Annotated in this window: 93 protein-coding genes, 3 tRNA genes and 4 pseudogenes; 51 read left to right on the plus strand and 49 right to left on the minus strand. The window is 68.4% G+C overall.

Going from position 1 to position 98061, the window contains the following annotated elements; translation table 11 throughout:
• Positions 1–67: 67 nt before the first annotated feature.
• The 4 genes from A4X16_RS15095 (at position 68) to trxA (ending at position 5300) form a co-directional block, all read left to right on the plus strand.
• On the plus strand, positions 68–2224 hold the full coding sequence (locus A4X16_RS15095) for a DUF6049 family protein (RefSeq protein WP_067122045.1): 2157 nt from the start codon (positions 68–70) through the stop codon (positions 2222–2224).
• A complete protein-coding gene (gene murJ, locus A4X16_RS15100) occupies positions 2217–3836 on the plus strand; it encodes a murein biosynthesis integral membrane protein MurJ (protein ID WP_067122048.1) in 1620 nt (539 codons plus the stop codon). Before A4X16_RS15095 ends, murJ begins: the two co-directional genes overlap by 8 nt.
• A 101-nt stretch (positions 3837–3937) precedes the next feature.
• Positions 3938–4912, plus strand: coding sequence for a thioredoxin-disulfide reductase (gene trxB / locus A4X16_RS15105; RefSeq protein ID WP_067122051.1), 975 nt, complete (start codon positions 3938–3940; stop codon positions 4910–4912).
• Positions 4913–4976: 64 nt separating this feature from the next.
• A complete protein-coding gene (gene trxA, locus A4X16_RS15110) occupies positions 4977–5300 on the plus strand; it encodes a thioredoxin (RefSeq protein ID WP_067122053.1) in 324 nt (107 codons plus the stop codon).
• Positions 5301–5397: 97 nt separating this feature from the next.
• On the opposite strand, the gene A4X16_RS15115 is transcribed toward trxA, so the two are convergent.
• From A4X16_RS15115 to rpmH, 11 genes are all read right to left on the minus strand, one after another.
• Entirely contained in the window at positions 5398–5931 is a 534-nt protein-coding gene (locus tag A4X16_RS15115) for a GrpB family protein (protein WP_067122056.1), read from the minus strand.
• A 4-nt stretch (positions 5932–5935) separates the two neighbouring features.
• Entirely contained in the window at positions 5936–6271 is a 336-nt protein-coding gene (locus tag A4X16_RS15120; protein WP_067122059.1) for a tryptophan synthase subunit alpha, read from the minus strand.
• A 9-nt stretch (positions 6272–6280) separates the two neighbouring features.
• The gene (locus A4X16_RS15125; RefSeq protein ID WP_197491852.1) at positions 6281–7729 is read right to left on the minus strand and encodes a sugar porter family MFS transporter; all 1449 of its coding nucleotides are present in this window, start codon (positions 7727–7729) and stop codon (positions 6281–6283) included.
• Positions 7730–7793: 64 nt separating this feature from the next.
• Positions 7794–8786, minus strand: a complete 993-nt coding sequence (locus tag A4X16_RS15130; protein ID WP_082914490.1) for a ParB/RepB/Spo0J family partition protein — start codon at positions 8784–8786, stop codon at positions 7794–7796.
• The gene (locus tag A4X16_RS15135; RefSeq protein WP_231880393.1) at positions 8786–9661 is read right to left on the minus strand and encodes a ParA family protein; all 876 of its coding nucleotides are present in this window, start codon (positions 9659–9661) and stop codon (positions 8786–8788) included. The genes A4X16_RS15130 and A4X16_RS15135 overlap by 1 nt, the downstream gene beginning before the upstream one ends.
• Before the next feature lie 3290 nt (positions 9662–12951).
• Positions 12952–13575, minus strand: a complete 624-nt coding sequence (gene rsmG / locus A4X16_RS15140) for a 16S rRNA (guanine(527)-N(7))-methyltransferase RsmG (RefSeq protein WP_067122069.1) — start codon at positions 13573–13575, stop codon at positions 12952–12954.
• A gap of 34 nt (positions 13576–13609) precedes the next feature.
• Positions 13610–14092 carry a Jag family protein gene (locus A4X16_RS15145; protein WP_197491857.1) on the minus strand — a complete coding sequence of 161 codons (483 nt, stop codon included), beginning with the start codon at positions 14090–14092 and terminating at the stop codon, positions 13610–13612.
• Between the two features lie 8 nt (positions 14093–14100).
• Positions 14101–15171 carry a membrane protein insertase YidC gene (gene yidC, locus A4X16_RS15150; protein WP_067122075.1) on the minus strand — a complete coding sequence of 357 codons (1071 nt, stop codon included), beginning with the start codon at positions 15169–15171 and terminating at the stop codon, positions 14101–14103.
• A 3-nt stretch (positions 15172–15174) separates the two neighbouring features.
• Positions 15175–15525, minus strand: a complete 351-nt coding sequence (gene yidD / locus A4X16_RS15155; protein ID WP_067122078.1) for a membrane protein insertion efficiency factor YidD — start codon at positions 15523–15525, stop codon at positions 15175–15177.
• Complete coding sequence (gene rnpA / locus A4X16_RS15160) at positions 15522–15866, minus strand: ribonuclease P protein component (protein WP_082914492.1); 345 nt, start codon at positions 15864–15866, stop codon at positions 15522–15524. Before rnpA ends, yidD begins: the two co-directional genes overlap by 4 nt.
• A 6-nt stretch (positions 15867–15872) precedes the next feature.
• Positions 15873–16010 (minus strand): 50S ribosomal protein L34, encoded by a 138-nt coding sequence (rpmH, locus tag A4X16_RS15165; RefSeq protein WP_022889115.1) that lies wholly within the window; start codon positions 16008–16010, stop codon positions 15873–15875.
• Between the two features lie 434 nt (positions 16011–16444).
• On the opposite strand from rpmH, the pseudogene dnaA reads away from it, so the two are divergent.
• From dnaA to A4X16_RS15230, 13 genes and pseudogenes are all read left to right on the plus strand, one after another.
• Positions 16445–17719 (plus strand): annotated as a pseudogene (gene dnaA, locus A4X16_RS15170) (chromosomal replication initiator protein DnaA); the annotation flags it as partial.
• Positions 17720–18215: 496 nt separating this feature from the next.
• Entirely contained in the window at positions 18216–19358 is a 1143-nt protein-coding gene (gene dnaN / locus A4X16_RS15175; RefSeq protein WP_067122085.1) for a DNA polymerase III subunit beta, read from the plus strand.
• A 75-nt stretch (positions 19359–19433) separates the two neighbouring features.
• Complete coding sequence (recF, locus tag A4X16_RS15180) at positions 19434–20627, plus strand: DNA replication/repair protein RecF (protein ID WP_067122087.1); 1194 nt, start codon at positions 19434–19436, stop codon at positions 20625–20627.
• Positions 20620–21123, plus strand: a complete 504-nt coding sequence (locus A4X16_RS15185) for a DUF721 domain-containing protein (RefSeq protein WP_082914493.1) — start codon at positions 20620–20622, stop codon at positions 21121–21123. The genes recF and A4X16_RS15185 overlap by 8 nt, the downstream gene beginning before the upstream one ends.
• Before the next feature lie 118 nt (positions 21124–21241).
• Positions 21242–23320, plus strand: coding sequence for a DNA topoisomerase (ATP-hydrolyzing) subunit B (gene gyrB / locus A4X16_RS15190; RefSeq protein WP_082914494.1), 2079 nt, complete (start codon positions 21242–21244; stop codon positions 23318–23320).
• A 156-nt stretch (positions 23321–23476) separates the two neighbouring features.
• On the plus strand, positions 23477–26038 hold the full coding sequence (gene gyrA, locus A4X16_RS15195) for a DNA gyrase subunit A (protein WP_067122090.1): 2562 nt from the start codon (positions 23477–23479) through the stop codon (positions 26036–26038).
• Positions 26035–26439 (plus strand): DUF3566 domain-containing protein, encoded by a 405-nt coding sequence (locus A4X16_RS15200; RefSeq protein ID WP_067122092.1) that lies wholly within the window; start codon positions 26035–26037, stop codon positions 26437–26439. Before gyrA ends, A4X16_RS15200 begins: the two co-directional genes overlap by 4 nt.
• A 140-nt stretch (positions 26440–26579) precedes the next feature.
• Positions 26580–27851, plus strand: a complete 1272-nt coding sequence (locus A4X16_RS15205) for a sensor histidine kinase (RefSeq protein ID WP_067122095.1) — start codon at positions 26580–26582, stop codon at positions 27849–27851.
• The gene (locus A4X16_RS15210; protein WP_067122098.1) at positions 27839–28528 is read left to right on the plus strand and encodes a LuxR C-terminal-related transcriptional regulator; all 690 of its coding nucleotides are present in this window, start codon (positions 27839–27841) and stop codon (positions 28526–28528) included. The genes A4X16_RS15205 and A4X16_RS15210 overlap by 13 nt, the downstream gene beginning before the upstream one ends.
• Positions 28525–29469: a DUF4097 domain-containing protein gene (locus A4X16_RS15215; RefSeq protein WP_231880394.1), complete on the plus strand. Its 945-nt coding sequence runs from the start codon at positions 28525–28527 to the stop codon at positions 29467–29469. The genes A4X16_RS15210 and A4X16_RS15215 overlap by 4 nt, the downstream gene beginning before the upstream one ends.
• An 85-nt stretch (positions 29470–29554) precedes the next feature.
• Positions 29555–29628, plus strand: a tRNA-Ile gene (locus A4X16_RS15220).
• A 26-nt stretch (positions 29629–29654) separates the two neighbouring features.
• Positions 29655–29727, plus strand: a tRNA-Ala gene (locus A4X16_RS15225).
• A gap of 218 nt (positions 29728–29945) precedes the next feature.
• Complete coding sequence (locus A4X16_RS15230) at positions 29946–30227, plus strand: hypothetical protein (protein ID WP_231880395.1); 282 nt, start codon at positions 29946–29948, stop codon at positions 30225–30227.
• On the opposite strand, the gene A4X16_RS15235 is transcribed toward A4X16_RS15230, so the two are convergent.
• Both A4X16_RS15235 and A4X16_RS17925 read right to left on the minus strand, forming a co-directional pair.
• Positions 30194–30769 carry a DUF3253 domain-containing protein gene (locus A4X16_RS15235; protein ID WP_067122101.1) on the minus strand — a complete coding sequence of 192 codons (576 nt, stop codon included), beginning with the start codon at positions 30767–30769 and terminating at the stop codon, positions 30194–30196. The two genes, A4X16_RS15230 and A4X16_RS15235, sit on opposite strands and share 34 nt — an antisense overlap.
• A gap of 63 nt (positions 30770–30832) precedes the next feature.
• Positions 30833–31843, minus strand: a complete 1011-nt coding sequence (locus tag A4X16_RS17925; RefSeq protein ID WP_067122104.1) for a LacI family DNA-binding transcriptional regulator — start codon at positions 31841–31843, stop codon at positions 30833–30835.
• 206 nt (positions 31844–32049) lie between these two features.
• Between A4X16_RS17925 and A4X16_RS15245 the strand changes: the two genes are divergently transcribed.
• On the plus strand, positions 32050–38073 hold the full coding sequence (locus tag A4X16_RS15245; RefSeq protein ID WP_067122107.1) for a GH92 family glycosyl hydrolase: 6024 nt from the start codon (positions 32050–32052) through the stop codon (positions 38071–38073).
• A gap of 120 nt (positions 38074–38193) precedes the next feature.
• Here the strand turns inward: A4X16_RS15245 and A4X16_RS15250 are convergent, their stop codons facing one another.
• Both A4X16_RS15250 and A4X16_RS15255 read right to left on the minus strand, forming a co-directional pair.
• The gene (locus A4X16_RS15250; RefSeq protein ID WP_067122110.1) at positions 38194–39309 is read right to left on the minus strand and encodes a M24 family metallopeptidase; all 1116 of its coding nucleotides are present in this window, start codon (positions 39307–39309) and stop codon (positions 38194–38196) included.
• Positions 39310–39349: 40 nt separating this feature from the next.
• Positions 39350–39799 (minus strand): DUF1801 domain-containing protein, encoded by a 450-nt coding sequence (locus A4X16_RS15255; RefSeq protein ID WP_067122113.1) that lies wholly within the window; start codon positions 39797–39799, stop codon positions 39350–39352.
• Positions 39800–40004: 205 nt separating this feature from the next.
• Between A4X16_RS15255 and A4X16_RS15260 the strand changes: the two genes are divergently transcribed.
• A complete protein-coding gene (locus A4X16_RS15260) occupies positions 40005–40427 on the plus strand; it encodes an NUDIX hydrolase (protein WP_067122116.1) in 423 nt (140 codons plus the stop codon).
• Positions 40428–40440: 13 nt separating this feature from the next.
• On the opposite strand, the gene A4X16_RS15265 is transcribed toward A4X16_RS15260, so the two are convergent.
• Together A4X16_RS15265 and A4X16_RS15270 are read right to left on the minus strand one after the other, a co-directional pair.
• Entirely contained in the window at positions 40441–40902 is a 462-nt protein-coding gene (locus A4X16_RS15265) for an aminoacyl-tRNA deacylase (protein ID WP_197491853.1), read from the minus strand.
• A 50-nt stretch (positions 40903–40952) separates the two neighbouring features.
• A complete protein-coding gene (locus tag A4X16_RS15270) occupies positions 40953–41465 on the minus strand; it encodes a DNA helicase (RefSeq protein WP_067122119.1) in 513 nt (170 codons plus the stop codon).
• 145 nt (positions 41466–41610) lie between these two features.
• On the opposite strand from A4X16_RS15270, the gene A4X16_RS15275 reads away from it, so the two are divergent.
• Together A4X16_RS15275 and A4X16_RS15280 are read left to right on the plus strand one after the other, a co-directional pair.
• Entirely contained in the window at positions 41611–42168 is a 558-nt protein-coding gene (locus tag A4X16_RS15275; protein WP_067122122.1) for a peptidylprolyl isomerase, read from the plus strand.
• A 21-nt stretch (positions 42169–42189) separates the two neighbouring features.
• The gene (locus tag A4X16_RS15280; RefSeq protein WP_067122125.1) at positions 42190–43089 is read left to right on the plus strand and encodes a rhomboid family intramembrane serine protease; all 900 of its coding nucleotides are present in this window, start codon (positions 42190–42192) and stop codon (positions 43087–43089) included.
• Between the two features lie 157 nt (positions 43090–43246).
• Here A4X16_RS15280 and A4X16_RS15285 read toward each other — a convergent pair whose 3' ends face one another.
• Entirely contained in the window at positions 43247–43486 is a 240-nt protein-coding gene (locus tag A4X16_RS15285; RefSeq protein ID WP_067122128.1) for a cell division protein CrgA, read from the minus strand.
• 84 nt (positions 43487–43570) lie between these two features.
• On the opposite strand from A4X16_RS15285, the gene A4X16_RS15290 reads away from it, so the two are divergent.
• From A4X16_RS15290 to A4X16_RS15295, 3 genes are read left to right on the plus strand one after another with little or no spacing between them, the layout of a single operon-like run.
• Positions 43571–44365, plus strand: coding sequence for a class E sortase (locus A4X16_RS15290; RefSeq protein ID WP_067122131.1), 795 nt, complete (start codon positions 43571–43573; stop codon positions 44363–44365).
• A gap of 21 nt (positions 44366–44386) precedes the next feature.
• Positions 44387–44542, plus strand: a complete 156-nt coding sequence (locus A4X16_RS18165) for a hypothetical protein (RefSeq protein ID WP_197491854.1) — start codon at positions 44387–44389, stop codon at positions 44540–44542.
• Complete coding sequence (locus tag A4X16_RS15295; protein WP_067122134.1) at positions 44539–45174, plus strand: anthranilate synthase component II; 636 nt, start codon at positions 44539–44541, stop codon at positions 45172–45174. The genes A4X16_RS18165 and A4X16_RS15295 overlap by 4 nt, the downstream gene beginning before the upstream one ends.
• A gap of 31 nt (positions 45175–45205) precedes the next feature.
• On the opposite strand, the gene pknB is transcribed toward A4X16_RS15295, so the two are convergent.
• The 7 genes from pknB to A4X16_RS15330 are packed head-to-tail and all read right to left on the minus strand — an operon-like array spanning position 45206 to position 54097.
• Complete coding sequence (gene pknB, locus A4X16_RS15300; protein ID WP_067122137.1) at positions 45206–46903, minus strand: Stk1 family PASTA domain-containing Ser/Thr kinase; 1698 nt, start codon at positions 46901–46903, stop codon at positions 45206–45208.
• 57 nt (positions 46904–46960) lie between these two features.
• Positions 46961–48718, minus strand: coding sequence for a serine/threonine-protein kinase (locus tag A4X16_RS15305; RefSeq protein ID WP_082914498.1), 1758 nt, complete (start codon positions 48716–48718; stop codon positions 46961–46963).
• Entirely contained in the window at positions 48715–50169 is a 1455-nt protein-coding gene (locus A4X16_RS15310; protein WP_067122142.1) for a peptidoglycan D,D-transpeptidase FtsI family protein, read from the minus strand. The genes A4X16_RS15305 and A4X16_RS15310 overlap by 4 nt, the downstream gene beginning before the upstream one ends.
• The gene (locus tag A4X16_RS15315; RefSeq protein WP_067122145.1) at positions 50169–51554 is read right to left on the minus strand and encodes an FtsW/RodA/SpoVE family cell cycle protein; all 1386 of its coding nucleotides are present in this window, start codon (positions 51552–51554) and stop codon (positions 50169–50171) included. The genes A4X16_RS15310 and A4X16_RS15315 overlap by 1 nt, the downstream gene beginning before the upstream one ends.
• A complete protein-coding gene (locus A4X16_RS15320) occupies positions 51551–52840 on the minus strand; it encodes a PP2C family protein-serine/threonine phosphatase (RefSeq protein ID WP_067122148.1) in 1290 nt (429 codons plus the stop codon). The genes A4X16_RS15315 and A4X16_RS15320 overlap by 4 nt, the downstream gene beginning before the upstream one ends.
• A 7-nt stretch (positions 52841–52847) precedes the next feature.
• Entirely contained in the window at positions 52848–53372 is a 525-nt protein-coding gene (locus A4X16_RS15325; RefSeq protein ID WP_067122151.1) for an FHA domain-containing protein FhaB/FipA, read from the minus strand.
• The gene (locus tag A4X16_RS15330) at positions 53369–54097 is read right to left on the minus strand and encodes an FhaA domain-containing protein (RefSeq protein ID WP_067122154.1); all 729 of its coding nucleotides are present in this window, start codon (positions 54095–54097) and stop codon (positions 53369–53371) included. The genes A4X16_RS15325 and A4X16_RS15330 overlap by 4 nt, the downstream gene beginning before the upstream one ends.
• Before the next feature lie 349 nt (positions 54098–54446).
• On the opposite strand from A4X16_RS15330, the gene A4X16_RS15335 reads away from it, so the two are divergent.
• Positions 54447–54529: transfer RNA gene (locus A4X16_RS15335), tRNA-Leu, on the plus strand.
• A 63-nt stretch (positions 54530–54592) separates the two neighbouring features.
• Here the strand turns inward: A4X16_RS15335 and A4X16_RS15340 are convergent.
• Positions 54593–54859 (minus strand): hypothetical protein, encoded by a 267-nt coding sequence (locus tag A4X16_RS15340; RefSeq protein ID WP_067122156.1) that lies wholly within the window; start codon positions 54857–54859, stop codon positions 54593–54595.
• 97 nt (positions 54860–54956) lie between these two features.
• Between A4X16_RS15340 and A4X16_RS15345 the strand changes: the two genes are divergently transcribed.
• Positions 54957–55931, plus strand: coding sequence for a hypothetical protein (locus A4X16_RS15345; RefSeq protein ID WP_067122159.1), 975 nt, complete (start codon positions 54957–54959; stop codon positions 55929–55931).
• Positions 55928–56218 (plus strand): hypothetical protein, encoded by a 291-nt coding sequence (locus A4X16_RS17930; RefSeq protein ID WP_067122162.1) that lies wholly within the window; start codon positions 55928–55930, stop codon positions 56216–56218. The genes A4X16_RS15345 and A4X16_RS17930 overlap by 4 nt, the downstream gene beginning before the upstream one ends.
• A 14-nt stretch (positions 56219–56232) precedes the next feature.
• Here A4X16_RS17930 and A4X16_RS15355 read toward each other — a convergent pair whose 3' ends face one another.
• Positions 56233–56964 (minus strand): hypothetical protein, encoded by a 732-nt coding sequence (locus A4X16_RS15355; protein ID WP_067122165.1) that lies wholly within the window; start codon positions 56962–56964, stop codon positions 56233–56235.
• Between the two features lie 183 nt (positions 56965–57147).
• Between A4X16_RS15355 and A4X16_RS15360 the strand changes: the two genes are divergently transcribed.
• Together A4X16_RS15360 and A4X16_RS15365 are read left to right on the plus strand one after the other, a co-directional pair.
• The gene (locus A4X16_RS15360) at positions 57148–58176 is read left to right on the plus strand and encodes a hypothetical protein (RefSeq protein ID WP_157560240.1); all 1029 of its coding nucleotides are present in this window, start codon (positions 57148–57150) and stop codon (positions 58174–58176) included.
• A complete protein-coding gene (locus A4X16_RS15365; protein ID WP_067122170.1) occupies positions 58173–58601 on the plus strand; it encodes a GntR family transcriptional regulator in 429 nt (142 codons plus the stop codon). Before A4X16_RS15360 ends, A4X16_RS15365 begins: the two co-directional genes overlap by 4 nt.
• Positions 58602–58678: 77 nt before the next feature.
• Here the strand turns inward: A4X16_RS15365 and A4X16_RS15370 are convergent, their stop codons facing one another.
• Positions 58679–59272 carry a GNAT family N-acetyltransferase gene (locus tag A4X16_RS15370; protein WP_067122174.1) on the minus strand — a complete coding sequence of 198 codons (594 nt, stop codon included), beginning with the start codon at positions 59270–59272 and terminating at the stop codon, positions 58679–58681.
• 82 nt (positions 59273–59354) lie between these two features.
• Here A4X16_RS15370 and A4X16_RS15375 point away from each other — a divergent pair, with 82 nt between their 5' ends.
• The 3 genes from A4X16_RS15375 (at position 59355) to A4X16_RS15385 (ending at position 61007) form a co-directional block, all read left to right on the plus strand.
• Positions 59355–59738, plus strand: a complete 384-nt coding sequence (locus tag A4X16_RS15375; protein ID WP_067122177.1) for a hypothetical protein — start codon at positions 59355–59357, stop codon at positions 59736–59738.
• Between the two features lie 176 nt (positions 59739–59914).
• Positions 59915–60712, plus strand: a complete 798-nt coding sequence (locus A4X16_RS15380; protein ID WP_067122180.1) for a siderophore-interacting protein — start codon at positions 59915–59917, stop codon at positions 60710–60712.
• Positions 60713–60731: 19 nt separating this feature from the next.
• Entirely contained in the window at positions 60732–61007 is a 276-nt protein-coding gene (locus tag A4X16_RS15385) for a hypothetical protein (RefSeq protein ID WP_067122183.1), read from the plus strand.
• Here the strand turns inward: A4X16_RS15385 and A4X16_RS17605 are convergent.
• On the minus strand, positions 60962–61468 hold the full coding sequence (locus tag A4X16_RS17605; RefSeq protein ID WP_331709758.1) for an NUDIX hydrolase: 507 nt from the start codon (positions 61466–61468) through the stop codon (positions 60962–60964). The two genes, A4X16_RS15385 and A4X16_RS17605, sit on opposite strands and share 46 nt — an antisense overlap.
• Complete coding sequence (locus A4X16_RS17935; protein ID WP_157560243.1) at positions 61446–62621, minus strand: hypothetical protein; 1176 nt, start codon at positions 62619–62621, stop codon at positions 61446–61448. The genes A4X16_RS17605 and A4X16_RS17935 overlap by 23 nt, the downstream gene beginning before the upstream one ends.
• A 186-nt stretch (positions 62622–62807) precedes the next feature.
• Between A4X16_RS17935 and A4X16_RS17610 the strand changes: the two genes are divergently transcribed.
• From A4X16_RS17610 to A4X16_RS15410, 4 genes are read left to right on the plus strand one after another with little or no spacing between them, the layout of a single operon-like run.
• The gene (locus A4X16_RS17610; protein WP_082914501.1) at positions 62808–63863 is read left to right on the plus strand and encodes a Gfo/Idh/MocA family protein; all 1056 of its coding nucleotides are present in this window, start codon (positions 62808–62810) and stop codon (positions 63861–63863) included.
• Positions 63860–65203, plus strand: a complete 1344-nt coding sequence (locus tag A4X16_RS15400; RefSeq protein WP_067122192.1) for an aminotransferase class V-fold PLP-dependent enzyme — start codon at positions 63860–63862, stop codon at positions 65201–65203. Before A4X16_RS17610 ends, A4X16_RS15400 begins: the two co-directional genes overlap by 4 nt.
• 22 nt (positions 65204–65225) lie before the next feature.
• On the plus strand, positions 65226–67061 hold the full coding sequence (locus A4X16_RS15405) for a formyltransferase family protein (protein ID WP_197491855.1): 1836 nt from the start codon (positions 65226–65228) through the stop codon (positions 67059–67061).
• Positions 67058–68179: a hypothetical protein gene (locus A4X16_RS15410; RefSeq protein WP_067122198.1), complete on the plus strand. Its 1122-nt coding sequence runs from the start codon at positions 67058–67060 to the stop codon at positions 68177–68179. The genes A4X16_RS15405 and A4X16_RS15410 overlap by 4 nt, the downstream gene beginning before the upstream one ends.
• A gap of 27 nt (positions 68180–68206) precedes the next feature.
• Here the strand turns inward: A4X16_RS15410 and A4X16_RS15415 are convergent, their stop codons facing one another.
• A complete protein-coding gene (locus A4X16_RS15415; protein ID WP_067122201.1) occupies positions 68207–69196 on the minus strand; it encodes an aldo/keto reductase in 990 nt (329 codons plus the stop codon).
• A 205-nt stretch (positions 69197–69401) separates the two neighbouring features.
• On the opposite strand from A4X16_RS15415, the gene A4X16_RS17940 reads away from it, so the two are divergent.
• Genes A4X16_RS17940 through arr form a run of 3 tightly spaced genes read left to right on the plus strand, consistent with a single transcriptional unit; the run spans position 69402 to position 70350 of the window.
• On the plus strand, positions 69402–69635 hold the full coding sequence (locus A4X16_RS17940; RefSeq protein ID WP_157560245.1) for a hypothetical protein: 234 nt from the start codon (positions 69402–69404) through the stop codon (positions 69633–69635).
• Positions 69632–69898, plus strand: a complete 267-nt coding sequence (locus tag A4X16_RS15425; RefSeq protein WP_067122204.1) for a hypothetical protein — start codon at positions 69632–69634, stop codon at positions 69896–69898. The genes A4X16_RS17940 and A4X16_RS15425 overlap by 4 nt, the downstream gene beginning before the upstream one ends.
• Before the next feature lie 41 nt (positions 69899–69939).
• Positions 69940–70350: an NAD(+)--rifampin ADP-ribosyltransferase gene (gene arr / locus A4X16_RS15430; RefSeq protein WP_067122314.1), complete on the plus strand. Its 411-nt coding sequence runs from the start codon at positions 69940–69942 to the stop codon at positions 70348–70350.
• Here the strand turns inward: arr and A4X16_RS15435 are convergent.
• The 7 genes from A4X16_RS15435 to A4X16_RS15465 all read right to left on the minus strand — a co-directional run bounded on the left by A4X16_RS15435 (position 70343) and on the right by A4X16_RS15465 (position 78251).
• A complete protein-coding gene (locus A4X16_RS15435) occupies positions 70343–71134 on the minus strand; it encodes a Pr6Pr family membrane protein (RefSeq protein WP_157560247.1) in 792 nt (263 codons plus the stop codon). The two genes, arr and A4X16_RS15435, sit on opposite strands and share 8 nt — an antisense overlap.
• Positions 71135–71295: 161 nt before the next feature.
• Complete coding sequence (locus A4X16_RS15440; protein WP_082914510.1) at positions 71296–72261, minus strand: sugar kinase; 966 nt, start codon at positions 72259–72261, stop codon at positions 71296–71298.
• Positions 72262–72317: 56 nt separating this feature from the next.
• A complete protein-coding gene (locus A4X16_RS15445) occupies positions 72318–72971 on the minus strand; it encodes a bifunctional 4-hydroxy-2-oxoglutarate aldolase/2-dehydro-3-deoxy-phosphogluconate aldolase (RefSeq protein ID WP_067122207.1) in 654 nt (217 codons plus the stop codon).
• Positions 72961–74187 carry a D-mannonate dehydratase ManD gene (gene manD / locus A4X16_RS15450; protein ID WP_067122210.1) on the minus strand — a complete coding sequence of 409 codons (1227 nt, stop codon included), beginning with the start codon at positions 74185–74187 and terminating at the stop codon, positions 72961–72963. Before manD ends, A4X16_RS15445 begins: the two co-directional genes overlap by 11 nt.
• A gap of 83 nt (positions 74188–74270) precedes the next feature.
• Positions 74271–75662: an MFS transporter gene (locus tag A4X16_RS15455; RefSeq protein ID WP_067122213.1), complete on the minus strand. Its 1392-nt coding sequence runs from the start codon at positions 75660–75662 to the stop codon at positions 74271–74273.
• Positions 75663–75717: 55 nt separating this feature from the next.
• Positions 75718–76722: an L-idonate 5-dehydrogenase gene (locus A4X16_RS15460; protein WP_067122215.1), complete on the minus strand. Its 1005-nt coding sequence runs from the start codon at positions 76720–76722 to the stop codon at positions 75718–75720.
• Positions 76719–78251, minus strand: coding sequence for a mannitol dehydrogenase family protein (locus A4X16_RS15465; RefSeq protein ID WP_067122218.1), 1533 nt, complete (start codon positions 78249–78251; stop codon positions 76719–76721). The genes A4X16_RS15460 and A4X16_RS15465 overlap by 4 nt, the downstream gene beginning before the upstream one ends.
• A gap of 149 nt (positions 78252–78400) precedes the next feature.
• On the opposite strand from A4X16_RS15465, the gene A4X16_RS15470 reads away from it, so the two are divergent.
• Positions 78401–79363 (plus strand): LacI family DNA-binding transcriptional regulator, encoded by a 963-nt coding sequence (locus A4X16_RS15470; protein WP_067122221.1) that lies wholly within the window; start codon positions 78401–78403, stop codon positions 79361–79363.
• Positions 79364–79410: 47 nt separating this feature from the next.
• On the opposite strand, the gene A4X16_RS15475 is transcribed toward A4X16_RS15470, so the two are convergent.
• From A4X16_RS15475 to A4X16_RS15485, 3 genes are all read right to left on the minus strand, one after another.
• The gene (locus A4X16_RS15475; RefSeq protein ID WP_067122224.1) at positions 79411–79755 is read right to left on the minus strand and encodes a DUF4440 domain-containing protein; all 345 of its coding nucleotides are present in this window, start codon (positions 79753–79755) and stop codon (positions 79411–79413) included.
• A 37-nt stretch (positions 79756–79792) separates the two neighbouring features.
• Positions 79793–80488 (minus strand): aspartate/glutamate racemase family protein, encoded by a 696-nt coding sequence (locus A4X16_RS15480; RefSeq protein WP_067122322.1) that lies wholly within the window; start codon positions 80486–80488, stop codon positions 79793–79795.
• Between the two features lie 220 nt (positions 80489–80708).
• On the minus strand, positions 80709–81158 hold the full coding sequence (locus A4X16_RS15485) for a MarR family winged helix-turn-helix transcriptional regulator (RefSeq protein ID WP_067122227.1): 450 nt from the start codon (positions 81156–81158) through the stop codon (positions 80709–80711).
• A 113-nt stretch (positions 81159–81271) separates the two neighbouring features.
• Here A4X16_RS15485 and A4X16_RS15490 point away from each other — a divergent pair.
• A pseudogene (locus A4X16_RS15490) lies at positions 81272–82458 on the plus strand (MFS transporter).
• A 15-nt stretch (positions 82459–82473) separates the two neighbouring features.
• On the opposite strand, the gene A4X16_RS15495 reads toward A4X16_RS15490, so the two are convergent.
• Together A4X16_RS15495 and A4X16_RS15500 are read right to left on the minus strand one after the other, a co-directional pair.
• The gene (locus tag A4X16_RS15495; RefSeq protein ID WP_067122231.1) at positions 82474–82842 is read right to left on the minus strand and encodes a hypothetical protein; all 369 of its coding nucleotides are present in this window, start codon (positions 82840–82842) and stop codon (positions 82474–82476) included.
• A 52-nt stretch (positions 82843–82894) separates the two neighbouring features.
• Positions 82895–83713, minus strand: coding sequence for a shikimate 5-dehydrogenase (locus A4X16_RS15500; RefSeq protein ID WP_197491856.1), 819 nt, complete (start codon positions 83711–83713; stop codon positions 82895–82897).
• A gap of 553 nt (positions 83714–84266) precedes the next feature.
• On the opposite strand from A4X16_RS15500, the gene A4X16_RS15505 reads away from it, so the two are divergent.
• Complete coding sequence (locus A4X16_RS15505) at positions 84267–84473, plus strand: cold-shock protein (RefSeq protein WP_017203899.1); 207 nt, start codon at positions 84267–84269, stop codon at positions 84471–84473.
• A gap of 205 nt (positions 84474–84678) precedes the next feature.
• Here A4X16_RS15505 and A4X16_RS15510 read toward each other — a convergent pair whose 3' ends face one another.
• On the minus strand, positions 84679–85344 hold the full coding sequence (locus A4X16_RS15510) for an HAD hydrolase-like protein (protein ID WP_067122234.1): 666 nt from the start codon (positions 85342–85344) through the stop codon (positions 84679–84681).
• 150 nt (positions 85345–85494) lie between these two features.
• Here A4X16_RS15510 and A4X16_RS15515 point away from each other — a divergent pair, with 150 nt between their 5' ends.
• Positions 85495–85896, plus strand: coding sequence for a hypothetical protein (locus A4X16_RS15515; protein ID WP_067122237.1), 402 nt, complete (start codon positions 85495–85497; stop codon positions 85894–85896).
• A 3-nt stretch (positions 85897–85899) separates the two neighbouring features.
• On the opposite strand, the gene nucS is transcribed toward A4X16_RS15515, so the two are convergent.
• Positions 85900–86595 (minus strand): endonuclease NucS, encoded by a 696-nt coding sequence (gene nucS, locus A4X16_RS15520; RefSeq protein WP_067122240.1) that lies wholly within the window; start codon positions 86593–86595, stop codon positions 85900–85902.
• A gap of 46 nt (positions 86596–86641) precedes the next feature.
• Positions 86642–87898 (minus strand): MFS transporter, encoded by a 1257-nt coding sequence (locus tag A4X16_RS15525; protein WP_082914511.1) that lies wholly within the window; start codon positions 87896–87898, stop codon positions 86642–86644.
• 60 nt (positions 87899–87958) lie between these two features.
• On the opposite strand from A4X16_RS15525, the gene A4X16_RS15530 reads away from it, so the two are divergent.
• A complete protein-coding gene (locus A4X16_RS15530; RefSeq protein ID WP_067122246.1) occupies positions 87959–89023 on the plus strand; it encodes a LacI family DNA-binding transcriptional regulator in 1065 nt (354 codons plus the stop codon).
• A 21-nt stretch (positions 89024–89044) separates the two neighbouring features.
• Here the strand turns inward: A4X16_RS15530 and A4X16_RS15535 are convergent, their stop codons facing one another.
• The 3 genes from A4X16_RS15535 to A4X16_RS18365 all read right to left on the minus strand — a co-directional run bounded on the left by A4X16_RS15535 (position 89045) and on the right by A4X16_RS18365 (position 91117).
• The gene (locus A4X16_RS15535) at positions 89045–90547 is read right to left on the minus strand and encodes a hypothetical protein (RefSeq protein WP_067122248.1); all 1503 of its coding nucleotides are present in this window, start codon (positions 90545–90547) and stop codon (positions 89045–89047) included.
• A gap of 92 nt (positions 90548–90639) precedes the next feature.
• A complete protein-coding gene (locus tag A4X16_RS15540; protein ID WP_067122251.1) occupies positions 90640–90966 on the minus strand; it encodes an L-rhamnose mutarotase in 327 nt (108 codons plus the stop codon).
• A gap of 13 nt (positions 90967–90979) precedes the next feature.
• Entirely contained in the window at positions 90980–91117 is a 138-nt protein-coding gene (locus A4X16_RS18365; RefSeq protein WP_231880398.1) for a hypothetical protein, read from the minus strand.
• Between A4X16_RS18365 and A4X16_RS17615 the strand changes: the two genes are divergently transcribed.
• The 7 genes and pseudogenes from A4X16_RS17615 to mnhG form a co-directional block, all read left to right on the plus strand.
• Positions 91074–91283, plus strand: coding sequence for an FCD domain-containing protein (locus tag A4X16_RS17615; RefSeq protein WP_231880396.1), 210 nt, complete (start codon positions 91074–91076; stop codon positions 91281–91283). The genes A4X16_RS18365 and A4X16_RS17615 overlap by 44 nt on opposite strands.
• Before the next feature lie 125 nt (positions 91284–91408).
• Entirely contained in the window at positions 91409–94351 is a 2943-nt protein-coding gene (locus A4X16_RS15545) for a Na+/H+ antiporter subunit A (protein ID WP_067122254.1), read from the plus strand.
• Positions 94351–94866 (plus strand): annotated as a pseudogene (locus tag A4X16_RS15550) (Na(+)/H(+) antiporter subunit C); the annotation flags it as partial. The gene A4X16_RS15545 and the pseudogene A4X16_RS15550, both read left to right, overlap by 1 nt.
• Positions 94867–95165: 299 nt before the next feature.
• Positions 95166–96719 (plus strand): Na+/H+ antiporter subunit D, encoded by a 1554-nt coding sequence (locus tag A4X16_RS15555; protein WP_067122258.1) that lies wholly within the window; start codon positions 95166–95168, stop codon positions 96717–96719.
• Positions 96716–97333, plus strand: coding sequence for a Na+/H+ antiporter subunit E (locus A4X16_RS15560; RefSeq protein ID WP_067122260.1), 618 nt, complete (start codon positions 96716–96718; stop codon positions 97331–97333). The genes A4X16_RS15555 and A4X16_RS15560 overlap by 4 nt, the downstream gene beginning before the upstream one ends.
• A complete protein-coding gene (locus A4X16_RS15565; RefSeq protein WP_067122263.1) occupies positions 97330–97599 on the plus strand; it encodes a monovalent cation/H+ antiporter complex subunit F in 270 nt (89 codons plus the stop codon). The genes A4X16_RS15560 and A4X16_RS15565 overlap by 4 nt, the downstream gene beginning before the upstream one ends.
• Positions 97596–97967 (plus strand): annotated as a pseudogene (gene mnhG, locus A4X16_RS15570) (monovalent cation/H(+) antiporter subunit G); the annotation flags it as partial. The gene A4X16_RS15565 and the pseudogene mnhG, both read left to right, overlap by 4 nt.
• Positions 97968–98061 lie beyond the last annotated feature (94 nt).

The following is a 98061-nucleotide window of genomic DNA, read 5'->3' on the forward strand; positions in this document are numbered from 1 at the left end:
CCCGCCTAGAATCACAAGGTCACCACTCACGAGCAGCCCGGGTTCCCGGCGTTCGAGGAAGACCTCCATGACCGCGACCACTCTCGAGAACGGCCCCCGCGCGCGCCTGCACCGTCTGGCACGCCGGTCCGTCGTCTTCGCGATCGTTCTCGGAACCTGCGGATCCGGGGCAGGCAGCGCCTTCGCCGCCGACGGCGCGGTCGCGGACACCACCCCCGTCGAACTGCACGTGACGGCCGGAGTTCGCGGCACCGTCGCCCCTGGCAGCGCGACGACCGCCTCCGTCACGGTGCAGAACGACTCCGAGACGCGGCTCTCGGCGGGGCAGGTCAGCATCGAGCTGAACCGCACGCCGCTCGACGACGGGCAGGCCGTCGACGCCTGGCTCGACGACTCCGACGCCGACGGCGCCTTCGACGAGATCGGCACCGATGCGATCTCCGGCGTCGACCCCGACGGTGCGGTCACCGCATCCCTCACCATCGCGCAGGAGAGCCTGGCGGAGCTCGCTCCCGGCGTCTACCCGCTGCGGGCGAGCCTGTCGGCAGTGCAGGACGACGACGCGGAGGCCATCTCGTCGACCAGCGTGCTGGTGGTGACCGCGGCACCGACTGCTCCGGTCGCCGTGATGGTGCCGATCACCGCCACCCCGCAGGACGGCGCGCTGCTCACTGCCGAGGAGCTCGCCGCTCTCACCGGAGCGGACGGCGATCTCACCGCCGCGATCGACGGCGTCGCGGGCACCTCCGCCGTGCTCGCCATCGATCCGGCCATCCCCGCGGCGATCCGGGCGCTCGGGTCGGCGGCTCCGGCGCAGGCCGTGGAGTGGCTCCGTCAGCTCGACGCCCTCCCCAACGAGCGATTCGCGCTGCAGTTCGCCGATGCCGACGCCACGACGCAGTCGCAGGCGGGACTCCCGGACCTCCTGAAGCCCACGACGCTGGCCCCGTTCCTCTCCCCTGGCAACTTCGCGGCGACGACCGTCGCCCCGGGCGCCACCCCGACGGCCGCGCCGTCTCCGTCGCCCACCGAGGGTCCGGTGCTGCCGGACGACGAGACGCTCACCGTCGTCGAGGGTGCGGTCCCCGGCATCCTGTGGCCGCGCACCGACCTCTCCACCGCTGACCTCGCTCTCTTCTCCGCCTACGTCGGCGGGACGGCGACCACGGTCCTCTCGTCCTCGTCGGTGGGGGGCGCGGTCGGCGCGCACGCGACGATCGGCGACGCGGACGCCCTCATCGCCGACGCCGCGGCATCCGACGCCCTCTCGCGCGCCGCGGGCGAGGGCGACACGGCCGTCCGGCAGGGCTGGCTCGCCGAAGCCAGCGCCCGCCTGTACCTCTCGGGACTCGACAGTGCCGGCGCCCCTCTTCTGGTCGCCCTCGACCGCGACGAGAACCGCCCCGCCGATGCGCTCAAGGAGACGATCTCCGCCGTCGACTCGTTCGGCGTGGGCCTCGAGGCGGTCCGCACGGCTCCGGCGGCGACCGCGGCGCTCACGACGGATCCCGACACCTCCCGCGGGACGTCCCTCCAGCAGATGCTCGCGAGCGAGGGGCCGCTGACGCAGTTCGCGAGCGTGCTCGACGATCCGCAGCTCCTCCTCGGCCCGAAGCGCATACAGATCATGAGGGCGACCGCGGTGGGCCTGAGCGGCGACGGCTTCGAGGATGCGGTCGCCGACGTCGACGCGGCGACGGCCGACACGCTGGACGCGATCGACATCCCTCCGGCGAGCACCATCCAGCTCCTCTCGGCGAACGCCGATCTGCCCTTCTCGGTGCGCAACGAGCTGCCCTGGCCCGTCAACGTCACCCTCACCGTGCTGCCCAGCGACACCCGCCTCGAGGTCCAGCGCGTGACACCGTGGGTGATCCAGCCGGGCACCACGACGCGTGTCAAGGTGCCGGTGTCGGCACGCGTCGGAAGCGGCGAGGTGAGCCTGCGACTCGAGCTCTCGAGCCCGACCGGCGTCCCGATCAGCCAGCCCGAGACCGTCCGCGTCTCCGTGCGTGCGGAATGGGAGACCATCGGTCTCGCCGTGTTCGGAGGGCTGATCGTCCTGCTGCTCGGCCTCGGCATCATCCGGACCGTGCGCCGCCGGCGTCGTGAGTCCGCCGAAGAGGCGGCGGATGCGGAGAAGGATGCCGACGCGGAGACGGATGCGGACGCGGACAAGGATGCCGGCGCGGCGAGCGCGACGGCGAAGGAGTCGAATGAGTAGTCTCGGCCGCGCCAGCGCGCTGATCGGCGCCGGGACGCTCATCTCGCGCGTCACGGGTCTCGTCCGCACCATCGTGCTCGTCGGCGTGATCGGCTCCGTCGGAGCGGGGGCGGCCGACGCGTTCGCGATCGCGAACCAGCTGCCAAACAACGTCTTCTCGCTGATCTCGGTGGGCGTGCTGACCGCCGTGATCATTCCCCAGATCGTGAAGGCCACGGCCGACGCCGACGGCGGTAACGCCTTCATCTCCAAGCTGTTCACGCTCGGCACGGTCGTGCTCGTCGTGATCACGGGTGTCGCGACGATCGCCTCGCCCTGGTTGGTCTGGCTGTACGCGGGCGCCAAGGGGTCGCCGGAGTTCCTCGCCCTCGCCACGGCGTTCGCCTACTGGTGCATGCCGCAGATCCTGTTCTACGGCCTGTACGCACTGCTCGGCGAGGCTCTGAACGCGCGGCGCATCTTCGGGCCGTTCACCTGGGCGCCGGTCGTCAACAACATCGTGTCGATCATCGGCTTCCTCATCATCGCGGCCCTGTTCGGTGGACCTCTCACGCGGGTGTCCGACTGGAGCCCCGCGATGATCGCCGCTCTGGGCGGCACCGCGACCCTCGGCATCCTGATCCAGGCCGCGATCCTCCTGGTGTTCTGGCGCAGCACCGGTCTCTCGCTCCGCCCCGACTTCCGCTGGCGCGGGGTCGGCCTCGGCAACGTCGGCAAGCTGGCGGGGTGGACGTTCCTCATGGCCCTCGCGAGTCTCGTCGCCGGTCTCGTGCAGACGCAGATCCTCACCGACGCCTCGGGCGTCGGCGCCTCGGTGGCGACGTTCCAGTACGCCTGGCTGATCTTCATGCTCCCGTACTCGATCATCGTGCTCTCGATCGGCACCCCGTACTTCACGCAGATCAGCGAGCACGCCGCCGCCGGTCGCGACGCCGAGGTGCGTGCGGACATCGCGCAGAGCATCCGCACCCTGCTCTTCTTCATCGCCGCGGCGGTCGCGGCCGTCGCCGCCGCCGCGATCCCCGCGTCCCGTGTGTTCACGAACGCGGCATCCGATGCGGCGGATGCCGCACTGGTCCTGCTCTGCTTCCTGGTGTGCCTCGTGCCGCTCACCGTGCTCTTCATCGTGCAGCGCACGTTCTACGCCTATGGCGACACCCGCACGCCCTTCTGGTTCACGGTCTTCCAATGCGGCCTCGTCGTGCTCAGCGCCTTCGTCGCGCAGTGGCTCCTGGCCGCAGACGCGATCGAGGTGACCGCCCTGGCGGCGACCATCGCTCTGGGGCAGTCCGTCGCGAGCACGATCCAGACCGTGCTCGCCGTCTGGCTCCTCCACCGCCGCCTCGGCGGCCTGCAGATCCGCGGATGGATGACCGCCGTGCTGCGGTTCGCGATCGCCGCCGTCCCCGCCGGCCTCGCCGGCTGGGGCGTCTTCCTGCTGCTCGGCGGGCCCACCGGCTGGACCACCGCAGACAAGCTCCAGGGCGCCCTGGGGACGTGCATCATCGGGCTCGCCGTGCTGGTCGTCTACGTCGTCATCCTCGCGCTCCTGCGGGCTCCCGAGCTGAAGGCCGCCGGCTCGATGGTGCGGCGCTTCCTGCCCGGCCGCTGACCTCCCGGCGAGGGAATGCCCCGCGGTTACCATTGGTTGAAGCAGTCGAACGTCCGGCGACGCGTGAGCGACCCGGACACCGCACCGATCACGGAGAGCACATGCGTCAGGTCATCATCATCGGCTCCGGCCCCGCCGGATTCACCGCCGCCATCTACGCGGCGCGCGCGAACCTCAAGCCGCTGCTCATCGCCAGCTCGGTGGAGGTCGGCGGCGAGCTGATGAACACCACCGAGGTCGAGAACTACCCGGGCTTCCCCGAGGGCATCCAGGGTCCCGAGCTCATGGCGAAGTTCCAGGAGCAGGCCGAGAAGTTCGGCACCGAGGTCGTGTACGACGACGTCACCGAGCTCGACCTCGCCGGCCCCGTCAAGAAGGTCACGCTCGGCAGCGGCACCGTGCACGAGACCCGCGCGCTGATCTACGCGACGGGCTCGGCCTACCGCAAGCTGGGCATCGAGGGCGAGGAGCGTCTGTCGGGCTACGGGGTCTCCTGGTGCGCCACGTGCGACGGCTTCTTCTTCCGCGAGAAGACCATCGCCGTGGTGGGCGGCGGCGACTCGGCGATGGAGGAGGCGACCTTCCTCACGCGTTTCGCGGACAAGGTCTACGTCATCCACCGCAAGGACTCCCTGCGTGCGTCGAAGATCATGCAGGAGCGTGCGTTCGCGAACGAGAAGATCGCCTTCGTGTGGAACAGCGAGGTCGCGGAGGTCCTCGGAGGCGACTCCGTCACCGGCGTGCAGCTGCGCAACACGGTCGACGGCACGCTGAGCGACCTTCCTCTCGACGGCCTCTTCATCGCGATCGGCAACGACCCGCGCACGCACCTGGTGCACGAGAAGCTCGACCTCACGCCCGAGGGCACGATCTGGGTCGACGGCCGTTCGTCGAAGACCACGGTCCCCGGCGTGTTCGCCGCGGGCGACGTGATCGACCCCACCTACCGTCAGGCGATCACCGCCGCCGGCTCCGGCACGGTCGCGGCGCTCGACGCCGAGCACTTCCTCGCCGACTTCGAGGATGCCTCGGTCGAGTTCCCGGCGGCAGAGGCCGCCGAGATCATCACGGCCTGACCCGGGAACACTTTCACCCCGCCCGCTGTTGTAGCAGGCGAACCTCGAATCAAGGAGAACTCTGATGAGTGCAAAGGCTACGAGCCAGGCGACCTGGGAGCAGGACGTTCTGCAGGCCGACGGTCCCGTGCTGGTGGACTTCTGGGCGGAATGGTGCGGCCCGTGTCGCATGGTCGCTCCGGTCCTTGACCAGATCCAGGCCGACAACCCCGAGAAGATCACCATCCTCAAGCTCAACGTGGACGAGAACCCCGAGCTGGCGATGAAGTACCAGATCACGTCGATCCCGGCCATGAAGGTCTTCCAGGGCGGCGAGGTCAAGACGACCATCATCGGCGCGAAGCCGAAGCCCGCTCTCGAGAAGGATCTCGCCGCTTTCATCGGCTGATCCTCCGGGAGAACAGAGAAGGTGCGGACCATCCGGTCCGCACCTTCTCTGTTCTCTGGGGTGACGACGATCCCGGGCGGGGTCGTGTGCAGTTCGTTCAGGACGGATGCTTGTCGGGCACCGGCACCGCGGGCAGGCCTCGTTGTGCGCGAGCTCGGTCGACGATCTCCTGGATCACCGGAGTCTTGGCGGCGCTGTAACTGCTCCCCCGTGACGCCGCTGCCACGGCGTCGATCTTCGCCGTGTCGTACAGGACCACGTCCTCGGGATGCGTCCTCAACCAGTCCCGCAGTATGCGCTGATTCACGTGCTCCCACTCTTCCGCCATGAAGAAGTGCGCGATGGCCGTGCGGGTACCGCCCGTTTCGAGCAGCATCACAGGATGTGTGCGCACCGAGCTCCCCAGCCGCCACCCGATCGACTCGAGGCCCGGGCGATGGCGCTCCACCTCGTCTCTGTCCACGACCCGCACGGCGATGTCGATGATGGGCTTGGCGCGCATGCCGGGCACGGCGGTCGATCCGATGTGCTCGATCACCCAATCCGGGTCTCCGTGTGCTGCCAGATCGACACGGAGATGCTCGAAACGGTCGGCCCAGGACGGGTCGTACGGCACGAGCATCCGCGCCATGACGTCAGTTCGCGTCCGCGACCGAGGGATCCCAGCGGCGGTGACGCTGCTTCTCGTCGAGGAGCCCCCACACGGCTGGGGTCAGCTCCGGGTACTCGAGAGAGATCTGGCGGAGCACCCGGTAGTGGCGTGCGGCGTTCGGACGCACCCCGTCATTCGCCGTGATGTTGTCGGCGCGCAGCAGGTAGACGACCAGCTCGTCGACGCTGGGCAGCTCCTCCATGAACTCCCACGGGTCCTCTCCCCCGAGCAGTCGCTCCTGGATGAGGACAGCGAGTTCGTCCGCCGCTTCGGCGCGCAGGACCTCGAGGCTGGCGCGGCGCGGGACGGACTCGGTCATACCTCCAGCCTACGTCGCCTGCCGGCGGGGTCGGCGCTCCACGGTCAACTCGTCGGTCATCTCCTCGAGCTCCTTGCCCTTGGTCTCCGGCACCTTGAAGTACACGAAGAAGAAGGACAGGAGAGCGAAGAACGCGTAGAAGCCGTAGGCGAACGTGAGACCGATCTCGGCGAAGGCGGGGAAAGTGGTCGAGATGAAGAAGTTCGCGGCCCACTGCGCTGCCGCCGCCACGGCGAGGGCGCCGGCGCGGATGGAGTTCGGGAAGATCTCGCCGAGGAGCACCCACACCAGGGGTCCCCAGGTCGCGCCGAAGAACACCACGAATCCGTTCGCACAGATGAGCGCCACGGTCGCCCACGGGTCGGGCAGCGTCGCCGTGCCCTCGGCGTTCAGCGTGCCGAACGAGAACGCCAGTGCCATGAGCCCCAGCGTGACGGTCATGCCGACCGACCCGACGAGCAGCATGATGCGCCGCCCGATCTTGTCGACCAGCAGGATCGCGACGATCGTCACGACGATGTTCGTGACCGACGTGATGACCGAGGTGAGCAGCGCGCTCGACTCGTCGAATCCGACGGACTGCCAGAGCGTCGTCGAGTAGTAGAAGATGACGTTGATTCCGACGAACTGCTGGAACACGGAGAGCAGGATGCCGACCCAGACGATCGGCTTCAGGCCGAGCCGGCTTCCCCGCAGATCGCGGAGGGACTCCGACTTCTCGGTGTCGATCGTGCCGGTGATCTCGGCGATCTTCGCCTTGACGTCGACGGCACCCGTGACGGTGGTCAGCACCTCGGACGCACGTTCGATCTCGCCCTTGCGCACCAGATAGCGCGGCGACTCGGGGAGCCGCAGGGAGACGATGCCGTAGACGAGCGCGGGGATCGCCGCCACCATGAACATCCAGCGCCACGCGGTGAGGCCCCAGAGCGGCTGGTCCGCCTCCCCTGCGATCCCCGCGAGGAGCGCGTCGGAGAGGAGTGCCGCGAAGATACCGGTGACGATCGCGAGCTGCTGCAGGGAACCGAGTCGTCCGCGGATCGCAGCGGGCGACACCTCCGCGATGTATGCGGGGGCGATGACGGATGCGGCGCCGACGCCGAGTCCGCCGATGACGCGCCAGATGATGAGGTCGACGACGCTGAACGCGAGACCCGAGCCGATCGCCGAGATGAAGAACATCGCGGCGGCGACGACCATCACGGGGATGCGGCCGCGTTTATTGGCGATGGGACCGGCGAACCAGGCGCCGACCGCACAGCCGATCAGGGCCGACGACACGGCGAAGCCCTTGAGGCCCACGCCGAGGTCGAACCCGGAGACGTCGCCCGCAAGGGCGTCGACGGCTCCGTTGATCACGGCCGTGTCGAACCCGAAGAGGAACCCGCCCAGCGCCGCGGCGATGCTGACCGCGATCACCTTGCGCTTGATGCCCGATGGACTCTCTGCTCTGGACATGGTGTCGCCCCCTCATCGTCGCGATGTCGCGAGTCTAGGGGACGCACCGGACGCTAGGGGCGGATCACGCCGTTCCGAAGTTCGATTCGCCGAGCTCCTCGAGAATGCGGTTCAGATCCTGGATCGAGGCGAAATCGATGATGACCTGGCCTTTGCGCGCACCCAGCGAGACCTTCACCCGGGTGTTGAGGCGGTCGCCGAGGTTGCCGGCGACCTCATCCAGGTAGGCGCGACGCGCACCGGGTGTGGGCTTCGCGGTGCGCCCGGGCGTGGCGGGCTCGGACTTCGCGGCCACTTCCGTGGCGCGGACGGAGAGATCCTCATTGACGACCTTGTCGGCCAGGCGCTGCATCGCCTCCGGAGTGTCGAGGCTCAGGATGGCGCGGGCGTGCCCGGCGCTCAGCACACCCGCGGCGACCCGCTGCTGCACGGGGACGGGCAGCTTCAGGAGTCGGATCGTGTTGCTGATCTGCGGACGCGACCGTCCGATGCGAGCGGCCAGCTGCTCCTGGGTGATGCCGAAGTCCTCGAGTAGCTGCTGGTACGCCGACGCCTCCTCCAGCGGGTTGAGCTCCGAGCGGTGGAGGTTCTCGAGCAGCGCGTCACGCAGGAGGTCCTCGTCCGCCGTCTCGCGCACGATGGCGGGGATCGCGTCGAGCCCCGCCTCGCGAGCGGCGCGCGTGCGACGCTCACCCATGATCAGCTCATAGTCGCCGTCGCTGTTCTTCCGGACGACGACAGGCTGCAGCACGCCGAACTCGCGCACGCTGTGCACCAGCTCCGCGAGATCCTCGGGGTTGAAGTGCGTACGGGGCTGTCGCGGATTCGGAACGATCTTGTTCGGGTCGACGCGGACGAGGTGGATGCCGGGAACGGTCTCCAGCTCCGCGGTTGCTGCGGAGTCCGCCGCGACCTCCGGGGCGGCAGCGCCGGAGGCCGACGCCTCCGACGGGCGGATGCTCGCTCCGGGGAAGAACACGTCGACAGGCCGTTCTGCCTGGTCGGCGGTGGGAATGAGGGCGCCGATCCCCCGGCCCAGTCCAGTGCGCTTCGCCATCATCTCTCCTTGCTCTGCGTCGCCACTCGCGACGCGATCTCGACGGCTGCCTCGCGGTATGCGACGGCGCCGGCCGACTGCCCATCGTAGGCGATCACGGTCTGTCCGAAACTCGGGGCCTCCGACACCCGCACGGAGCGCGGGATGACGGTGTCCAGCACCTGCTCCGGGAAGTGCGTCCGTACCTCTTCGGCCACCTGCTGGGCGAGACGAGTGCGGCCGTCGAACATCGTCAGCAGGATGGTCGAGAGGTGGAGCTCCGGATTGAGGTGCTTCTGGATCATCTGGATGCTGCCGAGCAGCTGGCTCAGCCCTTCCAGTGCGTAGTACTCGCACTGAATCGGGATGAAGACCTCCTGCGCCGCCGTGAACGCGTTGATGGTCAGCAGGCCGAGCGAGGGCGGACAGTCGATGATGACGAAATCCATCGGATTGCCGGCGAGATAGTCATCGAGAGCCCGTCGCAGTCGGTGCTCGCGGGCGACCTGTGCGACCAGCTCGATCTCCGCTCCCGCCAGATGGATCGTGCTCGGAGCGCAGAACAGATTCTCATCCTCGGGGCTTTGCTGCACGATCTCTGCGAGCGGGAACTCGTCGATCAGCACGTCGTACACGCTCGGCGTGTCCGCGTTGTGGGGCACACCGAGGGCTGTCGATGCATTGCCCTGCGGGTCCAGATCGATGACCAGCACCTTGGCGCCGAGACCGGCGAGGGCGGACGCGATGTTCACCGCGCTCGTCGTCTTGCCGACGCCGCCTTTCTGGTTCGACACCGTCAGGACACGTGTCGCCCCGGAGAAGTCGATCTTCACGTCGTCGAGAATGCGGCGACGGGCCGACAGGTCTGCGAGCTCCCGCGCGAGCGGGGTGTCCATCCCGAAACTGTCTTTCGGTGATGCTTTCTCGGTCTGTTTCACGTGAAACATCACTCCTTTCGGGGCCGTGTTCCACTCTAATCGCTGAGGCCGACGTTGCTCGCCGGCGCGCGAACCATGCACCCACGGTCCCGTGTGCGGATGCGCCCACCCCATCGAAGAACGGGCTCGCCACCACCACTCCCCCGCGTCCTCCCGCTCCGAACGCGAAAGCGGCCGGTCCGATGGGCGCAGCCCATGTGCACCCCCCACGAACGCAAAGACATCCCTCGGATGCCGGGCGACGTCCAGCCACGGCTGCATCAACGTCGCCGCGCGGAACGACGTGCCGGCTGCCCAGGAACCCAGGAATCGCGACGGGTCGGCTGCGACCTGCAGACTGCCACAGCCGGCATGACGCCCTGCGTCGGGCAGTCTCGAGCAGGCATCGCGGGGTTCTCCCGCGCTACAGAGCTGCAGTCCTCATCACCGGCGGGGGGTGACAGTGATCTCTGATGCTGGCCCCTGGACTGGTGCGCTCGACCATGGCTGGTCCCTCTTCAGACGGCCGAGTTGCTCCTCTGTCACACGGGTGCGGATGCTGCCTACGTCGCAGGCGCGGATCACTGGGTGCTCCCCCTCGATCGCGTCTCCCTCGACCATTTCGCGACGCACCCGACCCCAGGCCGTCGCGTCGTCCCCTGCGGCACCGACTCGCCCCCCCGCTACCTGGCGTGCGCACTCTGGTGGGGCACCGCTCTCAGTCGGGGCTCTGTCGCCTCTGAGTTCGTCTCCATCGCGTACCGGCTGGGATTTCCGTCCCTCCTTCTCTTACCTAGGCACTGTTCTCGCTCCGGCGCGCAGTCCCTGCTTGCGAACCAAATGATTGCGTAGATCACATCCGAATGAGCATCAGCCGGTGCGCAGCGTCACCTCCAGTCCCCACCGCCCGCAATAAGCAGCGGTGGGCGCCACTGCCAGGGCCTCGGCTCGTCGCTTGGCCGACCGGCCCGCGTACCATCGCCACTCCGGTCCTCGAGACCCGGTCGTTGCACTTGCCGGTCGACCATCGACGTGCGACACACTCCCGTCGCTCCCTGATCTCCGCCGATTGTCAGATGCTCTGCGAACCCTTCGATTTCTGCGCGGTCCTGCACGTCGGAGATCGGGGGCTCGGTGCTTGTAGCCGTGCTCCACGGTCTGACGTCTAGACGATCGTCATCGTCATTGATCGGCGCAGTCACGCAGGCCTGTGATCTGCGCCTAGCGACCTTCCCCTGGCCTGCGTCTCTGGTTCTTGCGCGCACTCGTTTCAAGGGCGCGAGCGCTCTCGCACCGGCGATGTCCTAGCGGATAACCCGGCAAGTTTCACGTGAAACATTGCAACGGACTCTGGTTTAGAGCTGATGTCGAGATGCCGATACAGAGACGGTCGACCGAGGGAACACGGCCCGCAGTGTCCGCTCCTGAGAGCGCCTCATCCATCAGTTTCACGTGAAACATCTGGCACCGCTGTGACGCAGATGGCTGATGAGGAGACAGACATTCGAGATGCCCGAACTGAGGGCTGCACGGCCGTCAACGTCCTCTCCCGCAGGCAACCTTCCTGTCGGGCATACGTAAGACATAGGGGCGCACGAGTGGAAGCTCCGGTTGGGGTTCACGTCCTGCGCCGAAGTAGAACGCTCAACAGACGGTCGACCCGCAGATGACCGCCGGTTCGTGGTTGTCGCGCTTCGACGCGTGAGAACCGTGGATCCTCCCCCGCGGAGACCCATGGGCGGTGCACCCTGTTCTCAGGGCAGGGCTGTGGCTGCGCGAGGAGCCTCGATGCGTCACTCTCACCCGGATCGCGCCCGCGAGATGGCGCACAATCAGCCTGTGGGTGCCACTTCGGAACGCCCGACCGCAGAAGCGCACGCCCGTGCGTGTCCGGTGCTTCGCCCACAGCTCGCGCACGGGTCGGTTCCCCCGTCACCCATGGCCTCAGCGCCTGAGATACCTGCATCCCTGGTGCGAATGTCAGCCCACGACCAGGCCGATTCCGGAGACGGCCCGGTCGACGGCCATCACTCCCTCGGACCCTCGCACGGTGAGCGGCTGATGGGTGACTGCACGTGCTGCTGCCCGCTCCCCAAGGATCTCACGGAGACAGTCATCCCGCCCGTGACGCGCCATCCCAGAGAACACTATTGAGCTGCGGCCTCAACGAGTTCCCTCTCCACCTCACCGGAGAAGGAACCCAGCGCGCTGCTCGCTCCACCGTCTGCTCGAGCAAAGCGCCCCGGCCGGCGGCTGACTCCCGCCGCCGACACCACACATCAGTGAGCTCCCGATCCCCGACTTTCCGATCCGAGCGTGTTCGGGTGATGTTTCACGTGAAACGCAACCACTCACGTGGGTTGGCGCATCGACACGGCTCGCCGATAAACCCCCGCTCTAGGAGCGCCCAGTCTCGCGCTCACGGATCAGTGGCACCGCACGCGCTCGCGCCTTGCCGCGCCACAGTGCCGTGGCGCGATGTTTCACGTGAAACACCCCCCGAACCCGAGGGTGGATTCACGTAAGTGGTTGCTCCATCAGGGAGTGCTTCACCGCGGGCCACCTCGCCGGCCGCTTCGCTCGCGCGCAGCGTCGACCTAGCCCCTGCGCGTGCCGCCGACAAAGATGCGGTTTCACGTGAAACGCCTTCGGCAAGCTCCCGGGGTGCGACCGCCACACTGCACCGGAGGCCAGCAAGCACCGGCGCACCAACTCGCGCTGGCCTCCGCCGCCTGCGCTGCCGATTTATGACATGCTCCGTCAGCAACCAACATTGAGACTTGCGCCTCCGTGGCGACGCCGGGGAGCCCGGCGTCAGATGTCCATCAATCTTCAGCACCACTCGGCGCCCTACGCGGAGTGATGCGGCGGAGAAGCACCGGCGCGTTGTCGCTTACTAGCCACCCGCAGCCCGCTATCGCCGCACTCTCACCCCAGCCCAGCCGACGCACGTACCCCTGACCCACTTCATTCGAGCCTCAAAGGCATACGACACCCAAGACCATCGTGTTTCACGTGAAACACGGTCGAACGAGCACGGGAATACGAGCGTCTGCGATCGCACCAACCTTTGGCGAGCCGCTGGACGAGCGGACGCGATACCCTGACGGCCATCAGACGCCCGCGTCCCCACACGCTGGCGCGTGACGAGAAGCACATCCCCGCCTCGCACTGCATCCTCTCACCAGGATTCAGAGCGCCGCCGACATCACGTCCCCAGTGCCACGCGAGAGAGAACCAACGACGCTGCGGAGCGCTGTTCTGTTCCCTCAGCGGACCACGGCGCGCACCACGCGTGTGGTCTCGGGGATGATGCCCTCGCCCAGCACCTCGACACGCACGTCCGAGAGTCGGAACTTCTTGATCTGCTTCTGGGCTGCGTCGATCTCGTTCGGAGCGTTCATGCCCTTGAGAAGCGTGAGTTCCCCGCCGTCACGGACGAGCGGAGCGGTGAGAGGTATGAGCGTTCGCAGTGCACTGACCGCACGGGCCGTCACGACATCGAAACCCTTGGACCCGTCGACCTCTTCGGCGCGAGCACGCACGACCTCGACGTTGTCGAGACCCAACGACTGCACCTGTTCGTTCAGCCAGATCACGCGGCGTTCCATGGGCTCGATGAGAGTCCACCGCACATCCGGGCGCGCGATCGCGAGCACCAGACCGGGCAGTCCCGCACCTGATCCGATATCCGCCACCGATCCGTGGAACAGCGGTGCGGCGATCGCGCTGTTCAGGATGTGGCGCGTCCACAGGCGCGGAAGCTCGAGCGGGCCGATGAGGCCGCGCTCTTCGCCGTGCTCCGCCAGTGCAGTCGTGAAGCGGCGCGCGAGATCGATCCGCGCTCCGAACAACTCGGCTGCGACGGAGGGTTCCGCCTCGACCGCCGTCACAATGCGCTCTTGCTCTGACGTTTCACGTGAAACGTCAGCGGCGGCGGAGGACGGTGTGGCGATCCGCACCCTCACCATAGGACTCGGAGACGAGACCCTGGTCGGCGGCGATGTCGTGCACCAGCTTGCGCTCGTAACTCGACATCGCGGGAAGCGACGCCTGGGATGCACCCTCGTCCAGCTTCGCCGCGGCAGCGTTGACGAGCGTCTCGAGCTGGCGGCGGCGCGTGTCGCGGGATCCGCCGATGTCGAGGATCAGCCGAGAGAACGAACCGGTCTTGTTCTGCACCGCGAGTCGCGTCAGCTCCTGCAGCGCCTGAACGGTGTCCGGCGCCGACAGCAACGACAGACCGTCGCCCTCAGCATCGACCGAGACATAGGCACGCCCCTGACGCACGTCGAGGTTGAGGTCTCCATCGATGTCCGCGATGTCGAGGAGTTCCTCGAGGTAGTCCGCGGCGACATCGCCCTCGTTCTCCAGCTGAGCCACGGTGGGCTCGACCGTCCCGGTCGTCATGTTCTCGCTCACGAGGCGCTCCCCTTCTTCTTCGCGCGCTTCTTTCCGACGGGCTGCTGACGCTTGGGGGTCTGAGCCTTCGCGCGCTCCGCCTCTTCCAGCATCCGCTGCTGCTCTGCTTCGTACGCCGCCATCGAGACGACCTTGCCGGAGCTGTCGATCGCCTTCCCCTTACGAGCGAGTCGCTCCTCACGAGCCTTGGCCGCCTCGGACCCGGGCGTCGGCATCTCACGGATGACGAGGAACTGCTGACCCATGGTCCACAGGTTCGAGATGAACCAGTAGACGACGACGCCGAGCGGGAAGAACACACCCGAGAAGATGAAGCCCAGCGGCAGCACGTAGAGCATGATCTTCTGCATCTGGTACGCCTGGCCGGTCTTGGCCTCGGGCGAGAGGTTCTTCGAGATGATCTGAAGCTGGGTGAAGAACTGCGACGCGATCATGAGCACCACGAGCGTGACGAGGATGACGATCGCCGTCGTGTTGCCTGCATCCACGGCGTTGCCGAGAGTCTCGTGCAGCGATGCGACGCCGAAGAGCTTCGCATCGTAGAACTCCTTGGTGAGCTCCGGGCTGAGGAGCCCGACGCCGCCGATGCCGGCCTTCGCGTGCTTGCTGACGTCGCTGAGGACGCTGTAGAGGGAGAAGAAGATCGGCATCTGCACGAGCAGCGGAAGACAGCTCGACATCGGCGTCGTGCCGTGCTTCTTGTACAGCGCCATGGTCTCGCGGCTCATCGCCTCACGGCTGAGCTGGTCCTTCTTACCGCGGTACTTCTCCTGAACTTTTCGCAGTTCAGGAGCGATTTCCATCATCTTGCGCTGGCTCTTGATCTGCTTGACGAAGAGCGGGATCAGAGCGGCGCGGACCACGATCACGAGACCGACGATCGACAGCACCCAGGTGAGTCCGGATGCCGCGGGCATGCCGACTGCCGTGAGGAGCCAGTGCCAGGCGACGAGAACGAGCTCGACGACCCACTTGAGCGGCCAGAGGATGGTCCCGATCAGGTCGAAGCCACCGGAGGCGGGCTCCGGTGAGGGTGTGGTGCTGGCGAGCAGGAGGTCAAGACCCACCGATCAGTCCTTTCGGGCAGGGACGACGAAACCGCGGGCGGTCAGGTCATAACGGAAGTGTTCGTGCGGACGGACGTCGTCGACGCCGCCGTGGCTCCAGGGATTGCACCGGAGAATGCGCCAGGCCGAGAGGATCGCCCCCCGGACTGCTCCGTGCTGTTGCACCGCTCCTACAGCGTAAGCCGAGCATGACGGGTAGTAGGCGCAGACGTCTCCATAGAGGGGGGAGATCACCGTGCGATAGCCGGCCAGGAAGCCGAGCACCAGATTGCGCGGGATCAGCGGGATGCTGCGAAGCAGGTCCGCTGTCTGGAGATGGCCCGTCCCGATGGACGACGCCGGCAGCGCAGTCACGCCGGCACCTGCGACAGACGTCCGAGGCAGCGGTTCACGTCGGCGGCGAGCTCCGCGTAGCTGGCGGTCGCGGATGCAGGAAGGGCACGGATGACGACATCCGTGCCCTCGGGAACTCGTGCGAGCGCCTCCGCACAGACGGCTTTGAGTCGTCGCCTGACGGTGTTGCGCACCACGGCGGTGCCCACCTGCTTGCTGATGATGAACCCGAACCTCGCGGCTCTGCTCTCGCCCGTCGACATCATCGAGGTGATGACGCGCGCGCCGCCACAGCGCGAACCGCGTCGAACGACCAGTCGATAGTCGCTCCCGCGAGTCAGACGGGACGGGCGGGCGAGCACAGCGGTTTACGCGGAGAGCTCGGTGCGGCCCTTCGCGCGGCGAGCCGAGAGGATCGCGCGGCCGGCGCGGGTACGCATACGAAGACGGAAGCCGTGCTTCTTGGCGCGACGGCGGTTGTTGGGCTGGAAGGTGCGCTTGCTCATGGAATCACTCCGGGAATGCTGCCACCGGGATCTGTTTGACCGGAGACATAGGGATCTGCCGTTCAGGCATAAGTCAACCGATTAAGGGTACGTCCTGGCGGCGCGCAGAGCAAATCTGCGCGCCTGAGCCCGGGATGACCGAACGATCCGCACAGCCATTATCCACAACCTCTGCTCTGCACGTTTGCGCAACACGCGCGCGTGATTCCCTAGGCAGGTTGCCGTTCACAGCCGCGATGACTACCGTGGCATCCGAAGTTATCCACAGGTGAGAACGGCACTCGTCGTCCGCCCTCGATCCCCCAGCCCGGAGCGTCATGTCCTCACCAGCCCAGCCCGACGTTCCGATCTGGGCCACGGTGCAGGACCTCCTCGAGGCGGACGACCGCGTCACGCCGCAGCTCCAGGGCTTCCTCAGCCTCGCGGTGCCTGCCGGAGTGATGGCCGCCACCCTCTACCTCGAGGTGCCGAACGACCTGACCGCCGCGCAGATCAACAAGCGCCTGCGGCTGCCGATCATGGAGGCCCTCTCCCACATCGGCGACGAGGTCACCTCGTATCGGGTGGTCGTGAATCACGAGCTCGCCGAGCAGGCCACCGCACCCATCGCCGTCCCCGACTACGGTCGGCAGGAGCAGATCCGCGTCGACTCCCCCATGGAGCAGCCCGCCTCGCTCCGACACGAGTCACGGCTCAACCCGAAGTACACCTTCGACAACTTCGTCATCGGCCAGTCCAACCGCTTCGCGCACGCCGCCGCCGTCGCCGTGGCCGAAGCACCGGCGAAGGCGTACAACCCGCTCTTCATCTACGGCGACTCCGGCCTCGGCAAGACCCACCTGCTCCACGCGATCGGCGACTACGCGCAGTCCCTCTATGCAGGGGTGAAGGTGCGATACGTCTCGAGCGAGGAGTTCACGAACGACTTCATCAACTCGATCGCGAACAACCGCGGTGCGGCCTTCCAGGCGCGCTACCGCGACGTGGACATCCTCCTCATCGACGACATCCAGTTCCTCCAGGGTCGGGCCGAGACCCAGGAGGCCTTCTTCCACACCTTCAACACGCTGCACGATCACAACAAGCAGGTCGTGATCACGAGCGATGTCGCCCCCAAGCATCTGACCGGCTTCGAAGACCGGATGCGGAGCCGCTTCGAGTGGGGCCTCATCACCGACGTGCAGGCGCCCGACCTCGAGACCCGCATCGCGATCCTCCGCAAGAAGGCGCAGAGCGAGGCGCTGCACATCCCCGATGAGGTGCTCGAATACATCGCGACGGTGGTGTCCTCCAACATCCGCGAGCTCGAGGGCGCGCTGATCCGCGTCTCGGCCTTCGCCAGCCTCAACAGGTCGGCTCTCGACATCTCTCTCGCCCAGACGGTGCTGCGCGACATCATCGACACGGCCGAGGACAACATCATCTCGCCGACCGACATCATCACCGCCACCGCGCAGTACTTCAAGCTGACGGTCGACGACCTCTACGGATCGAGCCGCTCGCAGCAGATCGCCACCGCCCGTCAGATCGCGATGTACCTGTGCCGCGAGCGCACCAGCCTCTCGCTGCCGAAGATCGGACAGCTGTTCGGCAATCGCGACCACACCACGGTCATGTACGCCTACAAGAAGATCAGCGAGCTGATGAAGGAGCGGCGCTCCATCTACAACCAGGTGACCGAGATCACCACGCAGCTCGGTCGCCGCTGAACGCGGTACCGACCACTCGCGAAGGGGTCGCAGCCTCCGAAAGGATGCTGCGACCCCTTCGTCGTCCGTGCGACGCGCCGTGGAAAGTGCGGATCGATGCCGGTTTGCACATGTGGATAACTTGTGGATGATTCCCCGCGGGGTCGGGACGAATGTGGGGGAAACTCGCGAACCTGTGGATAACTACAGGGACGCGGAACCGGCCTCCGGAGCTCCACAACCGCGAATTCCTCAGGGATTCCACAAGTGACAAACGTGTAGTTCCCTACTCGCGCCTGATATCCACCGACTTATCCACAGTATCCACAGGTGTTAACACCGTTAAGGAGTTAAGTCATTTCAAGGGCGATCCGATCACCAGACGCTGGGGACAGACCGTCGAGCCGATCGATTCGCTTCGTCGTATGGATCGGCCCGAGTCTGGGGCTAGCATGGGAAGCCCTGCACTGGCAGGACCCATCACCACGCGTCACAGAACGACGACAAGGGAGCACCCGTGAGGTTTCAGGTCAATCGCGATGTCTTCAGCGAGGCTGTGTCCTTCGTCGTCAAGCTCCTGCCGCAGCGCAACCCTCAGCCGATCCTCGCGGGCGTCCTGATCGAAGCCGACGGCTCCGGTCTGACCCTCTCCGCCTTCGACTACGAGGCATCCGCGCGCACCACGATCGAGGCCACGGTCGACACCCCCGGCACGATCCTCGTGCACGGACGACTGCTGTCCGACATCGCCAGCCGCCTGCCGAACGCCCCGATCGAGATCGCCGTCGAAGACGACGGCGGCATCACCGTCACCTGCGGGTCGGCCCGATTCACGCTCGCCGCCATGCCCGTCGAGGAATATCCTTCGATCCCCGAGGTCTCGGGGTCATCGGGGGTCGTCCCCGCCGACGACTTCGGCACCGCGATCTCGCAGGTCGGGTTCGCCGCCTCGCGCGACGATGTCACCCCGGTCCTCACCGGCGTGCAGCTCGAGGTCTCGGGCCAGAGCCTCAGCCTCGTCGCGACCGACCGCTATCGCGTCTCGCTCCGAGACGTCCCGTGGGACGGTGAGGCCGTCGAGACCACCGCACTCGTCCCCGCGCGGACGCTGCTCGAGGTGGGCAAGACCTTCGGCCACGCCGGCACCATCCAGATCGCGTTCTCCGGAGCCGGCGATCGGGAGATCATCGCCTTCACCGCAGGCAACAAGACCGTCACCTCCCTGCTCATCAAGGGCAACTTCCCGCCGGTCCGCCGGCTCTTCCCCGAGCAGACCGACCACTACGCCGTCGTCAACACCGCCGACCTCATCGAGGCCGTGCGTCGTGTGTCACTCGTCCTCGACCGTGCGGCGCCGCTGCGCTTCACCTTCTCGAGCGACGGCGTGACGATGGACGCATCGGGCAGCGAGCACGCCCGCGCGTCCGAGTCGGTCGACGCCATCCTCTCGGGCGGCGACGAGGTCACGCTCGGGCTGAACCCGCAGTACCTGATCGAGGCTCTCGGCGCGGTCAAGAGCGAGTTCGTGCGTGTGACCTTCACCTCGAGCGACAACGCCAACAAGCTCAGCCCGGTGCTGATCACCAGCCAGACCTCGGTCGATCAGGCGGGGCTGGACTCGTTCAAGTACCTGCTGCAGCCGAACCTCCTCCTCCGCTGATCCGCTCCGCCGAGGGGCGGACGTCCCCGATCTGCGGCCCAGGGCAGTGTCAGAGGCCGAAGGTAGGCTGATCCCGTGATTGTGGAGCACCTGAGTCTGGTCGATTTCCGCAATTACGCGACCGCGGAACTCGCTCTGCACAGAGGTCCCAACGTCCTCGTCGGACGGAACGGGCAGGGAAAGACCAACCTGGCGGAAGCCGTCGTCTTCCTCGCGACGCTCGGCTCGCACCGCGTCTCGTCCGACGCCCCGATGGTGCGCGACGGGCAGGAGTACGCGATCATCCGCGCACGACTCTCGCACGGGGAGCGCAAGGTGCTCGCCGAGGTGCAGCTCAACCGGCAGGGATCGAACAAGGCGCGCATCAACGGCTCGCCGGCGAAGACCAGCGAGCTCCCCCGGTATGCGCACGTCGTGCTCTTCGCGCCCGAGGACCTCCAGATCGTCCGCGGCGACCCGTCGTCACGTCGTCGCTTCGCGGACCAGCTGCTGATTCAGCGGACACCCCGGATGTCGGCGGTGCTCGCCGACTACGACCGGGTGCTCAAACAGCGGACGGCGCTTCTCAAGTCGGCGCGCGCACGCGGCATCCGCGGCGAGGCCCTCAGCACGCTCGACGTCTGGGATGACAAGCTCGTCTCCCTCGGATCCGAGATCATCGCCGCCCGTCAGCGACTCGCGGCGGATCTGCAGCAGCCGGTCGCCGACGCCTACGCGGCGATCGCGGGCGCCGACCACCAGCCCCAGCTCGACTGGGCGCTCTCGGTGCGCGGAGGAGATCCCGAGGAGGGCGAGGACGACCTGCTCGGAGCCGATGGATCGCTGAGCCCGTCGAAGTGCGCCGAGCTGTTCCGAGCCTCTCTCCTCGCGAAGCGTACCCAGGAGCTCGACCGGGGTCTCACCCTCACCGGGCCCCACCGCGACGACCTCGTGCTCAAGGTCAGGGGCCTTCCCGTCAAGGGCTACGCCTCGCACGGCGAATCGTGGTCGGTGGCGCTCGCGCTCCGCCTCGCATCGGCCGAGCTGCTGCGCAGCGAGTCGCCCGCCGGCGATCCGGTGCTGATCCTCGACGACGTGTTCGCCGAGCTCGACGCCGACCGCCGACAGCGCCTGGCGTCGCTCACCGCGGGGTACGAGCAGGTGGTGGTCACCGCGGCGGTGGAGGAGGATATCCCCGAGGTCCTGCACGCGCACGTCGTGCGCATCGCGGCCGGGACGATCAGCGACGAGCGGGGCGCCGCCGACGATCAGGAGGTGGCGGGTGACTGACATCGCGGCGGCCCCTGCACCCGAGACCCCCGAGACCGTCGCGACCTACCTGCGTCTGCGTGGCCTGCAGCCGAGTGCCAAGAACTGGAAGCGCAAGCGTCGCGTCGTCGCCGACGATGAGAACGCGCCGTTCACGCCGGGGCGCGACCCCGGCTCGCTCGGCGCCGTGCTCGACAAGCTCAGTCGCGACTCCGGATGGCAGACGACGCTGGCCCGCGAGGACCTCGTCCGCCAGTGGGCCGATCTCGCCGGTGCGGACACCGCCAAGCACTCCGAGCCGGTCTCGCTCGAACGCGGCCTCCTCACCGTGAAATGCGACTCCACGGCCTGGGCGAAGAACCTGCAGTACATGCGCGGCACCATCCTCACCGAGATCGGTCGTCGATACCCGGATGCCGGCGTCGAGAACCTCCGCTTCATCGGACCGGACGTACCCTCATGGAAATGGGGTCCCAGAGTCGTTCCAGGGCGGGGTCCTCGCGATACCTACGGGTAGGACACCATGCGAGGGGTCCGACACGCTCAGAGGGCCACACGTGGCCGCTGAGCCGCATATCGCCACGAAAGACCGCTAGACTGGGAGTTCGTGATATCGATGTGGAGAATGCCCTCAGATGACGCCTGAATCCCCTGCAGACGAGACGGAATCGACCGACGGGACCCCCTCGAACTCGGGTTCCGGTGCCGCATCGACTGCACCCAGGGCGCAGCAGCCGGGTGAGTACGGCGCCGACTCCATCCAGATCCTCGAGGGTCTCGAGGCGGTGCGCAAGCGTCCCGGCATGTACATCGGCTCCACCGGACCCCGCGGCCTCCACCACCTCGTCTACGAGATCGTCGACAACTCCGTCGACGAGGCGCTGGCCGGTTACGCCGACACCATCCTCGTCACGCTGCTCGAGGACGGCGGCGTCCGCGTCGTCGACAACGGCCGCGGCATCCCGGTCGACCCGCACTCGTCCGACCCCTCGAAGTCGACCGTCGAGGTCGTGCTGACGATCCTGCACGCCGGAGGCAAGTTCGGCGGCGGCGCCTACGCCGTCTCGGGCGGACTGCACGGCGTCGGCTCGTCCGTCGTGAACGCGCTGTCGACCCGGTTCGAGGTCGAGGTCAAGCAGAAGGGCTTCGTCTGGCGGCACAGTTTCGCGAACGGCGGCGTCCCCCAGCAGAAGCTCGAGAAGGGCGAGGCCGCCGAGACGACCGGCACCGCGATCACCTTCTGGCCGGACGCGGAGATCTTCCAGGAGACCGTCGAGTTCGACTACGACACCCTCCGCACCCGCTTCCAGCAGATGGCCTTCCTCAACAAGGGCCTGCGCATCGAGCTGTCCGACGAGCGCCCGAACTCGGCCTACGAGGTCGAGGAGGAGGGGCAGGCCGTCGTCACGCAGCCGAGCGACGTCTTCTTCTACGAGCGAGGACTCGTCGACTACGTCGAGTACCTGAACAAGGTCCGTCACGCCGAGGTGGTCAACGAGGAGATCATCGCATTCGAGTCGGAGGACACCGAGCGCAAGATCTCCCTCGAGGTCGCGATGCAGTGGACCACGTCGTACACCGAGAACGTGTTCACCTACGCGAACACCATCAACACGCACGAGGGAGGCACGCACGAGGAGGGATTCCGTGCGGCGCTCACCACTCTGGTGAACAAGTACGCCCGTGCGAACGGCCTCCTCAAGGAGAAGGACGACAACCTCTCGGGTGACGATGTCCGCGAGGGACTCACCGCCGTGATCTCGATCAAGCTCGGCGAACCGCAGTTCGAAGGCCAGACGAAGACGAAGCTCGGCAACACCGAGGCGAAGGCGTTCGTGCAGAAGGTCGTGGGCGACCAGCTCGGCGACTGGTTCGATCGCAACCCGAACCAGGCGAAGAACGTGATCCGCAAGGCGATCGATGCCGCGACCGCCCGTATGGCCGCCCGCAAGGCGCGCGAGACCGCTCGCCGCAAGAGCGTCTTCGAGTCGGCCGCCATGCCGGACAAGCTCAAGGACTGCACGAGCAAGGACCCGTCGATCAGCGAGATCTTCCTCGTGGAGGGCGACTCCGCCGGCGGATCCGCGGTGCAGGGCCGCGACCCGCACACGCAGGCGATCCTCGCCCTGCGCGGCAAGATCCTCAACGTCGAGCGCGCGCGTCTCGACAAGGCGCTCGGCAACAAGGAAGTCCAGGCGATGATCCAGGCCTTCGGCACAGGCATCGGCGAGGAGTTCGACATCGAGAAGGCGCGGTACCACAAGATCGTGCTGATGGCGGATGCCGACGTCGACGGGCAGCACATCACCACGCTGCTGCTCACGATGCTGTTCCGCTACATGCGGGGCCTCATCGAAGCCGGCTTCGTCTACCTCGCGATGCCTCCGCTCTACCGACTGAAGTGGACGAATCAGCCGCACGAGTACGTCTTCAGCGATGCGGAGCGCGACGCTCTGCTCAAGCACGGACTCGACAACGGCAAGCGGATCCCGAAGGAAGCCGGCATCCAGCGGTACAAGGGTCTCGGTGAGATGAACGCCAAGGAGCTGTGGGAGACCACGATGGACCACACCACGCGGACGCTCCGCCAGGTGACCATCGAGGACGCGGCCGCCGCGGACGAGATCTTCAGCGTCCTGATGGGTGAGGACGTCGAGTCGCGTCGCAGCTTCATCCAGCGCAACGCCAAGGACGTCCGCTTCCTCGACATCTGACCCCACTCACATACACACACTGAACTGCGGACTGCAGAGGCGGAGGAATCTCGTCGGAGTGAGCATCGGGAGGGGCCCGCGAAGCGGGAGGGTCCCCGCTCTGCGAACGAAGACGAGATTCCGTAGCCGGGTAGCCAAGACAGAGAAGACACACACATGACAGACGACATCCGCCCCGAGCCGGAGCACGACCACGGCAAGATCGATCAGGTCGACCTGCAGTCGGAGATGCAGCGCAGCTATCTCGACTACGCCATGGCCGTCATCGTGGGCCGCGCTCTGCCCGATGTCCGCGACGGCCTGAAGCCGGTGCACCGCCGCGTGATCTACGGCATGTACGACGGCGGCTTCCGCCCCGACAAGTCCTTCTCGAAGTGCGCGCGTGTCGTCGGCGAGGTCATGGGTCAGTACCACCCGCACGGAGACTCGGCGATCTACGACGCCCTCGTCCGCCTAGTGCAGCCGTGGTCACTCCGCTACCCGCTGGCCCTCGGTCAGGGGAACTTCGGCTCCCCCGGCAACATGGGCGCGGCGGCTCCTCGATACACGGAGACCAAGATGGCTCCGCTCGCACTCGAGATGGTGCGCGACATCGAAGAGGACACGGTCGACTTCCAGGACAACTACGACGGCCAGACCCAGGAGCCGACGGTCCTGCCGGCACGGTTCCCGAACCTGCTCGTCAACGGATCGGTGGGCATCGCGGTCGGAATGGCGACCAACATCCCGCCGCACAACCTGCGTGAGGTGTCGGCCGCCGCGCTGTGGGTGCTCGACAACCCCGGGATCTCGCGGGAGGAGCTCCTCGAAGGGCTGATCCAGCGCATCCCCGGCCCCGACTTCCCGACCGGGGCGCAGATCCTCGGCACGAAGGGCGTCCACGAGGCGTACCGCACGGGCCGCGGCTCCATCACGATGCGCGCCGTGGTCAACGTCGAGGAGATCCAGGGCCGCACCTGCCTCGTCATCACCGAGCTGCCGTACCAGGTGAACCCCGACAACGTCGCGGTCAAGATCGGCGACCTCGCCCGCGACGGCAAGATCACCGGCATCGCGGACATCCGCGACGAGTCCTCCGACCGCACGGGTCAGCGGCTCGTCGTGGTCCTCAAGCGCGACGCGGTCGCCAAGGTCGTGCTGAACAACCTCTACAAGCACACCCAGCTGCAGGAGAACTTCGGCGCGAACATGCTCGCGATCGTCGACGGCGTGCCGCGCACCCTCGCGATCGACGGCTTCGTGACAAACTGGATCTCGCATCAGCTCGAGGTCATCGTCCGTCGCACGCGGTTCCGCCTCGCGAAGGCCGAGCGCCGGATGCACATCCTGCGCGGATACCTCAAGGCCCTGGATGCGCTCGACGAGGTCATCGCGCTCATCCGCCGGTCCGCCACGGTGGAGGACGCGCGCGAGGGACTCAAGAAGCTCCTCGACATCGACGACGACCAGGCGCAGGCGATCCTCGACATGCAGCTGCGACGTCTCGCGGCGCTCGAGCGGCAGAAGATCCTCGACGAGGCGTCCGAGCTCGAAGCGCTCATCGCCGAGTACAACGCGATCCTCGCCGACGAGGCCCTGCAGCGCGACATCATCCGCGAGGAGCTCACGGGCATCGTCGACCGCTTCGGCGACGAGCGTCGCACGCACATCCTGCACGGCTTCGACGGCGACGTGTCCATGGAGGACCTCATCGCCGAGGAGGAGATGGTCGTCACCGTCACGCGCGAGGGCTACATCAAGCGCACCCGCAGCGACAACTACCGGTCGCAGCACCGCGGCGGCAAGGGCATCAAGGGCGCGCAGCTGCGGGCCGACGACATCGTCGAGCACTTCTTCGTGACGACGACGCATCACTGGCTGCTCTTCTTCACGGACAAGGGTCGCGTCTACCGCTCGAAGACGTACGAGGTCCCCGAGGCCGGCCGCGACGCCAAGGGCACCCATGTCGCGAACCTCCTGGCGCTGCAGCCCGACGAGAAGATCGCCCAGATCCTCGACATCCGCGATTACGAGGTCGCCGACTACCTGGTGCTCGCGACGCGCGACGGCCTGGTCAAGAAGACGAGCCTCTCCAGCTACGACACCAACCGTCAGGGCGGCGTCATCGCGATCCGTCTGAACGACGAGGACGAGCTGGTCTCGGCGCTCATGGTCAACGCGGAGGACGACATCCTCCTGATCAGCCGCAAGGGCATGTCCGTGCGCTTCAGCGCCACCGACGAGGCACTGCGACCGATGGGCCGTGCGACCGCCGGCGTCAAGGGCATGAAGTTCCGCGAGGGCGACAGCCTGCTGTCGGCGTCGGTCGCGGCGCCTGGACAGTACGTCTTCGTGGTGACCGACGGCGGCTACGCCAAGCGCACCGCGATCGACGAGTATCGGGTCCAGGGACGCGGTGGTTTCGGCATCAAGGTCGCCAAGCTGAACGACGATCGGGGCACTCTCGCGGGCGGTCTGATGGTCTCCGAGGACGACGAGGTCTTGGTGGTTCTGTCCAGCGGCAAGGTGGTACGCTCTGCCGTGGCCGAGGTGCCCGCCAAGGGCCGAGACACCATGGGAGTGGTGTTCGCACGGACGACAGAAGCCGACCGGATCCTCGCCATCGCCCGCAACGGTGAGCGGGGCCTCGCCGAGGAAGACGACTCGGCCGAGGCGGAGGCGGACTCCCCCGTCGCCTCCCCCGAGACGACCGAGAACCCTGAGGAAGCAGACGCATGAGCACGGTAGCCGACAAGCTGGCGAAGAAGTCCACGCGCAAGACCAGTGGCAAGCAGGTGCGCCTGCGCCTCGTCTACGTCGACTTCTGGTCGGCTGTGAAGCTGTCGTTCCTCGGCGCGGTCGCCCTCGCGATCGTCACCATGGTGTCGTTCTTCCTGATCTACCTGGTGCTCCAGGCCACCGGGATCCTGGCCCAGGCCGACGAGTTCATCGGCGTCGTGACCGACGACTCCGTCCGGATCTCCGAGGTCGCAGGCCTCCCGCAGGTGATGGCCTTCGCCGCGGTCGTCTCGATCCTCAATCTGATCGTCTTCACGGTGCTCGGCGCCGTCATCGCCGGCATCTACAACGTCGCCGTCAAGGTGACGGGCGGACTCCTCGTGGGCTTCATGTCGAACTGACGGATCCTCACGGCAAGAGGGGCGGATGCTGCGGCATCCGCCCCTCTTCTGCTTTCCCTCCGCGCGGGTAGGGAAATCCCGAACGCGGGTGTCGGGATGCCTCGGTGTCGACGCGCCAGGCGCCGCCGTACCGTGGTCTCATGACCACTCAGACTGCGACGGCGCCGCCGGCGACCACGGGCCGGAAGCCCCCGCTGCGCATCCTCCTCACGATCCTGCATCTCGCCGGCGTGGGCGTGCTCGGCGGCATCATCTTCACCACCCTCTCCGGCCTGCTCGGCACCGGCCTCGGGCTTCTCTTCGCTGCCGGGATCGGCGCCGTGCTCCTCGTCGGCCTCGTGTACGCGCTGTTCGGCGTCGGATGGTTCGAGGTCGCCAGAGTGAGCGCCCTGTACCGCACGCCGATCTCTCCCCTGCGCTGGCGGCCGCGCACCCGTCCCGGGTTCTCGGGATGGCTGCGGTCGCTGGGACGACAGTCCATCGACGGACGCATGTGGAGAGCGATCGCGAACTTCGCCATCGCCTCGGTGCTCGGCTGGATCGTGCTGCGACTCGTGTGGGCCGTGATCTGGTCGATCGCCATCTCCTTCGCTCCGCTGACCGAGGCCGGCGCGGTGATCGGACCGTTCGGCGGCACCGGCATCCCGGTGGAATGGGCGCCGCTCGTCGGCATCCTCGGTCTCGCGGCATCCGTCGCGGGCATCATCGGACTCGCCCTGCTGCACCGGACGCTGTCGCTCGCGATCGTCGTGCGCAGCCGCGAGGCGGAGCTCACCGAGCGGGTGCGCACCAGCACCGCTCAGCGCGAGGGCGCCGTCCGCGCCGCCGACGTCGAGCGCACCCGCATCGAGCGCGACCTGCACGACGGCGTCCAGCCGCGGCTGGTGTCGGTCGGGATGACTCTGGGACTCGCGCAGCAGAAGATCGAGAACGATCCGGCGGCGGCCAAGGAGCTCATCGCCGAGGCGCACACCTCGACCAAGGCGGCCATCACCGAGCTGCGTCAGCTGGCGCGCGGCATCCACGCCTCCGTGCTCGACGATCGCGGACTCGACGCGGCGCTGTCCGCTCTGGCCAGCCGCTCGCACATCCCCGTCGTGCTCGACGTGCGGATGGACGGACGGTGCAGCCGGGAGGCGGAGGCCGCGGTCTACTTCTCGATCGCGGAGTCGCTGACCAACGCGGCCAAGCACTCCCGCGCCAGCGAGGCGAGGGTGACCGTGCGTCTTCGCGAGGGCGGGGTGCTCTGGGCACGCGTCGAGGACAACGGCATGGGCGGTGCGCAGGTGCAGCCCGGCGGCGGACTCGACGGCATCGCGAATCGCATCCTCGCCGCCGGCGGCACCTTCCGTCTGGAGAGTCCTCTCGGCGGACCGACCAGCCTGGAGGTGAACGTGCCATGCGCATCCTGATCTGCGAGGACTCGGTCCTGCTCCGTGAAGGCCTCGTCCGACTGCTCGAAGACGCCGGTCACACCGTCGTCGCTGCCCTTCCCGACACTTCCGGACTCGCCGAGGCCGTCGCCGGAGCCGATCCCGAGCTCTGCATCCTGGACGTCCGACTTCCGCCGACGTTCACGGACGAGGGGATCCGCGCGGCGCTGGGTCTGCGGGTCACGAACCCGGCCCTCCCGCTGCTCGTGCTCTCGCAGTACGTCGAGGAGCGCTATGCGTCGGATCTCATCGCCGCGCAGGGCGGCCCCCTCGGATATCTGCTGAAGGACAGAGTGGCCGATGTCGCCGAGTTCCTCGGCTCCGTCCAGCGGATCTCGGAGGGAGCCACGGTCCTCGACCCGGAGGTGGTCGCGCAGCTGCTCACACGGCGCAACCGCGACGACCGGATGCTGCGGCTGACCGAACGCGAGCGGACCGTTCTCGCGCTGATCGCCGAAGGGAAGTCGAATCAGGCCATCGCCGGCCTCCTCTTCCTCTCGGAGGCGAGTGTCGAGAAGCACATCACCGCGATCTTCCAGAAGCTGGGCTTCGAGCAGGACGAGTCGGGCAACCGACGCGTGCTCGCGGCCCTCGCCCACATCGAGAACACCGGAGGATCCATCCCTCCGACCGGCCAGACAGGAACGGGACGATGACCACGAACGACAACGACCAGCAGAACGGCGGCACGCCGCTCACACCGCCCCCGGCGTCGGCTCCGACCGCGCCGCCGGCGCCTTCCCAGCAGCCGCTTCCCGCGTCGGACCGCCCGCCGGTCGACTCCGGTGCGCGGTCGTCGGGCAGGACCGCGGTCATGGTCACCACCGCCGTCGTCGGCGGCCTGGCTCTGCTCGGAACCGGCGGGACCGCGGCGTTCGCGGCGACAGGAACGCTGCTGACGTCCTCGGACCGGAGCGACACGGTGCAGACGCAGGACGCAGCGGGCGTGGAGAGCCTCGATCTCGACGTGGATGCCGGCAACATGCGCATCGAGTTCGGCGACGTCGACGAGGCGGAGCTCTCGGTCACCAACGGTCGGGGACCGGGGTGGACGTTCGAGCGCGAGGGAGACGAGCTGGTCGTGCGGAGCCCCGAGTTCCGTTGGGGGTGGTGGTTCGACGGATGGTTCGGCGACGACGAGTCCGCCGTGCTGACGCTTCCCGAGAACCTGCGCGAGGCGTCGATCGACGCGGATCTCACGCTCGACGCGGGGAGCCTCGATGTCGTCGGCGACTTCGGTGCGCTCGACATCTCCGTGAACGCGGGAGCTCTCGACCTCGAGGGGGCCGCGAGCGCTCTCGACATCGACATGAGCGCGGGACGCGCGGACGTGCTGGTCGACGGTGTCGACGAGGCCGGTCTGCAGGTGTCGGCCGGCGATCTGAACGTCGAGCTGACCGGTTCCGCGCCGACCCGGACCACGATCGACGTCAGCGCCGGCTCGGTGGACCTCACTCTCCCGAGCAGCTCGTATGCGATCTCGCAGGACGTCAGCGCGGGCACTCTCGACGCTCAGGTCGACCAGTCCTCGGGCGCTCGGCGCACGATCGACGTCACGCTGTCCGCGGGTAGTGTGACCATCCGCCCCGGCGGATGACAGCAATCGAGGGCGGAATCTCCTCACGGCTCCCGCCCTCGATTGGGTATTTCGGCGAATCTCCGGTAAAGTTTCGGAGGTTGACGGGGCTATAGCTCAGGCGGTTAGAGCGCTTCACTGATAATGAAGAGGTCCCAGGTTCAAGTCCTGGTAGCCCCACTCCTCAATTCAAGATCCACCCTCACGGGGCCTTAGCTCAGTTGGTAGAGCGCCTGCTTTGCAAGCAGGATGTCAGGAGTTCGAATCTCCTAGGCTCCACACTGTGTTGAGACAGTTCGGGAAGGCCCCGCCATGTGCGGGGCCTTCTCGTTCCCGGTATTCCTCCACAGGTGTGGATGGATCTGTTAACAACTCGGATGTCCTATCAAGACGACCGGAAACCCCCGTTCTCAGGAGTGAACCGTGGTCCTGCCATTCTCGAGACCCGATATCAACCCCCCTTCTCCCACCCGCCGGAGCCGCGTAGGGTCGCGTGCATGAGCGAGGTGCAGACGATGATTCAGACCGAGGTGACGATCGACGGGACGAGCTACCTCCTCGCTCAGGATCAGGACGTCACCGAGCTCCGTCGACAGGTCGAGGCCACCGTCCGCACCTCAGGTGCTTTCGTGGACTTCGTCGTCGTCGGAAACCGCGAGGTGAGCGTTCTGATCACGCCGCACAGCCACGTCACCATCACCGTCGCGACGGTCGCGTTCGACCCGCGAGACACCGGCGACCTCGACTACCCGTTCGGCGGGTACTTCGACGTCCTCTGATCCGGGTCCGGATCCATCGGCCCTGAGCGACACAGCTCGGGGCCGCGCACGATCCGCACCGGGCCCCGCGCCTCGCGGATGCGGACCGGCTCACCCTTCTGCGTGACCACGACCTCGCCGCGATCCGCGAGCTCGGCCGTCACTCGTCGCACATCCGGCATCAGCGAGCGCCAGGACTCTCCTCCGACGGTCCGCGCGACGTCGCTCGGACAGATGGAGGATGCGGAGCGCTTGCGGGTCAATGAGCGGACGGCGGCGGCGATCCGCTCGTCGAACCGCTCCCCGGAGCGGTCGTCCCACCAGGGTGCTCCTCGCTCGCCGAGAGCGGTCTTCGCATCCTGCACGCGCCGACGTGCATCGTCCTCGCGTGCCTTCACCGCGCGCCGCGCCGCCATCAGCTCCTCCACGAGCTCCTGACGGAAGCCGTCGGGGATCGACGGATCGGTGGCTCGCCAGCGACGTCCGTCGATGATCACGTGATGTCCGTCGGGCGTGCGTTCGGGCCCCGCATCCGCCGCCTTCTCACGGTCCTCCGCTGTCATGCCTCCAGGTTCGTGGCCGACGATCCGTCGAGGCAGGGCCTTGACGGCGGCACGGGGGTCGCGTCAGGCCGTCGATCGGCGGGCGAGGAGATGCATCGGCAGCACCACGCTCTCGAAAGCCCTCGTGCGATCACCGAGGCGTGCGAGTGCGAGGCGCGCCGCGTCGCGTCCGAGGGCCTCGACATCACCCGCCACCACGCTGACGCCGAGCACTCGCGCCCATTCGGGGTCGTCGAAGCCGATGACCGCAGGACGATCATCCGTGCCCGCCGAGATCTCCTCCATGACGCCGAGCAGGATGCGGTTGTTCCCCGCGACGATCGCCGTGGGCGCGTCGTCGAGGGCCAGCAGCTCGCGCGTGCGCTCTCGTGAGGAGGCGACGTCGTGCGCGTCCGTGCGCAGCAGGTCGCGCCAGCGCTCCCCCGCCGCGTCGAGGACATCGCCCATCCCGGCGAGACGCTGGCGGTACGTCGGGAGCCAGGCGTAGTCGCCGATGAAGGCGATGCGGTGGTGTCCGCCCTCGATCAGGTGCTGCGCGGCGAGCCGACCCCCTTCGCGGTTGTCGAAGACGACGGAGTCGGCGGCGAGATTCTCGGCCGGACGATCGACGAACACGACGGGGATGCCGCGCGCCTGCAGCTGCGCGTACTCCGCGTGGTCCGTCATGGCCGACACCGTGACGACGGCCTTGGTCTGCCGGTCGGCCAGATCGTGCGCGACGAGCTGCTCCTGCTCCGCGGATTCGCGCGAGTTGGCGACGGACAGGTGCATCCCCCGCGTCCGGATCTCGTCCTCGATCGCGTGCGCCAGGGCGGAGTAAAAGGGGTTGGTGAAGTCACCCGTGATGAGGCCGATCGAGTCGGCCAGTCGACCGCTCGCGAGCAGGCTCGCGGCGGCGTTCCGCTGGTAGTCGAGCTCGGCTGCCGCGGCGAGGACGCTCGCCAGAGTCTTCTCGCTGACGTACGACTCGCCGCCGAGCGCCCGCGACGCGGTCTTCAGGCTCACGCCGGCGCGCGCGGCCACCTGCGCGAGGGTGGGCCTCGGCGCAGGTCCTGCGTCGGCGGGTCGATTCATGGATCCTCTTCGCCGCCCGGCGGGCGGATAGCTCATTATGGCCGGTGAACTCGGCGACCTCCGGACGTTCTGGCCGATTCGTCCTTCCGCGCGCCGAAGCGCTGTGATAGCGTCCTCACCGTATGACAGCGATGTCATAAAGGTCACGCGGTCCCGCCATGCACCGCGACGAGACGACACATCGCAGTGGAGTTGAAGGAGCAACCATGAGGGTTCACCGCCCGAGCACCGTGCGGAGCGCGCGCCGTTCGATCCTGGCAGCCGGCGTCGCCGCATCGGTGGGAGTCGTCATGCTGACGCCGGTCGCCGCGACGGCTGCCGCGGCGGAGACGACCTTCGCGTCGTCGTTCGAGGCGTCGGACTCGACGCCGGTCCTCGCCGGAACCGGCACCCCGGTGAACGTCACCGGCAGCCGATTCGCGCCGGGCAGCGTGCTCGGCGAGGTCGCAGCGGTGACCGCATCGGCCGAGAACGCCCCGAACGAGGTCGCCGCCTCCGTCGCGGACGGCAACGCCGGATCGAAGTGGCTGGCCTTCGCCGACAAGGGCTGGGTGCAGTACGAGCTCTCGACGCCCCGCCCCATGGTGAGCTACACGCTGACCTCGGGCAATGACGCCCCTGAGCGGGATCCTTCCGACTTCCGGATCCAGGGATCCGACGACGGCACCGACTGGGTCACCGTCGACGAGCGCAGCGGAGAGCTCTTCAACGGTCGCGGCGAGACGCGGACCTTCACGCTCGCGACTCCGAGCGTCGACTATCGGTACTACCGGCTCGACGTGCTCGCGACGAGGACCCCCTCCGCGAACATCGTGCAGCTGGCGGGCTGGGAGCCGGTCGCGGTGGACGGGGCGACTCCCGAGCCGGCCGACCTCCTCCTGCAGATCGGCAACGGACCCACGAGCTCCGACACCGCCAAGACCGGTGTCGGCTTCACGGGCACGAAGGCGCTGCAGTACGCCGGTCGGCACCTCGACGCGGGTGCGGCCTCGTCGTCCTCTGTCCTCTACGAGGACGTGGCGATCGAGGTGGCCGACGACAGCGAGCTCTCGTACCTGGTCTTCCCGGAGCTCGATGGGGAGCAGACGTACGCGGCGACGTTCGTGGCCGTCGACCTCTCGTTCACCGACGGCTCGTCGCTGTCGACCAGCGGCGCGATCGACGGGTACGGCTACGGTGCGTCCGCACGGGAGCAGGGTCGGGCCAACGTGTTGTGGCCCAACCAGTGGAACAAGGTGACCGTCGACCTCGGTGACGCCTCGGGCAAGGTCGTCGATGACATCGTGTTCACCTACGATCACCCCGGTGCCGACGTGAAGGGCATCGAGGTGCCCACGGGCGCCACGGCCTTCAGCGGCTGGCTGGACGACATCCAGATCGCCGCCGCGGAACAGCGCGACACCTCGGACGGCCTCGTCTCGTACGTCGACACCCGTCGCGGCACGAACTCCACCGGAGGATTCTCCCGGGGCAACAACCTTCCGGCGGTGGGATGGCCGAACGGCTTCAACTTCATCACCCCGATGACCAACGCCGACAACGTCGGCACGATCTACCAGTACCAGCGGGCCAACACCGACCAGAACCTCCCTGCCCTCAACGGCATCGGCTTCTCGCATCAGCCCAGCATCTGGATGGGTGACCGCAACCAGATCGCGGTGCTCCCTGCGGCCAACGGCAATCCGACCTCGTCGCTGAACGATCGCAAGCTCACGTTCCGCCACGAGAACGAGATCGCACGACCCGACATCTACAGCGTCGACTTCGACAACGGCATCCAGACCGACGTGACCGCGACGGACCACGGCGCGATCTACCGCTTCGAGTTCACCGGCGACACCAGTTCCGTCCTCATCGACCAGCTCGTCGACTCGTCGAAGCTCTCCATCACGGGCGACACGGTCTCGGGCTGGGTCGACGGCGGATCGGGATGGCCGGGTCGCACCCGCATGTTCGTCTACGGCACCTTCGACAGACAGCCGACGGCATCCGGTGCGACGACCAGGGGCGATCGCAACGGCTCCGCGCGATTCGCGGCGTTCGACACGACGTCGGACCGCACGGTCGAGCTGCGCCTGTCGTCGTCGTTCATCTCGCAGGATCAGGCGGAGAAGAACCACGCCCTCGAGGTCGACGGCGTCTCCTTCGACGATGCTCACGCTTCGGTGCGCGATGCGTGGAACGACCGCCTCGGCGTCGTGCGCGATGTCGAAGGAGCCACCGATCAGCAGCTCGTCACGCTCTACTCGAGCCTCTATCGACTGAACCTGTATCCGAACTCGCAGTTCGAGAACACGGGCTCCGAGGCAGACCCGGTCTACCAGTATGCGAGCCCCGTCTCCCCGCCCACCGGCCCGGCATCCGACACGCAGACCAACGCCGAGATCGTCGACGGCAAGGTGTACGTGAACAACGGGTTCTGGGACACCTACCGCACCGCCTGGCCGCTGTACTCCCTTCTGTACCCGGACGTCACCCAGGAACTCGTCGACGGATTCCTGCAGCAGTACCGAGACGGCGGCTGGGTGGCCCGATGGTCGTCGCCGGGCTACGCCGATCTCATGACCGGCACGAGTTCCGACGTCGCCTTCGCGGAGGCGTACCTCGCGGGCGCACTCGACACCGACACCGCGCTTGAGGCATACGACGCGGCCGTGAAGAACGCCACCGTCCTTCCGGAATCCAACGCGGTCGGGCGGAAGGGCCTCGCGCAGTCGATCTTCCTCGGGTACACCGAGGCGACGACGCCCGAGAGCGCTTCGTGGGGCCTCGAAGGATATATCAACGACTTCGGCATCGCAGAGATGGCCGCAGCCCTCGCGGAGGACCCGAACACGCCCGCTGAGCGCGTCGAGCAGCTGAAGGAGGAGGCGACCTACTTCGAGGCGCGAGCCAAGCACTATGTCGATATGTTCAACCCCGAGGCCGGGACGTTCACCTCGCGCAACGCCGACGGCACGTGGACGAGTGGGGCGGAGTTCGACAAGAAGGCGTGGGGCGGTGCGTTCACCGAGGCGAGCGCCTGGACCTTCGGCTTCCACGCACCTCAGGACGTCGACGGACTCGCGGCGCTGTACGGCGGACGCCAAGAACTCCTCGACGTCATGCAGGACTTCCTCACGACGCGCGAGAAGGCCGACTACTCCGGCATCCACGAGGCTCGCGAAGCGCGCGACGTGCGCCTCGGGATGCTGGGCATGTCCAACCAGATCGCCCACCACATCCCGTACGTGCTCGCCGAGGCGGGCGACCCGTCGGGCGCGCAGGCGCTGATCCGCGACATCCAGGACCGTCTGTTCGTCGGCTCCGACATCGGGCAGGGCTACCCGGGCGACGAGGACAATGGCGAGTTCTCGGCCTGGTACGTCTTCTCGGCCCTGGGCTTCTATCCGCTCGAGGTGGGATCAGGCGACTACACGATCGGCACGCCGCTGTTCGACAGCGCGACCGTGTCGCTCGGCGGCACCGAGCTCGTCGTGAACGCCCCCGGAGCATCGGAGGGAAGGGACTACGTCGCCGGCGTGAGCATCAACGGCCGGCCGATCGACGAGACCACCTTCGACGGCGATCTGCTGCGCGCCGGAGGAACGCTCGACTTCACCATGAGCGCCGAACCGTCGGCGTGGGGCGCGAAGGACCTGACCGAGCAGCTGGAGGTGCCCACCACTCTCGTGGACGCCACCAAGCCGGGGCGCGGCGCGCTCGCCGCGGCCGACGGCACGCCGGTCGGCTCGCTCGTCGACGACAACATGAACTCCACTGTCACCTTCTCGGGCGACACGGCGGAGCTGGTGTGGACCTCGCAGTCGGGGCCGGTCACGGTCGGCCAGTACACGCTGACGAGCGCGGCCACGGCCGGTGCGCCGTCGAGCTGGACACTGTCCGGCTCGCTCGACGGCACGACCTGGACGGAGCTCGACAGCCGCGAGGGCGAGACCTTCACCTGGGACTCGCAGACGAGGCCGTTCACGACGCAGGTCACCGGCGGATACACGAGCGTCAAGCTCACCGCCACGACCGGCGGTGCGCCGCTGGCGCTGTCGGAGATCGAGTTGTTCGCGTCGGCGAGCGCGGCCGACGGTCTCTCCATCGCCGCAGGGTCGCCGCAGCGCGTGCCCGTCGGCACCGAGTTCACCGGCGTGCTCGCCACGATCGTCGGCACCGAGACCGAGGCGTCCGGCTATGAGGTGACGGTCGATTACGGAGACGGCGTCGCGGTCGAGGATGTCACGCTCACCCGCGACGACCTGGGTGGATGGACCGTGCGCGCTCCGCACACCTTCACCGCACCGGGCACGTACTCGCCGGTGGTCACCGTCCGCGACTCGACGGGAGCGGCGGCGCAGGCCACGGCCTCGGTCACCGCGTTCCGTGACGAGACGCTCGTCGGCGCCTTCACCAACGTCTGCATCGGAGACCTCGGCGTGACGGCGGCGAACTGCGACTCGCAGGGGCACGGCTACTTCCGCGACAAGATCAACGCCGACGGCTTCGTGCAGGGCGAGACCCTCACGATCCCGGGCACGACCCTGACGTACGACCTTCCCGCGGTTCCGGCCGGCGCGCCGGACAACATCACGGGTGAGGGTCAGACGGTCAAGGTCTCGCTCGGAGCGGGTGCGACGCAGCTGTCGTTCGTCGGAACGGCGACCGAGAGCAACCGCGACTCGGAGGCGACGCTGCACTTCACCGACGGCAGCGAGCAGAAGGTGATGATCAGCCTCGGCGACTGGGTCGGCGCATCGGGCAGCCCGTACAAGGGCAACACGGTGCTCGCGATCTCCGAGGGCCGGCTGTCGGGGACGGCCGCAGAATCCAGCATCAAGAACACCGCGATCTACGCGACCGCTCCGATCACCCTCGCGGTGGACGGGGACGGGGAGCCCAAGGTGGTCGAGTCGCTGACCATGCCCACCGAGGCCGGATCGCTGAACGACGGGCGCGTGCACATCTTCGCGATCGCCTCGGACGGCGACCGTGCGGCGGCGACTCCTCTCGCCGTGACAGCGGCTGCGGTCGACGGCCAGACCACCGGCGAGGAGTTCGACGCCGCCCTGGCCACCGTCACCGGCGGACAGGGCGAGACGTCCGCCATCGTCAACTGGGGCGACGGATCGCCCGTCTCGACGGTCCAGATCCAAGACGGCGTGGTCTCCGGCACGCACACGTATGCCGCCGCCGGCACCTACACGGTGACGGTCACGGCGGATGACGGTGTCAAGTCGGCCGACGCGCAGCTGCAGATCGCCGTGGTCGACCCCGAGCCCGAGTACGAGCCGACGATCTCGGCACCGGCCGAGGCGGCGCCCGGAGATGAGGTCACGATCACCGGATCCGGCTTCGCGCCGGGTGAGGACGTGGCGATCCGGATCGACGACGAGCAGCCCGTGGTCGTGGAGGCCGACGTGGACGGCGACCTCAGCGGTCGGATCACGGTGCCCGCGGATGCCGTCGACGGCGCGCACCCGATCGTGGCGCTCGGCGATGTGTCGAAGGTCGAGGCCAGGGCGTCGCTCCTCGTGGTCGGTGAACCGGCCGGACCGCGGAACACCTCGGTGAGCCTCGCGTCGGGATCCGACGACCCGGTCGCCGGCGAGTCCATCCCGCTGATCGCCACGGTGACGCCGCAGGGCGCCGCCGGAAAGGTGGAGTTCCTCGAAGGCGTCGACGTGGTCGGCTCGGCCGCCGTATCGGCGGGGACGGCGACCGCAGAAGTGACCATCGCCACGTCGGGAGAGCACACGTACGTCGCGCGCTTCGTCCCGGCAGACGCGGAGGACTACACGCCCTCGCAGTCGGCACCGCTGACCATCACGGTCCGGAGCACTCCGGTGCTGCAGGCCGAGCTGGTGATCGGCGCTCGGTCCGTCGTCCAGGGCGGCACCATCGAGGTCGCCGGTCGTGGCTTCGCCGCGGGTGAGGTGGTCACCGTCACCCTGCACTCCGACCCGATCCGGCTGGGTCAGGTCACCGCCGACGGATCGGGTGCGTTCCGCGCGCAGCTGACGGTGCCGGCTGAGGCCGAGGTGGGCGCCCACACGCTCATCGCGGTCGGCGCGGCATCCGCTCTCAGCGCCGAGGCCGCACTCACGGTGACGGCGGCGGCCACGGTGGGCGGCGACCTCGCCGGCACCGGAGCCGACGTCCCGATCGGTCTCATCGTCCTGCTGGTGCTGCTGCTCGCGGCAGGAGCTGTGCTGGTTGCTCGGCGACGCCGAACGGAGTCCTGACCCCCGCTGACTCGCCCGCACCCGACCGCCCCTCCCGCCCCTCGGGAGGGGCGGTTCGCGTGCGCAGAGCGAGGATGCGGTGCGCGGTCGGCTCCCGTCGCCCGCGAACCGCAGAGAGACTCAGACTGCGGTGAGAGCGTGCGGTGCGACGTTGAGCCGCTCGCATCCGTCCGCCGTGAGGACGACGATGTCCTCGATGCGTGCGCCCCACTCCCCTGCGAAGTAGATTCCGGGCTCGATGCTGAACGCCATCCCCTCGCGCAGCACGAGATCGTTGCCGGGAGCGATGTACGGCTCTTCGTGCACCGAGACGCCGATGCCGTGCCCGGTGCGGTGGAGGAAGGCCTCTCCGAGACCGGCGTCGGCGAGCACCTGGCGTGCCGCGGCGTCGACCTGCGAGGCGGTGGCGCCGGGGCGCGCGGCATCCACCGCGGCCTGCTGTGCACGCGCCAGCACGGCGATGCGCTCCGAGGCCTCGGGAGAGGGCGCTCCGACGACATACGTGCGGGTGCTGTCGGAGTTGTACCCGCTCGGCACCGCTCCCCCGATGTCGACGACCACGACATCGCCGTCCTCGATGACGCGGTCGGAGACCTCGTGGTGCGGGTCGGCGCCGTTCGGCCCGGATCCCACGATCACGAACTCCACCGTCCGGTGTCCCTCAGCCACGATCGCCTCGGCGATGTCGGCCGCCACCTCGCGCTCGGTGCGCCCGGCCCGCAGCCACTCGCGCACGCGACCGTGGACCGCATCGATGGCAGCGCCCGCTCGGCGGAGCTCGGCGATCTCCTCCGCATCCTTGATCATGCGCGACTCTCGAAGCACGGGGGTCGCCAGCTCGACGCGGACGCCGAGTCGATCGGCGAGCGGGATGACGTGCAGGGCGGGGAGCGCGTCCGAGACGCCCACGCGCGAGGCCGCACCGACGGCCGACGCCACCAGGTCGTAGGGATTCTCACCGTCGACCCAGTCGGCGAGGGTCAGGCCGAGCTCGCCGACCGCCGTGGTACGGACCTTCGCGAGCTCCATCCGCGGGACGACCACGGCGGGGACGATCCCCGGACCGAGGACCAGAGCGGTCAGCCGCTCGATCGTGTCGCCCTCGACCCCGACGAGGTACTGCAGGTCCGGACCCGGACCGACGATGATCGCGTCGAGGCCGGCGTCGGCGGCGAGGACGGCCGCACGATCGAGGCGGGCGGCGTACACGGATGCGGGGAACGGAAGTGTGCTCACTCACCCACGGTAGCGCCGTCGCACTGCCGAGAGAACGGGCTCAGCCCACCGCGAGGCGGATGCGCTCCGTCAGCTGCTTCCGGTTGGCCGGAGTGAGCTCCAGCAGCGCATACGCGGTGGGCCACATGGTGCCGTCGTCGAGCTGGGAGATGGGCTCGAAACCGAACGTGCCGTACCGGACCTTGAACTTGCTCGCCGGCTGGAAGAAGCACAGCACCTTGCCGTCCTTGCCCCACGCGGGCATGCCGTAATACGTGCGGGGGACGAGCTCCGGGGCCACCTCGGTCACGAGCTCGTGCAGACCGACCGCCAGAGCCTTGTCGTTCCCGTCGGAGAGCTTCTCGATCGCGGCCTTGAGATCCGCCTCGCCCTCGGCGCGCACCTCCTCCGGCGTCTTCTTGGCCCGCGACCGCGCCTTGCGCTTGTCGGCCGCGGCCTCCTTCATCGCCGCGCGTTCCTCGGCGCTGAAGCCCTTGTCGTCGTCAGCCATGATCGGCTCCTTCTCTTCGGTGGTTCTGCGATGACATCACCCTACGGATGCCGCCGCCCCGGCGCTTCTCGATTCCTGATCGATCGAGTCCACCGGTGAGCCGGTTCGGCACGGACTCATCATCTCGCCGGCAAGGCCGGCCGTCCATGGCTGATGGGAGGACACATTCGAACGCGTCACTCCGGGCCGCGTCTAAGGTGGGGAGATGGATATGCGTGTCGCGGCATACGCCGTCGTCACCGATGACGACGGGCGCATCCTCCTGGCGCGCTGGACCGAGGGGCGACGCGTCGCCTGGACCATGCCCGGTGGAGGACTCGAACCGGGGGAGGCGCCGGAGGCGGCCGTCCGCAGGGAGCTCCGCGAGGAGACCGGGTACTCGGTGAAAGTGGGCGAGCTCCTCGGCATCCATTCGCGCGTGATCCCCGCGAGCCAGCGGGTGCACGACGCGGATCAGCCGCTGCACACCCTGAGGATCGTCTACCGGGCGACTGTGACCGGCGGTCGGCTCCAGTTCGAGACCGACGGATCGACGGACATGGCCGAGTGGTTCCCGCTGAGGTCGATCGCCGACCTGCAGCGCGTCAGACTCGTCGACATCGCGCTGCGCATGGCCGGGATCCTCTGACTCGCGCCCGCTCTCAGTCGCGCGGCTCTTCGGGCACGGAGATGTCCGCGACCGTCGCCCCATACGCGGAGATCAGGGCGTCGGCGTCGACGAAGAGACTGTATCCCTGCGTGCCGGCGCCCATCGCGATGCGCTCGCCGACGATGGTCTCGTCGGCGTACACGGGCCAGTCGGTGGTGCTGCCGATGGGAACGATGGTGCCCCGCTCGTAGCCCGTCGCGGCGAGTGCGAGCTCGGGCTCGGGCAGCCGCAGCTTGTTGACGCCGACCAGCGCACGGAGCTTCGGCCAGGAGATCGACCGCCCGCCGGGGATCAGCGCGAAGAGGTACGTGTCGTCGGAGCGCTTCACGACGAGCGTCTTCACGATGCCGGAAGGAAGGATGCCGAGGAGCTCGGCCGCCTCCGCCAGACTGCGTGCGGCGGGCCGCTCGCGGAGCTCGATCTCGAGGCCGCGTGCCGCCGCGGCGTCCTTCACCCGAGCATGCGGGTCCGCCGGCCCGACGGCCGGGGACCCTGCAGCGGTCGTCACGCCTCGGGAGCGGCGAGCGGGTCGTCTGCGACCCAGAGCTCGTCATCCGCACGCAGCGCCTGCCACGCGGCATACAGCACTCCGGCGGCGGCGGCGATGCCGAGGATCAGGGCGATGACCGAACCTGCGCCCGGACCCTTCTTCTCGGGCTCGACGGCCTTGCGGACCTTCTTCTCGACCTTGCGCACGACGCCGTTGCGCTTCGCGTTCGCGACGTCCCACGCGGTGAGTGCGGATCCGACGACACCGCCGACGATCGGGACGACCTTGTCGTCGACGACGTGCTTGCCGAAGCGCACGCTCTGGTCGACCACGGGCTGCACCCGGCGGCTGTAGGTGTCCTGCACAGCCGGAGCGACCTGCTCACGGCTGAAGTTGCCGAGCTGGCGACCCGCCTCGCGAGCGACGTCGGCAGCGTGGCCGACGAGGATCTGCTGGTTCTCCCACAGCTGGTTGGCGTCCGCCTGAAGGCGACGCAGTTCCTTCTTCCGCTTCCGGGTGATGCTCACGTTGCTCTCCTGTCGATTGGAGTACGGGTTCCCCATCTTGCCACGCGAGTCTGGATGGGGGGAGGGAATCGCCGAGCCCTTGCGCCTCGCCGCGATGCGCGCTAGAACCGGGCGAACTCATCGGAAGCTCTGAGAGAATGAGGGCATGGCCCACGCTTCGCATGTCGCAACCCTGCACACCAACCACGGTGACATCGTCATCAACCTCTTCGGCGACCACGCCCCGAAGACGGTCAAGAACTTCGTCGGTCTCGCCGACGGCACCCAGTCCTGGACGGACCCCGCCACCGGCAAGCCGGGCGAGGGACCCCTCTACAAGGACGTGATCTTCCACCGCATCATCCCGAACTTCATGATCCAGGGCGGCGACCCGCTCGGACAGGGCGTCGGAGGCCCCGGCTACAACTTCGACGACGAGATCAACATGGAGCTCGACTTCACCGCGCCCTACATCCTCGCCATGGCCAACGCCGGCCTGCGTCGCAACGCGATCACGGGCAAGGCCGAGGGCACCAACGGCTCGCAGTTCTTCATCACGACCGACCCGACCCCCTGGCTGCAGGGCAAGCACACGATCTTCGGCGAGGTGGCCGACGACGCCTCGAAGGCCGTCGTCGACAAGATCGCCGCGGTCCCGACCGCAGCGGGCGACCGCCCGATCGAGCCCGTCGTCCTGCAGTCGATCGACATCGTCGCGGCCTGACGCCGACGCTGGCCGATCCGGATGACGACGCCTGAGTTCGCGGACAACCGCGACAACTTCTGCTACCGGCATCCGGATCGGCAGAGCTTCGTGCTCTGCCAGCGGTGCCTCCGCACCATCTGCCCCGAGTGCCAGACCCAGGCCGCGGTCGGGGTCATCTGCCCCGAGTGCATGGCGGCGGAGCGCAAGAACCGCACCCCCGCGCAGAAGCGCGCCGAGCGCCGCTGGCGCGGGCGCGGCACGGCGATGGCGGCCGGCGCCGGTGGCAAGCCGGTCGTCACCTACGCCCTGCTGCTGATCACCTCGATCATCGGACTGCTGCAGCAGGTCCCCGGCCTGGGCAACCCCATCACGCAGCAGCTGCTGTTCGCCGCCGCGTACCTCTACCCGGATCTGTCCCTCTACCCCTTCGAACCCTGGCGGCTGCTCACCGCGGTCTTCGTGCACGGCGGATTCATCCATCTCGCGCTGAACATGCTCGCGCTGTGGATGCTGGGGCAGAGCCTCGAGCCCATGCTCGGTCGAGCGCGTTTCCTCGCGCTCTACCTGATCAGCGGGCTCGGCGGATCGGTCGCCGTCGCCCTGCTCGCCCCGGGCACCGCCACGGTGGGCGCGTCCGGCGCGATCTTCGGTCTCATGGCGTCACTGCTCATCATCGGCCGGCACATCGGCGCCAACGTGACGGGCATCCTCGTCATCCTCGGGATCAACTTCGTCGTCGGCTTCGTCGTCGGAGGCATCGCCTGGCAGGCCCATCTGGGCGGGGCGATCGTCGGCGCGCTCCTCGCCTTCATCCTCACCCGCACCCGACGTCCTGACCAGCGGAGGACGCAGATCCTGCTGCTCGCGGCGGTGGTCGTGGCGCTCGGACTGATCGTCGCGTTCGTCCCTCCTCTGCTCATCACGACGGTTTACGCCTGATCGGGAGTTGTTAACAGGGCTGTTAACAGGTGTGAATAACATCTGTGTAATTCTCCCCATGTTGGGGATAACCTGTGGAAAACTCTGTCGCTGACCGTCCGCGGAATGACGAAGGCCCCCTCGCCGAGCGAGGGGGCCTTCGTGAGGATCGGGGGCGTCAGCGCCAGCGCGTCGTCATGAGGAAACCGATCAGAGCGATGGCGAGGCCGATGGCGAGGTTCCAGTTGTCGAGCCCCGGGATCGGAAACTGCATGCCGGAGATGTAGAACACGAGGATCCACGCCAGGCCGAGGAGCATGAAGCCGACCATCACCGGCTTGAACCACACCGCGTTGGGCGCGGCGTCGCCTTCGCTGCGCGGCGCTTCGGGTTCTTCGATCTTGCGGTCACGTGCCATTCCGACATTGTACCCATGACTTCTTTCCAAAGCAGGACGCCCCGGCACGGTCTTCCGTACAGGGCGGCGGGATAGGATCACGCCATGACTGCATCCGTCGTCTCGGGGGAGCGACGCGACCGTCGCCGCCGCCCTCGCTCGCGCGCCACCGTCACGAGCGTGCTCGGCGAGCTGCTGCTCACCGCCGGCGTGCTGGTGCTGCTGTTCGTGGCGTGGCAGATGTGGATCGGCGACATCATCATCTCCGCCCAGAAGAACGAGGAAGGCGCCGCCGTCTCGGAGGAGTGGGCGAATGCGCCGACTCCCGAGCTGCCTCCGCTCGTCACGACGACCGACGGGACCACGGTCTACGAACCCGTCATCCCCGCCCCGCCCGCCGACACGCAGCAGCTCGGTCAGATGCTGATCCCCCGGTTCGGGAGCCAGTACAACGTCGGCATCTACGGCGGCACCAGCCGTGCCCGCACGCTCGACAAGCTCGGCATCGGCGTCTACACCGACTCGAAGATGCCGGGCGAGGTCGGCAACTTCGCCATGGCCGGTCACCGCACCACGTGGGGAAAGCCCTTCAACCAGCTCGACAAGCTGCAGGTCGGCGACGCCATCGTCGTCGAGACGCCGGACGGCTGGTTCACCTATCGATTCCGCACGCTCGAGTACGTGAAGCCGACGCAGACGGACGTCCTTCTCGACGTGCCGCAGATGCCCGGTGTCGCGACGGGGGAGCGATACATCACCCTCACCGCCTGCTCCCCGCTGTACTCCCTCGCCGAGCGGATCGTCGCGTACGGAGTGTACGAGAGCTTCCAACCGCGCGCGGAGGGCCCGCCTCCCGCGCTCACCGATCCGCCGCCGCCCCCCGCCGGGCCGTCGATCTAGACGAAGGGAACGCTCGCGCTCATGTACGCCGCACTCTGGCGCATCCTGCCCGGCCCCTGGTGGCTGAAGCTGTTCATCCTGCTCGCCCTCATCGCCGCCGTGCTCTACGGGCTGTTCTGGTACGTCTTCCCGTGGGTGAGCCCGATCATCACGCCGGGCGAGGTCGACCTCGAATGACCCGTGTGCTCGTCGTGGACAACCACGACAGCTTCGTGCACACGCTGGTCGGGTATCTCCGCGAGCTCGGCGCCGACGTGTCGATGGTCGAGGCGGATGCCGTCGCTCCGACCGAGCTGGAGACGCTCCTGAGCGGTGTCGACGGCATCATGATCTCGCCCGGACCGGGCACCCCGACGGATGCCGGATCCTCGCTCGACGCGGTCCGCACGGCCGCACGTCTGCGACTGCCGCTGCTCGGGGTGTGCCTCGGGCATCAGGCGATCGGAGAGGCCTTCGGCACGTCGGTGACCGAGGCGCCCGAGCTGATGCACGGCATGACGTCGCGGGTGGAGCACGACGGGTCGGCGCTCTTCGCCGGCATCCCCTCGCCGTTCGATGTCGGCCGCTACCACTCCCTCGCTCTCGCCGAGTCCGCGCTTCCGGCGGATGTCGTCGTGACCGCCCGCTCCGAGACCGGCACGGTGATGGCACTGGCGCACACCGACCTGCCGATCCTCGGGGTGCAGTTCCATCCCGAGAGCGTGCTGACCGAGGGAGGCTACCGCCTTCTCGCCAACTGGCTGGAGATGTGCGGCGACGCGGGCGCGGTTGCACGCTCCGCACGGCTGCATCCGCTCAGCCGATCCTGAGCGGGGCGCACGCGGCGTCGCGGAGGAGGGCTCAGCCGCCCGTCGCCGCGCAGTAGCGCAGCTCGACCGTCGAGCCGATGGGGACATCGCCGGGAGCCACCGACATCGACGTGACCGTGGGCGGCGTCACCGCAGGGCAGTCCGTCAGCTCGACGGGCTGAGCGGTGAGACCCAGGGTGTCGAGCTCCTCGGTCGCCGCCTCGAGGGTCCATCCCGACATGTCCCGGATGGTGACCCGGCCGCTCGCGACGACGAGGTTCACGATGGTCTTCGGCGGGACCTCGGCGTCGGCGGAGACGTTGGCCTCCATCACCGTGTCGGCGGCGAGGCCCTTGTCGTTGCGCTGGAGCACGGTGCCGAGCTGCAATCCGGCCGACGACAGAGCGTCCTTGGCCGCCGTCAGCGACAGCCCTTCCAGTGTCGGGACGACGACGGTCTCCTTGCCGGACGAGACGTACAGGGTGACCGAGTCGCCCTGGCTCACCGCGGTGCCCGAGACCGGATCGGTGCGGATCACATTGCCCTCGGCGATGTCCGAGCTGGATTCGAGGACCAGGGTGGACGTCAGGTCGAGTTCGCCGAGGTCCTCCTGCGCGCGCTCGGACGAGACGTTGACGAGATCCGGCACGGTGCGCGAGCTCGTCGGCACCTCCTCCGGACGCATGCTGATCGTCCACACCCAGAACAGCACCGAGGCCAGCAGCACGGCGAGCAGCGCGACCCCGGCCCAGATCCATGCGACGGGCGGGCCGGACTGCGTGCGCGCCATCGTGGTGTCGGTGCTCAGCTGGCGCAGCGATCGCGCAGTCTCCTGCGCCTGGCGAGGACTGGGACCGTACAGCTCGCTGGTGAGGGCGCCGAGCTCCTTGCGGCTCGGTGCGCGACCCGCGACGGCGGAGTCCAGTGCGGCGCGGAAGTGCGCGGCATCCGGGTACCGCTGGTACGGATCCTTCGCGAGCGCGCGCAGCACGATCGGGTCGAGTGCACCGGGGGAGTCCTCGTTCACCTCGGTCGGGGGGACCGGGGTCTCGCTGACGTGCTGGTAGGCGACGGCCACGGGCGACTCGCCGCGGAACGGCTGCCGACCCGTGAGCAGCTCGTACAGCACGACGCCGGTCGAGTAGAGGTCGGCGCGAGCGTCGACGGGCTCGCCCTTGGCCTGCTCGGGGGAGAAGTACGCGGCGGTGCCGATGATCTGCGTGGTCTCGGCGACGGTCGACGACGAGTCGGACACGGCGCGGGCGATCCCGAAGTCCATGACCTTGACCTGGCCCTTGTCGGTCACCATCACGTTGCCCGGCTTGATGTCGCGGTGCACGACCCCGGCGCGGTGCGAGTAGTCGAGGGCCTCGAGGATGCCGTCGACGTAGCGCACGGCGTCTTCGACGGGAACCGGACCCTTCGCGATGATGTCCTTCAGCAGCGTGCCGCTGATCAGCTCCATGACGATGTAGGGCGGCTCGGTCGAGTTGGCGTCGGCGGTCGACGGGTCACCCGCGTCGTAGACGCGGACGATGGAGGGGTGCGACATGCGCGAGGCCGACTGCGCCTCGAGGCGGAAGCGCGTGCGGAACGCGGTGTCTCGGGCCAGCTCGGGGTCGAGGATCTTGATCGCGACCTGGCGACCCAGCGTCAGATCGAACCCGCGGTAGACCTTTGCCATGCCGCCGTGCCCGATGAGCTCGTCGACGCGGTAGCGACCCGCGAGCACGCGTGGCTCTGTCGACACGTACTGACCCCCTGAGAGACGACCTGGTGAAAAGCTCAGCCTACGTTGCGAACCTGCTTATTCGCCTGCGCCGCCGTCGCCGCCGTCGGCACCGTCCCCGCCGTCGGTGGCCGACGGGAGGATCACGACGGGAGCAGAGGCGTTGGACGACTCGGACGCCATCTCGCCGCAGAAGACGCGGTAGGTCGCGGTGATGCTCTGACCCGCGGCACCCGGGATGATCTGCGTCGTGAGGACGCTCGGGCCGAAGCTGCGGATCGACTCACCGGCGTTGCCGCCCGAGAACGTCGCGTTGGTGAGCGTGACCTCGAACGCGGAGCGGGGCCCCGTGCCGGACGGGCACTCGAAGCTCGGCCAGTTCAGCGTGACCGGCTGACCCTCGGTGGCGGTGCCGGCGATCGTCGGCGTTCCGGTCGGCTTGCCGACCTGAACCTGCTCCTTGTACGTCGTGAGGGTGAGTGCCGTGCCCTCGGGCACGTTGCCGCCGGGCGTGACCGACTCGACCGTGCCGACCTGGTCGGCGCTTGGCGCCACGGTGTTGCCGACGACGCACTCGGCCTGCAGGCCGGCGTTCAAGGCGGACTGGCGTGCGGCCTCGCACTGCAGGCCCACCAGGCCCAGCTCGTCGACGTTCACCTGCTCGGGTTCGGGCGTCTCGGACTCGGTGGGAGTCGGCTTGGGCGTCTGGCTCGTCGTGGGCGAACCGGTGGGATCGGCATCGCGGCCGTCGCCCTGGTTCATCAGGGCGATCACGGTGCCTCCGAGCACGATGATCAGCAGCACGATCAGTCCGATCAGCGGCCACGTCCACCTGCTGCGCTTCTTCTTCTCGCCCTCCTGCTCGTCCTCGACGGCCGCTCCGGTGGGGAGCTGCGCCGTGGTCGGCAGGATGCGGGTCGTGCCGTCGTCACCCGTCGACGTCAGCAGGCGTGTGGCGTCGTCGGCGCTCGCGGCTCCGCCCGCGATGGCGGGCACGGCGATGGCGGCGGAGTTGAGATCGCCCCGACGCAGCGCCTGCGCGGCGCGTGCGACGGTGGCGGAGGATGACGGACGGTCGCCCGGCTTCTTGGCGATCATCGCCATGACGAGGTTCTGCACCGGGATGGGCACGGTAGGGGGCAGCGGCGGAGGCTGCTCGTTGATCTGGGCCATCGCGATCGCGACCTGCGACTCGCCCGTGAACGGCCGCTTGCCCGCGAGGCACTCGTACGCGACGATGCCGAGCGAGTACGTGTCGGTGGCGGGGGAGGCGGGGTGACCCGATGCCTGCTCCGGCGACAGGTACTGGACGGTTCCCATCACCTGGCCGGTCGCGGTCAGCGGCACCTGGTCGGCGATGCGGGCGATGCCGAAGTCGGTGATCTTCACGCGCCCGTCGGGGGTGATCAGCAGGTTGCCCGGCTTGATGTCGCGGTGCACGAGTCCGGCCGCGTGGGCGGCCTGTAGAGCGGATGCCGTCTGGGCGACGATGTCGAGCGTCTTGTCGGCGCTCAGTGAGCCGTCGCGCTCGATGATCGTCGACAGGGCCTCGCCGGGGACGAGCTCCATGACGAGGTACGCGCTGCCGTTCTCCTCGCCGTAGTCGAAGACGCTGGCGATGCCCTCGTGGTTGACGAGCGCGGCGTGGCGCGCCTCGGCGCGGAACCGCTCGAGGAACCCGGGGTCCCCCATGTACTCGTCCTTGAGGATCTTGATCGCGACGGTGCGTCCGATGACGTGATCCGTCGCCTCCCACACCTCGCCCATGCCGCCGATCGCAATACGCGACTGCAGCTCGTAGCGACCACCGAACGACACACCCTGCGTCGGTCTCATCTGCCCAGCACCGCCTCTATGACCTTCTTTGCAATCGGAGCGGCGATGGTGTCGCCGGATCCTGACTGCCCCTGTCCACCGCCGTCTTCGACGAGGACCGCTACTGCCACCTGCGGGTCGTCCGCAGGTGCGAAGCCCGTGAACCACAACGTGTACGGATTGTCGTCGTTCTCGGTCGTACCGGTCTTACCCGCCACGTCGACCCCGTCTATTCTTGCACCCTGAGCCGCGCCGTCTGAGACGCTCGCGACCATCGACGAGGTCACCTGATCAGCCACCGACGACTCGAGGGCACGACCGAACTCCGTGTCGTCGTACGCGCGGATCACCGAGAGATCGTTGCCGATCACCGCGTCGACCAGACGCGGGTTCATGACCACTCCGTCGTTGGCGATCCCCGCAGCCACCATCGCCATCTGCAGCGGGGTGGCGGTGACCTGTCCCTGACCGAAGCCGGTGAGAGCCGTCTGAGGATCGTTGAGCGCCCGAGGGTAGCTCGACGGCGTCGACTCGAGGGGAGTGGTGAAGCTCCGGTTGAACCCGAACTTCTCCGCCATCTCGCGGATGCGGTCGTCGCCCAGCTGCACGGCGAGCTCGGCCATCGGGATGTTGCAGCTCAGGCGGATCGCCTCGGAGATCGTCACCGTGTCACCGGGTCCGCACGTGCCGCCCCATGCGTTCGCGACCGTGTTCGACGACTGCGGCAGCGTGTAGCGCGCCGGATTCGGCAGCGTCGAGTCGGGCGTCCAGTCGCCGGAGGCGTAGGCGGCTGCGGCGACGACGAGCTTGAACGTCGAGCCGGGGGGATTGAGGTCGCCGGCGATTGCACGGTTCGAGAGCGGCTTGAGCGGATCGTCGACGAGCTGATCGTAGGTCGTGTTGGCGGCATCCGCATCGTGGGTCGCCAGGAGGTTCGTGTCGAACCCGGGGGTGGAGGCCATGGCCAGGATGCGGCCGGTGCTGGGCTCGATCGCCACGACCGCGCCCTGGAGCCCTTGCAGCGCCTCGTAGGCGGCCTGCTGCGCGGCGGTGTTCAGCGACAGCTCGACGCTGAAGCCGGTCTGCGGCTGACCCGACAGGATGCGCTCGATCTCGGCGAAGAAGGCGCTGGAGCCCGTTCCGGAGAGGTCGGCGTTCAGAGCCCGCTCGATGCCGGTGGCCGACTGCAGGGCCGGGTTGAAGTAGCCGGTGACGGGCTCCCACATCGCGGCATCCGTGTAGACGCGCTGGAACTGATAGCGATCGTCGGACGGCACGGACGATGCGATCGCGACGTCGTCGACGATGATCGAACCGCGCTGGATCTCGTAGCTGTCGTACAGCGTGCGCCGGTTGAGCTCGTTCTGGCCGAGGCTGTCGGCCTCGACGACCTGGATCCAGCTGGTTGCGACGAACAGGGACAGGAACATGAACAGCATGACGATGCTGAGACGTCGGAGCTGCTTGGTCATCAGCCGATCACCGCCCGGGGCTGGCTGCGCACGCCGTCGGAGATGCGCAGGAGGATCGCGACGATGAGCCAGTTGGCCACCAGCGACGAGCCGCCCGCCGCGAGGAACGGGGTGGTCAGTCCGGTGAGCGGGATGACGCGCGTCACGCCGCCGACCATGATGAACACCTGCAGCGCGATCGTGAAGGCGAGACCGGTGGCGAGCAGCTTGCCGAAGTCGTCCTGTCCGGCGAGGCCGATGCGGATGCCGCGGCTGATGAAGACCATGTAGAGGCAGAGTATGGCGAACAGGCCGATGAGGCCGATCTCCTCGCCGAGGCTCGTGATGATGTAGTCGCTGTGGGCGAGTGGGGTCACGTCAGGGCGTCCCTGGCCCCAGCCGGTGCCGAGGAGTCCGCCGTGTGCCAGCCCGAACAGCCCCTGCATCGGCTGGAAGCCCGCGCCATCCGGATCGACCTGCTCGGGATCGAACAGGAAGAGCCAGTTGACGAAGCGTCCGCGGACGTAGCTGAGGATCTGCGTCGCCACGGCGACGCCGGCCGCGACGAGGGCGAGGCCGATGAGCACCCAGCTGGTCTTGCCCGTCGCGACGTAGAGCATCGCGACGAACATCCCGAAGATGAGGGTTCCGGTGCCGAGGTCGCGCTGGATCACGATGATGCCGAGCGAGATCGCCCACACCACGAGCACCGGGCCGAGCTCCCGCATGCGGGGCCAGGTGATGCCGAGGAAGCGGGTTCCCACCGAGGTCAGGCTCTCGCGGGTGCGCACGAGGTAGCCGGCGAAGAAGATGGCGAGGCAGATCTTCGCCAGCTCGCCGGGCTGGAACGCGAACATCCCGCCGAGCGACACCCACACCTGGGCGTTGGCGTCGGGGATGCGCAGCCCGGGCACGAAGGGAAGCAGCAGCAGCAGGATGCCGGAGAGGCCGAAGATGTACGTGTACCGGAACAGCACCCGGTAATTGCGCAGCAGGATGACGACGGCGATCGCGCCGGCGAGCGAGATCGCCGTCCACGCCAGCTGCTTCGTCGAATAGGCGTCCCATCCGGTGAGCGACTGGGCGATGTCGATGCGGTAGATCATCGCGATGCCGAGCCCCGTGAGCAGGGTGGCGATCGGCAGGATGAACGGGTCGGCCGCCGAGGCGACGGCTCGCAGCACGAAGTGCACGGCGAACGCGAGCACGGCGAGCCCGCCGCCGATCGCGAGGATCATCGGGTCGATGAGGCCGAGGGCGCCGAGCTGCACGAGGGTGAGGGCGGCGCCGCTGATCGCGACGGCGAACAGGAGCAGCCAGAACTCGCGGTTGCGCTGCGTCTGCGGCATCCGCATGCGCTTCAGGGCCTTGATGACGGCGGTGTCCGCGGTGACGTCGGCGCTCATCCGGCATCCTCCGACGGAGTCGGGAGGGGCGTGGGCAGCGGCGTCTCGCCGATCACGCGGTCGGCACCCGCCTGCAGCCGTGCGACGATCGCCTCGGCGTCGGAGAGGGATCGGGCCGAGATCGTGCGCTCCACGGAGTCGCGCTGATACGGCGGGAGGTTCGCGAGCAGGATGTCGGTGTCCTGGATCGGCGTCGAGAGCACGATCGGTCCGATGTTCTGCTGCACGCCCTGGTAGATCACGACGCTGTCCTCGTCGGCGCCGACGAAATAGCGCGTCTGCGTCCAGCTGTAGGCCGCGAAGGCCGCGAAGGCGAGGAGCGCGAGCACCAGCAGCATCCCGGCGATCCAGCCGAAGCGGCGCCGTCGCGCTCGACGACGGTCCTCCTCGATGAGCTCCTCGAGGTACTCCGGCGCCGGCTCGAAGTGGCTCGGCTCGTTCGCGGCCTGCCGCACCGGGTGCAGCCAGTTGCTGCGCGGCGCGCGCACCGGCGGCACCGTGACGTTCGCGGGGTTCGACGCCGATCCGACGATCGTCGCCGTTCCCGAGTGCATGGCGTGCTGCCCGCCGACGTCGACCAGCACGATGGTGACGTTGTCGGGGGCGCCGCCGTCGAGTGCCTGCTTGAGGAGGTTGTCGGCCGTGCGGCCGGGGGCGAGGCCGAGGCGCATCGCCTTGAGGATGCGCTCCTCGTCGACGACACCGGACAGGCCGTCGGAGCACAGCAGCCAGCGGTCGCCGGGCTGGGTGTGCATGACGAACATGTCGAGCTCGGGATCCGCATCCATGTCGCTGAGCACGCGCATCAGCACAGAACGACGCGGGTGGTAGCGGGCCTCCTCGGGCGTGATGCGACCCGAGTCGACCAGCCGCTGCACGAAGGTGTGGTCGGCGGTGATCTGGGTCAGTGCGTCGTCGCGGTAGAGGTAGATGCGCGAGTCGCCGATGTGGCCGATGACGGCGAAGTCGTCGACCATGATGATCGCGCTCAGCGTCGTGCCGAGTCCGGCCAGCTCCGGGCGGTCCTTCGCGGCGCGGATCAGATCTCCGGCCGCGGTCGTCGCCGCCGCCTGGAGCGACGCCTGCGCGTCTTCGGTCGACGTGTACGGCTGGTCGAGCGGCTCCATCCGCTGGATGGCGATGCTCGACGCGACGTCGCCGCCGGCGTGTCCGCCCATGCCGTCGGCGACGACGAACAGGTTGGCCCCGGAATACCCGGAATCCTGGTTGTTGGAGCGGACCTTCCCCGTGTGGGAGATCGCGGCGCTCGAGCCCTCGAAGACCATGCCCGGGTCAGGCTCGCAGCTCGAAGGTCGTGGCGCCCACCTTGATCGGGGTGCCGAGCGAGAGCGAGACGGGTCCGCCGGCCACCCGCTGACCCGCGACGAAGGTGCCGTTCGTCGAGTCGAGGTCCTGGATCGCCCAGGCGTCGCCGCGCAGCAGCAGGCGCGCGTGATGGCTGGAGGTGTAGTCGTCGCGGATCACGAGGGCGGACTCGCTCGAGCGGCCGATCGTGAGCGTGTCGGTGCCGAGCGGGAGCTCGAGCCCGGCCTTCGGTCCCGAGGTGATGACGAGGCGCTTCGCCGTGGCGATGGTCGCGGGACCGGTCGTGGCGGGCTTGGCCGACGACGGGCGAGCCGGAGCCGGCGGGGCGGCCGGCGCGGGGGCGCCCGCATCGGCCTCGGCCGGCAGCTTGCGCACCTTCATGCCGAACAGGTCGGCGCGCAGCGAGTAGACGACGCCGAAAACGAAGAACCACAGCAGCAGGAGGAACCCGAAGCGCAGCAGCAGGAGGACGAGTTCGGAGGGGGTGCTCACGAGATCGCTCCGAACGCACGGGTCGCGTCGTCGTCGCGCGGACGAGCGGGACGTGACGGAGTGGCGACGGGGACGACGCGGAAGACGAGGTCCGTGCGGCCGATCGTGATGGTGGTGTCGGAGGGAAGGGCCGCCTCGCGCACCTTCTGACCGTCGACCTTGGTCCCGTTGGTCGAACCGAGGTCCCGCATCATCGCGCGCTCGCCGTCCCAGAGGACCTCGACGTGCTTGCGGCTCGATCCGGCATCCGCGATCGTGATGTCGGCATCCGTGCCTCGGCCGATGACCGTGCGGGCTCGGGTGAGCGAGTGGCGGCGGCCGTCGACGTCGATGACGGCCTGCCAGTTGACGCGACCCTCGACGGTGCCCGAGCTGACCCGCACGGTGCCGGTGGCGATCTTGTCGTCGCCTTCGAGAGTGATGGCGAGCGGTCCGGAGAAGCTGTAGCCCTGCGCCTTGCCGTGCTTCGTGAGGAGGGCGAGCAGCTCGTCCGTGAGCGCGCCGCCGAGTCCCTGCATCCGCTCGGCGTCGTCGGTGCTGAGGCGCACCACGTAGCTGTTGGGCGCGATGATGCGGTCGCGGCTCACCACAGCCGCCTTGGTGTCCGCCTCGCGCCGAATGGCCGAGGCGATCTCCACGGGCTGGATGCCGCTGCGGAAGGTCTTCGCGAAGGCGCTGTTCACAGCGCGCTCGAGACCCTTCTCAAAGCTGTCAAGTAGTCCCACTGGGCTCCTCTGGCATGCCGACCGGTAGGGACATCGTAGCCAGGTGTCCTGGGTGAACACCGTCGCGACCGCTGTTTCCCGGCGTTCTCGGGGGTTTCCGGCGATGTTCGCCGGCGCCGGTCCGCGGTCCTGCGGGCGGTGCGAGCACCCGCTGCGGTCGTCTGCAGGGTCGATATCCGTGTGCAGGTCGAGACTCGCCGACCCGACCTGCACACGGATCCTCGGCATGCAGACGGCGAAGGATCGAGGGGCAGGTCGGATGCTCGGCGGATGCCGGCGGCGCCGGTTTCATCGGCGGTCGGATCGCGTGATATCCTCGCAAAGTTGAGTTCTTCGGAACGAGACGCTCGCGCGAGTGGCGGAATGGTAGACGCGCTGGCTTCAGGTGCCAGTGTTCGCAAGGACGTGGGGGTTCGAGTCCCCCCTCGCGCACAGACACGACAGCGGCGGCGCACTTCGAGGAATCGAGGTGGCCGCCGCTTCGTCCTTCCCACCTCAGTCCTGGATGCCGGCCCGGCGGCCGTGCTGCTCCTCGAACGCTCGGGTCGCCCGGGAAGCCGCACGGATCTGGCGGATGCCGATCACGACGCCCACCAGAGCGAGAAGGACGCCGAGGAAGGGCCAGAGGTCTGCACCGTCGAGGAGGACGGTGGTCGTCCAGAACGCCCCGAACACGACCGACGAGACCACCGTGTAGACGCCGCCGTTGCGCTGTCTCCGCAGGGCCATGCGCTGCTGGATGAGGAGTGCGCCGTCGTTCATGGGTGAAGCATAGACGCCGTGCCCCACCCCGGGACCGGGGCTATCGCCGGAGCGGCCTCGTATGCCACTGTGACACCGGAGACATCGACTGGGGGTCGTGGTGCGCATTCTTCTGAACATCGTCGCGCTGCTCGTGGTGGCCGTGCTCTCGGCGGGCGGCGCGATACTCATCGCGGTGAACACGCCGGACGGGCGGGACCTGGGGTGGGTGGCCGGCGCCGCCGTCTCCGGATACCTCCTCGCTCCACTGCTGCTGGCGAGTCTGTCGTCGTTCTGGGAGGTGGGGCGCTCCGCGGACGCACGACGTGGTGAACGGCGGCTGCTCCTCGTCACGGTCGGGGTGCAGGTGCTCGCGACCGTCGCGATGTGCGTGTTCACGGTGGCGACCGGAGCGGCGTGGTGGTTGACGCCCCTGTTCCTCGTGGTCGGCGTCGCGGCGATGGCAGCCGCGGTGGCACTCGTGCCGTTCCTTCGTCGTGTCGATCGCGCCCGCCCCGCCGACACGTCTCCGCCCGGGTACGGTCGTGCCGAGTTCCGTCGCGATCTCCGCCGCATCCTCGTGACGATCGTGGCCACGCTCGTCGGCGGAGCAGTGGTGATGGGCGGACTGCTGGCGCTCCTCGCGCCCGACGAGCTCAGCCTGGTCCTGAGGTACGCGCCGCTCCTCGCCGTCATGGGCGGCGGCATCGCCTGTGTTCTCGTGTCGGGCCGCCTCGGCCGCCGCATCCGCGACCTGGTCGGCGGCGACATGGGGCGCGCCGACCGGATCGGCAAGGTCGTCGTCAGGAACAAGGACATCTCGCTCTCGCCCGAGGACGAGGAGCTGGTCGCCCCGTTCGCCCGCCTGTCGTGGGTGTCGCAGGTGTACCAGCTCGCGTGGGTCATCCTGTTCTTCGTCGCGACCGCGGCGCTTCAGCTCTTCCGATTCGCCGACGACCCGACCGACCCGTGGCCGATGTGGTTCGTCGTCGCCTTCGGCGCGGCTCTCATCGCCGTCATCCCCGTGACCGTCATCCAGGTGCGTCGCACGCGCTCGTTCGCCGTCGCCGCAGAGGATCGAGCGCCGCGATGACGGATGAGCCGTCCGGCGACCGTCGCGCGGACCTCGAGAAGCGGCTCGCAGAGGTGCGGGCCGAGCTCGCCGACCTCGCACAGGAGCGCCTGCGGTTCATCGTCGGCGACACCTCTGTCCTCCGTGAGCGATCCGAGGAGCTCGAGTCGGAAGCAGACGGGATCCGACGGCAGCTGGGCCTTCCGCCGGCTGTCGGCCGCCCCGCGCGCCGAGACGGCCTCGGGTGGACGATCGTCTGTCTCAGCGCTGTCGTCATCGTGGTCGCGCTCTGGATGCTCGTGCAGTAGTCCCGACCCGGACCTCAGTCGTCGACGCGCACCTCGACGGCGTTCCCGCGGAGGGTGAACTGCAGAGCGGTGCCCTCCGGGAACTGCGTCCGCAGCTCATCCGTGACGCCGGAATCGACAGTGAACTGGATCGTGGCGGGGAAGGCTCCGGCGGAGCATCCGATCTGGAACCCCCCGAAGTCGTTCGACAGGAGCACATCGGAGTTCGCGGCCAGCAGGCAGGATTCGCCGGAACGGTCGGAGGTGACCCACTCGGGGTTTCGGACGAACGTGATGCCGAAGTAGTCCTCGAACACCGCGGACCCGTCCTGCGGTTCGCCGAGCACCTCCGGCCACTCCCCTGATTCGTCGACGCCGATGGTGGTCACGAGCCCCGGGGTCGCGGGTCGAGAGGTCGCCACGAAGGCTCCCGCGCCGACCGCTGCCAGCACGACACAGAGGGCGCCGACGGCCAGCCACGCGGGTCGCGGAGCGGGCGAGAAGGGGCGGATGCGGTCGGGAACCGCGACCGGATGCTCGGCGGCGCGGCCGTCCGCATCCCTCCCGCCGTCCGTGGCGGCGGGAAGCGGCGCCTGCGTGCCGCGCAGCTCGGCGAGGATCTCCTCGGCATCCGCATCCACGATCTCGAACTCCCGGGACTCGAGCGCGGCCAGCCTCCGCAGCGCGGCGGGGTCACCGCCGATGTCGGCATCCCGACCGTAGGCCCGTTCCTGGAGTGCGCGCAGCTCGGCGTCCTTCTTCGTCATCGTCCGCTCCGCCCTTGCGACTGCCGTTCCGTCGGCGTGTCCTCCTCACACGCTAGAGGACGGCGTCTCGGGCCATACCGCCCAGGAGGGTCGCAGGTCGGACGTCGGGTCGTTTGTTCCGCACACGAGGTACAAGTTGTGATACACATATGACACAAGGCAGAGGGGGACGCGATGATGTCGATGACCACCTGGAGCGTGCCGGAGATCGCCAGCGCGCTCCTGTCACTGCCGATCACGTCGCTCGTGCTCGGCGTGTTCGTCGCGCTCGTGATCGAGGCCTGGTCGTCGCGACCGTCTCGGACAGCGGATGCCGATCGAACCGACCTTCGCGCGTCGCACCGTCTCGAGATCCGGGGGAGGCACCGCGACGAGGTCGTCCTCCTCGGAGTGGTGCCGCTCCTGATCATCGCGGTGACCGTGACCGATGTCCTGGTCCGTTCGTACGTTCTCGACATGTCGGCATCCATCGCTCCGCTCCGCGTCGCCACGCCTCTGCTCGCCGCATGCCTGGGCATCGCGCTCGTCGCCGCGGTGATCGTCCTGCGTGGGCGCGTGTCCGCGGTCCCGGGGCCGCCGACCGCCCGGCGCACCTGGTCGAGCTTCAGTCGCCGACGCGATCTGATCGTGGCGGGAGCTCTCGCCGTCGCCCTGGTCGCGACCACCGTGCTCGCGGGACTCGTATCGTCGACAGATGCCGACGGACGGCACACCGTGCTCGAGATCCCGGTGCCCAATTTGCCCGGCGTCGATCCGCTGCGGATGCACTTCTACGGCTGGGCGTACGGTCTGCCGACGCTGCTGGTCGTCGCCGCGCTCGCCGCGGCGGTCGGCGCACTGCTCCACGTCAACTCCGGGCGACCGTTCATCCGACCGGAGACCACGAGCGCAGAGCGGACGATCCGCCGACACGTCGCATCGGACGCCGTCCAGATCGCGGCCGCCGCCACGGCGCTGGCGCTGGCGGCAGCGTGGCGACTCGTCGCGGACGCGAACGAGGTGACCGGCATCGTCATCACCGGGGTGAACGAGGGGAATCCGTACGACGCGACCTGGAGGTACGCGGAGCTCGCCACCATCGCCGGGTGGGGAGCGCCGGTGCTCGAGATCGCCGCCTTCGCCCTCCTCGTGCTGGTCGCCATCCGGACGGCGCGTCGCCTGCCGGCTGCGGCGCCGTCCGCCGCACCCGAGCTCCTGCGGGTACTGCGATGACGAGGGAGCGTGTGCAGGCACGGACACCCGTGTCGCCGCCGGAGCAGGTCGCCGCCGTCGCCGAGGAGGGCGGGTCGGCAGTCGACATCTACCGGCAGTTCCGCGGGCTGATCGTCTCGGGTCAGCTCGGTGCGAACGAGCGGCTGCCGACCGTCCGCCAGACCGCGCGCGACCTCGGCGTCGCGCCCGGGACCGCCGCCAAGGCGTACAAGATGCTCGAGCAGGAGGGCTTGGTGGTGAGCCGCACGGCTGCGGGAACTCGCGTGGCGGAGTCGGCGGCGGTGCTTCCGCTTCCGGTGATGCGGCTGGCGCGCGAGCTGGTCGAGACGGCGGCTGCCTCGGGGTCGAACGTGGACGATGTGGTCAGCGTGCTGCGCGTGCTGTGGTCGACGGAATCCGGCGGTCAGAGAACACCCGGAGCCTGAGACGAGGACCCCGGGGCAGCTGTTCGCCACCGCGACGGCTCCACACGCTCATGCGACGAGCACCGCACACGGCGGGCTCAGCCCTGTGCGATGAGCTGATTGAGGAGCGCATCGCCCAGGTCGCGATCCGCGTACACCCGCCGCAGCACGCCCGACGTGGGTCTGTACTCGGCAGCATCCTCGCCCTCCCACCGCAGCACCAGTCCCGCGCGTTCGAGCGTGCGCCACGACGCGACATTTCGGCTGAGAGCCCGGGCCGTCACCGGCGTCTCCGGATCGGCGGCGTTCGCAGCCCGCGCGGCGGCGACCGCGATCTCGGTCGCGAAGGCGTGGCCCCAGATCCTCGGCGAGAGGCGGTAGCCGACGTTCCACGCCCGAATGTCGGGGCGTCGCATCGCGGCTCCGCCGAGCCCGACGATCTCTTCCGGTCCGACGCCCGGGAGCGGGTCGCGAAGACGGACGACCCACCATCCGACGCCGTGGTGGCGCCACGAACGGCTGTAGTCCTCGGCCATCGATCGGCTCTGCGATATGTCGGTCTCGACGGCCTCGGGCAGGTGGCGCCAGGTCGCCGGGTCGGATTGCAGAGCGAAGATCGCCTCCACGGTCGTCGCGTCTGCGGCATCGATGGGCGAGAGCACGAGTCGGTCGGTCACGGTGTCAGGGATCACGGCATCAGCATAGGAAGACCGCCACGACGGCGCGGCGACTGTTCCTGGTGCATGGGACGTGACGCGTCGATACACTCGCCCGATGAGCACCACTCGGATCGATGCGCCTCGCCAGGGCGTCGCCCATCAACCGCGCTGGTTCCCGCGTCGCCGACTGGTGCTGCTCGTGACGCTCATCCTCGTTCCCTTCGCGCTCGCCGCTGTGCTGAACAGCTACGGACCGCCGACCGCCGAGAGCGCTGTGCGGATGGCGTTCGCGACTGTCGCCGGTCAGACCGTGGCGATCGGGGGAGCGCTTGCCGCGCTCGTCATCACGATCGTCTCCCGCCGGAACCTACCGGGCATCGTCTTCTTCGGCCTGCTGGCCGTCATCGTCACCGCGAACGCCGTCATGGCGATGACCGGCGCGGGCCAGCTGCTGCTCGACCGGCTCGACCTCGTGGCAGCGATCGCCGCGGAAGGCTGATCAGGCGCGCGAGCGAGTGCGAAGAGCGAGATCGCTCCCCATTTCCATCTGCTCGCTGAGCTCTCCGCGATGCGAGGCGACCTTGCGCGGCCAGCGGCAGAGTACGTTGACCGGGCCCCAGGAGGAGAAAACCGGGAGAGACTGGAATGAACCCCACCCTCGTCTCCGGAGCTCGAATGACCGATCAGCCGCGCAAGGCCCCCTCTCAAGCCGTCCTCGAGGTGCAGGCTGTGGAGCAGGTCAGTCCCGACCTCATCCGCATCACGGCGGGCGGCGACGGGTACGCGGCGTTCGTCGACAACGATTCCACCGACAAGTACGTGAAGATCCTGTTCGCCGACCCTGCTCACGGGCTCGTCCCTCCCTATGACCTCTCGCGGCTGCGCGAGGACAGCCCCGAGAAGCTCCCTACGCGCCGCACATACACGGTGCGGTCGTCCGACCCTGAGCAGCAGCGCCTCCTGATCGACTTCGTCGTGCACGGCGATGAGGGCGTCGCGGGTCCGTGGGCGCGGCGGGCGAGGCCCGGCGACACCCTCGTGGTCAGCGGCGCGGGCGGCGGCTACCGGCCCCGGTCGGACGCACCGTGGCACCTGCTGGTCGGCGACCACACCGCGCTGCCGGCGATCTCGTCTGCAGTGGAGGCGCTGGCACCGGATGCTGTGGGGCACGTCCTCCTGTCCGTCGCCGACCCGTCGGACCGCATCCTCCCTGACGTGCCGAATGGCGTCGTCGTCATGTGGACCGCGACCGATGACGAACTCCTCACCGCACTCACCGCCCTGCCGTGGGCCCAGGGGCATCCCGGCGTCTTCGCGCACGGCGAGCGGGGGACGATCAAGGCGGTGCGGGCTCTGCTCAAGGAACGCGACGTGCCCCGCGAGCACCTCTCGATCTCGGCGTACTGGGCGCGCGGCCGGGCCGAGGATCAGTTCCAGGCGGAGAAGCGCGAGCCGATCGGGCAGATCGAGTAGCCGCTCCTAAGCTGAGAGGATGCTCGCCGCCCTGATCCGCCCGTCCGAGACCAGCACGGCCGAGGTCGTCGGCACCTCGCTGGAGGACGTGATGACCCAGCTGCAGGCGCAGCGGCCGGAGGGCTTCGATCTCGTCTGCTCGCCGGTGCGGATGCTCAAGGGCGAGGCGAAGATGCAGGCCACCGGCACCTTCCAGCGTATGGACGGGATCCGAGAGATCGAGGCCGACAGCATGGCCGCTCTCGAGGCTCAGGTCCCGGAGGGCTGGCAGATGCTCTCGGTGCGCTCCTTCTGACGCCCGTCGCTCGGTGCTGTGTCGAGCGCAAGGAGCGCGGTGTGCAGCGGCTGTTCCAGGTGGCGACCGTAGCCCCTGATCTCATTATCGTCGGCGAAGGGTTTCGGGTCCTCGACGAAAGCGAAAGCGATGGACTTCGACGCCTCGAGCTCAAAACGATCGCTCTCGCACCACACGAGTGCACCAATCTCGACGCACCTCGCACCCTCGAGTTCGAACGACGAACGTGTGATCCAAGGACCCACGTGCTGCACCGCGACCCCCGTCTCCTCGCGCACCTCTCGACGCAGTGCCTCGAGAGGGGACTCATCAGGCTCTATGCGTCCTCCGACAAGATCCCATGCCGACGGAAGGAAACGTCGGTTCGGGGAACGGCGATGGATGAGGATCGTGCTGCGAACTACGACGAAGGCAGCGACGTGCGTCACGCGAACGCTCTCAGGAGTCGGGGACATCACCATTGCTCCGGAAAGAATCGGAATGCAACGTCGGAACTCGCGACTCGGCGACGATCGCTCTCCACGCCTGTCCTATCGTGTATCGCTGAAGACGGCGTGCCAAGGCAGATGCGGCGGATCGAGCAGCGGTCAGGTCGAAGGCGTCGAGAGCTCGCCGGACGGCATCGTGGCGAACCACTCGAATCTGATTTCCTTGGCTGTTCCACGTGAGATCGACAGGATGGAGGCCGGAAGTGACGGCCGTCATGGAGGGCAACATCTCTGCCTTCAGTGCGTTCGCGTACCGCTCTGGGCTCAGATCGGGAACGACGATTGTGGGAACGCCTGCCTGAGCCATGTGCAGCAGTGTTCCGTGACCACCGTGAATGATGGCACACGAGGGTGACGCCCCACCTTCCTCTGAGGTGTTCCAGAGCGTCAGCACGCGCGCACCTGTTCCTCGCAACTTTGGCGCCAGTGTCTCCGTTACGCGAGGATCGCCGGTCGCTACGACGGCTCGATTCAGTATGTCGTTGAATGCGCGTATGAATTCGTCGATAGTGTCGACCGACACGATTCTATAGAAGAGAATCGTGCCGTCTTGATGGAGAGTCGGACTGGCTCGCGACCGCTGATAATGACCGGTGAGCGGTCCTACGAAGACAGCTTCGGAATTGACGACCCGCGGAATCTCTTCGAGTTCTGGTATGCCGGGTACTATCACCCCCGCGTTTTGCATCAGCTCGCGTGGATCCGCGTACTCGTAGACCCATTTATGCGTCGTGAAGACGCTTTTCAATGCGACCTCAACCTGCGCCCAGAGCTGTTCACGCGGGCGGCCGGGGTAGCAATACCCCGGAAAATCCATATCCTGGACCACCGCTGTCACCGGAACTCTCTCCATGGCGGCAGCCATATGCATACTTAGCCTGCTGTCGGACACGACGATATCTGGGCTTGTATTCCTAATCATGAGTCTATCGCTGCCGATGGCGTGAGCAACGAACGACGCATCCGCCCATGCCATCCAGGGGTCGACGTCGATGAAGCGATGAGTATATCGATATGTCGATATGCCGTTCTGCTGTACGAGCTTCTCTTCCCCTTCATCTGCGACGGCAATGGTCGTTGAAGCCCCCTGGCTCTCGGCATGGCGCGCAAGGACGATCATCCGCATGAGATGACCGTTGCCGTTTCCCCAGGGTGTGAATAACACGTTCGGTGCAATTCTCATCATGTGATACATTCCCCTTCGTGTGGACCGGGTACACGTTATCCGAAGCCCGAACGACATGAGTATCCGTCGCGTTCTTGTGTGGAGAACTGCACGAATCGGCGAGCGAGGGAGACGGGACGAGGTGCAATGTCTGGGCGGGATGCTGAATATCAGAATAGAGCCGACGGCAATACGCAGATCGCTTTTGTGGGCTTCCGTGGGCATCAAGGCTCCGAGTATCGCTCAGCCGCCGAGCTTCTGAGACACGTAAACGTCGTCGGGCTCGTCGACACTGAGGTCGCAGCTCATGAAGAGCGTCCGGGACGAGGTAGCCCCCCGACTTTCCGCTCGACCACGGCCTTACTCGAGGCTGTCGTTCCCGACGTCGCCGTGGTGACTGTTCCCCATGACCAGCACTACCGCGTCATCGCTGAACTCGTAGCTGCCGGGTGCCATGTGGTGGTGGAGAAGCCTCTCGTCCCTGATGTCGCAGAGGCTGAGCGTCTCTACGAGCTGTCGTGGCGGAGCAACCGATCAATCGTCACACTGACACAGCGACCGCTACGCCCGGAGTTCCGACTCTTGGAGACGCTCCTGCCGCGTGTGGGTGAACGCTATTGGGCGCAGTGGACCTACAACCTCGCGTTCCCCGCAGTTACCACCGGGTGGCGCGCGCGACGACGACAGGCGCGCGGAGGGGTCTTCCTCGACATGGGGTATCACCAGATCGACGTACTCTGTCGCCTGTTTGGTCCTGCGCGTGTGACGGCGGCTAGCAAGCATTTCCGCTACCCCGAGTCTCAGCGGGAGGACCTCGAGGATCTCATGTCGGTCTCGCTCGAGTTCGAACGCGGGGGCATGAGCTCCCATCTGCTTCTCTCTCGGCATGGCGCGGGGAAGAGCGAGACTCTCGAGATTCATGGCACGGAGGGCGTGATTCAGCTAGACGCTCGGCATGCGCGGGTCACTCTGTTCGGGCGAGACGGAAGCGTCCTCGATCAGTACGCGGGCCCAGATCTCGCGACGGACTCGCCGGCGGTCGTTCTGGGGTACTACCTCGAATTGATCTCAGATCGCCAGGCCGCGTTGGCGCACCTTCGGCACCACTGCTCGCTGGTCGCGCTCTGCCACGAGGTCTACGACGCTGCTGCCAGAGCGGCAGTCGGGCACCACCAGTCCATTGAGAGAACGGAGTCGACATGACCACCCTTCCGCTCGCCTCGGGAAGAGACGTGCCCGAGGTGAAGACGCCTCACCCTCACGAACCCTGGCCACCGAAGGCAACGGACCGAGAACTCGGGCGCCTCGCCGAGCAGCGCAACCTCGACCTCGCAATCCGCGGCAACGACGGACCGATTGTGGAGCTCGAACAGCTGTTCCGCCAGCGATTCACTCCCTCGATGAGGCACTCGATCGCATTCAATTCTGGGACCTCAGCGTTGCTGGCTGCATACATGGCGCTTCAGGTCGGGGAGGGCGACGAGGTCATCGCCCCTGTTCTGACCTATCACGCCGCGGTGAGTCCAGCCACCGCGCTGGGCGCGGTCGTTCGGTTCGCGGACATCGACCTCCAGACCCGCGGCATGGACCCCGATCACTTGGAGGAGCTGATCGGCCCTAGGACGAAGGCGATCGTGATCGTCCATCATTGGGGTCACGCGGCTGACATGACTCGGATCATGAATATCGCTGACCGTCACGGGGTTGCGGTGATCGAAGATTGCTCGCATGCCCATGGAAGCGCATTCGAGGGCACCCCGGTCGGCTCCTTCGGGAAAGTGGCGGTCTTCTCGCTGCAGGCTAACAAAGCGGTCTTCGCAGGTGAAGGCGGCGTTCTGGCGACAGATGATCAGGAGGTGGCGGACAGGGCGATCCTGGCCGGCCACTACCGTGATCGAGCCCTCCGTGACGTCGCAGCTGCGGATCTACACGCCTACTGGGAGTCAGGCTTCGGCTTCAAGCTGCGGATGTCCCCGTTCAATGCCATCGTCGGGATCGAGTCCCTGAGAGCCTTCGATGAGCTTGCGGGTGGACGTCAGGCCGCCTTGTCGTACATGAATGACCGACTGGCGGAAACGGGGTTGCTCGATCCGCTCGATGTCCCGAACGCCGAGTGGATGGGAGCGTGGTACGGATTCAAACCGCTGCCCTCCCACTCGGTTCGGACGAGGGTCGAGCGGTCCACGCTCGTCAGGATGTTGCAAGACGAGGGCGTCGAGGTAGACGCGCCCTCCGGGAGAATGCTGGTGAGGCTTCCGCTCTTCGCCGGACGGACCCCGTGGCGACGACCGGGGGACAATTCGACCAGACGTCCAACGGAGGACGAGATCGCATCGACTTTCCCGGTCGCGCATCTCGTCGAGTCGAATGCCTTGTCGCTACCCACGTTCTACCGCTGGCCCCATGATCGGTTTGTGATCGACGAGTATCTGCGAGCCTTCAGCAAAGTGGCACTCGCGATCGAGTCGGGCCGGATCCCGAACGACGAGCCGCGAGCAGACCGCGCTTCTTTGCCCCGCGACGGCCAGTCGCACGGGCGCTGAGCATCGGGCAGGGAGGATGATGATGAGACGGAGAGTTGCGGTTCTCGGAGTCACCGAGCTGACGGCGCGGTGCCTCGAGATCCTCGCGACCCGTGACGACTGCATCGTCGAGACGCTCGTTGTACCGGACAACGCCACGACGCGCTGGGGCGTGTCTCCGCTACTACTCGATACGGCCGCTGACCTGGAAGTACCAGTGATCTCCGAGAGTGACCTGATGAGTCTCGAAGGAACCAGAGAACTCGGCTTCGCCATCGGCTACCCCACCTTGCTCGGACCAGAGGTCATTTCTTGCTTCACTCGGAATATCGTTAACCTGCACCTGGCGCCTCTGCCGCGATACCGCGGCTCTCTGAAGACCTTGTCGATGGCGATGCTGAGGAGAGAACGCCATTTCGGTGTCACTCTCCACCAGATCGATGCGGGCATCGACACTGGTCCGGTGTTGCGAAAGCGGACCTTCCCCCTTCCTGATCACACCGATGTGTCCGACATGGTGCCGCTGCTCGTCGACGAAGCTCGTGCGCTCTTTGAGACCTCTCTCGACGAGCTGTTGCAGGACACACTCGAGCCGATCGCGCAGGGCGAGATCGATGGCGGGGTTTCCGAACTCGTGTGCCGGGCAGACCTCGACCACCTCCTCGACATACGAGTTCCGATCACCGTAGATGAGCTGGCATTGCGAAGGCGAGCTCTCACCTGGTCTTCGGCAGACCGACCGAGGCTGATCGGTGCCGACGGTATCGAAATCGACTGGCGCTCACTTCGAGGGCGTTTCCAGCGGCGGATGGGACCGGATGCCGCAGAGCCCCTCTCCGCATCGGTCGTCGGTGAAAGCGGTGCATATTTCGAACCGGTCTGGAGAGTGAATCTGGCCTTCACCCCGCTCGAACAGGAGCTTCTCCTGCACCAATCCGTGCGTCGTCTCGCATACGTCGCGCATGCGGGAGCCGCCTCGATTCTGTCTCCCCAGTCGTACTCGCGCCTGGATCATTCGCTGGGTCTCCTCGCCCTGGTGTCCGAATTGCGTCCGGATGATCAGGTGATGCGTGCGGCCGCCCTGCTTCATGACGTCGGGCACCTTCCGCTGAGTCACACGTTGGAGCCCATCCTCGGGGTCGACCACCACGAGAACGGAGCCGCGGTGGTGCGCAGGATGGGACCGCTGCTCGATCGCCACGGCATCCGCGTCGAGGAGGTTCTCGAATCGATGAGAGGCGAGGGTCCGTCCGCGCTCGGCTCCGGTGACGTCATGTCTCTCGATCACTTCGAGTCTTACGTACGAAGTGCGTTCGTGCACGGTACGACACGTGAAGATCCGCTTGACACCTTGCGACACATCGACCTGGTGGGCGGAGCTGTCTCGTGCGATAGCGAGACGGCGGAGTACCTCAGGGTTCTCGTGAGACAGGAGCTCCAACGTCAGTCGCATCCCCACAACGCGCGGGCCAACGCCATCGCCGGGATGCTTGTCACGGTTGCGCTCGAAGAGTCAGCGAGTGAGGGATCGCCGGACTTCGGACAGATGATCGACCTCGACCTCTGGGCGTGGTTGGGGTCGACGCCCGCCACCAGCCTCGCGACTCGCGACCTGTTAGTCAGTCCGGAGCACTGGTCGATTCACGCGGGCGACGAGTCGGAGGGCTTCGATCGAGGTCTGATTCACAAGATCTCGACTCGCTATGTCAACCCTCCGCTCCTCGCGGGCGGGCCCCGAGCATGGCAAGTCGACGAGTTCCTCGCTCAGAGTTCACACCCTTGCGAGTTCGTCGTTCAGGGCCCCCTCATCACGCAGGAGAGAGCTAGAGCCATGAACTCTCGACCGACTGTGTTCGGTCTTCGAGAGGAAGCGAGATGAAGGAGCCCGAGATTCCCGACGTTGCTCAGGAGTGCGGGACCGCACCGATCCTCTCGGCGTCCATCATGGCCCACCCGCGCCGTGCGGAGAACGCGAGACGGATCCTCGCCCACCTGTCGCCGCTCAGGGCTCGAATCGTTTTCGATCCGGAACCGTTCGGGTCGCCGTCGACGAGCAGAACGGCGAGGTTGGCGTGGCGGCCGTGGCTTCGTTCGGCGACGCATCACCTGGTCCTTCAGGACGATGTCGTGCTTCACCCTCGCTTCGTCCAGCAGATCCAAGAAGCTGTGGCCAGCCAACCCCGTGCCGCGTTGAGCTTCTTCTCGGAATGGGGGTCCTTCACATCGAACGCTCTTCGGGTCGCGGCGCTCGCCGGAGCGTCGTGGGTATCGCAGCCCGATACTTATCTCTCAACAGTCGCGATGGTGCTGCCGACCCGCGACGCGGAGCTCGCAAGCGAGTTCATATCCCAACATCCGGGCGATCCCGACGATGAATGTATGGGACGGTTCGTCCAGTCCCGTCGGATGGACCACTTCGTCAGCAACCCGAACCTCGTCGACCACGATGTCCTGTCTAGCCTGGTCGGGAACGGGAATCACGGCGTGCGACGCGCGACGAACTTCGTCGCAGACACCGCGGCACCAGCCACTTGGTGGTCGACACCCCCGCTGGATACCCCCGACAGGGTGCCGTCGCTGCACTGGCGAACGGGTACTCCCAGCTCCTACGAACGGTCATCTGAGGACGCCGCAGTCTGGACGATCGCTGCTCAAAGGGATCACTGGGGAGAATCTCAACCCGCCATCTCGCGGATCGTACGGAGATCGCTGGAGCCCCTCGGGTTCGAAACGCGGGACATTCGTTTCTACAACGCACTTCTCGGTGCGGCTCTGGTGCTGTGTGACCAGATCGCGCTCGCCGCGACTCTAGATCGGCGTGACGGCGACTTCGCCTCGCTGTGCGCGCGATCAGCTGTCCATTCCCTCGCTCCGGGGACTCTGCGCGGTGTCGCGCGGAACCTCGGCCTCGATGCTGACTCTCAGGAGATCGAGCGCACCTTCATTGACATCTACGAACGGGTGGACGCCCTAGTGCGGGGAAGCTCCGCGTCATGATGATCACGAGCTTCTGACGCCCGTCGTCTAGAAGCCCTCCGGCTCCCGCGGCGTGTAGGCGCTCTCCAGCGCATCGAGCTCTGCGTCCTCGAGACGGATGCCGGCGGCGGCGACGGCATCCGAGATGTGCGATGCCTTCGTCGCGCCGACGATCGGAGCCGTGACGGCCGACTGCTGCGCCACCCATGCGAGCGCGACCTGCGCCCTCGACACGCCCCGTTCGGAAGCGACCCGGGCGACGGCGTCCACGATCGCGCGGTTCGAGTCCTCCTCGCGTCGGTAGAGCGTCTTGCCGAAGGCGTCGGACTCCGTGCGCGCGGTGGTCTCCTCCCAGTCACGCGTGAGACGGCCGCGCGCGAGCGGCGACCACGGCAGCACGCCCACCCCGGTGTCGAGGCAGAACGGATGCATCTCCCGCTCCTCCTCGCGCTGCAGCAGGTTGTACTGGTCCTGCATCGACACGAACGGCGTCCAGCCGTTCTGCGCCGCCGTGTGCTGAGCGGTGACGAACTGCCACGCCCACATCGACGAGGCCCCGATGTACCGGGCCTTCCCCGAGCGCACCACATCGTGCAGCGCTTCCATGGTCTCCTCGATCGGCGTCTCGGGGTCCCAGCGATGGATCTGGTACAGGTCGACGTAGTCCGTGCCGAGGCGCCTCAGGCTGGCATCGATGCCCGAGAGGATGTGGCCGCGGCTGAGGCCCGCCTGATTCGCACCCGGGCCCATTCGTCCGTGCACTTTGGTGGCGATGACGACCTCGTCGCGGCGGGCGAAGTCGGCGAGAGCCCGCCCGACGAACTCCTCGCTCGTGCCGTCGGAGTACACATCGGCCGTGTCGAACGTCGTGATGCCTGCGTCCAGCGCCTGCCTGATGAGGGGTCGGCTGGACTCCTCATCGAGCGACCAGCCGTGCGTTCCGCGGTCCGGTGCGCCGAAGCTCATGCATCCCAGCACCACCTTCGAGATCTTCAGGCCGGATCGGCCGAGCCTCACGCTGTCCTCTGCACGCAGCATCCGACCGCCCTTCGCATCGTGGTCCTCCCACGATGCTCTCACGTCGGGGTCGGTCAGCGGCGTGCGAACGCGTCCGGGATGCGACGGCCTCAGCGCTCTCCGGAACGCCTTCGGATACTCCGGAGGCCTTCCGCTGTCAACCGCCCTGCGACCTCACGCGCTCGTGACGGAACATGGTGATCCGCACACGACCGAGGAGGGCACCATGACCAACATCGACGCTTTCGCCAACAGCTTCGAGCCGGAGATGCCGGGAGTCCCGGAGAGCGACCCGACGGACGGCACGTTCCCGACCGACACCCAGCAGCCCGACACGCAGGGCGATGACCCGATCGACGCCGAGATCGGCGAGGACGGTCAGGGCGACCTCTCGCCCGAGGACGAGGGCAGCCAGCACTCCGGCGACGCCCCCGTAGACCTCCGGGACGGCACCGAGTGAGCGACGCGGACACGAACGACCCGCGGCCCGAGGAGGTCGAGGCGGCAGCCGACGCGCCCGACCGCGACCCCATCGCCGCGCACATCGCCGATCGGAACGCCGACGACCCGGATGCCGTGGGCGACGTGCCCGCGGGCGGTGCCGGAGCCGATTCCGGCGGCGCAGGCGCGGTGCGCGTCGACCCCTCGTCCGAGGGAGAGGTGAAGGACGAGTCGATCCACAACGACGAACCCGGCATCGGGACGCGGCGTTCGGGCGACTGATCGGGGTACCGTGCCGGAAGGGGCGGTCGTATGCTGTGCCGGTGACTGACGCGCAGGACGACGGCCCCCTCTTCCACGGCACCAAGGTCGATCTCGCGGTGGGCGACCTGCTGACCGCCGGATTCCGATCGAACTACCGGCCCGAGATCGTGATGAACCACATCTACTTCACCGCGCTGCGTGACGGAGCGGGGCTCGCGGCCGAGCTCGCGCCCGGCGACCGCGAGCCGCGTGTCTACGAGGTGGAGCCGCTCGGCGCGTTCGAGGACGACCCGAACGTCACCGACAAGAAGTTCCCGGGCAACCCGACCCGGTCGTATCGCAGTGCCGAGGCGCTGCGCGTCGTGCGGGAAGTGCTCGACTGGACGCGGCTGTCGCCCGAGGCTCTCGCCGATTGGCGGGAGAAGCTCGCCGCGCTGCACGCCGACCCCCGCGCCGAGATCATCAACTGACGGGCTGCGGGCGCTGCGCGCGCTGCGGGCGCTGGGTGCGCCGTGCCAGGACGGCCAGCCCGCGGTCGACCACGACGTAGACGAAACCGACCGCGATGAGGGCGACGGTCAGCGCCACGATCCAGGTGCCGACTCCACCGAGCCCGAGGGCGTCGACGTCCATGAACGGGTACGGGTAGGTCTGGCCGGCGGAGAACTCGCCCCCGAGCGCCCCGTACACGAAGGCCCAGGTCAGGTAGGCGTACGGGATGAGCGTCCACAGCACCGGGTCGACCCAGCGGAACGACCCCTTCGGGACGAAGAGCAGCCAGTCCAGGATCAGAAGGGTCGGCGTGACGACGTGGATGAGAGTGTCGGTCAGGGAGAAGATGTCGTCATCGCCCGCGGCCACTCTCGTCGGGACGAGCACGACGAGGTAGATGAGCATCGTGACGGTGATCGCCATCATCACGGCACCGCTCCAGCGCGCACTCGGCGTGGAGGTGCCGACCGCACCGTGCTGTCTCATGTCCCGGACGGTGCGGACGACGAGGAGGAGCATCCAGCCCAGGCAGATCAGATCGCTCACCATCGTGTAGTACAGCAGGGTCGACCCGTCGGGCCGGCCGCTGAAGACCTCGGCGTTGCGCAGGACGCCGAGCAGGATGACCGCGAATGCGACGATGCGGAAGACCAGGGCGGCGGGCCGGGAGTTCAGAGCGGCGTCGGCGAGGAGGCGCACGGGCTGCCGCTCGACGGGGCCGGAAGCGGGTGCCGCGGACGAGGAAGCGGCGATTTCAGGCATCCCTCCAGGCTACGCGGTCGTCGGCGGCGTGCAGAATTCAGCATGAATGCTCCGCCGCGGCCCGGATCCGGTCGGATCCGGGCACACGCCGAGGATCTGTGCTGAATCGTGCACGGGGTGGCGCCGGAAGGAGGCCGGAACGAGGCGGGAGCGGAAGCGGATCAGCGCCGCACGGGGTCCGCGTCGCCGGCCAGGAACCGCTCGAGATCGCGACGGGTCGGCGCGGCCTCCCAGTCGCCGGGCACGAGGCAGGCCATGGCGCCGCAGGCGTTCGCTCGACGCAGGATGCCGTCGGTGTCGATCCCCTCGACGAGGCCGCTGAGGAACCCGGCGACGAATGCGTCGCCCGCGCCGACCGTGTCGACGACATCGATCGTTAATCCGCGAGCGTCGGTCACCGCATCGCGGGTGACGACGGAGGCGCCGTCAGGGCCGAGCTTGAACACGGCGGTGGCGCAGCCCGCATCCCGCAGCCGCGCGGCCGCATCGGCCGGCGACGCCTCGGGATAGAGGATCTCGAACTCCTCGACGCCGCCGAAGACGATGTCCGCGCGCTCGGCGATCTCCCGCAGGACCGGACCGGCGACGGATGCCGGCGCGAGGGCCGACCGGTAGTTGACGTCGAAGCTCACCGAGCACCCGGCATCCCGAGCGCGATCGATCGCGGCGTGGACCGCCGCCCGTGCGGTGTCGGACAGCAGCGGCGTGATGCCCGTGAGGTGCAGCAGCGAGGCCGACTCGACCCAGCCCTCCGGAAGGTCCGCCGGGTGTAGTCGCGATCCCGCGGACCCGGACCGGTAGTAGTGCACCGCGGTGGACGCGGCCGAGGGGCGCTCCTTCACCATCAGTCCGGTGGGGGCTCCCGCGTCGACCACGGCCCGCACGTCGACGCCGTCGCCGCGGATCTCCCGCACGACGCGTTCGCCCAGGGAGTCGTCTCCGACGCGACCGAGCCACGACACCGCCACGCCGAGCCGCGCGAGCCCGATCGCGACGTTGCTCTCCGCCCCGCCGATGCCGAGGCGCAGCTCGGTCGCATGGCGCAGCGAGCCGATGTCGGCCGCGCGGACGAGCGCCATGCTCTCGCCCAGCGTCACGACCGCCGGTCCGGCGGAAGCGGACGGCACGCCGGCGGAGGCGGACGGCACGCCGGCGGAGTGGACCGGCGCGCCGGATGCGGTCGTCACGCGTTGCCCCGCGCGCAGACCTCGACGAAGGCCGCAGCGCGGTCGCGCAGCGCACCGAGATCGCCGCCCGAGAAGGCGTCGCCGAGCAGGGGTCCGCCGACGCTGACCGCGACGGCGCCCGCCGCCAGCCACGCCTCGGCGCCCGCGAGGTCCACGCCGCCCGAGGGCACCGCGACGATGTCGGGGAACGGCCCGCGGAGGTCCTTCAGGTACGAGGGGCCCACCTGTCCGGCGGGGAAGACCTTGACGGCCGAGGCGCCCGCAGACCAGGAGGCGAAGAGCTCGGTGGGGGTGAGGCCGCCCGGCACGATCGGCACGCCGGCGTCCGAGGCCTGCGCGACGAACTCCCGCGAGGCGATCGGCGTGACGAGGTAGGTCGCGCCGGCATCCACCGCCCGGGCGAGCTGCTCGCCGTCGGTGACCGTGCCGATGCCGAGGTCGACGACGTCGCCGAAGCGCTCGAGCAGGTGCGGGAAGTGCGCGAAAGTGCCGGGCGTCGTGAGCGTCAGCTCGACGCTGCGGATGCCGGCATCGACCAGCACGTCGAGCACGGCGTCGTAGTCCGAGGCCTGCCGCGCGCGGGCGACGACGATCAGGCGGGAGTCGACCGTGCGGGCGGGGAGGGCGACCCGGGTGACCTCACCAGTCATGGACGGTCCCGTCGAGCAGCCGGTTCACCGGCAGGTACGCCTTGGTGTACTCGTGGCCGGCCGCGGCCTCCTCGTCGAGCTCGACGCCGAGACCCGGCTGCTCGCCCGGGTGCAGGAAGCCCTTGTCGAACGTGAACGACGTCTGGAACACCTCGAGGGTCTGCTCGTTGTGCGGCATGTACTCCTGGATGCCGAAGTTGTGGATCGCGAGGTCGAGGTGAAGGGCGGCGGCCATGCCGACCGGCGAGATGTCGGTCGGACCGTGGATGCCGGACTTGATGCCGTAGATCGCGGCGAAGTCGAGGAGCTTCTTCATGGCCGTGATGCCGCCGGTGTGGGTGACCGCCGAGCGGACGTAGTCGATCAGGCGCTCGGTGATGAGCGTCTGGTAGTCGAACACGGTGTTGAAGACCTCGCCGATGGCGAGCGGCGTGGTCGAGTGCTGGCGGACGAGTCGCAGCGCGGTCTGGTCCTCGCCCGGCGTGCAGTCCTCGAGCCAGAACAGGTCGTAGGGCTCGATGTCCTTCGCGAAGCGCGCGGCCTCGATCGGCGACATCCGGTGGTGTCCGTCGTGCAGGATGCGGAGGTCCGTGCCGAAGTCCTCGCGGATGCGCGAGAAGATCCCGGGCATGTGGTTCAGGTAGTTGCGGGTGTCCCACGTCTCCTCGGCCGGGCGGTCGCCCGAGCGCTTGGCGGGCTCGTAGTCGTAGCGCACGCCGGGGCCGGCGGCCGAGACGCCGTAGATCTGGCCGAGTCCGGGAACACCGGTCTGCACGCGCACGGCGGTGAAGCCCAGCTCCTCGTAGCCCGCGATCGCGTTCTTCAGCGCCTCGTAGTCGGTGCCGGATGCGTGCGCGTAGACGCGGACTCCGTCCCGGCTGGCTCCTCCGAGCAATTGGTACAGCGGCATCCCGGCCTTCTTGGCCTTGATGTCCCACAGCGCCATGTCCACTGCGGCGATCGCCGCCATCGTGACGGGGCCGCGACGCCAGTACGGGCCGCGATAGAGGTACTGCCAGGTGTCTTCGATGCGGTCCTCGTCGCGGCCGACGAGAGTCGAGGCGACGTGGTCGGAGAGATACGAGGCGACAGCGAGCTCACGGCCGTTGAGAGTGGCGTCGCCCCAGCCGACGATCCCGTCGGAGGTGGTGATCTTGAGCGTGACGAAGTTGCGTCCGGGGCTGGTGATGATGACGTCGACGAGCTCGATGGTCATGGCGTTCTCCTGGAGGTGCGGGGTGGGAGGTGCGGGGTGCGGCTGTTCGGGCAGCCGCACCCCTGGTCGTGATGACCTGTCGGTCAGATCGCGTCGCGCGGGTCGGTCAGGTCGCGACCGGCCACTTCGGGCATCCAGATCGATGCGATCAGCGCGCAGAGGGTGAAGACCACGAGCATGATGATGACCGGGATGAACGAGCCGGTGACGGCCGAGACCCACGCGGCGGCGATGACCGGACCGATGCCCGTGGCGACGATGGCGGCGATCTCCCGCGCCATGGCCGTGTACGTGTAGCGGTTGCGCGAGCCGAAGAGCTCCGGAAGCGTGAGGTTCTCGAGCGACGCGAAGCTCATCACGGCGAGGTTGTGCAGCACGACGTAGCCGACGAAGACCTGCAGAGTGTCCTTGCTGCTGATCATGAGCATCGTCGGGACGATGACGATGAGCGCGATGATCGCCCACACCATGTACATGCGCTTGCGGCCGAAGCGGTCGCCGAGCCAGCCCGAGAGCGGCACCGTGATGAACGCCACCAGCGACGAGACGATGACGGCGTTGACGCCGATCGAGCGGTCCAGCAGGAGGACGACCGTGATGTAGCTGATGAGGTAGGTCTGGATCATGCCGGAGTTGCCGGCCTGGCCGAAGCGCAGCAGCAGCGCGATCGAGAACGCCTTCCACGGCTTGCGCTGCATCGCCTCGAGCGTGCGGATGTCGTTGGTCTCGGTGGCGAGCTTCACGACCTCGTCGCGGGAGAGTGCCTTGCCGTCGACCACGTCCTCGCGCTCTTCGAAGACCGGGGTCTCCTTGAGGTTGAAACGCACCCAGATGGCGAAGAGCATGATGACGGCGCTGGCGATGAACGGGATGCGCCACGCCCAGGCGATGACCTCGTCCTCGCTGTAGGCGACCAGGAGGATGGCCCAGATGCCCGACGCGAGCAGCGTGCCGCAGTTGGTGCCCAGCGCGACGAGCGAGGCGATGATGCCGCGCCGCTTGGCCGGTGCGTACTCGGCGAGCATGACGCCCGCCCCCGAGATCTCGGCGCCCGCGCCGAAGCCCTGGGCGATGCGCAGCAGCACGAGCAGGACCGGGGCGAGCACGCCCACCTGGTCGTAGGTCGGAAGCACGCCGATGAGCGTGGTCGCCAGGCCCATCAGGAGGATCGTGTAGAAGAGGACCTTCGTGCGGCCGGTCTTGTCGCCGAGGCGGGCGAAGAAGAACGCGCCGACCGGGCGGGCGACGTAGCCGACGCCGTAGGTCGCCATCGCCGCGACGACCGCGACGGCGGGGTTCTCGGACGAGAAGAACAGGTCGGCGAACACGAGCGCGGCGGCCAGCGAGTAGAGCTGGTAGTCCATGAACTCCAGCGCCGTGCCGAGCCATCCGGAGACCGCTGCGCGGACGAGGTCGCGGACCGACCTCTTCGCGGTGGGATCGACGGCGGCTGCCGTCGTCTGCTGTTCTGACATGGGAGGTACTCCTTCGGACCAGGAACGGTGGGTGCGCGAGGGGCGCGAGGGTGGGTTAGAGGGACAGCAGGACCTTCGCCGAGGCGGACGAGTCGCGAGCGAGCTCGAAGGCCTGGACGGCGTCGGATGCCGGGACGACGTGGGAGATGACGGAGTCGAGGGCGTCGGATGCCGACAGCAGGGCGACCGCGTCGTCGATCTCGGTCGAGAAGCGGAAGGCGCCGCGGATCGTGAGCTCCTTCGCGAGCATCGGCGCGAGGTTGACGCCGATCTCGGCGTTCGGCAGCATTCCGACCTGCACCACGGTGCCGGCGCGTCGGACGGCGCGGACGGCCTGGGTCAGGGCCACGGCGACGCCGGAGCACTCGAAGACGACGTCGTACGACTCGTTCTCGATCGCATCGCGGCCGACGAGGTGCAGCTCGGTCGCGCCGAGGGTACGAGCGCGGTCGAGGGGCTCGTCGCGCACGTCGCCGGCGGCGACGGTCGAGGCGCCGGCGTTCTTCGCGGCCGCGACGACGAGGAGTCCGATGGGACCCGCACCGATCACGAGTACGCGGCGGCCGGTCAGGTCGCCGGCGAGCCCCGCGGCGTGGATCGCGACGGCGAGCGGCTCGGCGAGCGCCGCACGCTCGAGCGGCAGGCCCTCCGGGAGCACGCGGATCATGTGGTCCTCGACGATCAGCAGCTCGGATGCTCCGCCCTGGCGGTGCGGGTCGGCGGCGGCGCTGCCGAGGTAGTCGCCGCCGGCGCGCAGGTGCGGGCGGTCTTCGAGGCCGGGCACGGATGCACCGTAGCGCGCGGGGTGGACCGTGACGGGCGTCCCGGGGGAGAGGCGGCCGGACGGGTCGAGGTCGACGACGCCGGAGAGCTCGTGACCGGGGGTCAGCGGCTCGCGGATCGTGTACTCGCCGTTGGCGCCGTGGAAGTAGTAGTGCAGGTCGGAGCCGCAGATGCCGACGTAGTTCACCCGGAGGCGGACCTCGCCGTCGCCGGGGGTCGGGACCTCGCGGTCCTCCCAGCGGATGTCCTCCTTGCCGTGGATGGCGAGAGACTTCATGGCTGCAGCTCCTCTGCGTCGATGAGTGATGATGTCGTCGTCCGGGAGGCCGAGACGGCGTCGGAGATCGCGGCGTCGACGCCGCGACGCCGGATGGTGTCGATGAACTCGCCGACGCGGGCGATGAAAGCATCCTGCGACGCGATCTCCTCGCCGAACAGGTGCAGTTCGGCGATCGCGCGTCGGGCGAGGTCGTGGCCGGAGCGCGCGGTCGCCGCCAGCGCGGCGAGCCGCTCGCGGGCGCCGTCGGTCATGGCCGCCGCGTGGACGCCGGGATCGAATCCGGGGAGCGGGGCCAGGCACGACAGGTAGCCGGCGACGGTCAGCGCGATCAGGTGCGGCATGTCGCCGCGGTGCAGCGCCAGGAGTGCAGGCTCGGGAATGCGCTGTCGCAGCTTGACCGAGCCGTCGGTGCCGACCTGGCTGGTGCGATGACCGAGGGCGCTGTTCGCCCAGCGCTCGAAGAGCTCGCTCTCGTAGGCGCGGACGTCGACGCCCGAGGGCAGCTCGATCGACGGCTCGTACTCGGCGCGCATCACGGCGCGCGCCGCGCTCTCGATGCCGTCGAGGGCGATCGCCTCGGGGATCGTGCCCGCACCGCTGAGGGCGCCGAGGTACGCGATCAGGGAGTGCGTCCCGTTGAGCAGGCGCACCTTCATCTGCTCGTATCGGCCCACCTCATCGGTGAACACCGCGCCGCCGGCCTCCCACGCGGGGCGGCCCCCGGCGAAGCGGTCCTCGATCGCCCACATGGTGAAGGGCTCCGCCGGCACGGGGACGTCGTCCCTCGCTCCGAGCAGCCCGCTGACCCTGGCGCGCAGCTCCGGAGTCGTCGCGGGGACGATGCGGTCGACCATGCTGGAGGGGAACGTCACGTGTCTGTCGAGGAAGGCGAGCGCCTCGGCGCCCTGAGACCCGGGGAGCTCGGAGAGGAACTCGCGGACGAGCTTCTCGGTGTGCGTGCCGTTGGAGGAGAGGTTGTCGCAGCTGAGGACGGAGATCGGCGCACCGCCCGCGGCCGCCCTGGACTGGAGCCCGCGGGCCAGCTGACCGACGGCCGAGCGCGGTGCGCCGCCGGCGAGGTCGGCCCGCACGACGGCGTCGTCGAGGTCGAGGTGCTGCGTCGCGGGGGAGTAGCTGTAGCCGTTCTCGGTGACGGTCAGGGTGACGATGCGGATGCCGGGATCGGCGATCTGCGAGACGACGCGCTCGGGCTCCTCGGCGCCGACGAAGGCGTCCGTGTGGACGCCGGGCACGGTGAGCGTCGTCGAGCCGGGCGTGATCGTCGCCACGGAGTAGAGGAGGTCCTGCGCATGCAGAGCGTCGACGATCGCGCGGGACCGGGAGGCCACTCCGACGATCCCCCAGTCGCCGCCGTCGGCCTGGAGCGCCGCCGCCGTGTAGACGGCCTGATGGGCGCGGTGGAAGCTGCCGAGGCCGAGGTGCAGGATGCCGGCCGAGCCGGGCGAGACCAGCGGAGCGGCGCTCGCCGGGGTGGTGCGGCCGAGGACCGGCGTGTCGTTGCTCACGCGGTGGCTCCTTCGCTCTGGCCGGCGCACTCTTCACGGTGATCGGCGATGATCGTCATGTAAGCAGTGTGTATCAGTTGTACAAACTTGTCAAGAAGTTTTGCATCGCCCGCCCTGACCGTAGGATTGCCTCGAACCCGGAGGTGGACATGGCAGCGACGCTGACCGACGTGGCGCGGCACGCCGGAGTGTCCATCGCGACGGCATCCCGAGCCTTCGGGGAACCCGACAGGCTGGCGCCCACGACCCTGGGACGCGTGCTCGAGGCGGCGAGCGAGCTCGGCTACGCGACGCCCCAGTCGGCGACCGCGACCCGCACCTTCGGCGTCGTCGTCCCCGATGTGTCGAATCCCGTCTACGCCACCCTGCTCAAGGCGATCCAGGGACAGGCATGGCACGGTCGCCACCGCATCGTCGTCTTCGACGCCGACGAGGATCTCCGTCGCGAGCGCGAGCAGGTCGAACAGGCGCGCAAGCTCGACGGCATGCTGCTCTGCTCGCCGCGACTCCCCGACGCCGATGTGCTCGATCTCGTCGGCGACACCCCCTACGTCGTCGTGAACCGCCAGATCGACGGGGCGCCGTGCGTGCTGATGGACGCCGAGCACGGCCCTGCACAGGCGATCGAGCACCTCGCCGCCCTCGGCCACACCCACATCGCCTATGCGGCGGGGCCGCGAGGGTCCTGGGCCGACATCCGTCGCGCCGACACCATCGCACGGGCCTGCGAGCGCCACGGCATCCGCCTCACGATGCTGAGCCACCAGGCGGCGTCGATCCAGGGAGGGCGTGCCGCCGCCGCGCCGGCCGCCGCGAGTGGCGCCACGGCCGTCGTCGCCTACAACGACCTCGTCGCGCTGGGGCTCGAGTCCGGGCTCCTGGAGCTCGGCAAGCGCTGCCCTGCGGACATCAGCATCGTCGGGATCGACGACATCGACCTCGCCGGAGCCGTCACCCCCGGCCTCACCACCGTGCGGATGCCCATCGCCCGCAGCGGGGCGCTCGCCGTGGACCTGCTGCTGCAGGCGATCGTCGGCACCCCCATCGACACCGCGGCGCCGCTCGGCTCGCAGCTCATCGTGCGGGCGTCGACGGCCGCTCCGTCGACCTGACCGCCGGACGGTCGGCACGGGCGTCGACGGCGATGCCGGACCCGACCTCACGCGCCTCGGTCGACCGCGCCCCCGAAGTAGACCTCGACCGTGTGCACGGCGCCGTCGCGCACCTCGAGCGCCTCGACGTTCCGGTACCGGGTGCCGTCGACCACGTACTCGTAGCGATGGAGCACGAGGCCGTCGACCTCGATGAGCTGCAGAGTGGTCGCCGGGGCGTCGAAATGGCCGGCGGTCGGGAAGCAGATCCGTAGCCAGGCGTCCCGGTCGAGGTGATCGTCCTGCGGGCTGGTGAAGTCGAAGTCGTCGGCCATCAACCGCTCTGCAGCACCGCGATCCTGCTCGCGGAAAGCCCTCATGAAGTCCTGCACGACTGCGGTGGCGGCGCTCATGGCGCGAGCCTACGCCGGTGACGACGGCGCCGGGTGCTCAGTCGTCGCGGAGGGCTTCGGTCACCGCGGCCTCGACGTGCAGTGCGGTCGTCGGGAACACGGGGACCGCGGCGTCGTCCGCAGACACCAGGAGCTCGATCTCGGTGCAGCCCAGGATGATGCCTTCCGCGCCGGCGGCGACCAGGCGGTCGATGACCTCCGTGAACCGCCGGCGCGACTCGTCGCGGATCACGCCGTGCACGAGCTCGTCGTAGATGATCGAGTGCACGGCACGCCGGTCCTCGGCATCCGGGATCAGCGTGCGGATGCCGTGCGCGGCGAGCCGCTCCGCGTAGAACGGCTGCTCCATCGTGAACGCCGTCCCGAGGAGTCCGACGGTCGTCAGTCCCGCGGAGGTGACGGCCGAGGCGGCGACGTCGGCGATGTGCAGGAACGGGATGCCGACGGCATCCCGGATCCGATCCGCCACGAGGTGCATCGTGTTCGTGCACAGGACCAGCAGCTCGGCGCCGGCGCTCTCGAGTGCTGCCGCGCGGTCTGCGAGCAGCTGCCCTGCGGCGTCCCAGTCGCCGCGCGCCTGCAGGGCCTCGATCTCGGCGAAGTCCACCGAGTCGAGCACGATCTTCGCCGAATGGTGACCGCCGAGCAGCTCTCCCACGCGCTGATTCGCGAGGCGGTACCACTCGAGCGACGATTCCCAGCTCATGCCGCCGAGCACTCCGATGGTCTTCATGTTCCGCTCTCCCGAGTCCGCTCGATCCCCGCCGAGCGAGACCAGGGTACCGGTCACCGCGTCTCGGACGGAGGAAGCCGGACACCGGACGGCGACATGCTCGTGTTCCACGGCTGGGACGACCTCTTCATCTACCGCGGACTCGTCGCGCTCCCGCTCGAGTGGGACGGCAGCACCCCGTCGGTCCGACTCCCGGGGGCCGACCGCTGGCGCCTGATCGTCAGGCGTCCACGACGGCGCCCTGCAGCGCGTGCACGACCGGTGCGAGCTCGGGCTGCTCGACCGCGTCGCCGAGGGTGCGCTCGAGCGCTTCGTCGTGGATCGGGTGCGCCCGTTCGAACAGCTCCTGTCCGGCGGGAGTGAGCTCGGTGTAGATGCCGCGCCGGTCGTCGGCGCAGAGGATGCGGGTCAGCAGCCCCCTGTCTTCGAGGCGCGTGACGAGCCGTGTCGTCGCACTCGGGCTCAATGCCGTCGCGCGGGCGAGCTGCTGCATCCGCATGTGCCACCCGTCCTGTCGGCTGAGCGCATCGAGCACGGTGTACTCGACGACCGAGAGGCCGACCGAGGCGCCCAGCGCCCGTTCGAGCTCCGCCTCGATGATGCCGTGGAGCGCGGCCAGGGTGCGCCACCCGCGGGCGCGGATCTCGACGGCGTCGTCCGAGATGCCCATGCTGACCTCCGAAGTAGTTGCTTGCGCGGGATAATTGCGTGTGCAATGATTATCCCTCGTGACGCAATATACCGCGTCTGCAACTACTTTACCAGAGGACCTCGGAGCACACCATGCCACTCGGACTCATCGCACTCGCCATCGGCGCCTTCGGGATCGGACTCACCGAGTTCGTGATCATGGGTCTCCTCCCGGACGTCGCCGCGGACTTCGCGGTCACGGAGGCCACCGCCGGATGGCTGATCTCCGGCTACGCGCTGAGCGTCGTCGTGGGCGCGCTGGGTCTCACCGCGGCGACGACGCGACTGCCGCGCAAGCCGGTGCTGCTGGGACTCGTCGTGCTCTTCATCGCGGGCAACGCGCTCACCGCCCTCGCCCCCGATTACACGGTCGCCATGGCCGGTCGGGTCATCGCCGCCCTGTGTCACGGCGCGTTCTTCGGCATCGGCTCGGTCGTCGCCGCCGAGCTCGTGGCGCCGGAGAAGAAGGCCCGCGCGATCGCCATCATGTTCACCGGCCTCACCGCCGCCAACGTCTTCGGCGTGCCCTTCGGCACCTTCCTCGGTCAGCAGTTCGGCTGGCGCTCGACGTTCTGGGTGATCTCGGCGATCGGCGTCGCCGCCTTCGTCGGCATCGCGCTCCTCGTCTCCGCTCCCCGTGCCGCAGCGGAGCAGGTGAGCCTGCGGAGCGAGCTCCGCGCCTTCCGCTCTCTGCAGGTGTGGCTGTCGCTGATCGTGACCGCCCTCGCCTTCGGGGGCATGTTCGGCGCGTTCACCTACATCGCGTACACCCTCACCGCGGTGTCCGGCTTCGCCGAGACGACCGTGCCGTGGCTGCTCGTGCTCTTCGGCGTCGGGCTCGTCGCCGGCAATTGGATAGGCGGCCGTCTCGCCGATCGCTCGATCGATCGCACCCTGCTCGTCTTCATCGCCGCGCTGGTCGTCGTGCTCGTCGGCTTCGGTCTCCTGGCCGGGTCGCAGCCCGCGACGATCGCGATCCTCGTGCTCATGGGAGCTTTCGGCTTCGGCACCGTCCCGGGACTGCAGAGCCGCATCATGCACTACGCGGGGGAGCGCCGACACTCGCCTCGGGGGCCAACATCGGAGCCTTCAACGTCGGCAACGCCCTCGGCGCGTGGGCCGGAGGACTCGGCATCGCCGCGGGCCTCGGATACGTGTCCCCGATCTGGATCGGCGCAGCCATCACGGCATCCGCTCTCGTGGTGATGACCATCGCGGTCGTCCTCGCCCGGCGACCCGTCGCGTCGCCGACCGAGTCCCTGCAGACCGCTGGCGTCTGAGCGTCCGCTGGAGCGTCAGCCGAAGCGCTCGTTGACCTGCGGGTCGAAGAGGCGGTAACCCAGAGAGTGCATCACGTCGATGATGGCGTTGAAGTCTTCGCCGTCCTCGATGCCGTAGCCGTCGAACCTGGCGTGCTGAGGGTGGATGTTGACGTCGAATGCCGGCGAACCGTCCGGATCCGCGCCCGGCGGCTGGAGGATGAACTGGTGGTCGCGTCTCTCGCCGGATCGCGTCCAGCCCGAGAGTTTCGTCGCCAGTGCGTCGACCAGCTGATCGGCGTCGACGTCGCGAACGCCGACGATCGTCTCAGCATCGAGCCTGCGGTATGTCTCGAGCGGATCGAGGTCGTCCCCGCCCGCCCAGAAGGTCAGTTCATAGCCCATGCGGAGATCATGACCGATCACCACCGGTATGGCAGTCCCGTGCGGGCGTGGTCTACTGCGCCCGCATGAAGGCCTCGGCGGCCGCGACCTGCTCGTCGGAGGGGCGGATGCCGGTGTAGAGAACGAACTGCTCGAGGGCCTGGAGGGTCGCCACCTCGGCTCCGGTGATCACGGTCTTTCCCTCGGCGCGGCCGGCCCTGATCAACGGGGTCTCGGCCGGCAGGGCGACGACGTCGAACACGACGGATGCCGCGGAGATCTGCTCCTCGGAGAACGACACGGCGTGCTCATCGGCGCCGCCGGCCATCCCGATCGGAGTGATGTTCACGATGATGTCGGCGGTGGCGTCCCCCGCATCCGCGATCCAGGCGAAGCCGTAGAGGTCGGCCAGCGCGCGTCCGCGGTCCTCGTTCCGCGCGACGATCGTCACTCGTGCGAAGCCGGCGTCGCGGAATGCGGCCGCCGTGGCCTTCGCCATCCCTCCCGATCCGCGCAGCAGCACGGAGGCGGCCGGGTCGAGGCCGTTGCGCTCGATCAGCTGGGCGATCGCGCTGTAGTCGGTGTTGTGCGCGGTGAGCACGCCGTCGTCGTTCACGATCGTGTTGACGGAGTCGATCGCCGATGCGGATGCGTCCATGCGATCGACGAGCGCGATGACGTCCTCTTTATAGGGCATCGAGATCGCGCAGCCGCGGATGCCGAGTCCGCGCACGCCGGCGATCGCCTGGCCGAGGTCGGTGGGTGCGAACGCCTTGTAGATCCAGTTGAGGTCCAGCGCCTCGTAGAGGAAGTTGTGGAAGCGCGTGCCGTTGTTGCTCGGCCGGGCCGAGAGCGAGATGCACAGCGTCATGTCCTTGTTCAGCATGGTCACGCTCTCAGGCTACTCGGGCGCCCGCGTCGCCCGGCGTCGGCCGACGGACGTCGTCGCGGACCCCCATGGCGCGATCACGGCGGCTCCCCTAGTGTGAAGGTGCATGCACAGGGGATTGATCGTCTCCGTCTACCCCAGACGACGGGCTGCCTTCCCCAGAGGCAAAGGCGATCCGTGCATGCGATTGGGCCCCCTCGAGTCGCTCAGTCCCCACTGGGCCGCTCGAGGGGGCCGCTATCTCGCGGCTTTTCGCACATTTTTCGACTTTGTCCCCCAAATGGGGGACAAAAGGCCCGCGGAGGGGTTACGCTGGTATCTGACGCACCCTCCGGTCGTCTTCGGCCCTCATCGCTCCCCCCGCGGTGAGGGCCACACCATTTCCCGGAGCATCGCCTCCGCCGCCCGTCGTGACCGTGTGTGTCGCGGTATGACCGCTCATGCAACATTTGGGTTACGGGCCGAATCCGGGATTTCCACGCGGCGCGTGCTCCACTAGCGTGGGTCTCGTCGGTGCTACCTGCGTCGGCTTCTTTCTCAGCAGAACAGGCAGTACATGAGCACCCAGGGCACGGTCAAGTGGTTCAACTCGGAGAAGGGCTTCGGCTTCATCTCCCCCGACGACGGCGGCGCTGACGTCTTCGCGCACTACTCCGCCATCCAGTCATCCGGCTACCGCTCTCTCGAAGAGAACCAGCGGGTCGAGTTCGACGTCGCGCAGGGCCCCAAGGGCCTGCAGGCCGAGAACATCCGTCCGGTCTGACGCAGGACGAACTCCGAACTCCCCGACCGGGGGTCCGCACCCGTGCGGCCTTCCGGCGGGGAGTTCTGTGCGTCCGGGGGCACGTGAGGGGCGAAGGACTCCGCGTCGGGGCACCGTGATGGGCGGAGAACTCCGCGTCGGGCGGATGCTCGGCGCGGGCGCCTCCGCCCGTCGGGGAGAACTCCGCCCGACGGGGTGAGAGGCGTCAGGCGAGGAGCAGTGCGCGGAGCTCGTCGACGGATGCGGCGCGGAATGCAGCCTCGTCGCCCTCGTCCGGGTTGCTGAAGCCCCACTCGACGAAGACCACGGGAACGCCGTTGGCGTTGCCTCCGGCCACGTCGTGATGACGATCGCCGACGAGCACGGGGCGGGAGACGTCGACGCCGTGTTCGGTCAGTCGACGCAGCGCCTCGGCGACGATGTCGGTCTTGGACGCGAGCGTCGCCTCATCGGGGGTCGCTCCCACCGTGGTGAGGAAGTACGGCCGCAGCCCGAAATGGTCGACGATGGCGTCGACCTGCATCTCCGGCTTGGAGCTCGCCGTCGCCTGCGGCACCCCGGCGGCGTGCAGGTCGCGGATGAGCTCGGGCACTCCCGGATAGGTGGCGACATCCGTCGTGTAGCCGTCGGCCTTGCCCAGGGTGCGATAGAACGAGACGGCCTCGGTGGCCTGCTCGGGCGTCATGCCGGCCTGCGTCTGGAAGGACTGGAACATCGGCGGACCGATCCAGTGCACCAGTTCCTCGCGGGTCGGCGCCGGGTGGCCGAAGTGGGTGAGCGCGACGTTCAGACGGCGGAGGATGCCGACCGAGGCGTCGATGATCGTGCCGTCGACGTCCCACAGCACGCAGGAATAGGGGGATTCAGCCATGCTTTCCAGCCTATGGGCACATCTCCTGCACCGATTCCGCGGCCGGGCTCTCCTGCACCGATTCCGGATGCCGACGCGGGGATTCCGGGATGCCGGATTCGAGGTCGCTAGCGTCGTGACATCGCCGTGTTCGTCGAGAAGGATGGGGGCATGTTCGTGTCGGTGGAGATGATGACAGTGATCGGCTGCGCGGTCTCGATCATCGTCGCGTTCGTGAGCGCCTGCGGCTGGTTCCTCACGCGGATGGACGCACGGTTCGGGGCTCTCGACGCCTCGATGGGAACTCGGTTCGCCGCTCAGGACGCACGGATGGAGGCCGGGTTCGCGGCTCAGGACGCGACGATGGACGCCCGGTTCGCCGCTCAGGACGCGGCGATGGAGGCCCGGTTCGCGGCTCAGGACGCACGGATGGAGGCCCGGTTCGCCGCCCAGGACACACGATTCGACCGGCTGGAGGATCGGTTGAGCGGCGTCGAGCACGAGTTGTCGGAGGTGAAGGTCGCGGTGGCGCGGCTCGAAGGTCCGCGGACACGACTCCTCACCTCCCGCTGATCCTCAGAAGAGCCGGGGGATGCCCGACTCGATGCCCTTCATGTCGTCGTAGTCGAGCACGAGGCAGCGGATGCCGCGGTCCTCGGCGAGCACTCGCGCCTGGGGCTTGATCTCCTGTGCGGCGAACACGCCCTGCACCGGCGAGAGATGCGGATCGCGGCCCAGCAGCTCGAGGTAGCGCGTGAGCTGCTCGACGCCGTCGATGTCGCCGCGGCGCTTCACCTCGACGGCGATGGCGACGCCCGCGGCATCCCGCACGAGGAGGTCCACGGGCCCGATCGCCGTCGGGTACTCCCGGCGCACGAGGGTCGCGCCCTCGGCGATCAGATCGACCTGCTCGGCGAGCAGACGCTGCAGGTCGGCCTCGACGCCGTCCTTCTGCAGACCGGGATCGATGCCGAGGTCGTGGTTCGAGTCGTGCAGGATCTCGTAGATCTGCACCCGCAGAGCGTCACCGGTCTTCTTGTGCGTGACGCGCCAGACCTCGACGACGCCGGCGCTCGCCTCCTCCTCGCCCGGAACCTCGGGCGACAGCGAGCACGGCGGGCTCATCCAGTTCAGGGGCTTGTAGCTGCCGCCGTCGGAGTGCACGAGCAGACTGCCGTCTCCCTTGTGCACGAGCAGGCGCGTGGCGAGGGGGAGGTGGGCATTGAGCCGCCCGGTGTAATCCACGGAGCAGCGGGCGATGACGAGACGCACCCGTCGAGCCTACTTCGTCGGGCGACGTGCACTGACGGACCGCCGCTCACCCCTGGCGCGTCGACGCCGACGCGGCCGTGCGAGACGACATCTCCTCGGCGCGGAGCGGCCGCGCGGCTCCCGAGAACAGTCCCGAGAGCACCACGAGGCCGACGAGGATGAACAGCGTGTTCAGCAGACCGATGTGCTCGCTGATGAAGCCCAGCACCGGCGGGCCGCCGAGGAACGAGATGTAGCCGATCGTCGCGGCGGCGCTGACTCGCGCAGCCGCCTTCGCCGGGTCGTCCGCGGCGGCGGACATGCCGAGCGGGAAGCCGAGCGATGCGCCGACTCCCCAGAGTGCCGCGCCGACGAAGACGAGTGGCAGAGACGGCGCCAGGATGAAGAGGAGGATTCCGGAGGCGGCGGCCACCGCGAGCACGCGCAGCACGACGACGCGGCCGAACCGGTCGACGAGAGGCCCGCCGAAGATCCGCACGGCCGTCATCGCGACCGAGAACGTCGCGAGCGCCGCGGCGCCGAGGGCGGATCCGCCGCCGTGGTCCTCCGCCACGCCCAGCGCCAGCCAGTCGTTGGCGCCTCCCTCGGCGAAGGACATGCCGAGCATCACGACGCCGATGGCGTACGTGCGGGGTTCGCGCCAGGCCACCAGCGCGGTGTGCATGCGCTCGCGCCACGGCGCCTTCTCGTCGTGAGCGGACGAGGGGTCGAGCGCCTCCTCGCGGCGCGGCACGTTGGCGATGCTGATGACGCCGATGACGGCGATCACGACCGCGACCGTGAGCGTGTGCGTGAAGACGTCGATCTGCAGCTGGGCGGCGAGAGCGCCGAGCGCGGCGCCGATGACGGTGCCGAAGCTGAAGAAGGCGTGGAAGAGCGGGAGGATCGTCTTTCCCGACTGCTGCTCGATCGCCGTCGCCTCGACGTTCATCATCACGTCGACGCAGCCGTTGCCGAGGCCGAACAGCACGAGGCCGATGAGGACGACGGCGTACGAGCCGAGGACGTTCGCGCCGATCCCGATGAGCGCGACGCCGGTCGCGAAGGTGGCGATGGACACCATCATGCCCAGACGAGCACCGGTGCGGGCCATGATCGCGGGACTCGTCGAGATGCCGATGATCGAGGCGATGCCGGCGCCGAGCAGCAGCATGCCGACCTGCGCCTTGTCGACCTCGAGGGCGAGCTTGATGGACGGGACGCGCGAAGCCCAGGTCGCGATCGACAGACCGCTGGCGAGGAAGATCGCGAAGATCGCGGTCCGCCAGCGCACGTACTGGGAGCGGGTGAGGGCGGTGTCCATGAGCCACAGCATATCGAATCGATTCGATCTGCGGGGGGACGGGGCGGCTATCCTCGGAGTATGAGCAGCCAGGAGTCGCCGCGCCGCGCGACCATCGCCGACGTCGCCCGTGAGGCGGGAGTGGCGACCTCCACGGCGTCGGTCGTCTTCAGCGGGAAGGCCAACGTCGCCCCGGCCACGCGGGAGCGAGTGCTCGCCGCGGCGGCCGAGCTCGGCTACGCAGGGCCCGATCCACGAGCGGCGTCGCTGCGCCGCGGCCGCAGCGGGATCGTCGCGGTCGTCCTCGAAGGACACCTCCGCACGGCGTTCCTCGACCCGGTCACGACGGCGATGATGGACGGCCTGACCGACGGCCTCGCCGACCTCAGCGCGGGCATCCTGCTGATGCGGGACGAGCCTGGCGACGACGGCTCGGCGCTGGCCAGCGCCCCGGTCGATGCGGTCGTGCTGATCGGGTGCTCGGGGCGCACGCGCGCGTCGCTCGACGTCGTGCGCAGCCGTGGCCTCCCGGTCGTCGTGATCGAGGGCGACGCCGGTGAGGGCATCCCCCGCATCACGCTCGACAACACCGCGGCGGCCGCGGACGTCGCGCGACACCTGCGAGACCTCGGGCACCGGGATGTCGCGCTCGTGACCCTGTCGCTCGACAGCGAACGCGAGCGGGGTCCGGTCACGCCGGAGCGGCTCGAGGCCGCCACGGTGGACGTCACGCGGGACCGGCTGGCCGGGATGCGCGAGATCTTCCCGGACGCGCTCGCGATCTCGGCGTCAGGGAGCCTCATCGACGAGGGCCTGATCGTCGGCCGGATGCTGCTGGCCGATCCCGCAGCGCGACCCACGGCGATCCTCGCGCAGAGCGATCTGCTGGCGGTCGGCGTCATCCGCGCGGCCGAGGAGGCGGGGCTCCGCGTTCCCGAGGACCTGTCGGTCGCGGGCTTCGACGGAATCGCCGCCGACGGGCTCGGAGACCTCGTCCTCACGACCAGCGTGCAGCCCGCGGTCGAGAAGGGACGCGCCGCGGGCGAGCAGGTCGCGCGGATGCTGCGTGGGGAACCGGGTATCACCCTGCACCTCACCTGCCGCTTCCGCGCGGGGACCACGACCGCGCCTCCCGCCGCGCGCTGAGCGAGCGGGCGCGGAGCGCGCTCAGCTGTGCGCGGGGCCGAGAGGCAGCGGTGTCGTCTCGAAGTCGAGGATGGAGTAGCGCCCGCACTCCACGGTCCTCAGGGGGTCGACGTCGTCGGGGAGATCCCACCCGACGGTCTGAGCGTCCTCGAGGAGGAACGTGACCTCCCCCGCGTCGAAGTCCGCGCGATTCACCAGCCACGCGTACGCGTCGAGCCGATGATCGACCTGCACGAGCTGCGACGGGTCCCCCAGATGGAGCTTCGGCAGGCGCACGGTCCAGAACTGGCCGGCGCCGATGCGACCCGAGCCGTCGATCCACGCGGTCACGCAGTCCAGATCCGGGTCCGGCACGGTCGCCGCAGCGGCCAGGCGCGGGATGCCGAGGATCCCGACCGCGACCAGGAGCACGGCGGCGATTGCGGCGAAGGTGCGTCTCAGCGGCGCGGAGAGGCGTGCGGTCCGCAGCGACGAGACGAGTGCGAGGACGGGCAGGAGGACGAGCGGTTGAAGATACCGCGCCGCGTGTGTGCCGAGCGCGACGGCACCCACGAGGACGATCAGGGGAGTGACCCACGCCACGACGGCGACCAGGCGCTCGGCCTCGCTCGCCGCGCGGACGGTCCGCAGCACCGCGAGACCGAGGAGTGCCGCGATCACCAGGGCTGACGCGAGGCCGAGGGGGGACTGAAGGCGCTCGATCACCAGATCGCCGTGATACGACAGGGACTCGCGCCATCGACTCGGCTGCGCGTACCCCGCACCGGTGTTCGCGATCCATGCCGCGAGCGGAATACGTGCGACGGCTCCGATGGCGGCGCCGCCGAGGAGCGCACCGGTCAGCACGAGGAACCGCACGCGCAGAGCCGCCGTCCGCAGCCCGAGCACGAGAAGCACCAGGGACAGCGGCGCGACCGCCCACGCGGCGAACAGCGGGTTCGTCAGCGTCGAGACGGCCGCGAGCGCGGCCGAGGCGATGACCGGAAGCCGGAGGCGCGCGCGGGAGTCGACGGAGCGTCGCAGGATGCCGATCATCAGCACGACGGCGACGACGGTGGCCGAGTAGTACGTCGTCGTGAGCTGCAGCGACGCGAGCTCGAGCGCGTCGCGAGAGGAGGAGGTCTCGGTCGCGGCGATCACGCCGAACGCGAGGATCGCGGCCACCGACCACGCGATGGGCGACCGGCCCTCCCGCACCGGACCGGCGGCGAGCCGGATGGCTCCGAAGAGCGCGAGCTGGTTGACCACGGCGCTCAGGGCCAGCAGGCCGTTCGCGTCGAGGGGGAGAAGGGCATCGAGAGCGGTGAACAGCGCGGTCTCGGGGAGGAACAGCACGCTCGACAGCGCCCAGTCGAACGGCTCCCCCGCGAGGACGGAGCGGGAGAGCATCGCCACGATGAGCGAGTCGCCGTCGCGGAAGAGCAGCTCGGCTCGAGCGGATGACGCGACCGATGCCGCCGTGGCCAGGGCGACGGCGGCGGCCAGCGTCCACCCCGCAAGCTCCCGCACCCACGCTCGTGTCACGGACTCACTCTGCCATCTCGCGTCTGAGTCGCTCACCGGTCGGGGACGACGACCGATCCACCACCGGGTGAGCGATGCGGAAGGCGGTGGGCTCAGGAGACCTGCGCGCGAAGGTCCCAGATCTGCTCGAGCGGCGCCGTGCCCTCATCGCCGTCGGCGTCGCGGAAGAGCTCGACGAACCGGCCGATGTCCGCCTGCCACGCGTGGTCGGCGGGGTCGTCGGCCAGCGCCGCGACCGCCGCATCCCAGTCGTCGCACTCGACGAGGTGGAAGAGCCGTCGGCCGGAGCGCCAGATCGTCCAGTCGTGGATGCCGATCCGCGCGAACGTCGCCGCGAGAGCATCCGGGATCGTCGCGTGATTCGTGCGGTAGTCGTCGATCGCGCCGTCGCGGATCTCGGAGTGCAGGGCGATGCGCATGTGAGGCCTCTCGTCAGTCCCGGGGGCGGAAGGAGATCGCGATCGGCGTCGCGGCATCCGCCCTCTCGACCAGGATGGCACCGTCCTGTCGCTCCGCGGCAATCGGGATGTCGCCGACGCGAGCCGTCGTCACATCGAGCACCGGAGCCACGGCTCGTCGGACGGCGTCAGGCGCGGCCGAGCACGACGGGATCCTCGAGGCCCTGCGTCAGCGGGATCCGGATGCCGCGGCGACGGCGATGCGAGCCCATATCGCGAACTCGTATGCGCGTCTCGGACCCGCTCTCGCCCGCCGTGCGGAGGGCGCATCGGAGTAGCGCGACGGTCTTTCTTCGCGCTCGTGGCCTTACGGTTCCCTAACGCCGGGTAAACTGGAATCTGACACCTGCCCGCCCGCCTGCGCCGTATCCCCTCGGCCGACGAGCCCTGAGGAGCCGCGTATATGCTGACGCTCCTCGCGGTGTTCCTCCTCGGGTCTCTCCTGATGCCCGTTCTGGTGCGCTGGCTGGGGTCTCAGGCATTCGCCGTCGCCGCTCTCATCCCTGCCGCGGCCTTCGTCCACGCGCTGGTGCTCACACCGCAGGTCATCGACGGCCCCGCGCCGTTCGAGTCGGTCGCGTGGATCCCTCAGCTGGGTCTGAACCTGTCGATGCAGATGGACGTGCTGGGCTGGGTGCTGACGCTCATCGTGTCGGGCGTCGGCGCGCTCGTCCTCCTCTACTGCCGCTGGTACTTCCTCGACGACACCGCCGGGATCGGCCAGTTCTCCGCGGTCCTGCTCGGATTCGCCGGCGCGATGTACGGTCTCGTCCTCACCGACGACCTCGTCGTGCTCGTGATGTTCTGGGAGGTGACGAGCATTCTCTCGTACCTCCTGATCGGGCACTACCGCCGTCGTGCCGCCAGTCGACGCGCCGCACTGCAGGCTCTGCTCGTCACGACGCTCGGCGGCCTCGTGATGTTCGTCGGCGTCGTGATCCTCGTCGTCGACGCCGGCACGTCGAGCATCCGCGAGATCCTCGAGATCGTGCCGACCGGGCCCGTCGTCGACGCAGCCGTGATCATGCTCCTGGTCGGAGCCATCAGCAAGTCCGCCGTCTTCCCCTTCCACTTCTGGCTTCCCGGCGCCATGGCGGCCCCGACCCCCGTCAGCGCCTACCTGCACGCCGCCGCGATGGTGAAGGCCGGCATCTACCTCATCGCCCGGTTCGCGCCGATCTTCGCGTTCACCGGGCCGTGGCGCCCCATCATCATCACGCTGGGCGTGGTCACGATGCTCCTCGGCGGCATCCAGGCCCTGCGCGAAACCGACCTCAAGCGCATCCTCGCCTTCGGCACCGTGAGCCAGTTGGGGTTCTTCTCGGTGGTGGTCGGCTACGGAACGCAGGCCAGCGCCCTCGCCGGCGCGGCCCTGGTGATCGGGCACGCCCTGTTCAAGTCGGCGCTGTTCCTCATCGTCGGCGTGATCGACCGCCAGCTGTCGACGCGAGACATCACCGAGCTGAGCGGCGTCGGTCGCCAGGCGCCGGTGATGGCGACCGCGGCCTTCATCTCCATCGCCTCCATGGTCGGCATCGCTCCGACGATCGGATTCGTCGCCAAGGAGTCGACCCTCACCGCACTGCTCGATGATGCCCTGCACGGCTCGCCCTGGGGCGTCGTGGCGATCATCGGCGTGAGCCTCGGATCCATGCTCACCGCGGCATACGGCATCCGCTTCCTCTGGGGTGCGTTCTGGACCAAGCGCGACGCGACGGGCGACCGTATGCCGGATACGGCATGGCCCGACCCTCCCGTCGGCTTCCTCTCCGCGCCCATCATCCTCGCCGGTGTCACGCTCGCCGCGGGCATCGGTGCTCCGGCGCTCGACACCGCTCTGCAGGGGTACGCGCTGACGGCGACACCGGGGCTCGACGCTACGGGCGAGGCGGTCGAAGGACCGGGCCATCTCGCTCTGTGGCACGGCCTCGAGCCGGCGCTCGGCATCTCGATCCTCACCGGCCTGCTGGGGGCGGCGCTCTTCCTCCTGACGGTCCGCACGGGGTGGGACCGCAGAAAGCGCATCGTGCCGTTCACCGCCGCCGACGTCTACTACCTCGTCGTACGCGGCGTCGACCGCCTCTCGGTGCTCAGCACGACCCTCACCCAGCGCGGTTCGCTCCCCGTCTACGTCGGCACGATCTTCGTCGTCTTCGTGGCCGCCGAGATCACCGCGCTGCTCGCGAGCGACGTGGACCGCTTCCAGCTCTCGGCCTGGCACACGCCGGCCCAGCTCGTCGTCGCACCCCTCATGGCCGTCGCGGGCGTGCTCGCGGTGCGGGCGCAGAAGCGGTACACCGGCGTCGTCCTCGTGTCGATCACAGGCCTCGGCATGGTCGTGCTGTTCGCGACGAGCGGTGCGCCCGACCTCGCCCTCACCCAGATCCTCGTGGAGACCGTGACGATGGTCACGTTCGCGCTCGTCCTGCGCCGCCTTCCCGCGCGGATGGGCGAGCACAACGCATCCGTCGGCCGGGTCCCCCGCGCCCTGCTCGGCATCGGCGTCGGCCTGACGATGGCGCTCGTCGCGATCGTGGCGACCCAGTCGCGCGTCGCCGAACCGATCTCAGGCGCCTTCCCGAAGCTCGCCTACGAGATCGGCCACGGCAAGAACGTCGTCAACGTCGCGCTCGTCGACCTGCGCGGCTGGGACACCATGGGCGAGCTGTCGGTGCTCGTGCTGGCCGCGACCGGCGTCGCCTCGCTCGTGTTCGTCACCCACCGCGCCGACATGCTCGCGGCGACCAAGACCCTGCCGAAGGCGCGGCGTCGTCGCACTCTCAGCCGCCCGCTCGTCGAGACGACCGAGGGCGTGCGCTTCCAGACCTCCGAGAACGAGAGCAACCCGCGCGCCTGGCTCGTCGGCGGGCAGAAGATGAAGCCCGAGAACCGGTCGATCCTGCTCGAGGTCGTCGTCCGCATCCTGTTCCACACGATCATCGTGGTGTCCATCTTCCTGCTGTTCTCGGGCCACAATCTCCCGGGCGGCGGGTTCGCGGGTGGCCTCGTCGCGGGCATGGCGCTCGTCATGCGCTACATCGCGGGCGGTCGGTGGGAGCTCGGCGCCGCCGCCCCGACGGATGCGGGTCGGCTGCTCGGCACGGGTCTCGTCCTCGCGGTCGGCACCGCCGTCGTGCCGCTGTTCTTCGGTCGGGCGCCGCTCGCCAGTCAGTACTGGCAGTGGGAGATCCCGGGCATCGGCCCCATGGAGTTCTCGTCCTCGACGATCTTCGACGTCGGCGTGTACCTCGTCGTCATCGGTCTCGTGCTCGACGTGCTGCGCAGCCTCGGCGCCGAGGTCGACCGTCAGGCGCAGGAGTTCCGAGAGCGGGGGGTGACCCTCTGATGGACGTCTCCCTCACCCTCATCGTGATCATGGCCGTGCTCTTCGCCTGCGGCGTCTACGCGATGCTGGAGCGCAGCCTGACCCGCGTGCTCATCGGATTCCTGCTGCTCGGCAACGCCACGAACCTTCTGCTCCTGATCGTGATGGGCGTCCCGGGCAAGGCCCCCTTCTACGGCACCGAGGGCGACCTCAGCGATCCGCTGCCGCAGGCGCTGACGCTCACGGCCATCGTGATCACGTTCGCCGTCTCGGCGTTCCTCCTCGCCCTCATCTACCGCTCCTGGCAGCTGGGTCAGGCCGACACCGTCGAGGACGACGAGGCCGACATCGCCCTGCGCGAGCGCACGGATGCCGACGAGGACCTCATGGACGACGAGTCCGACGTCGACGACGAGGCGACGACGGACTTCGTCGGCGTGCAGACCGCGCCGATCACGGTGCTCCATATGCGCGACCACCCCGCGATCAACGACGATGCCCCGGTCGATCGGCCGACGGCATCCGGATCGGCGGACTCGGATGCGAATGCGAATGCGAATGCGGACGCGGAAGCGGAACCGGACGCGGATATCGCCGTGCTCACCGACGAATCGGCCCCGCCCGACGACCCCCGCGACGGGGAGGACGCCTCGACCTTCCAGGCCGATGCCGACACCCACGCCTCCGAGGCCCACGAGACGGATGCGGCGGATGCCGCGCGCGACACGGCCTCGGACACCGCATCCGCCGACAGCGCTCCCGAGCACACGGGCTCCGAGCCGCACGCATCCGACACCGCCGGACCCGACAGCACCGACAAAGGGGAGGACCGCAGATGAGCGCTCTCGTCCCTCTCCTCGTAGCCCTGCCGCTGCTCGGCGCCGCCGTCACGCTCATCTTCGGACGCAATCCGCGTCTGCAGGCGTTCGTCACCGTCGCCACCCTCGCCGTCGTCTCCGTGATCGCGGCCGTGCTGCTGTTCGCCGTCGACGCGGGTGCTCCGCTGGCCGTCTCGGTGGGCGGCTGGCCGGTCCCGTTCGGGATCGTGCTCTACGTCGACCGGCTGGCCGCGCTCCTCGTGCTCATCTCGAGCATCGTGCTGCTGGCGGTCCTCCTCTTCTCGATCGGTCAGGGTGCCGCCGACGGCACGGACGAGACCCCCATCTCGATCTTCAACCCGTCGTACCTGATCCTCGCCGCGGGCATCTTCAACGCCTTCATCGCGGGCGATCTGTTCAACCTCTACGTCGGCTTCGAGATCCTGCTCGTCGCCTCGTACGTGCTCATCACACTCGGCAGCACCGAATCCCGCATCCGCACCGGCGCGGTCTACATCGTCGTGTCGCTCGTGTCGTCGATCCTGTTCCTCGCGTCGATCGCGATGATCTACGGCGCGCTCGGCACCGTCAACATGGCGCAGATCGCCGAGCGCATGACGGAGCTTCCGCAGGAGACGCAGCTCGTGCTGCACCTCATGCTCGTGGTGGCGTTCGGCATCAAGGCGGCCATCTTCCCGGTGTCGTTCTGGCTGCCCGACTCGTACCCCACCGCTCCGGCTCCGGTCACCGCCGTCTTCGCCGGACTGCTGACGAAGGTCGGCGTGTACGCGCTGATCCGCACCGAGACCCAGCTGTTCGCCGAGAACAGCATCGACACCCTGCTGCTGATCATCGCGCTGGCGACGATGGTGGTCGGGGTGCTCGGCGCCGTCGCGCAGGCCGAGCTCAAGAGGATCCTGTCGTTCACCCTCGTGAGCCACGTCGGCTACATGATCTTCGGACTCGCGATCGCCACGCCCGCGGCGATCGGTGCGACGGTGTACTACATCGTCCACCACATCATCGTGCAGACGACGCTGTTCCTCTCGGTCGGCCTCGTCGAGCGCCGCGCGGGCAGCACGTCGATCCTGCGCGTCAAGGGCCTGCTCAAGGTCGCGCCCGTGATCGCCGTACTCTACTTCATCCCCGCGATCAACCTGGGCGGGCTCCCCCCGTTCTCCGGCTTCATCGGCAAGTTCGCACTGTTCGAGGCCGCTGCCTCCGTGGGTACGCCGCTCATGATCGTGCTGATCTTCGGCGGCATCGTCACCTCGCTCCTCACCCTCTACGCGCTGATGCGCGCCTGGAACCTCGCGTTCTGGCGGGAGGAGGAGGACTCGACCGAGACCGAAGGCCGCATCTCGCACCTCGGCAACGCGCCCGCCGCCGACGAGCAGCAGGAGCGCCGTCGCATCCCGAAGATCATGACCGTCGCGACGGCCGGGATGGTCGGCGTCACCGTGGCGCTGACGGTCTTCGCCGGACCGCTGTACGCGCTGTGCGACCGGATCGGCGAGGCGCTGCTCAACCCGGTGAGTCTCGTGCAGCTCGAAGACGAGGTGGACGGATGAGCCCCACCGAGACCGGCCGCCACTTCTGGCGCGACCTGCGCGTGCAGCTGCCCTTCCTGGCGTGGCTCGTCGTGCTGTGGATGCTGCTGTGGGGCCAGTTCACGGTGCTGGCCTTCCTCAGCGGTCTCGTCGTCGCCGTCTTCGTGACCAGGGTCTTCCGCCTGCCGACGGTGGAGCTGTCCGGGCGGATAAACCTCTGGTTCGCGGCGCTGCTGGTGATCCAGTTCCTCTTCGCGATGCTGCGCGGCGCGCTCTCGGTGACGGCCCAGGTCTTCGATCTCCGACGGCAGCCCGGTGCGGCGATCATCGCCGTTCCGCTGAAGTACGCGGACGACCTGATGATGACGCACGTGTCCGTCGTGTCGTCGCTGATCCCGGGTTCGCTGATTGTCGAGGCCGACCGCGATCGGCAGATCCTGTATCTGCACGTGATCGGCGTCCGCAGCCTCGAGGACGTCGAGAAGCAGCGTGCGGGTGTGCTCCGGTGGGAGCGACGGATCGTGCGTGCGCTCGGCGCGCCGGAGCAGTACCGTGCCCTCAAGGCCGATGAGCGAGCGGCGCGTGCCGATGTGCCCGGCCGGAATGCCGGATCGTCGAAGGGCGGTGTCCGATGAACGTGCTGCTCATGGCCATCATGGTCGTGTTCGGAGTCGCCGCGATCCTGACGATCATCCGCATCGTGCGCGGGCCGTCGATCCTCGACCGCGCCGTCGCGTCGGACGTGCTGCTCACCGAGGTGATGTGCGTGCTCGGTGCGGAGATGGCGATCAACGGGCACACCCGCAACATCCCGGTGATGCTCATCATCGCCGCTGTCGGGGTGTTCGGCTCCATCGCCGTCGCCCGGTTCGTCGCGAGAAGGGACAACACGACGCCATGAACGTCTTCGGTCTCAGCATCCCCGACGCGGTCGTCGACGTCGCGGTCCTCGTCCTCATCCTCCTGGGCGCGATCCTGTGCCTCTCGGCGGCGGTGGGTCTGCTGCGGTTCCGCGACGTGCCCTCGCGTCTGCATGCCGCGACCAAGCCGCAGGTGCTCGGCCTCGTGCTGATCTGCCTCGCGATCGCGCTGTCCATGCGTACAGTCGGCGGCATCCTCGTCGGACTCGCCCTCGTCGCCCCGGTGGTGCTCATGCAGTTCGCCACCGCGCCGCTCTCGGCGCACATCGTCGGTCGACAGGCCTACCGCAACGGCACGACGGACGAGCGGAGCCTCGTCGTCGACGAGCTCGCCGACTCGAAGCAGACCCACCGCCGCCGAGAGGCACAGGATCGCGCCCAGGAGGATGAGGACGAGGACCGCGACGTCGACGACCGCGTCGGGGATGCTGAGACCGAAGACG

Source organism: Microbacterium sp. H83, from assembly GCF_001650405.1.
GTDB lineage: Bacteria > Actinomycetota > Actinomycetes > Actinomycetales > Microbacteriaceae > Microbacterium.

Excerpts from the sequence above, each read along its gene's own strand:
- A4X16_RS15095 (WP_067122045.1), top strand. The coding sequence starts at position 68 with ATGACCGCGACCACTCTCGAGAACGGCCCCCGCGCGCGCCTGCACCGT.
- murJ (WP_067122048.1), top strand. The coding sequence starts at position 2,217 with ATGAGTAGTCTCGGCCGCGCCAGCGCGCTGATCGGCGCCGGGACGCTC.
- trxB (WP_067122051.1), top strand. The coding sequence starts at position 3,938 with ATGCGTCAGGTCATCATCATCGGCTCCGGCCCCGCCGGATTCACCGCC.
- trxA (WP_067122053.1), top strand. The coding sequence starts at position 4,977 with ATGAGTGCAAAGGCTACGAGCCAGGCGACCTGGGAGCAGGACGTTCTG.
- A4X16_RS15115 (WP_067122056.1), bottom strand. The coding sequence starts at position 5,931 with ATGGCGCGGATGCTCGTGCCGTACGACCCGTCCTGGGCCGACCGTTTC.
- A4X16_RS15120 (WP_067122059.1), bottom strand. The coding sequence starts at position 6,271 with ATGACCGAGTCCGTCCCGCGCCGCGCCAGCCTCGAGGTCCTGCGCGCC.
- A4X16_RS15125 (WP_197491852.1), bottom strand. The coding sequence starts at position 7,729 with ATGTCCAGAGCAGAGAGTCCATCGGGCATCAAGCGCAAGGTGATCGCG.
- A4X16_RS15130 (WP_082914490.1), bottom strand. The coding sequence starts at position 8,786 with ATGGCGAAGCGCACTGGACTGGGCCGGGGGATCGGCGCCCTCATTCCC.
- A4X16_RS15135 (WP_231880393.1), bottom strand. The coding sequence starts at position 9,661 with ATGGACACCCCGCTCGCGCGGGAGCTCGCAGACCTGTCGGCCCGTCGC.
- A4X16_RS15145 (WP_197491857.1), bottom strand. The coding sequence starts at position 14,092 with ATGACGACCGGGACGGTCGAGCCCACCGTGGCTCAGCTGGAGAACGAG.
- rpmH (WP_022889115.1), bottom strand. The coding sequence starts at position 16,010 with ATGAGCAAGCGCACCTTCCAGCCCAACAACCGCCGTCGCGCCAAGAAG.
- gyrB (WP_082914494.1), top strand. The coding sequence starts at position 21,242 with ATGACGCCTGAATCCCCTGCAGACGAGACGGAATCGACCGACGGGACC.
- gyrA (WP_067122090.1), top strand. The coding sequence starts at position 23,477 with ATGACAGACGACATCCGCCCCGAGCCGGAGCACGACCACGGCAAGATC.
- A4X16_RS15200 (WP_067122092.1), top strand. The coding sequence starts at position 26,035 with ATGAGCACGGTAGCCGACAAGCTGGCGAAGAAGTCCACGCGCAAGACC.
- A4X16_RS15205 (WP_067122095.1), top strand. The coding sequence starts at position 26,580 with ATGACCACTCAGACTGCGACGGCGCCGCCGGCGACCACGGGCCGGAAG.
- A4X16_RS15210 (WP_067122098.1), top strand. The coding sequence starts at position 27,839 with ATGCGCATCCTGATCTGCGAGGACTCGGTCCTGCTCCGTGAAGGCCTC.
- A4X16_RS15215 (WP_231880394.1), top strand. The coding sequence starts at position 28,525 with ATGACCACGAACGACAACGACCAGCAGAACGGCGGCACGCCGCTCACA.
- A4X16_RS15230 (WP_231880395.1), top strand. The coding sequence starts at position 29,946 with ATGAGCGAGGTGCAGACGATGATTCAGACCGAGGTGACGATCGACGGG.
- A4X16_RS15235 (WP_067122101.1), bottom strand. The coding sequence starts at position 30,769 with ATGACAGCGGAGGACCGTGAGAAGGCGGCGGATGCGGGGCCCGAACGC.
- A4X16_RS17925 (WP_067122104.1), bottom strand. The coding sequence starts at position 31,843 with ATGAATCGACCCGCCGACGCAGGACCTGCGCCGAGGCCCACCCTCGCG.
- A4X16_RS15245 (WP_067122107.1), top strand. The coding sequence starts at position 32,050 with ATGAGGGTTCACCGCCCGAGCACCGTGCGGAGCGCGCGCCGTTCGATC.
- A4X16_RS15255 (WP_067122113.1), bottom strand. The coding sequence starts at position 39,799 with ATGGCTGACGACGACAAGGGCTTCAGCGCCGAGGAACGCGCGGCGATG.
- A4X16_RS15260 (WP_067122116.1), top strand. The coding sequence starts at position 40,005 with ATGGATATGCGTGTCGCGGCATACGCCGTCGTCACCGATGACGACGGG.
- A4X16_RS15275 (WP_067122122.1), top strand. The coding sequence starts at position 41,611 with ATGGCCCACGCTTCGCATGTCGCAACCCTGCACACCAACCACGGTGAC.
- A4X16_RS15280 (WP_067122125.1), top strand. The coding sequence starts at position 42,190 with ATGACGACGCCTGAGTTCGCGGACAACCGCGACAACTTCTGCTACCGG.
- A4X16_RS15285 (WP_067122128.1), bottom strand. The coding sequence starts at position 43,486 with ATGGCACGTGACCGCAAGATCGAAGAACCCGAAGCGCCGCGCAGCGAA.
- A4X16_RS15290 (WP_067122131.1), top strand. The coding sequence starts at position 43,571 with ATGACTGCATCCGTCGTCTCGGGGGAGCGACGCGACCGTCGCCGCCGC.
- A4X16_RS18165 (WP_197491854.1), top strand. The coding sequence starts at position 44,387 with ATGTACGCCGCACTCTGGCGCATCCTGCCCGGCCCCTGGTGGCTGAAG.
- A4X16_RS15295 (WP_067122134.1), top strand. The coding sequence starts at position 44,539 with ATGACCCGTGTGCTCGTCGTGGACAACCACGACAGCTTCGTGCACACG.
- A4X16_RS15305 (WP_082914498.1), bottom strand. The coding sequence starts at position 48,718 with ATGAGACCGACGCAGGGTGTGTCGTTCGGTGGTCGCTACGAGCTGCAG.
- A4X16_RS15310 (WP_067122142.1), bottom strand. The coding sequence starts at position 50,169 with ATGACCAAGCAGCTCCGACGTCTCAGCATCGTCATGCTGTTCATGTTC.
- A4X16_RS15315 (WP_067122145.1), bottom strand. The coding sequence starts at position 51,554 with ATGAGCGCCGACGTCACCGCGGACACCGCCGTCATCAAGGCCCTGAAG.
- A4X16_RS15320 (WP_067122148.1), bottom strand. The coding sequence starts at position 52,840 with ATGGTCTTCGAGGGCTCGAGCGCCGCGATCTCCCACACGGGGAAGGTC.
- A4X16_RS15340 (WP_067122156.1), bottom strand. The coding sequence starts at position 54,859 with ATGAACGACGGCGCACTCCTCATCCAGCAGCGCATGGCCCTGCGGAGA.
- A4X16_RS17930 (WP_067122162.1), top strand. The coding sequence starts at position 55,928 with ATGACGGATGAGCCGTCCGGCGACCGTCGCGCGGACCTCGAGAAGCGG.
- A4X16_RS15355 (WP_067122165.1), bottom strand. The coding sequence starts at position 56,964 with ATGACGAAGAAGGACGCCGAGCTGCGCGCACTCCAGGAACGGGCCTAC.
- A4X16_RS15360 (WP_157560240.1), top strand. The coding sequence starts at position 57,148 with ATGACCACCTGGAGCGTGCCGGAGATCGCCAGCGCGCTCCTGTCACTG.
- A4X16_RS15365 (WP_067122170.1), top strand. The coding sequence starts at position 58,173 with ATGACGAGGGAGCGTGTGCAGGCACGGACACCCGTGTCGCCGCCGGAG.
- A4X16_RS15375 (WP_067122177.1), top strand. The coding sequence starts at position 59,355 with ATGAGCACCACTCGGATCGATGCGCCTCGCCAGGGCGTCGCCCATCAA.
- A4X16_RS15380 (WP_067122180.1), top strand. The coding sequence starts at position 59,915 with ATGACCGATCAGCCGCGCAAGGCCCCCTCTCAAGCCGTCCTCGAGGTG.
- A4X16_RS15385 (WP_067122183.1), top strand. The coding sequence starts at position 60,732 with ATGCTCGCCGCCCTGATCCGCCCGTCCGAGACCAGCACGGCCGAGGTC.
- A4X16_RS17605 (WP_331709758.1), bottom strand. The coding sequence starts at position 61,468 with ATGGTGATGTCCCCGACTCCTGAGAGCGTTCGCGTGACGCACGTCGCT.
- A4X16_RS17935 (WP_157560243.1), bottom strand. The coding sequence starts at position 62,621 with ATGCGGATGATCGTCCTTGCGCGCCATGCCGAGAGCCAGGGGGCTTCA.
- A4X16_RS17610 (WP_082914501.1), top strand. The coding sequence starts at position 62,808 with ATGTCTGGGCGGGATGCTGAATATCAGAATAGAGCCGACGGCAATACG.
- A4X16_RS15400 (WP_067122192.1), top strand. The coding sequence starts at position 63,860 with ATGACCACCCTTCCGCTCGCCTCGGGAAGAGACGTGCCCGAGGTGAAG.
- A4X16_RS15405 (WP_197491855.1), top strand. The coding sequence starts at position 65,226 with ATGAGACGGAGAGTTGCGGTTCTCGGAGTCACCGAGCTGACGGCGCGG.
- A4X16_RS15410 (WP_067122198.1), top strand. The coding sequence starts at position 67,058 with ATGAAGGAGCCCGAGATTCCCGACGTTGCTCAGGAGTGCGGGACCGCA.
- A4X16_RS15415 (WP_067122201.1), bottom strand. The coding sequence starts at position 69,196 with ATGCTGCGTGCAGAGGACAGCGTGAGGCTCGGCCGATCCGGCCTGAAG.
- A4X16_RS17940 (WP_157560245.1), top strand. The coding sequence starts at position 69,402 with ATGACCAACATCGACGCTTTCGCCAACAGCTTCGAGCCGGAGATGCCG.
- A4X16_RS15435 (WP_157560247.1), bottom strand. The coding sequence starts at position 71,134 with ATGCCTGAAATCGCCGCTTCCTCGTCCGCGGCACCCGCTTCCGGCCCC.
- A4X16_RS15445 (WP_067122207.1), bottom strand. The coding sequence starts at position 72,971 with ATGACTGGTGAGGTCACCCGGGTCGCCCTCCCCGCCCGCACGGTCGAC.
- manD (WP_067122210.1), bottom strand. The coding sequence starts at position 74,187 with ATGACCATCGAGCTCGTCGACGTCATCATCACCAGCCCCGGACGCAAC.
- A4X16_RS15455 (WP_067122213.1), bottom strand. The coding sequence starts at position 75,662 with ATGTCAGAACAGCAGACGACGGCAGCCGCCGTCGATCCCACCGCGAAG.
- A4X16_RS15460 (WP_067122215.1), bottom strand. The coding sequence starts at position 76,722 with ATGAAGTCTCTCGCCATCCACGGCAAGGAGGACATCCGCTGGGAGGAC.
- A4X16_RS15470 (WP_067122221.1), top strand. The coding sequence starts at position 78,401 with ATGGCAGCGACGCTGACCGACGTGGCGCGGCACGCCGGAGTGTCCATC.
- A4X16_RS15475 (WP_067122224.1), bottom strand. The coding sequence starts at position 79,755 with ATGAGCGCCGCCACCGCAGTCGTGCAGGACTTCATGAGGGCTTTCCGC.
- A4X16_RS15480 (WP_067122322.1), bottom strand. The coding sequence starts at position 80,488 with ATGAAGACCATCGGAGTGCTCGGCGGCATGAGCTGGGAATCGTCGCTC.
- A4X16_RS15485 (WP_067122227.1), bottom strand. The coding sequence starts at position 81,158 with ATGGGCATCTCGGACGACGCCGTCGAGATCCGCGCCCGCGGGTGGCGC.
- A4X16_RS15495 (WP_067122231.1), bottom strand. The coding sequence starts at position 82,842 with ATGGGCTATGAACTGACCTTCTGGGCGGGCGGGGACGACCTCGATCCG.
- A4X16_RS15505 (WP_017203899.1), top strand. The coding sequence starts at position 84,267 with ATGAGCACCCAGGGCACGGTCAAGTGGTTCAACTCGGAGAAGGGCTTC.
- A4X16_RS15510 (WP_067122234.1), bottom strand. The coding sequence starts at position 85,344 with ATGGCTGAATCCCCCTATTCCTGCGTGCTGTGGGACGTCGACGGCACG.
- A4X16_RS15515 (WP_067122237.1), top strand. The coding sequence starts at position 85,495 with ATGTTCGTGTCGGTGGAGATGATGACAGTGATCGGCTGCGCGGTCTCG.
- A4X16_RS15525 (WP_082914511.1), bottom strand. The coding sequence starts at position 87,898 with ATGGACACCGCCCTCACCCGCTCCCAGTACGTGCGCTGGCGGACCGCG.
- A4X16_RS15530 (WP_067122246.1), top strand. The coding sequence starts at position 87,959 with ATGAGCAGCCAGGAGTCGCCGCGCCGCGCGACCATCGCCGACGTCGCC.
- A4X16_RS15540 (WP_067122251.1), bottom strand. The coding sequence starts at position 90,966 with ATGCGCATCGCCCTGCACTCCGAGATCCGCGACGGCGCGATCGACGAC.
- A4X16_RS17615 (WP_231880396.1), top strand. The coding sequence starts at position 91,074 with ATGTCGCCGACGCGAGCCGTCGTCACATCGAGCACCGGAGCCACGGCT.
- A4X16_RS15545 (WP_067122254.1), top strand. The coding sequence starts at position 91,409 with ATGCTGACGCTCCTCGCGGTGTTCCTCCTCGGGTCTCTCCTGATGCCC.
- A4X16_RS15555 (WP_067122258.1), top strand. The coding sequence starts at position 95,166 with ATGAGCGCTCTCGTCCCTCTCCTCGTAGCCCTGCCGCTGCTCGGCGCC.
- A4X16_RS15560 (WP_067122260.1), top strand. The coding sequence starts at position 96,716 with ATGAGCCCCACCGAGACCGGCCGCCACTTCTGGCGCGACCTGCGCGTG.
- A4X16_RS15565 (WP_067122263.1), top strand. The coding sequence starts at position 97,330 with ATGAACGTGCTGCTCATGGCCATCATGGTCGTGTTCGGAGTCGCCGCG.